The sequence below is a fragment of the Paraburkholderia sp. 35.1 genome (assembly GCF_050436525.1).
GTDB lineage: Bacteria > Pseudomonadota > Gammaproteobacteria > Burkholderiales > Burkholderiaceae > Paraburkholderia > Paraburkholderia tuberum.
Genome location: NZ_JBNDMJ010000002.1, coordinates 2,065,538 through 2,180,880 on the forward strand (window position 1 = coordinate 2,065,538; position 115,343 = coordinate 2,180,880).

General features: G+C 64.4%; 102 protein-coding genes and 1 pseudogene (2 of these 103 running past the window's edge). 58 read left to right on the forward strand and 45 right to left on the reverse strand.

Features of this window, described 5'->3' with window-relative positions:
- Positions 1–53, reverse strand: partial view of an FAD-dependent oxidoreductase gene (locus OKW27_RS15410; protein ID WP_429334613.1) — the start only. 907 nt of this gene lie to the left of the window's left edge; 53 of the gene's 960 nt are visible here — the first part of the coding sequence; the start codon lies at positions 51–53; its stop codon lies beyond the left edge, outside the window.
- Between the two features lie 218 nt (positions 54–271).
- Between OKW27_RS15410 and OKW27_RS15415 the strand changes: the two genes are divergently transcribed.
- From OKW27_RS15415 to OKW27_RS15425, 3 genes are all read left to right on the forward strand, one after another.
- Positions 272–526 carry a helix-turn-helix domain-containing protein gene (locus OKW27_RS15415; RefSeq protein ID WP_090806037.1) on the forward strand — a complete coding sequence of 85 codons (255 nt, stop codon included), beginning with the start codon at positions 272–274 and terminating at the stop codon, positions 524–526.
- A 1-nt stretch (position 527) separates the two neighbouring features.
- A complete protein-coding gene (locus tag OKW27_RS15420) occupies positions 528–1,868 on the forward strand; it encodes a type II toxin-antitoxin system HipA family toxin (RefSeq protein WP_429333995.1) in 1,341 nt (446 codons plus the stop codon).
- A 363-nt stretch (positions 1,869–2,231) separates the two neighbouring features.
- A complete protein-coding gene (locus OKW27_RS15425; RefSeq protein WP_090806040.1) occupies positions 2,232–3,086 on the forward strand; it encodes a helix-turn-helix domain-containing protein in 855 nt (284 codons plus the stop codon).
- Between the two features lie 59 nt (positions 3,087–3,145).
- On the opposite strand, the gene OKW27_RS15430 is transcribed toward OKW27_RS15425, so the two are convergent.
- Positions 3,146–4,993, reverse strand: coding sequence for an ATP-binding response regulator (locus tag OKW27_RS15430; RefSeq protein ID WP_429333996.1), 1,848 nt, complete (start codon positions 4,991–4,993; stop codon positions 3,146–3,148).
- Positions 4,963–5,532 (reverse strand): molybdopterin-dependent oxidoreductase, encoded by a 570-nt coding sequence (locus OKW27_RS15435; RefSeq protein ID WP_429333997.1) that lies wholly within the window; start codon positions 5,530–5,532, stop codon positions 4,963–4,965. Before OKW27_RS15435 ends, OKW27_RS15430 begins: the two co-directional genes overlap by 31 nt.
- Before the next feature lie 270 nt (positions 5,533–5,802).
- Between OKW27_RS15435 and OKW27_RS15440 the strand changes: the two genes are divergently transcribed.
- Positions 5,803–6,750 carry a phosphoribosyltransferase gene (locus OKW27_RS15440; RefSeq protein WP_429333998.1) on the forward strand — a complete coding sequence of 316 codons (948 nt, stop codon included), beginning with the start codon at positions 5,803–5,805 and terminating at the stop codon, positions 6,748–6,750.
- A gap of 40 nt (positions 6,751–6,790) precedes the next feature.
- Here the strand turns inward: OKW27_RS15440 and OKW27_RS15445 are convergent, their stop codons facing one another.
- Positions 6,791–8,458: an ATP-binding domain-containing protein gene (locus tag OKW27_RS15445; protein WP_429333999.1), complete on the reverse strand. Its 1,668-nt coding sequence runs from the start codon at positions 8,456–8,458 to the stop codon at positions 6,791–6,793.
- 182 nt (positions 8,459–8,640) lie between these two features.
- Between OKW27_RS15445 and OKW27_RS15450 the strand changes: the two genes are divergently transcribed.
- On the forward strand, positions 8,641–9,267 hold the full coding sequence (locus tag OKW27_RS15450) for a glutathione S-transferase family protein (protein ID WP_429334000.1): 627 nt from the start codon (positions 8,641–8,643) through the stop codon (positions 9,265–9,267).
- A gap of 26 nt (positions 9,268–9,293) precedes the next feature.
- Here the strand turns inward: OKW27_RS15450 and OKW27_RS15455 are convergent, their stop codons facing one another.
- Both OKW27_RS15455 and OKW27_RS15460 read right to left on the reverse strand, forming a co-directional pair.
- Positions 9,294–9,986, reverse strand: coding sequence for a potassium channel family protein (locus OKW27_RS15455; protein WP_429334001.1), 693 nt, complete (start codon positions 9,984–9,986; stop codon positions 9,294–9,296).
- On the reverse strand, positions 9,979–11,220 hold the full coding sequence (locus OKW27_RS15460) for a TrkH family potassium uptake protein (RefSeq protein ID WP_429334002.1): 1,242 nt from the start codon (positions 11,218–11,220) through the stop codon (positions 9,979–9,981). Before OKW27_RS15460 ends, OKW27_RS15455 begins: the two co-directional genes overlap by 8 nt.
- 259 nt (positions 11,221–11,479) lie before the next feature.
- On the opposite strand from OKW27_RS15460, the gene OKW27_RS15465 reads away from it, so the two are divergent.
- The gene (locus OKW27_RS15465) at positions 11,480–12,079 is read left to right on the forward strand and encodes a Fur family transcriptional regulator (RefSeq protein ID WP_429334003.1); all 600 of its coding nucleotides are present in this window, start codon (positions 11,480–11,482) and stop codon (positions 12,077–12,079) included.
- A gap of 155 nt (positions 12,080–12,234) precedes the next feature.
- Here OKW27_RS15465 and OKW27_RS15470 read toward each other — a convergent pair whose 3' ends face one another.
- Positions 12,235–12,759 (reverse strand): response regulator, encoded by a 525-nt coding sequence (locus OKW27_RS15470; RefSeq protein ID WP_090806057.1) that lies wholly within the window; start codon positions 12,757–12,759, stop codon positions 12,235–12,237.
- A 515-nt stretch (positions 12,760–13,274) separates the two neighbouring features.
- On the opposite strand from OKW27_RS15470, the gene OKW27_RS15475 reads away from it, so the two are divergent.
- Positions 13,275–14,006, forward strand: coding sequence for a ribonuclease activity regulator RraA (locus OKW27_RS15475; protein WP_429334004.1), 732 nt, complete (start codon positions 13,275–13,277; stop codon positions 14,004–14,006).
- Between the two features lie 48 nt (positions 14,007–14,054).
- Here OKW27_RS15475 and OKW27_RS15480 read toward each other — a convergent pair whose 3' ends face one another.
- On the reverse strand, positions 14,055–14,825 hold the full coding sequence (locus OKW27_RS15480; RefSeq protein WP_429334005.1) for a TetR/AcrR family transcriptional regulator: 771 nt from the start codon (positions 14,823–14,825) through the stop codon (positions 14,055–14,057).
- 117 nt (positions 14,826–14,942) lie between these two features.
- Between OKW27_RS15480 and OKW27_RS15485 the strand changes: the two genes are divergently transcribed.
- The 3 genes from OKW27_RS15485 (at position 14,943) to OKW27_RS15495 (ending at position 19,400) form a co-directional block, all read left to right on the forward strand.
- Positions 14,943–16,448 (forward strand): MDR family MFS transporter, encoded by a 1,506-nt coding sequence (locus OKW27_RS15485; RefSeq protein WP_429334006.1) that lies wholly within the window; start codon positions 14,943–14,945, stop codon positions 16,446–16,448.
- Between the two features lie 431 nt (positions 16,449–16,879).
- Positions 16,880–18,070: a hypothetical protein gene (locus tag OKW27_RS15490; RefSeq protein WP_429334007.1), complete on the forward strand. Its 1,191-nt coding sequence runs from the start codon at positions 16,880–16,882 to the stop codon at positions 18,068–18,070.
- Positions 18,071–18,326: 256 nt separating this feature from the next.
- Positions 18,327–19,400: a TAXI family TRAP transporter solute-binding subunit gene (locus OKW27_RS15495; RefSeq protein WP_090806067.1), complete on the forward strand. Its 1,074-nt coding sequence runs from the start codon at positions 18,327–18,329 to the stop codon at positions 19,398–19,400.
- A 45-nt stretch (positions 19,401–19,445) separates the two neighbouring features.
- Here the strand turns inward: OKW27_RS15495 and OKW27_RS15500 are convergent, their stop codons facing one another.
- Entirely contained in the window at positions 19,446–20,885 is a 1,440-nt protein-coding gene (locus tag OKW27_RS15500) for a PLP-dependent aminotransferase family protein (RefSeq protein WP_090806069.1), read from the reverse strand.
- 111 nt (positions 20,886–20,996) lie between these two features.
- Between OKW27_RS15500 and OKW27_RS15505 the strand changes: the two genes are divergently transcribed.
- The 3 genes and pseudogenes from OKW27_RS15505 to OKW27_RS15515 all read left to right on the forward strand — a co-directional run bounded on the left by OKW27_RS15505 (position 20,997) and on the right by OKW27_RS15515 (position 23,073).
- Positions 20,997–21,884: a DMT family transporter gene (locus OKW27_RS15505; RefSeq protein ID WP_429334008.1), complete on the forward strand. Its 888-nt coding sequence runs from the start codon at positions 20,997–20,999 to the stop codon at positions 21,882–21,884.
- 111 nt (positions 21,885–21,995) lie between these two features.
- A pseudogene (locus tag OKW27_RS15510) lies at positions 21,996–22,409 on the forward strand (hypothetical protein); the annotation flags it as partial.
- Between the two features lie 76 nt (positions 22,410–22,485).
- Positions 22,486–23,073 (forward strand): N-acetyltransferase family protein, encoded by a 588-nt coding sequence (locus OKW27_RS15515; protein ID WP_429334009.1) that lies wholly within the window; start codon positions 22,486–22,488, stop codon positions 23,071–23,073.
- Here the strand turns inward: OKW27_RS15515 and OKW27_RS15520 are convergent.
- The 8 genes from OKW27_RS15520 to garD all read right to left on the reverse strand — a co-directional run bounded on the left by OKW27_RS15520 (position 23,070) and on the right by garD (position 32,955).
- On the reverse strand, positions 23,070–23,624 hold the full coding sequence (locus OKW27_RS15520; RefSeq protein WP_429334010.1) for a putative glycolipid-binding domain-containing protein: 555 nt from the start codon (positions 23,622–23,624) through the stop codon (positions 23,070–23,072). The two genes, OKW27_RS15515 and OKW27_RS15520, sit on opposite strands and share 4 nt — an antisense overlap.
- Positions 23,625–24,550: 926 nt before the next feature.
- Positions 24,551–25,762, reverse strand: coding sequence for a porin (locus OKW27_RS15525; RefSeq protein ID WP_429334011.1), 1,212 nt, complete (start codon positions 25,760–25,762; stop codon positions 24,551–24,553).
- Between the two features lie 77 nt (positions 25,763–25,839).
- Positions 25,840–27,192: a TRAP transporter large permease gene (locus OKW27_RS15530; RefSeq protein ID WP_090806076.1), complete on the reverse strand. Its 1,353-nt coding sequence runs from the start codon at positions 27,190–27,192 to the stop codon at positions 25,840–25,842.
- 13 nt (positions 27,193–27,205) lie between these two features.
- Positions 27,206–27,715 carry a TRAP transporter small permease gene (locus OKW27_RS15535; RefSeq protein WP_035470962.1) on the reverse strand — a complete coding sequence of 170 codons (510 nt, stop codon included), beginning with the start codon at positions 27,713–27,715 and terminating at the stop codon, positions 27,206–27,208.
- A 177-nt stretch (positions 27,716–27,892) separates the two neighbouring features.
- Positions 27,893–28,885 carry a TRAP transporter substrate-binding protein gene (locus OKW27_RS15540; RefSeq protein ID WP_429334012.1) on the reverse strand — a complete coding sequence of 331 codons (993 nt, stop codon included), beginning with the start codon at positions 28,883–28,885 and terminating at the stop codon, positions 27,893–27,895.
- 611 nt (positions 28,886–29,496) lie between these two features.
- Positions 29,497–30,426, reverse strand: a complete 930-nt coding sequence (locus OKW27_RS15545; protein ID WP_090806080.1) for an SMP-30/gluconolactonase/LRE family protein — start codon at positions 30,424–30,426, stop codon at positions 29,497–29,499.
- Positions 30,423–31,265 carry an NAD-dependent epimerase/dehydratase family protein gene (locus tag OKW27_RS15550; protein ID WP_429334013.1) on the reverse strand — a complete coding sequence of 281 codons (843 nt, stop codon included), beginning with the start codon at positions 31,263–31,265 and terminating at the stop codon, positions 30,423–30,425. The genes OKW27_RS15545 and OKW27_RS15550 overlap by 4 nt, the downstream gene beginning before the upstream one ends.
- A 100-nt stretch (positions 31,266–31,365) precedes the next feature.
- The gene (gene garD, locus OKW27_RS15555) at positions 31,366–32,955 is read right to left on the reverse strand and encodes a galactarate dehydratase (RefSeq protein ID WP_429334014.1); all 1,590 of its coding nucleotides are present in this window, start codon (positions 32,953–32,955) and stop codon (positions 31,366–31,368) included.
- Positions 32,956–33,210: 255 nt separating this feature from the next.
- On the opposite strand from garD, the gene kdgD reads away from it, so the two are divergent.
- The 3 genes from kdgD (at position 33,211) to OKW27_RS15570 (ending at position 36,641) form a co-directional block, all read left to right on the forward strand.
- On the forward strand, positions 33,211–34,128 hold the full coding sequence (gene kdgD / locus OKW27_RS15560; protein ID WP_090806087.1) for a 5-dehydro-4-deoxyglucarate dehydratase: 918 nt from the start codon (positions 33,211–33,213) through the stop codon (positions 34,126–34,128).
- 189 nt (positions 34,129–34,317) lie between these two features.
- Positions 34,318–35,676, forward strand: a complete 1,359-nt coding sequence (locus OKW27_RS15565) for an MFS transporter (protein ID WP_429334015.1) — start codon at positions 34,318–34,320, stop codon at positions 35,674–35,676.
- Positions 35,677–35,897: 221 nt separating this feature from the next.
- Positions 35,898–36,641 (forward strand): FadR/GntR family transcriptional regulator, encoded by a 744-nt coding sequence (locus tag OKW27_RS15570; protein WP_429334016.1) that lies wholly within the window; start codon positions 35,898–35,900, stop codon positions 36,639–36,641.
- A gap of 142 nt (positions 36,642–36,783) precedes the next feature.
- On the opposite strand, the gene OKW27_RS15575 is transcribed toward OKW27_RS15570, so the two are convergent.
- Positions 36,784–38,367 (reverse strand): aldehyde dehydrogenase (NADP(+)), encoded by a 1,584-nt coding sequence (locus OKW27_RS15575; protein WP_429334017.1) that lies wholly within the window; start codon positions 38,365–38,367, stop codon positions 36,784–36,786.
- A 232-nt stretch (positions 38,368–38,599) separates the two neighbouring features.
- Between OKW27_RS15575 and garL the strand changes: the two genes are divergently transcribed.
- The 4 genes from garL to OKW27_RS15595 all read left to right on the forward strand — a co-directional run bounded on the left by garL (position 38,600) and on the right by OKW27_RS15595 (position 41,886).
- Positions 38,600–39,400, forward strand: a complete 801-nt coding sequence (garL, locus tag OKW27_RS15580) for a 2-dehydro-3-deoxyglucarate aldolase (RefSeq protein ID WP_429334018.1) — start codon at positions 38,600–38,602, stop codon at positions 39,398–39,400.
- Positions 39,397–40,326 carry a 2-hydroxy-3-oxopropionate reductase gene (locus OKW27_RS15585; protein WP_260321425.1) on the forward strand — a complete coding sequence of 310 codons (930 nt, stop codon included), beginning with the start codon at positions 39,397–39,399 and terminating at the stop codon, positions 40,324–40,326. Before garL ends, OKW27_RS15585 begins: the two co-directional genes overlap by 4 nt.
- A 257-nt stretch (positions 40,327–40,583) precedes the next feature.
- Entirely contained in the window at positions 40,584–41,438 is an 855-nt protein-coding gene (locus OKW27_RS15590) for a hypothetical protein (RefSeq protein ID WP_143037194.1), read from the forward strand.
- A gap of 61 nt (positions 41,439–41,499) precedes the next feature.
- The gene (locus OKW27_RS15595; RefSeq protein WP_090806099.1) at positions 41,500–41,886 is read left to right on the forward strand and encodes a DUF7079 family protein; all 387 of its coding nucleotides are present in this window, start codon (positions 41,500–41,502) and stop codon (positions 41,884–41,886) included.
- A gap of 315 nt (positions 41,887–42,201) precedes the next feature.
- Here the strand turns inward: OKW27_RS15595 and OKW27_RS15600 are convergent, their stop codons facing one another.
- The 4 genes from OKW27_RS15600 to OKW27_RS15615 form a co-directional block, all read right to left on the reverse strand.
- Positions 42,202–43,500, reverse strand: a complete 1,299-nt coding sequence (locus tag OKW27_RS15600; RefSeq protein WP_429334019.1) for an MFS transporter — start codon at positions 43,498–43,500, stop codon at positions 42,202–42,204.
- A gap of 45 nt (positions 43,501–43,545) precedes the next feature.
- The gene (locus OKW27_RS15605) at positions 43,546–44,340 is read right to left on the reverse strand and encodes an NAD-dependent epimerase/dehydratase family protein (RefSeq protein WP_429334020.1); all 795 of its coding nucleotides are present in this window, start codon (positions 44,338–44,340) and stop codon (positions 43,546–43,548) included.
- Positions 44,341–44,697: 357 nt separating this feature from the next.
- Positions 44,698–45,519 carry an alpha/beta fold hydrolase gene (locus OKW27_RS15610; protein WP_018420811.1) on the reverse strand — a complete coding sequence of 274 codons (822 nt, stop codon included), beginning with the start codon at positions 45,517–45,519 and terminating at the stop codon, positions 44,698–44,700.
- A 150-nt stretch (positions 45,520–45,669) separates the two neighbouring features.
- Positions 45,670–45,963, reverse strand: coding sequence for a hypothetical protein (locus OKW27_RS15615; RefSeq protein WP_429334021.1), 294 nt, complete (start codon positions 45,961–45,963; stop codon positions 45,670–45,672).
- A 179-nt stretch (positions 45,964–46,142) separates the two neighbouring features.
- Between OKW27_RS15615 and OKW27_RS15620 the strand changes: the two genes are divergently transcribed.
- The 4 genes from OKW27_RS15620 to OKW27_RS15635 all read left to right on the forward strand — a co-directional run bounded on the left by OKW27_RS15620 (position 46,143) and on the right by OKW27_RS15635 (position 49,792).
- A complete protein-coding gene (locus tag OKW27_RS15620) occupies positions 46,143–47,567 on the forward strand; it encodes a cytochrome ubiquinol oxidase subunit I (protein ID WP_429334022.1) in 1,425 nt (474 codons plus the stop codon).
- A gap of 24 nt (positions 47,568–47,591) precedes the next feature.
- Entirely contained in the window at positions 47,592–48,596 is a 1,005-nt protein-coding gene (cydB, locus tag OKW27_RS15625) for a cytochrome d ubiquinol oxidase subunit II (protein ID WP_429334023.1), read from the forward strand.
- Positions 48,571–48,768, forward strand: coding sequence for a hypothetical protein (locus OKW27_RS15630; RefSeq protein WP_429334024.1), 198 nt, complete (start codon positions 48,571–48,573; stop codon positions 48,766–48,768). Before cydB ends, OKW27_RS15630 begins: the two co-directional genes overlap by 26 nt.
- A gap of 256 nt (positions 48,769–49,024) precedes the next feature.
- Complete coding sequence (locus OKW27_RS15635) at positions 49,025–49,792, forward strand: response regulator (RefSeq protein ID WP_429334025.1); 768 nt, start codon at positions 49,025–49,027, stop codon at positions 49,790–49,792.
- A gap of 46 nt (positions 49,793–49,838) precedes the next feature.
- Here the strand turns inward: OKW27_RS15635 and OKW27_RS15640 are convergent, their stop codons facing one another.
- Entirely contained in the window at positions 49,839–51,731 is a 1,893-nt protein-coding gene (locus tag OKW27_RS15640; RefSeq protein WP_429334026.1) for a hybrid sensor histidine kinase/response regulator, read from the reverse strand.
- A 403-nt stretch (positions 51,732–52,134) separates the two neighbouring features.
- On the opposite strand from OKW27_RS15640, the gene OKW27_RS15645 reads away from it, so the two are divergent.
- Both OKW27_RS15645 and OKW27_RS15650 read left to right on the forward strand, forming a co-directional pair.
- A complete protein-coding gene (locus OKW27_RS15645; RefSeq protein WP_429334027.1) occupies positions 52,135–52,926 on the forward strand; it encodes a hypothetical protein in 792 nt (263 codons plus the stop codon).
- A 228-nt stretch (positions 52,927–53,154) separates the two neighbouring features.
- A complete protein-coding gene (locus OKW27_RS15650; RefSeq protein ID WP_429334028.1) occupies positions 53,155–56,571 on the forward strand; it encodes an alpha/beta fold hydrolase in 3,417 nt (1,138 codons plus the stop codon).
- A 228-nt stretch (positions 56,572–56,799) separates the two neighbouring features.
- Here OKW27_RS15650 and OKW27_RS15655 read toward each other — a convergent pair whose 3' ends face one another.
- Both OKW27_RS15655 and OKW27_RS15660 read right to left on the reverse strand, forming a co-directional pair.
- Positions 56,800–58,242: an FAD-binding oxidoreductase gene (locus OKW27_RS15655; protein ID WP_429334029.1), complete on the reverse strand. Its 1,443-nt coding sequence runs from the start codon at positions 58,240–58,242 to the stop codon at positions 56,800–56,802.
- An 11-nt stretch (positions 58,243–58,253) separates the two neighbouring features.
- Positions 58,254–59,228, reverse strand: a complete 975-nt coding sequence (locus OKW27_RS15660) for an isopenicillin N synthase family dioxygenase (RefSeq protein ID WP_429334030.1) — start codon at positions 59,226–59,228, stop codon at positions 58,254–58,256.
- Positions 59,229–59,466: 238 nt separating this feature from the next.
- Between OKW27_RS15660 and OKW27_RS15665 the strand changes: the two genes are divergently transcribed.
- The 5 genes from OKW27_RS15665 (at position 59,467) to hutC (OKW27_RS15685) (ending at position 63,434) form a co-directional block, all read left to right on the forward strand.
- On the forward strand, positions 59,467–60,294 hold the full coding sequence (locus OKW27_RS15665) for a transporter substrate-binding domain-containing protein (protein ID WP_090806118.1): 828 nt from the start codon (positions 59,467–59,469) through the stop codon (positions 60,292–60,294).
- A gap of 88 nt (positions 60,295–60,382) precedes the next feature.
- Positions 60,383–61,033, forward strand: coding sequence for an amino acid ABC transporter permease (locus tag OKW27_RS15670; protein WP_018420800.1), 651 nt, complete (start codon positions 60,383–60,385; stop codon positions 61,031–61,033).
- Between the two features lie 28 nt (positions 61,034–61,061).
- Complete coding sequence (locus OKW27_RS15675; RefSeq protein WP_429334031.1) at positions 61,062–61,724, forward strand: amino acid ABC transporter permease; 663 nt, start codon at positions 61,062–61,064, stop codon at positions 61,722–61,724.
- 13 nt (positions 61,725–61,737) lie between these two features.
- A complete protein-coding gene (locus OKW27_RS15680; protein ID WP_429334032.1) occupies positions 61,738–62,625 on the forward strand; it encodes an amino acid ABC transporter ATP-binding protein in 888 nt (295 codons plus the stop codon).
- Positions 62,622–63,434, forward strand: coding sequence for a histidine utilization repressor (hutC, locus tag OKW27_RS15685; protein ID WP_429334033.1), 813 nt, complete (start codon positions 62,622–62,624; stop codon positions 63,432–63,434). The genes OKW27_RS15680 and hutC (OKW27_RS15685) overlap by 4 nt, the downstream gene beginning before the upstream one ends.
- A 20-nt stretch (positions 63,435–63,454) precedes the next feature.
- On the opposite strand, the gene hutC (OKW27_RS15690) is transcribed toward hutC (OKW27_RS15685), so the two are convergent.
- From hutC (OKW27_RS15690) to OKW27_RS15705, 4 genes are all read right to left on the reverse strand, one after another.
- On the reverse strand, positions 63,455–64,240 hold the full coding sequence (hutC, locus tag OKW27_RS15690) for a histidine utilization repressor (RefSeq protein ID WP_429334034.1): 786 nt from the start codon (positions 64,238–64,240) through the stop codon (positions 63,455–63,457).
- A gap of 111 nt (positions 64,241–64,351) precedes the next feature.
- Entirely contained in the window at positions 64,352–65,032 is a 681-nt protein-coding gene (locus OKW27_RS15695; protein ID WP_429334614.1) for a methyltransferase family protein, read from the reverse strand.
- A 23-nt stretch (positions 65,033–65,055) separates the two neighbouring features.
- Positions 65,056–65,892, reverse strand: coding sequence for an arylamine N-acetyltransferase family protein (locus OKW27_RS15700; protein WP_429334035.1), 837 nt, complete (start codon positions 65,890–65,892; stop codon positions 65,056–65,058).
- A 91-nt stretch (positions 65,893–65,983) separates the two neighbouring features.
- A complete protein-coding gene (locus tag OKW27_RS15705; RefSeq protein WP_429334036.1) occupies positions 65,984–66,661 on the reverse strand; it encodes a hypothetical protein in 678 nt (225 codons plus the stop codon).
- A gap of 330 nt (positions 66,662–66,991) precedes the next feature.
- Here OKW27_RS15705 and OKW27_RS15710 point away from each other — a divergent pair, with 330 nt between their 5' ends.
- The 6 genes from OKW27_RS15710 (at position 66,992) to OKW27_RS15735 (ending at position 74,956) form a co-directional block, all read left to right on the forward strand.
- Positions 66,992–68,515 (forward strand): carbohydrate porin, encoded by a 1,524-nt coding sequence (locus tag OKW27_RS15710; protein WP_184068383.1) that lies wholly within the window; start codon positions 66,992–66,994, stop codon positions 68,513–68,515.
- A 181-nt stretch (positions 68,516–68,696) separates the two neighbouring features.
- The gene (locus OKW27_RS15715; RefSeq protein ID WP_221307775.1) at positions 68,697–69,791 is read left to right on the forward strand and encodes a hypothetical protein; all 1,095 of its coding nucleotides are present in this window, start codon (positions 68,697–68,699) and stop codon (positions 69,789–69,791) included.
- Between the two features lie 37 nt (positions 69,792–69,828).
- Entirely contained in the window at positions 69,829–71,142 is a 1,314-nt protein-coding gene (efeB, locus tag OKW27_RS15720; protein ID WP_429334037.1) for an iron uptake transporter deferrochelatase/peroxidase subunit, read from the forward strand.
- A gap of 71 nt (positions 71,143–71,213) precedes the next feature.
- Positions 71,214–72,245, forward strand: coding sequence for an iron ABC transporter substrate-binding protein (locus tag OKW27_RS15725; protein ID WP_090810079.1), 1,032 nt, complete (start codon positions 71,214–71,216; stop codon positions 72,243–72,245).
- Complete coding sequence (locus OKW27_RS15730; RefSeq protein ID WP_090806137.1) at positions 72,246–73,850, forward strand: ABC transporter permease; 1,605 nt, start codon at positions 72,246–72,248, stop codon at positions 73,848–73,850.
- A 50-nt stretch (positions 73,851–73,900) separates the two neighbouring features.
- On the forward strand, positions 73,901–74,956 hold the full coding sequence (locus tag OKW27_RS15735; RefSeq protein ID WP_090806139.1) for an ABC transporter ATP-binding protein: 1,056 nt from the start codon (positions 73,901–73,903) through the stop codon (positions 74,954–74,956).
- A gap of 23 nt (positions 74,957–74,979) precedes the next feature.
- Here the strand turns inward: OKW27_RS15735 and OKW27_RS15740 are convergent, their stop codons facing one another.
- Positions 74,980–75,837, reverse strand: a complete 858-nt coding sequence (locus tag OKW27_RS15740; RefSeq protein WP_090806141.1) for a LysR family transcriptional regulator — start codon at positions 75,835–75,837, stop codon at positions 74,980–74,982.
- Positions 75,838–75,938: 101 nt separating this feature from the next.
- Between OKW27_RS15740 and OKW27_RS15745 the strand changes: the two genes are divergently transcribed.
- Positions 75,939–76,871, forward strand: coding sequence for a DMT family transporter (locus OKW27_RS15745; RefSeq protein WP_187610185.1), 933 nt, complete (start codon positions 75,939–75,941; stop codon positions 76,869–76,871).
- A 21-nt stretch (positions 76,872–76,892) separates the two neighbouring features.
- On the opposite strand, the gene OKW27_RS15750 is transcribed toward OKW27_RS15745, so the two are convergent.
- Positions 76,893–78,191, reverse strand: coding sequence for an MFS transporter (locus tag OKW27_RS15750; RefSeq protein ID WP_184008596.1), 1,299 nt, complete (start codon positions 78,189–78,191; stop codon positions 76,893–76,895).
- A 204-nt stretch (positions 78,192–78,395) separates the two neighbouring features.
- Between OKW27_RS15750 and OKW27_RS15755 the strand changes: the two genes are divergently transcribed.
- The 15 genes from OKW27_RS15755 (at position 78,396) to OKW27_RS15825 (ending at position 94,814) form a co-directional block, all read left to right on the forward strand.
- Positions 78,396–79,166 (forward strand): GntR family transcriptional regulator, encoded by a 771-nt coding sequence (locus OKW27_RS15755; RefSeq protein ID WP_184038613.1) that lies wholly within the window; start codon positions 78,396–78,398, stop codon positions 79,164–79,166.
- Positions 79,167–79,186: 20 nt separating this feature from the next.
- Positions 79,187–80,857 (forward strand): malonate decarboxylase subunit alpha, encoded by a 1,671-nt coding sequence (gene mdcA / locus OKW27_RS15760; protein ID WP_429334038.1) that lies wholly within the window; start codon positions 79,187–79,189, stop codon positions 80,855–80,857.
- Between the two features lie 2 nt (positions 80,858–80,859).
- A complete protein-coding gene (locus tag OKW27_RS15765; RefSeq protein ID WP_429334039.1) occupies positions 80,860–81,822 on the forward strand; it encodes a triphosphoribosyl-dephospho-CoA synthase in 963 nt (320 codons plus the stop codon).
- 5 nt (positions 81,823–81,827) lie between these two features.
- On the forward strand, positions 81,828–82,151 hold the full coding sequence (locus tag OKW27_RS15770; RefSeq protein WP_184038621.1) for a malonate decarboxylase subunit delta: 324 nt from the start codon (positions 81,828–81,830) through the stop codon (positions 82,149–82,151).
- Positions 82,148–83,032, forward strand: coding sequence for a biotin-independent malonate decarboxylase subunit beta (locus OKW27_RS15775; protein ID WP_429334040.1), 885 nt, complete (start codon positions 82,148–82,150; stop codon positions 83,030–83,032). The genes OKW27_RS15770 and OKW27_RS15775 overlap by 4 nt, the downstream gene beginning before the upstream one ends.
- Positions 83,029–83,850: a biotin-independent malonate decarboxylase subunit gamma gene (gene mdcE, locus OKW27_RS15780; protein WP_429334041.1), complete on the forward strand. Its 822-nt coding sequence runs from the start codon at positions 83,029–83,031 to the stop codon at positions 83,848–83,850. Before OKW27_RS15775 ends, mdcE begins: the two co-directional genes overlap by 4 nt.
- Positions 83,850–84,548, forward strand: coding sequence for a malonate decarboxylase holo-ACP synthase (locus OKW27_RS15785; RefSeq protein ID WP_429334042.1), 699 nt, complete (start codon positions 83,850–83,852; stop codon positions 84,546–84,548). Before mdcE ends, OKW27_RS15785 begins: the two co-directional genes overlap by 1 nt.
- Positions 84,548–85,480, forward strand: a complete 933-nt coding sequence (gene mdcH, locus OKW27_RS15790) for a malonate decarboxylase subunit epsilon (protein ID WP_090806154.1) — start codon at positions 84,548–84,550, stop codon at positions 85,478–85,480. Before OKW27_RS15785 ends, mdcH begins: the two co-directional genes overlap by 1 nt.
- Before the next feature lie 431 nt (positions 85,481–85,911).
- A complete protein-coding gene (gene kdpF / locus OKW27_RS15795; RefSeq protein ID WP_090806156.1) occupies positions 85,912–86,007 on the forward strand; it encodes a K(+)-transporting ATPase subunit F in 96 nt (31 codons plus the stop codon).
- Positions 86,004–87,812 (forward strand): potassium-transporting ATPase subunit KdpA, encoded by a 1,809-nt coding sequence (kdpA, locus tag OKW27_RS15800; RefSeq protein ID WP_429334043.1) that lies wholly within the window; start codon positions 86,004–86,006, stop codon positions 87,810–87,812. Before kdpF ends, kdpA begins: the two co-directional genes overlap by 4 nt.
- A gap of 85 nt (positions 87,813–87,897) precedes the next feature.
- Complete coding sequence (gene kdpB, locus OKW27_RS15805; protein ID WP_429334615.1) at positions 87,898–89,982, forward strand: potassium-transporting ATPase subunit KdpB; 2,085 nt, start codon at positions 87,898–87,900, stop codon at positions 89,980–89,982.
- Between the two features lie 19 nt (positions 89,983–90,001).
- Positions 90,002–90,586, forward strand: coding sequence for a potassium-transporting ATPase subunit KdpC (gene kdpC / locus OKW27_RS15810; protein ID WP_187631712.1), 585 nt, complete (start codon positions 90,002–90,004; stop codon positions 90,584–90,586).
- A gap of 76 nt (positions 90,587–90,662) precedes the next feature.
- A complete protein-coding gene (locus OKW27_RS15815; RefSeq protein WP_429334044.1) occupies positions 90,663–93,491 on the forward strand; it encodes a DUF4118 domain-containing protein in 2,829 nt (942 codons plus the stop codon).
- Positions 93,488–94,201 carry a two-component system response regulator KdpE gene (kdpE, locus tag OKW27_RS15820; protein WP_090806163.1) on the forward strand — a complete coding sequence of 238 codons (714 nt, stop codon included), beginning with the start codon at positions 93,488–93,490 and terminating at the stop codon, positions 94,199–94,201. The genes OKW27_RS15815 and kdpE overlap by 4 nt, the downstream gene beginning before the upstream one ends.
- 1 nt (position 94,202) lies before the next feature.
- Positions 94,203–94,814, forward strand: coding sequence for a universal stress protein (locus tag OKW27_RS15825; RefSeq protein WP_429334045.1), 612 nt, complete (start codon positions 94,203–94,205; stop codon positions 94,812–94,814).
- Positions 94,815–94,883: 69 nt separating this feature from the next.
- Here the strand turns inward: OKW27_RS15825 and OKW27_RS15830 are convergent, their stop codons facing one another.
- The 3 genes from OKW27_RS15830 to OKW27_RS15840 form a co-directional block, all read right to left on the reverse strand.
- Positions 94,884–95,180 (reverse strand): cation:proton antiporter, encoded by a 297-nt coding sequence (locus OKW27_RS15830; protein ID WP_429334046.1) that lies wholly within the window; start codon positions 95,178–95,180, stop codon positions 94,884–94,886.
- Between the two features lie 557 nt (positions 95,181–95,737).
- Complete coding sequence (locus tag OKW27_RS15835; RefSeq protein ID WP_429334047.1) at positions 95,738–96,835, reverse strand: extracellular catalytic domain type 1 short-chain-length polyhydroxyalkanoate depolymerase; 1,098 nt, start codon at positions 96,833–96,835, stop codon at positions 95,738–95,740.
- Between the two features lie 45 nt (positions 96,836–96,880).
- Positions 96,881–97,306 (reverse strand): CopG family transcriptional regulator, encoded by a 426-nt coding sequence (locus tag OKW27_RS15840; protein ID WP_018420777.1) that lies wholly within the window; start codon positions 97,304–97,306, stop codon positions 96,881–96,883.
- 547 nt (positions 97,307–97,853) lie between these two features.
- On the opposite strand from OKW27_RS15840, the gene OKW27_RS15845 reads away from it, so the two are divergent.
- Positions 97,854–98,663 (forward strand): class I SAM-dependent methyltransferase, encoded by an 810-nt coding sequence (locus OKW27_RS15845; RefSeq protein WP_090806167.1) that lies wholly within the window; start codon positions 97,854–97,856, stop codon positions 98,661–98,663.
- Positions 98,664–98,683: 20 nt separating this feature from the next.
- Here the strand turns inward: OKW27_RS15845 and OKW27_RS15850 are convergent, their stop codons facing one another.
- The 7 genes from OKW27_RS15850 to OKW27_RS15880 form a co-directional block, all read right to left on the reverse strand.
- Positions 98,684–101,437, reverse strand: coding sequence for a cation-transporting P-type ATPase (locus OKW27_RS15850; protein WP_429334048.1), 2,754 nt, complete (start codon positions 101,435–101,437; stop codon positions 98,684–98,686).
- Positions 101,438–101,482: 45 nt separating this feature from the next.
- Entirely contained in the window at positions 101,483–102,430 is a 948-nt protein-coding gene (locus OKW27_RS15855; RefSeq protein ID WP_090806170.1) for a polyphosphate kinase 2 family protein, read from the reverse strand.
- 423 nt (positions 102,431–102,853) lie between these two features.
- On the reverse strand, positions 102,854–103,951 hold the full coding sequence (yjfF, locus tag OKW27_RS15860) for a galactofuranose ABC transporter, permease protein YjfF (RefSeq protein ID WP_018420772.1): 1,098 nt from the start codon (positions 103,949–103,951) through the stop codon (positions 102,854–102,856).
- Complete coding sequence (locus OKW27_RS15865) at positions 103,948–104,991, reverse strand: ABC transporter permease (RefSeq protein ID WP_090806172.1); 1,044 nt, start codon at positions 104,989–104,991, stop codon at positions 103,948–103,950. The genes yjfF and OKW27_RS15865 overlap by 4 nt, the downstream gene beginning before the upstream one ends.
- A complete protein-coding gene (locus OKW27_RS15870) occupies positions 104,988–106,622 on the reverse strand; it encodes a sugar ABC transporter ATP-binding protein (RefSeq protein WP_429334049.1) in 1,635 nt (544 codons plus the stop codon). The genes OKW27_RS15865 and OKW27_RS15870 overlap by 4 nt, the downstream gene beginning before the upstream one ends.
- 253 nt (positions 106,623–106,875) lie before the next feature.
- Positions 106,876–107,862, reverse strand: a complete 987-nt coding sequence (locus OKW27_RS15875; protein ID WP_090806177.1) for an ABC transporter substrate-binding protein — start codon at positions 107,860–107,862, stop codon at positions 106,876–106,878.
- 181 nt (positions 107,863–108,043) lie between these two features.
- Positions 108,044–108,646 (reverse strand): alpha-ketoglutarate-dependent dioxygenase AlkB family protein, encoded by a 603-nt coding sequence (locus OKW27_RS15880; protein WP_090806179.1) that lies wholly within the window; start codon positions 108,644–108,646, stop codon positions 108,044–108,046.
- Positions 108,647–108,786: 140 nt separating this feature from the next.
- Here OKW27_RS15880 and OKW27_RS15885 point away from each other — a divergent pair, with 140 nt between their 5' ends.
- Positions 108,787–109,371, forward strand: a complete 585-nt coding sequence (locus OKW27_RS15885; protein WP_429334050.1) for a malonic semialdehyde reductase — start codon at positions 108,787–108,789, stop codon at positions 109,369–109,371.
- A gap of 58 nt (positions 109,372–109,429) precedes the next feature.
- On the opposite strand, the gene OKW27_RS15890 is transcribed toward OKW27_RS15885, so the two are convergent.
- Positions 109,430–109,777 (reverse strand): hypothetical protein, encoded by a 348-nt coding sequence (locus tag OKW27_RS15890; RefSeq protein ID WP_090806184.1) that lies wholly within the window; start codon positions 109,775–109,777, stop codon positions 109,430–109,432.
- Positions 109,778–110,176: 399 nt separating this feature from the next.
- Between OKW27_RS15890 and OKW27_RS15895 the strand changes: the two genes are divergently transcribed.
- The 3 genes from OKW27_RS15895 to OKW27_RS15905 all read left to right on the forward strand — a co-directional run bounded on the left by OKW27_RS15895 (position 110,177) and on the right by OKW27_RS15905 (position 112,941).
- A complete protein-coding gene (locus tag OKW27_RS15895; protein ID WP_090806186.1) occupies positions 110,177–111,340 on the forward strand; it encodes a metallophosphoesterase in 1,164 nt (387 codons plus the stop codon).
- Between the two features lie 476 nt (positions 111,341–111,816).
- A complete protein-coding gene (locus OKW27_RS15900; protein ID WP_429334051.1) occupies positions 111,817–112,524 on the forward strand; it encodes an MgtC/SapB family protein in 708 nt (235 codons plus the stop codon).
- Positions 112,525–112,686: 162 nt separating this feature from the next.
- Positions 112,687–112,941: a GlsB/YeaQ/YmgE family stress response membrane protein gene (locus OKW27_RS15905; RefSeq protein WP_090806189.1), complete on the forward strand. Its 255-nt coding sequence runs from the start codon at positions 112,687–112,689 to the stop codon at positions 112,939–112,941.
- Positions 112,942–113,045: 104 nt separating this feature from the next.
- On the opposite strand, the gene OKW27_RS15910 is transcribed toward OKW27_RS15905, so the two are convergent.
- The 3 genes from OKW27_RS15910 to OKW27_RS15920 all read right to left on the reverse strand — a co-directional run.
- On the reverse strand, positions 113,046–114,545 hold the full coding sequence (locus OKW27_RS15910; RefSeq protein ID WP_429334616.1) for an acetyl-CoA hydrolase/transferase family protein: 1,500 nt from the start codon (positions 114,543–114,545) through the stop codon (positions 113,046–113,048).
- 177 nt (positions 114,546–114,722) lie between these two features.
- Complete coding sequence (locus tag OKW27_RS15915) at positions 114,723–114,941, reverse strand: hypothetical protein (RefSeq protein WP_090806192.1); 219 nt, start codon at positions 114,939–114,941, stop codon at positions 114,723–114,725.
- Positions 114,942–115,079: 138 nt separating this feature from the next.
- Positions 115,080–115,343, reverse strand: the 3' portion of a protein-coding gene (locus tag OKW27_RS15920) for an FUSC family protein (RefSeq protein ID WP_429334052.1). The gene runs 1,950 nt beyond the window's last position; the window shows 264 of its 2,214 coding nt (coding positions 1,951–2,214); its start codon lies beyond the right edge, outside the window; it ends in the stop codon at positions 115,080–115,082.

The window sequence follows — 115,343 nt, forward strand, 5'->3', positions numbered from 1 at the left end:
AACGGTTGGTCGGCGGGCGTGAAGGTCGAGTGCAGCGGGTAAGTCGTGGTCATGGGTGGGCGGGTTGGAGATGTGGGCGTCATCTTCGCAGTGGGAGCCATCGTCCGCAATGACGAGCGACAGTCGGCACCGCGGCTGGTCGCAGCCGGCGCCTGTCGGAATGCCCGATTATCCGTCACACGAATATTCGTCGATTATGCGTCACGCAAATATTTGACAAATATTCGTCTTACGCATAAATTGCGTTTATTCGTCTCGCAGATAATCCGCCATGCTCCACCTGATCGCCACGTCGGACCAGCTCGCGCAGTTGCTAGCGGCCAGCCGCCGCCAGGCCGGCCTCACGCAGACCGAGGCCGCCGCGCGCGTCGGCGTGAGCCAAAGCCGCATTTCCGCGCTCGAAACCGATGCGAGCGGGCTCACGCTCACCCAGCTGCTCGCGCTGTGCGGCGCCTACGGCCTGCAACTGCAGTTGCGCGACAAAAATCAGCCGAGCTCCGAGCCGGCACCGAACGTCGAGTGGTGAGATGGCCCGGCAAACCGCTTCGAAGGCACTGTCGGTGTGGGCCAACGGCGAGCGCGTCGGGCTCTGGCGGCTGCCCGCGCGCGGCCCGATGGAGTTCGCCTACGAGGCCGCCTGGATCGCGTCGCCCGCGGGTCGTCCGCTGTCGCTGTCGCTGCCGTTCACGCCCGGCAACATGACGCACAAAGGGCCGCGGGTGCTCAACTACTTCGACAACCTGCTGCCCGACAGCGACGTCATCCGCAAACGCATCGCGCAGCGCTACCGGACCGAAACGCTCGAAGCGTTCGACCTGCTGCAGGCCATCGGCCGCGACTGCGTCGGCGCGGTCCAGCTGCTCGCCGAAGACGACGCGCCGGCCGGGGTCCAGCGCATCGAAGGCACGCCGCTTTCCGACGACGACATCGAGGCGCTGCTCGCGCAGACGGTCGGCAAACCGACGCTCGGCGCGCCCGACGAATTTGACGATTTCCGCATCTCGCTCGCCGGCGCGCAGGAGAAAACCGCGCTGCTGTGGCACGACGGCCAATGGCAACGGCCGCACGGCGCGACGCCGACCACGCATATCTTCAAGCTGCCGCTCGGGCTGGTCGGCAACCGGCTCGCCGATCTCAGCACGTCGGTCGAAAACGAGTGGCTGTGTCTGCGGATTCTGCGCGCGTTCGGCCTGCCGGTCGCGAACACCGAGGTGCTCAGGTTCGGCAAGCAGCGCGTGCTCGCCGTCGAACGCTTCGACCGGCAGATGCATTCGAGCGGCAGTTGGCTGCTGCGTCTGCCGCAGGAAGATTTCTGCCAGGTCTACGGCGTGCCGTCGCATCGCAAGTACGAAAACGAGGGCGGCCCCGGCGTGCTCGACCTCGCGCGAATTCTGCAGCAATCGGTCGAGGCGCGGCAGGACATCGAGACCCTGCTCGCGAGCCAGATCCTGTTCTGGATGCTGGCCGCGCCGGACGGCCACGCGAAGAACTTCAGCATCCGCCTGCTCGCCGGTGGCCAGTACCGTCTGACGCCGCTTTACGACGTGATGTCGATCTGGCCGGTCGAGGGCAACGGCCCGAACCAGTGGTCGTGGTACAAGGCGCGGCTTGCGATGGGTCTATGGTCGCGCAGCAAGCACGATGCGTTTCGCGACGTGCAGCGGCGACACTTCAACGCGATGGCGTTGAAATGCTCGTACGGCGCCGACGCCGAGCCGCTGCTCCAGCGTCTGATCGAGCAGACACCTGGCGTGATCGATCGGGTCTCGGCGGAGTTGCCCGAGCGCTTTCCGGGCAAGGTCGCCGAGCGGATTTTCAAAGGACTTCAAAATTCGGCGGCCCGGCTCGACACGATGCCGGCAAGCTGAACACTTTTCATTGCGCCTCTCGCCTGGCTTTTCCGCAAGGGCGGACCTGCCGGGCTTTGCGGCAAGCGGCCGGATCCGTCGCCTTGCGCACTACTCATTCGTGGATTCCCTACGGTTTCGTCATCGTTTCACCGGTAGAATGCCTTTTGATGCTCAATGCATCAAAGTCACCGGCACGGCCATGGCGTCGCTTGCATCAGCGGACTCGGCGGCCGGTCTGACAAAATCATAAATGGTGATTTTTTTACGGTACATTTGCTGTCCCCGCGTGGCCGATTCATGCGCATAGCATGCGCAGGGTCGGCTTGCGCCTGCCGACCGCGCTCCAGATGTACCTTTTAACCCGGCGGATTTTCACCCAGCATGGCCAACGAAACACACTCACCCGACTCCATCGCGGTTGCCGAGCGCGTGCGCGAGTTGATGAGCAGGCATGGAATCGGCAAGCGACAGCAAACCACGGAGCTATGCCGCATCCTCGATCTGAGTTTTTCTCAGGGGCACCGCAAACTGCGCGGCAATAGTCCGTGGACGCTGTCGCAGATCAAGAAAGTCGCCGAGGTATTCGACGAACCCGCGGCGCAGCTATTCGGCGCGCAGTCGCTCGATCCGGGCGTCGTCGGCGCGATCGCCCAGGAGGCGGTGTTCTGCATCGGCGCGACCGAAATCGCCTGCACCGCGTGGGTCGGCGCGGCGCTCGAACCGGGTAGCCGCCCGGAATTCGTCGCCTATTCGCGGCTCGGTCAATGGCGCGTCTCGCGTCATGATGGCGCGCTGTATCAGAGCGCGTACGAAGTCCACAAGATCGAGATCTATCCGCGCCGCGCCGAGACCGACAAGCCGGCCATCGCGGTGGTCGACGACGATCGTGCAAGCGCCGATAACCTGCGCGATTATCTGGAGCGCAGCGGCTTCACGGCGGTCGCGATCTATGGGCTCGCGGCCTTCAGCGAGCAGTTGCAGACGCAGGTGTTCGACGGCGTGATCATCGACTGGCTGTTCGGCTCGCAGACCTCGGCGGCCGCGATTCGCGCGGTGCGCGCGTCGGAGAACCCGGACGCGCCGATCTTCGTGCTCACCGGAGAACTGCTGACCGGCAAGGCCAGCGAATCGGAGATCAGCGAGGTGATCCGCGATTACGACGTCGCGTGCTACGAGAAGCCCGCGCGCATGGCGATCCTCGTCGCCGATCTGTCGAAGCGGCTGAACCGCCCCTGAAGCGCGGGCGCCGATGCGCGCCCCGTTCGCGGCAGCGCCGCCTTCACGCGCTCACGCGCTCACGCCTGATGCCGCGCCGCCAGCGCCCGCTGCAGGGCGTGCTTCAGATCCTCGTAATGGACTGGCTTTAACAGCGCCTCGAACACCGACGGCACGCCAGTCGCGCCACTTTCGCCATTGCGCACGACCTCCGGCGCGTACGCGCTGACCACGATCACCGGCACGCCCGCCGACGGTCCGTCGCGCGTCGCGAAGTCTTCGAGAAACGTGTAGCCATCGCGCTCCGGCATGTGCAGATCGAGCAGCACCACTTCGCAGCGGTGGGTGTCGAGCCACGCGAGCGCGTCGTTGGCATTGCCGAATGCGAGCGAGTCGTAGCCCATGTGCGCGACCATTTCGCTGAGCGACTCGCGGATCAGCCGGTTATCGTCGATGATCAGCACGCACGGCTGCGCGCCGTCCGGCTCGGCTTGCTCCGCGACCTCGGCCGGCTCGACGGTTGCGACCGGCACGACCGGGATCGTCACCGTGAAGCTGGCGCCCTCGCCGACCGTGCTCGCAATATCCACCGTGCCGCCGAACAGCTTCACGAGCCCTTGCACGATCGTGAGCCCCATCCCCGCGCCTTCGAAGCGGCGCGTGCGCGACGCGTCGAGCTGCGTGAACTCCTTGAAGATCAGCGGGATCTGTTCGGACGGCACGCCCGGCCCCGTATCGCTGACGACGAAAATCAGCAGCGCCGGCTCTTGCCGCAGTTCGACGCGCACCGTGCCGGTCTCGGTGTAGCGGATCGCGTTGGTGACGAGGTTGTTGACGATCTGCCGGATGCGGTGCGGGTCCGACTCGACGAGCCCGCTCGCGCCGCTCGCCTCGCTTTCGAGCTCGAGCCCGCGCGTCCTGGCGGAGATCGTGTGTTCATCGACGATCGACGCCAGCAGCTCGCGCGGCTCGAAATGCTGGTGCCGCAGTTCGAGCTTGCCGGCGCCAAGGCGCGCGTAGTCGGTCAGGTCCTTCATCTGCGCCTCGAGATGGCGCGCCGCGGTTTCGAGCCGCTGGATCACCTTGCGGTCGGCCTCCGAGTGATAGTTGAAGCCGAGCAGTTCCACCGACGAGACGATCGCATGCAGCGGCGTGCGCAGTTCATGGCCGATCATGCCGAGAAACGCATCCTTCGCGAGGCTCGCCTCGCGCGCCGCGCGGCTCGCCTGATGCTCGGCTTCCAGCGCCGCGCGCTGCTGGCGCATCAGCCGCGTGCGGCGCCGGCCGTTGAGCACGAGCAGCAGCGTCGCCGCCGCCGACAGCAATAGCAGCACCAGACCGCCCGCGAACAGGATGCGGCGCTTGTCGATGAAATCGCGGTTCATCGCCTCGCGGTCGGCGACATCGGCGAAACGGCGCGACAGCGCGAGATCGTTGACCTCGCTCCAGTGCTGGCGCAGCTGCGCGTCGATCCGCGCGGCACGCGCACGGTCGCGCTGCAGTACCTCGATCTCGGGCTGGATGTCGTCGAGCACAGTCTCGAGCGTCTTGATTTCGTCGAGCTGCCGTTGCAACAGAGCGAGCTGCGCGGAGAGCCGATGCGTCGAGCCGGCCATCACGCGCAGCTTCGATTGCAGCAGCTGGAAGCGCAGCTGCAACTGCTGATAATCGTCGTCGGCACCGGACTGATACAGCAGCAGCTGGTTCTCGAAGCGCGCGTACGCGATCTGCAGTTGCGCGGCGTCCCAGTAGAAACCGTCGTAGGTACCGGTCAGCTGCTCGGTCGCGCGCGGGTTCAACAGGTTCGCATAGAGCAGATAGCCGATCGCGCCGGCGGGCGCCGCGAGCGCCATCAGCCAGATCAGCACGTTCAACACGCGCCGCCACGGACGGCGCGCTATTTGACGATGAGGGCCTTGATCTGCCATACGAATTTCGAGTCGCCGACCGCGCCAGTCAGTTCATCTGGAAAAGCGTCGCGCGGATAGATCAGAAACAGCGGCCCGAAGTCGCTGAGTTTCAGGCGCTGGCCGTTCATGCTGTACGCGACGATCACGCCGTAGCGTTCGCAGTCCGACACCGGCACGGTGTAGGTGTAGTCGTCGAACGTGTGGAGTTCGATCTGGGTGCCGTGCGCGCCGACGGCCTTCAGGATGTCGGCGAGCCTGGGCCCGGTGAACGTCGAGCGCGGCGTCCAGGTGGTCGAGGTCGTGATCGTATGCACGGGCAGCGCGAGCAGTTGAGCCTCGTTGAAGTGATAGGTGCGATGCGCGGCGTCGTTGGTATTGGCGATCTTGCCCTGCACGTCGAGCGCCAGCGCCGGCGACTGCCGTGCGCCCGGCTGCGCATGCGCGCAACAGACGGAAAGCCCGACGATCAGTCCCGCCAGCCCCGTCAGCCAGCGCATCCGCCAGGGCACACCGGTTCCGCTGGCTGCGTAGCGCAGCGTTGCAATCAGATTGGCCATTTGCTTTTTTTATCCGATTTCGTTGATTCGCCGGACCGCGGGCGGCGCCACGGTCAGCCGATCTCATGCCACGCGAAGTGTTGCGCCGTACCGTGCCGTCAAACGCGTGCCACCCCGACACGCGACCTTTGACCCGCATGCATAATATCGCCAAAATGCGCTGACTCAAAAACGGGGACCCGCGATGTCGCGCCAGTGCGTCAGCGCGCGCCGCGCGCGCATCCCCGCGGACCATTGCCTTCCATCGCGCCACGCGGCGCCTCGATAGTCATGAACAAGCCGGTCCTGCCTCTGACGTACGAACAGCTCGATCACTGGATCGAATCGCTGCAACCCGCGTTGCTCGCCGAGCATTTCTCGATGGCGCTCGGGATTCTGCGCGGCGGCGCGCCGCTCGCGCTGATGGTGTCGCACGCGGTCGGCGCGCCGGTCGCGTTCCTGCGCTACGACCGCCAGACGCGCGCGGTCGCATGGGATTCGACGCTGTCGATCCCGCCCGCCGGATCGAAAGTGCTGTTGTGCGAGGACATCGCGGGACGCGGTTTTACGCTCGTCGATTGCATCGCGTTTCTGCAGGCGCACGGGCTCGAAGTCAAAACCCTGACCGCCGCGCTCGATGATCTGAGCCGCGCGCAGCCCGACTACGCGATCGATGCGCGCGGCTACTTCGCCCTCTTTCCATGGGAGCGCCAGGCGTACACCGAGCGCTACCGCGACGACTGGGCGCGCGTCGAAGCCGGCGCCGCGCCCGCGATGGCCAACGACCACGAGTACGCGGCCTACGCGATCGACCTCGACGGCATCCTGCTGCCCGACGTACCGCTCGCGCGCTACGACGAGGACCTCGCCGCCGCGCTCGCCGAGCGCGACGCGCTGCTGCCGTTCGAGGTGCTGCCCGGCATCGACCTGCAGCAGGTGCGCACGATCATCACGGGCCGCCCGGAGATGGATCGCGCGCGCACCGAAGCCTGGCTCGCGCGACACGGCTTCGCTCACATGCAGTTGGCGATGCGCACGCCCGGCCGGCACGACGACAGCCCCGCCGGCGCGGCCGCGCACAAGGCGAGCGCGGCGCTGCGCGCGGGTGTCACGCACTTCGTCGAAAGCGATCCGGTGCAGGCGCTGCTGATCGCGCAGCAAGCGCCGCTGCTGCGCGTGATCTGGTGGGATGCGCTGACGCGCACGGGGATTTTGGTGAGCGCAAGGGCGTGGAGTTGAGCGCAACGTTCCTTGTGGGCGCAGCGCCCGAACACCGCCGCTACCTGTCCTTCGCCTCGCGCAACTGCAAATGCCGCGCGGCCCGCTGCGACGCGACGACGATCAGCTTCATCGTCGCGCGCGTCGCGCCGACGAACAGCTTGCGCGCGCTGCGTTCGTCGAACGCGTCGAAGTCGATCTCGGTGAAGATCACGCACGGCGCCGCCTGCCCCTTGAAGCGGTAGATCGACTCGAACAGCACGTCGCCTTCACGATACTCCGGGTTGCCGAACAGATCGTATTTGCCGGTGAAACTGCGCAGCCGATGCGGACCGAGCTGATCGAGCGCGCTCATCGCCGAGCCCTCGCGGCCGCGGAACGACAGCACCGCGATGTCCTGCTTGCGAAAACCGAGCGATAGCGCCTGCGTGATGGCGCGCTTGGTTGCGTCGATACTGCTTTCGGCGCCCTGCGCTTCGTCGTAGACCGACACCGAAACCTCGGAGCCGTCGAACGGACTGCCCGACGTAAGTGCCGCGGCCAGCGGCACCGACGCGCCCAGCACGTCGCGCAGATAATCGAGGATGTCGCGAGGACTGCGGTAATTGGTGGTTTCTCTCAGCGTGGTCCAGCCGGGCAACGAGACCGGCTCACGCATGTACAGATTCTGCAGTGGGTCTTCGAGCCACCACCACGCGGCGCCCGGCCGCAGCAGCCGCTCGAGCGCGGCAACCCATGGCTGCTGGAAATCCTGCCCTTCGTCGACGATCAGTACGTCGAATTGCCAGCGCGGTTCGATCGGCGTGTCGGCGAATACGGCCTCCAGTTGATCGAACACCTGCGCCGACCGGAAATCGGGCGCGCGGCCCGCGTCGCGCGCGATCCAGTCGCAAAGCTGGTGATAGTTCGCGACCTTCGCCTCCGGCGGCGCGACCCGCGCGATGTGATCGGCGAGCGGCCGGTTGAAGCACACGTACAACGGCCGCTCGCCGCGCGCGACCGCGTCCTTCATCACCTGCACCGCGAGTTGCGTCTTGCCGGAGCCCGCCGTGCCAATCACGCGCAAACGGAACGGCGCGAATTCGAGCCGCCGGGCCCATGTCGCAAGTCCGCCCGAAAGGCGCGTGACGAGCGTGCCCGCCTGCCCGACGAGCGCGCTCGTGTCGGGCGTCAACGCGAGTTCGTCGGCGAGAAAGTGGTGGATTTTCGCCGCGCAGGGAAGCCGCGGTTCATCGGCCGGCAGCGCTTCGCGGACGATCGCCGCGAGACGCTCGCGCCGCGTAGCGTCGACGATGCGCGCGGGATTCACGCCGGCGATCGCCGCATCCTTGACGATGTGATCGGGACAGTACAGCAGTTCCTCGATGAAATAGGCGCCCGCGCCGAACGCCGCGGTAAAACGCCGGTGCAGACTCTCGATCGTATGCGCGAGCGCGATCGCGACGTTTCGCTCGGTCTGCAGATACACCTTGACGAGCCCCTTCGGCGTTTCGCGCAGAAAGCCGGTCTTCTGCTCGATGATCAGCAGGCGCCCGGCGGGACTCACGATCACGAAATCGGCCTCGCCGAACACGGAGAAGTTCTGGTTCAGGCGCGTCCAATGCACGCCGTGGTAGACGGTGTAGTCGGCGGGCAGTGCCTTTTCGAGCAGCGCGAGCGTTTCACGTTCGCGCGCCGCCGCGCCGGTCGCTTCGAGGCTCTTCCAGTCGTCGGGAACAATGCGGGCCATGCAATGCCTCAATGAGTTGGGATGCGTGTTTTCAGCGGGCAATCCGGAGTGCGGTCATTGTACGCAACGCAATGTCGGCCGGGCGGCCCGTCGCGCAAAGGCGCGCACATCGTGTATCGTTACTGGCTGAACGCCGCGCATGCCGCGCGGCTTGCCAACCGTAAGAGAAAAGGATTTACCGGATGATTACGATCTGGGGACGCGCCAATTCGGTCAACGTCCAGAAGGTCTTGTGGTGCTGCGACGAACTCGTGCTGCCATTCGATCGCATCGACGCGGGCCTGCAATTCGGCCGCAACAACGAACCCGACTATCTCGCGATGAACCCGACCGGCAAGATCCCGACACTGGTCGACGACGACTTCGTGCTGTGGGAATCCAACTCGATCCTGCGCTATCTGGCGATGCAATACGGCGAATCGAGCCTGCTGTATCCGGCCGGCCCGAAACTGCGCGCGAGCATCGACCGCTGGCTGGACTGGTCGCTGTCGACGCTGCAGCCAGTGGAACGTCCCGTTTTCTGGGCCCTCGTGCGCACGCCCGAGGCCGAGCGCGACGCCGCCAAACTCGCCGCCGACGCGAAGGCGGTCACCGTCCTGTGGCGCCTGCTCGACACGCATCTGCAGGGCCGCTTCTTTCTCGAAGGCGACAAGTTCACGCTCGCCGATATCGTGATCGGCGCGTACGCGAAGCGCTGGTTCGGCCTCGACGGTTTGCAGCGGCCGCCGCTGCCGAATCTGGAGCGCTGGTATTCGCGTCTCACGACGCGTTCCGGGTTCAAGAAGTATGTGGATTTCCCGTTGACCTGAGCATGGCGCGGGTCGGCGGAAACGGTTCAGGTATTCGTGCGACCCGCAAACTCTTCAACCTTGCTCGCGGGGCCGGACACGATCAGCAGATCCCCCGGCACGACAACCGTGTCAGGCCCCGCGTGCTGGAACTCTTCGCCAGCGCGCCTGACGGCCATGACCATCACACCGAACGCCTCCAGAACGCCGCAATCTGCGAGCGGACGGTTGTGTGTCGGCGCCGGGGCATGAATCGCGGCGACGGCAAATCCTTCGCCGAATTCAATGTAGTCCACGATTCGGCCTGCGATCAGGTGAGCGATCCGTTCACCCATTTCCGCTTCCGGATAAACCACGTGATGCGCGCCAATGCGCTGGGCAATCTGGCCGTGTTCCGCGGTCACCGCCTTCAGCCAGATGTCCTTGATCTGAAGTTCCGTTAGGGCCATCAAGGTCATCAGGCTCGCCGAAAGGTCGCTTCCAATGCCCACGATCGCATGAGGGAAGTCCGCAACACCCAATTGGCGCAGGGTATTCACGTTGGTCGAATCGGCCTGGACGGCATGCGTCAAGCGGTCCGCCCATAACTGCACCTGCTGCTCGTCCCGGTCGATTCCCATCACGTCATGGCCAAGCCGAAGCAGCGACTGGGCCACGGCACAGCCGAACCGCCCCAAACCGATGACGACCACACTGTCGCCTTTCGAAAAAGAGAGCGAAATCTTGAACAGGTCAGCCAACAATTGGATGCTCCTCCGGGTAGCTATATTGCGCACGCCGCTCAACCAGCATTAACGACGTCGCAAAGGTAATGGTTCCAACCCGGCCGACGTACATCAGCGCGATGATCACGAACTGTGCCGGCGCAGGCAAATCACCCGTGATACCCGTTGACAGACCGACCGTACTGAACGCCGAAACAACTTCGAAGATGACCTGATCGGTAGGAAAATCGGTGATGTGCAAAATGATCAGTGTGCCGAGCGTGATCATCACGCCACCCAGCGCCACCACGGTAATCGCTTGCCGCTGCGCCGACACGCTGACACGGCGCCCAAACGCTTCGATATCGCCACGCCCGCGGATCTCTGCGATCACCAGCAAGGCCAGAATGGCGATGGTGCCGATCTTGACACCCCCTGCCGTCCCCGCGCTGCCCCCGCCAACGAACATCAGGAAGAAATGCAGGGCCCAGCTGTCATGACTCATTGCGCCGATGTCGAGCGAGTTGAAACCCGCCGTGCGCGCGGATACCGAGGCGAACGCTGCCGAAAGGAGCTTCTCTCCGAACGGCATCGGACCCAGGGTTTGCGGATTGGTCCATTCGAACAGCAGCAACGCAAGAAATCCGCCGAGCAGCAGCACCCCCGTGACCACTAAAGTGAGCCTGGTGTGCAATGAAAGCCGACGGGCACCCCGAAGTTTTTCCCGCAGATCGTACAGAACCGGAAACCCGATTCCGCCGACGACAATCGCGACCATCACCGGTACCAGCATCGACGCGTCGGCGGCATAGCGCATCAGACTGTCCGGGTGAATTGAAAAGCCCGCGTTGTTGAACGCGGAGACCGCATGGAACCATCCACTCCATGCGGCCTCGCCCCATTGGATGTTGTACCCGAGATGAAGCCTGACCGTCAGCCAGAGTGCCGTGGTCAGTTGAGTGACGAGCGTCACGACGAGCACCAGGCGCGCCACGCTGCCGATGTCCCCGAGACGGAGCGTGTGCGTCTCGACCTGGGTGATCAGCTTCGCTCGCAGCGGCAAGGACCGGTTGACCATGAGTCCCAGCAAGGTGGCTGCGGTCATCATGCCGAAACCGCCAATCTGAAACAGGCCGAGGATGACCCACTGTCCAAAGCTTGACCAGTAGGTGCCCGTATCGACAACGACGAGTCCAGTCACGCAGACCGCGGAGGTAGCGGTAAAAAAAGCGCTCAGCCACGGCGCTGCCTCACCTTTGGCCTGCGACAAGGGCAACCTCAAAAGGAGCGTCCCTGCGGCAATCGCAAAGAGAAAAGCTAAGGCTACTGCCCGCGATGGGTGAAGCAGTTGTCTCATCGAGATCCCATCAAACACATTCAGAGACTGACTGACAAAGAATAGGCATTTTTTGCCAGTAAGACCCTATTTTTCGTTTGTTGTCAGTTGTAAGCCAAATCTGGGCAATCCCGATTCTCTCGACGCTTCGACCGGCGCGGCACTTGCATCCCCCTGCCTCTATAATCGACGCATGAAAACCGCCAAGCCCGCCGCGACCGGCCGTTCGGTCGCTCCCACACCTGCCGCCCCCGCCTCCGATGCACACGATCATCGAGCGCATCACGATGTGCACGAGCCGTCGCACGCACATGGCCCGTCGCAGGAAGCGGCTCTCGCACTCGCCGAGGAATATTGCCGCGAACGCGGCGAAAAACTCACGCCGATCCGGCGCAAGGTGCTCGAACTGCTGCTGAACTCGGGACGCGCGACCAAGGCCTATTCGCTGCTCGACGAAATGCGCCAGATCCACGCCGGCTCGGCGCCGCCGACCGTCTATCGCGCGTTGGATTTTTTACTGTCGGTGGGGCTCGTGCATCGGATCGAATCGATCAATGCGTTCACGGTCTGCCATGATCTGACGCAATGCCAGCACGGCATTCTCGTCGTATGCCAGCAATGTGGCAGCGTCACCGAATTGCATCAACCGAAGCTGCGTCAGGCCCTCGTCGCGCAGATCGAGGAGGCGGGCTATCGGCTCGCGAGCGACGAAATCGAATTGAAGGGATTGTGTGCCGCCTGTCAGGCGGCCAAAGCGGCCAGCGCGGCCGCGCTGGTGGCCGCGGCGAAATAGCGGCGCGCCATATTGGGTGCGCAACGCTGTGTGACGCGCTGCCAAGCGTCGATGGCCGTGCGCTGCTTCGAGAAACGACATCTCCCGCCGCGCGCCGGCCTGCTCTGTCTAAAACCCGCTCCCACGAGAGCCGCTGCGAAGCTGCGAAGCGTCGATCAACCCGCCGCGCGGGCGTCGATCGCGTCGTGCAGCAGCGTCACGAGCGCTTCGGGTAACGCGGGCTTGGTCATGAAATGCTGGAAGCCTTCGCCGATGCTGCGCAGGCGGTATGCGTCGTCGGTATGGCCGGTGAGCGCCACTGCCACCGAGGGGGAATGACCGCCGCAAATCTCGTGGTCGCGCAGCCGCTGGATCAGATAGAAGCCATCCATGGCCGGCAAGTCGAGGTCGCAGACGACCGCGTCGGGAAGCAACCGCATCGCCGCGACGACGCCCTCTTCCGCATCGGCGACCGCGCAAACCTTCGCGCCTTCCGCCTCGAGTAACAAGGTCAACGATTCCCGGCTGTCCGGGTCGTCCTCCACCAGCACGATCGTGGCCTGATCGAGCCTCATTGCTGCGTTCATCGTATGTTGTTGCTCTGAAAAACCGGTTAGGCCGTCCGAGGGGGCGGAGGTTTCACTTTGTATTTCACTTTGCTGATTGCCGCCGATTCGCGCGGCCACGGTGTTGCTGTCCATGATTCCGACCCGATTTCGCACGCCGAGTTGCAGACAGGTCCGCGCTTGTAAAACATTGCGCCACATCTTCCCGAGTACAACGCTTGCGCACGGTAACGCGCCAAAATTGCACGTCGATGAAAAAACGGCGCTCGACGCACACCGCGATTTAGCTGCTCAGTGTCCGCAGTTTTTCCGCGGCTCGCCGATCGCCGGCACCCGATGTTCCGGCGCGGTTCGTACGAACCCCGTTCGTACGGCCTTCGCCGCCCGGTATCGATTCTGCCCTTCGTATTGTTTGCACAACGCGGCGCTGCCGTTCGTTTTGCGTCGCTCGCATCCGACGACACTGCAAGCACGTCGCGTGCCTCATTGCAGCGGTTCGCGTCACGTAAAGAAGGGCTCGGTCGCGGTTGCCGATGTCGCGCGATGAACGGCGCTGGCCTGCTAACCGGTGGTGTCGCGGCGCTATCATCGTGGGCGCGCATGCGCGCCTACCGATGCCCCCTCATCTCAACCCGAGGTCAACCGACACCATGTCCGCCCCATCGCCCGCGCTTTCCGCCGCGACGCTCGACATCCTTCGTCACGTCAGCACCGCCACGCTGACCACGCAGCTATTCAAGCGCGGTCTGCGCAACACCTTCATGCAGGGCGTCGCGCCGCTCGGTCCGCGGCGCGGCGCGAATCTGGTCGGGCCGGCGTTCACGCTGCGCAACATCCCATCGCGCGAAGACATCGACGTACTGGAACTATTCGCGGACCCTGAGTACGCGCAACGCAAATGCGTCGAGACCATTGCGCCGGGCCACGTGCTCGTGCAGGATTGCCGCGGCGAGCGCGGCAGCGCGTCGTTCGGTTCGATTCTGTCGCTTCGTTTGCAGGTGCGCGGTGTTGCCGGGATGGTGTCCGACGGCCCGGTGCGCGACAGCGCGACGATCGCCGCGCTCGACATGCCGGTGTTTTGCGCCGGCGCGAGCGCGCCGCCCAATCTGATCCGCCATCATGCGGTCGATATCAACGTGCCGATCGGCTGTGGTGGAGTCGCGGTGTTTCCGGGCGACGTGATCGTCGGCGATGCGGATGGAGTTGTGGTAATTCCGCTGAAGATGGCCGACGACGTCGCGCAAGCCGCCGCCGGACAGGAACAGCTCGAGGCGTTTCTCACCGAGAGGATTCGGGCCGGCGCCGCGCTGCCCGGCACCTATCCGCCGAACGACGAGACGAAGGCGGCGTTCGACGAGTGGAAGAAAAATCGCAAAAGCTAGGGCCTTTTCAAAGGACGCGGCGCCCGGTGCGCCACACCGGGCGCCAGTTCAATCGCCCTTGCCGGGCCCGATGCCCTGCACCAGCAACGCCACCGCGTGCCGCGCAATCTCCGCGCCGCCGATACTGTGGCGCAACGGATCGTTGCGCCACAGCTTCGAGGTGGCAAGCGGCAGAATCGTCATGCCGAGCAGCGTGACGAACACGAGCGCGGGTTCGAGCGATGCATTCAGGCGCCCCTCCTTCTGCCAGCGCGCGATCGCCAGCAGCGACGCCTTCTGATGCGCGAAACCAAAGCGCTCATGCATGCGCTGGCGCAGCAGCCCGCCGTCGCTGATCACTTCGCGCACCCACAGCGACGCGAACCACGGGTTGTCGCTCGCGATCTGCACGAGCCGCTCCGTGAGTTGCGTGATTGCCGCGACCGGATCGTCGGGATTCTCCTGAAACGGCAGCCCGAGGCTCGCGCGCAACGGTACGAAACACTCGTCGATCAGCACGTCGAGCAGTTGATCGCGCGTCTTGAAGTAGTAGTGCACCATCGCGGGCGTGACGCCGGCCTCGCGGGCGATCTCACCCAGCGATGTCTCGACGATGCCCTGCCTCGCGAACAGCGTCAGCGCGGCGTCGAGCAAGCGCGCACGCTGCGCGGGACCGCGCGCGGCGCCCGACGGCCGGCCGGGGCGGCGGGCGGCCGATCCAGCCGGTGCGCTGCTGCCGATATTCGCGGCATGAATATCCGTTGGCGCTGCCGTGAGTTTGGGCTTCGACGCGTCGCGCTCTTTCGCGGCAATTCGCGCGGGCGGCCCCGTATCTGCCACGGCATTGTGCGCCGCGGCGTCGTCAGGCGAGATCCTTGTCATTGCATTGAATTTGACGTGAGAGGCGATGTCACATATATTAATCTCTCAGTTAATTAATTTCAACGCGTTGCCACCATGGAACAACCCGCTACGACCCTGTCAGTCGACCCCGCGGCCGACCATCCGCCGATCCGGCTGCTGTTTCCGGCGCTGCTACTGGTCATGCTGCTCGCCGCCCTGGACCAGACGATTGTCTCGACCGCGCTCCCGACCATCGTCGGCGAACTGGGCGGGCTCAATAACCTGTCGTGGGTCGTGACCGCCTACCTGCTCAGTTCGACCATCGTCGTGCCGCTGTACGGCAAGTTCGGCGATCTGTTCGGCCGCAAGATCGTGCTGCAGACGGCGATCGTCATCTTTCTCGTCGGCTCGGCGCTGTGTGGCATCGCGCAGAACATGAGCCAGCTGATCGTGCTGCGCGCGCTGCAAGGGCTCGGCGGCGGCGGCCTGCTCGTCGTGACGATGGCGGCGATCGCCGACGTGATTCCGCCCGCTGAGCGTGGCCGCTACCAGGGCGTGTTCGGCGGCATCTTCGGTCTTGCCACCGTCATCGGTCCGCTGCTCGGCGGCTTTCTGGTCGAGCGTCTGACGTGGCGCTGGATCTTCTACATCAACCTGCCGCTCGGCATCGTGTCGCTCATCGTGATCGGCGCGGTGTTCAAGCCGCACGTGCGCCACGTGAAGCACACGATCGATTACATGGGTGCCGCGTTTCTCGCCGGCGCGCTGACCTGCATCATCCTGTTCACGAGTCAGGGCGGCACGATCCTGCCGTGGTCGTCGCCGCAACTGTGGTTCACGCTCGGCATGGGCCTCGCAGCGATCTGGGGATTCATTCACGAAGAACGCAGCGCGGTCGAACCGATCATGCCGCTCGGACTGTTCAAACAGCGCACGTTTCTGATCAGCAGCCTCGTGAGCTTCATCATCGGCGTATCGCTGTTCGGCTCCGTGACGTTCATTCCGCTCTATCTGCAGGTCGTGAAGGGCTCCACGCCGACGCAAGCCGGCATGCAGATGCTGCCGATGATGGGCGGCCTGTTCATCCTGTCGATGGTGACGGGCCGCGTGATCAGCAAGATCGGCAAGTACCGGCTGTTCCCGATCATGGGCACGTTCCTCGTCTCCGTGGCGATGCTGCTGCTCGCGCGCCTGCAGATCGATACGCCGATTCATGTGATGTATCTGTACATGGGTCTGCTCGGCTGCGGCCTCGGCATGGTGATGCAGGTGCTGGTCCTCGCGGTCCAGAACACCGTAGCGTTCAAGCATATGGGTGTGGCGACGTCGGGCGTCACGCTGTTTCGCTCGATCGGCGGCTCGATCGGCGTGGCCGGTTTCGGCGCGGTGTTCTCGAACGGCCTCGCCGGACGCCTCGAAAAGCTGATCCCGCCCGACACCGAACTTCCGCAGGCATTGGGTCCCGCAGCGATTCATCAGCTGCCCGAAGCATTGCGCAACGACTATCTGCATGCGTTCGCGGGTGCGTTGCACACCGTGTATCTGTCGGCCGCATGCGTCGTGGTGCTCGCCTTCGTGCTCGCATGGCTGCTGAAGGATCATCCGTTGCGCAAGCACTGAGCGTACTTCGACGCCTGATCGGGAAGCTGATGCAAACGCGTACCGGCAGGCGCCAGATAGAAGGTCAATCACGAGGCCGCACGCACGACGCGTCGGCCTCGTTGTTTTTTTGTCGCGCTCGCTTCATGCGGCGCGATGCTTCCGGGTACCTTCCATTTGTCGTGAAACAACAAACACATACACTCGTTTCGAATGTATGGCCAGGGTTTCTTCATACCTCCAAATGAGCGGTAGCGCACACAATCCAGGGGCCAACCGCGTTGACGTCCCCCGTGAAACGCCACATATTGGAACCCGTGGAAACGCAGCCGCTGCCTACGTCTCCACGACTTCCGGCGCATGTGGATCGTGATTCCGCGGACAAGGCTCCTGCCTCTACACGATCCGAAGCATGCCTTTACGGCATCGTTTTCCAAAGGTGGGTCCACGGCATGTCCACCCAGACAGCAACCGGCCAAACTTTCCCCACGCCCTGCAAACGCTGCGGTGGCGCACTGTACCGACAAGTCGACGCCTGCCCCTACTGTGGCGCTGCGCATCCGTTCGACCAGGACGATCCGCACATCCGCACCGGGATTCCAGGCAGCCGTGCGAGCGCCACGCACAAGCCCCTGCCCCGTTTCGACAACGAGCTCGGCACACGGGACGAGCCCGCCATCGCCGCTGCCGCGATGGCGTCCGAACCCCTGTTGCGGACCGAGCCGGTCATGCACACGGCGCTCGTGTCGACCGACACCACTATCCCACCTTACGAAGATCCGATGTATGCGCCGCCCAACACTGCGCAGACGATTTGGCGCGTGCTGTACGTGATCGGCGCGGTTGTCGCAATCGGCCTGGCGTATGTCGCTTATACGCTATTCAGCGACGGCGGCGAATCGGAAGATCAAGGCGTGGAGCAGATTACGCCGGATGCCAGAACAACGACCGGCATGATCGCGCCGCTTGTGTCCGCCCCGGTGATTGCTCAAGCACAGACCGTGCACGCGGCGGCCGCGGCCAAGCCTGCGCCACCGCCCGTGACCGCACTGGCGGCGAAGCCCGCGCCCGTCGTGCCCGCGGCTCCCGTCATTCCAGCGACACCCGCCGCGCCGCCTGCCGCGCCGCCGATGGCCGCGACGCCCATGCGGCCCGCGGCGCAATTCCACGACACCGGACAAGCATTGCAGGTCGCGAGGACAGCGTTCCGCGCGAACGATCTGTCCGCCGCCCAAGCCGCTCTCGCCGCCGCGCAAACGTTACAACCCGGAAACAGCGACGCGCAGGGTCTGGCCGATCAGATGCGGCCGCTCGTCCAGCGTCGCGATACTGCGCTACAGGCCGCGCAGGCCTGCGTCGCTCAGCAGTCGTGGCCGTGCGCGCGTCAGCATGCGAACGAGGCGCTCGCGATCGACAGCGGCAACGACGCGGCGAAAGTGATCCTCGAGCGCGTCATTCGCGAGACCGGCTGGGCGCCGCTGACTCCGCCGCATGCGGCGACGACGGATGCCGCGCCGGGCGCGCCGCTCGCGCAAGCGCAAGCGCAGGCACCGCTGCCCGTCGGCATGCAAGCGCACGGCGAACGGGTCGTGACTGCAACGAACGTCGGCGTCGTGAGAACCGCGACGCCGCGGAGCAACTAGCGCTCACGCGCGACGCGACGATCCGAACCGGGTCCCGGAGACGCAAACTGCTGCGCCGTCGCGCAAAAACATTGCTTCGCATACCAGATCAAATGGCCGCCGTCTGTGCCGATTCGCACATTATCGTGCGTCCTCTGAGCGGAAACAGACGGAGCGACCCTGGCAGCAGTTTGAACATGACAGGGCAACCGGATCACTGGTGCTTCCACGCGCCACGCGTGAAGCGGGATCAACCTGACCGATAGGTAGAAAGATCATGCTGAAGAGACTTCTCGCGGGCTGGCTGGGCCTGGTGGTACTGGTCGTATGTTCGCTGGCCGGCGCGGAACCGGCGCACTACAAGATCGTCACCGGGCCGGAGCGCGGCACATATATCCAGATCGGCAATGACCTGTCGAAATGGGTGGCCCAGCCGGTTGGCATCGACCTCGAAGTGGTGGCGTCGAAAGGCTCGGCCGAAAACGTGCAGCGCATGCGTTTCGAGCCCGGCGTGAAGCTCGCGCTCGTGCAGTCCGACGTGTACCAGGCGTTCATCGACATGGCCAACTCGGGCAACCCCGATGCGGGCACGACGATCCGGCCGCTGCGACTGATCATGCCGCTCTACGACGAGGAAATTAACGTCGTCGTACGGGCGGATTCGCCGCTGAAAACGCTCGCCGACATCAAGGACAAGACCATCAGCGTCGGCCTGCTAGGCAGCGGCACCGCGCAGTCGGCGACGACGCTCTACCGTCTGATGTTCGGCCAGCCGATTCCGGAGCAGAACGTCGTGCATCTGAGCAACGAGGACGCGCTCGCCGCGCTGATCGTGAAGAAGATCGACGTCGCGATCATCGTGGTCGGGCAGCCGGCAAAGCTGTTCAACGACATGAAACCCGACCTGCTGTCACAGTTGCGTCTGTTGCCCGTCGATCCCAACGCGCCGGAGACGAACCGCGCGAAGCAGACCTACTTTCCGACTACGATCCACCAAAGCAGCTACCCAGGCTGGCTGAAGGAAGACGTGCCCGGTCTGACCGTCAAAGCGTTTCTGGTCACCTACGATTACGGCTTGCGCGACACAGTCAGCAATCTGAATCATTTCGCCGACTCGTTGTGCGCGAACTTCGACAATCTGCAGGAGCATGGCCATCCGAAATGGAAACAGGTGAAGCTCGAATTGCCGACGCTCGTTCGTGGGTGGAAGTACTACACTCCGGTCGAGAAGCATCTGCGCGCGTGTCTCGCGAACCGCAGCGCGGCGATGAGCGCGGCGGCCGCGCAACCTGCGCCGAAACCGCACACGCCTTGCTCGGAAGAAGAACGGATGCTTCTGCTGTGCAAATAACGCTGTAGCGGGGGACCGCGAACGCCTGCTTCGCCTGAGTTCGTCTCAGACCCGCTCGCGCCCCGCGCCGGCCGAGACCGTGCACGCTTGCATCGCCCGTTGCAATGCCTCGTACACCTTCGGGCGATTGCATTGCGACACGTTGAAACGCAGAAAGCCCGCCGCCGCTTGCGACGCGCTGAACACGTTGCCCGGCGCGAACACGACGCCCGCCGTCAGCGCATGACGGGCGATGTCGGCGGCATCGAGCGCCCCGGGCAAGCGCGCCCACACGAACAGGCCCGCGCGCGGCCGTGTCCAGATATCGAGGCCCGCATAGCCGAGACGCCTGATGGTCTCTCCCATCGCATCGGCCAGCTTCGCGCGCATCGCCTCGAGATGACGCCGATAAGTACCGTCGACGAGCATCCGATGCACGACGCTCGCCGCGAGCTGACCATTGCCGAACGATGTCGCGAGCTTCAGATCGATCAACGGCTCGACCCATTCGGCGCGTGCCGCAATATAGCCGCAGCGCACCGCCGCCGACAGGGTCTTCGAAAAGCTGCCGATCGACACGACGCGCGCGAGGCCGTCGAAAGCGGCAAGGCGCGGCGCGGCTTCGTCTTCGAAGTCCGCGAAGATGTCGTCCTCGACGATCAGCAGATCGTGCTCGCCGGCGAGCTTCAGCAGCCGGTGCGCGACGGCCGGCGCGAGCGTCGCGCCGGTCGGATTGTGGATCGCCGAGTTCGTCACGTAGAGCCGCGGACGCTGCTCGACCAGAACGCGCTCGAACGCCGCGAGATCCGGTCCCTGCGGCGTGTACGGCACGCTCGCGATCCGCACGCGATGCGCGCGCAACAACGCCTGAAAATTGAAATAGCAAGGATCGTCGATCAGCACCGTGTCGCCGGGTTCGAGCAGGAAGCGGCACACGAGATCGAGCGCATGGGTGCCGCCGTCGGTCAGCAGGATCTGCTCGGGCGGCGCATCGACCCCGTGCGCGGAAAGCCGCCACGCAAGCTGCTGACGCAGCGCGGGCAAGCCCGCCGGGCTCGCGTAATCCGCGAGCAGCGATTGCGGATCACGGGCAACCGCGCGCAGCGCGCGCCGCACGCCATCTTCCGGCAACCACGAAGCCGGCATCCAGCCGCAGCCGGGCTTCAGCGCTTTCGAGCCGGTCTCCAGCGACTGCCGCGTGAGCCACAGCGGATCGACCTCGCGATCGAGCCGCGGCCCGAGATCGGCGAGCGCGAGCGGCGGCGCATGGCCCGACACGAAGAAGCCCGAGCCGCGCCGCGCGATGATCACCCCTTCCGCAACGAGACGGTCGTAGCCTTCCACCACAGTCGACTTGGACACGCCGAGCGTGTCGGTCATCGCGCGGATCGATGGCACGCGAGCGCCCGGCATCAGCGAGCGGCTCGCGATACGCTCCCGCAGATTATTCATCACGAGGCCGACACGCGTGCCCGGCACCGTCTCGTTGTTCTCGCTTTCCGCCATCTGTACTGCTCCCATGTTCGGTACAGTTTGGACAAACTGTACTGATCTGTAGCTTAACGTTTACGGCCGCGGCGCGCATCATGAGACTCTTTCAGCGCAGGGACGTTTGCCATGGACAAAACCACCAACGGCTGGCTCAGCGGTTTCGCGGGCGTGCTGATTTTCAGCGGCTCGCTGCCGGCCACGCGGCTTGCCGTGCAGGGCCTCGATCCGGTGTTTCTGACCGTGGCGCGCGCGACGATCGCGGGCATCCTTGGTCTGCTGCTGTTGCTGGTGTTCCGCGAGACCCGCCCGCACCGGCGCGATCTGCTGCCGCTCGTCGTGGTCGCGCTCGGCGTCGTGGTCGGCTTTCCTTTGCTGACCGCGCTCGCGCTGCGTCACGTGAGCGCCGCGCATGCGGTCGTGTTCATCGGCCTGCTGCCGCTCGCCACCGCGATCTTCGCCGTGTTGCGCGGCGGCGAGCGGCCGCAGCCGGCGTTCTGGCTGTTCTCGGCGCTCGGCAGCGCGGCGGTGGCCGCGTTCGCGCTGCGTCACGGCATCGACGCCTCGCCGCTCGGCGACGCGCTGATGCTCGCGGCGATCGTCGTGTGCGGGCTGGGCTACGCGGAAGGCGCGCGGTTGTCGCGTCATCTCGGCGGCTGGCAGGTGATTTCGTGGGCGCTCGTGCTGTCGCTGCCGTTGATGCTGCCGCTCGCATGGTGGACGCGGCCCGTGTCGTTCGACGGTGTCGGCGCCGCCGCGCTGTGGGGACTCGCGTACGTGTCGCTGTTCAGCATGCTGATCGGCTTCGTGTTCTGGTATCGCGGGCTCGCGCTCGGCGGCATCGCGGCGGTCGGCCAACTGCAGCTGCTGCAGCCGTTTTTCGGGCTGCTGCTCGCCGGCGTGCTGCTGCACGAGCAGGTACCGCCATCGATGATCATCGTCACCGTGATCGTGGTCGCCTGCGTGGCTGGCGCACGGCATTTTTCGCGCGCCGCGCCGGTGCGGCGGCCGGTCTGACGCGGCTCGACCGTCGCACGGCGAACAGACTTTTTCAGGATCGAATTGCGCGAGCCGTGGATCGATCTGTCATCATTTCGCAGATTGGCACAACCAGCGCCCCGCGCCGCGTTCCGCCGTGGCCCGAGCGACTGCGCGCAAACCGGTGAGCTTCATGAACCGAGCGTCGCTGACGGCTTCTCGCCTCGCGACGCCGCGCTCGCCCAATCGCTCGAATTCGAAATCGGCGCGATCCGGCGCGTGTATGAACTCGCGCGCTCGCCGGCCTTCGCGCGCGCCGCCGAGCGCATGGCGAACGCCGATGCGGTCTACATCCTCGGCATCCAATCGACGCGCGGCATCAGCAACGCGTTCTACAGCTATCTCGAATACATCCGCCCGCGCGTGTTCTATTCGGACGGCATGTCGGGTTCCTACGTCGATTCGCTGAACTCGGCGGTCGTCGAACGGCGTGGACCGGCTATCGACGAACGCGTGGCGCGTAATCGCGAGCTGCAGAGCGAGTTCGATCAATTCGATCTTTGACCCGCTTCAAATCCGCCCGGGCGACAGGCATAGTGAAGACTTCCGCCAAACTGCGCCCGCCACGACAGGACCCCGCATGAGTTCACCCCGCCCTCCGCTCGACGCCCCGCTGATCCGCGACGCCAGCGAAGCCGACCTCCCCGCGATCCAGGCGATCTACGCGCATCACGTGCTGACCGGTGTAGCGTCGTTCGAAGAAACCCCGCCGTCCGTCGACGATCTGCGCGCGCGGCTCGCAAGCGTGCGCAGCCACGGACTGCCATATATGGTCGCGGAGATCGACGGCGACGTGGCCGGCTATTGCTATGCGACGCCGTATCGCCCGCGCGCCGCCTATCGCAACACGATCGAAGACTCGATCTACGTCAGCGACGCGTATCGCGGACGCGGCATCGGACGCGTGCTGCTGCAGGCGCTGATCGAACGTTGCGAGACCGGACCGTGGCGTCAGATGATCGCGGTGATCGCCGATGGCGGCAGCGGCGGCTCACTGTCGTTGCACGCGCAACTCGGCTTCGAGCTGACCGGCACGTTGAAGGCTGTGGGCTACAAGCACGGCCGCTGGCTCGACACGACGCTGATGCAACGCCCGCTCGGCCGCGGCGCATCGACTGGGCCCGACGACGATTCAAACGCAGCGGGCGACGCCGAACGCAAAACCTAACGCACGCGCGGCAAACGCGTGAACAAGGTCGGATAGTCGATCACGAGACCATCGCTATCCACGCGCAAATTGGCGGTGAACTCGCGAAAAATGCCTTCGTAGCGGTACTCGCCATTCAACTCGATGCACGTGTAGGCCTGCTCGGCGCGCGTGACCTGCAAGTCCGGCGTCGAGATATACGCGACTTCGATCGGTTGACGTTCGCCTTGCGCCAGTTGCAGCCGACGGATCGGCAACGTATTGGTGTACGGCGTCGCCGCGATATCGATGTCGATACAGCCTTCGATCGCGCTGAGCGCGAGGCCGTGCCCGTCGTGCCAGTGGCCGTCGCCATCGCCATGCAGCTCCAGCTCGCCACCGCCGACGATCTTCAGCCGCGCGTAGCGCGTGCGCCAGCGCGCGTCGCAGCGCACCGCGTAATGCAGCCCGTACGCCTTGCCGTAGCGCTGCCCGACCACGACGCTTTCAACGGCGAAGCCATCGTCGCGCGCATCGAATACCAGATGTTCGATGCCATCGCCCTCTTCCGAAGCCCATCGTAATTCACGCATCGGCGTCTCCTCGCGAAACGGCGCAGGAAAGCGCGCCGGGCTCTCATCGTAACGCGAAAGCCCGCGCGCGAGGCACTCCCAACCCAGATCTGGCACCGCTGGCGAGACCAGCGCCTGCGATGCATCAAAATGAAGCATCGATCGGGTAGGAGGCGGGGTTGCCCCCGCCGTCCTCCCACAACACCGGACGTACGGATCACGTATCCGGCGTTTCCTGACGACTGGATTGCTCCAGCGAGCTTCGTTTCGTTCGTCGTGTCGCCTGTCGTTCAATGGACACCCCAACCTCTCTCAGGCTTCCGGCCGTCAAGTTTGATCGCAGGCTCCCGGCTGTGCCGAGACTTGTGCCCAAACGCTCAGAGAGCACGCGTGACTATCCACTCTCGTCAGGTTCGGCCCTTCACTGCTCCGGTTCCGAGCCGCTACTATGGCCTCTGCTGACTCCCGCCAGCCCATCCCGGCACCTTGCGATGCCAGTAGCACAAGGCAGACTGACGGGGCTCCCAGGGTAATGCGCGCGACCTTCCTGCTTATGCCTGTCGGATCTACGTCGTGGCGTTCCGTGCAAGTATTGGGCTTTACAGATCTTGGACTGCTCACCCCGCCACACCGCCTGATATCCGCTTCCTGTTCGTCAGGCCAGCATTTTGCCTGCGGCTTCCTTCAGATTCCGCCTTACGACGGACACCCTTGCCGTTCAGCTAGCACTTCCCCTTGCCGGGTGTGCAGAGGACTTTCACCCCCAAGTCATCCGGCTCGCCACCACAGCGGGTCGGACAGCGCCAGTCACGGCGCTACGCGCCATGCCTGGCGCACCAAAAAAAAGCTGCGCACGTAATGTGCGCAGCTTTGCGAGACTGACGACGCGAAAAAAAACGCGTCGATGTGGCGGCAAAACAACGCGCCGCCACGTATTCAGTAACTGTTTAGAACTTGTGGATGATACCCACGCCAACCGCGGTCTGGCTGCGCGACGAGGACGGCGAACCGTTCTGGCCGTCACCGATGCTTGCCACTGCGTTGATGATGGACTTGCCGTTGCCCGACAGCGTCTGGCCGCTAGCGCGCTGATACGCTTCGAGTGCGTACAGGCCGGTGCGCTTGGACAGCGAGTAGTACTGCGACAGGTTGAACTGGCTGTAGCTAGCCGTGCTCTGAATGCCGTTCGACGACGTTGCACGGGTGTAGCTATAGCCAGCGGCCAGGTCCAGCACCGAGATCGGCTTCCAGTGCAGCACTGCGCCACCGGTATTCCAGATCTGCGTGTCGTGGAACAGCGAAGCCTGGCCCGCAGCGTATTGAACGTTCGAGTATGCGAACGAAACGTCCCACTGCGAGTTGAACGCGTAACCACCCGTCACCGCAATGCGCTGCTGCTTCGCTGCGGTCTGGAAGCCGTTGTTGATTGCCGAGACGGACGGCTGAGCGCCGTTGTTCGACGCCGTGGAATTCCACGCGGGGGTGCCAACGGTCGCCGCGTTGTCAATGCGCTGGATACCTGCCGCGAGACCGATCGGGCCGTTCAGGTACTGTGCCGCAACGCTCCAGGTTTGGCCGGCTGCGAAGCTGCCCGCGTTGCCGCCCAGTGCGTACGAACCGCTAACCGTCAGACCGGCAAAGCTCGGCGACGTATAAACCAGTTGGTTGTTCACCCGGAACGTCGTATCCAGCGAGTCGATATCACCCGGATGCGCACCGTATGCACCGGTCAGCCACGTGGTCGGGCTATACGGCGAGAGCAGCGTGTAGTACGAGGTGTACCCGCGGCCTGCCGTCACCGTACCGAACTGAGCGTTCGTCAGACCGATCCATGCCTGGCGGTTGAATGCCAGACCCGGCACACTTTGCGCGCCAGTTGCGCTGTTAAAGCCTTCTTCCAACTGGAAAATCGTCTTCGTGCCGCCACCCAGATCTTCCGAGCCCTTCAAACCGAAACGGCTGCCTGCCCAGATGCCGTTGATCATCTTGACTTGCGAGTTGCCAGCGACGGTCTGCGGTTTCGCCGCCGTGGTCAGCGACGCCGAGCTGTTCTGCCAACCCAGGCCCGTATCGACGATACCGTAAAGCGTCACGCTGCTTTGCGCATGTGCGCCCAGGGCGACCAACCCCAAGGCCGAAGCTAAGAGAGTCTTTTTCATTTTTACTCCTCTGTTAAAAACTTTCTAATGCGGCCTATGCGAGCGCCGCTGAGTGTGGGTAAGACGTTTTATTTGGATCAGAACACCGGATGGCCGTTGATGATGCTCGGCAACCAGGTCGAGAACCACGGGACATAGGTGACAATATTGATGGCCGAGAAGATAGCGAGGTAATACGGCCAAGCCACCTTAGTAGTTTCCCCTATCGACACATTGCCAATTGCGCAACCAATGAACTGCACCGAGCCAATCGGCGGATGCACGAGACCCAATGCGCAGTTCAGCAGAATCATGATGCCGAACTGAACCGGGCCCACCCCGTTGTGCATGGCCATCGGCAGGAACAGCGGGGTTGTGATCAGGATGTGCGCCGCCATGTCGACGAACGTACCGAGGAACACCTGAATCACGTTGATGTACAACAACATCAGCCACGGCAGCGAGGTCGCGCCGTCGAGCATGCGCTCGATCGCCTCCGGGATCTCCAGATAGGCCATCTGGTAGCGCAGCATGTTCGACACACCGATCAGCAGCAGCACCACGCCGGTCGTTTTCGCGGCCTTGCCGAGCGCATGGCCGAGCTTCTTCATCGACAGCGAGCGATACACGACGATGGTCAATATCAGCGAATAACCCACGGCGATTGCGGCCGCCTCCGTCGCGGTGGCGATACCGCGCGCCACGCAGAACAGAATGATCGCGATGACCATCAGACCCGGCACCGCGCCGACGAACGTGCGCAGCACCGCCATCCAGCCCGGGAAACGCTGCAGTTCGGTCGAACCGTCGGGACGGCGCGGATAGCCGAACTTGACGGCCTGCCAGTAAGCGGCGATCAGCACGAGGCCCATCACCCACAGCACCGGCAACAGACCCGAGAACAGCAGATCGCCGATCGACACGCCGCTCATCTGCTTGCCGTTCAGCACGCCGCTCACGCCTTGCGCGGCGAACGCGTAGATGATCATGTTGGTCGATGTCGGCATCAGCGCGCCGGCGAGCGACGAGTGCGTGGTCACGTTGACCGCGTATGCGGCGCTATAACCTTCGCGCTTCATCAGCGGGATCACGACACCGCCCATGGCCGACGTATCCGCGGTCGGCGAACCCGACACGCCGCCGAACAGCGTACAGGCGACCACGTTGGCCATGCCGAGGCCACCACGGAAATGGCCGACCGTGGCCTGCGCGAAACGCAGGATGCGGTCAGCGATGCCGCCGTGGAGCATCAGCTCCCCGGAGAAGATGAAGAACGGGACCGCGAGGAACGAGAAACCGTTCATGCCCGAGATCATCGACTGCATCGCGGTCGCGGTCGGCAAGCCTTCGAACAGGTACGTCAGAACGCAGGACAGGCCCAACGCGAATGAAACCGGAACCCCGAGGAAGAGGAAGATTAGAAAACTGGCGGTAAGAAGGGCAAGTTCCATGATGGTTCTACTTTTATTCCGTGGCGGAGAGTTCGAGCGCCGGCTCTTCCCGTTTCCCCGCGAAGAGCTCGAGCAGATGCTCGATCGAGAACAACGCGATGCACACACTCGCGAAGATCGGGATGCAGTAGCGCACGCCTTCCGGCACGCCGATGATCGGAATGCGGTCGCCCATCGTGGTTTCCGCCATCTCGAGGCATCCGACGAAGACCGCCACCGCGAAAGCGACCAGACACAGGTGCTGAATCCCTTTCGCGATCACCTGGCCTTTCTCGGGCAATTTCTTGACGAGCGAGTCGAGTCCGATGTGACCGCCCTCGCGAACCTTCAGCGCGGCGCCGAACATCGCGATCAGGATCACCAGCAGCAATGCGATGGGCTCAACGAAATCGGGCGCGTCGCTAAACACGTAGCGCATCACCACGCTATAAATCACGAGCAGGCAAAGCACGGCGAGGCTAAGCGACGCCACGACCAGCAGCACGCGAAAAAGAAAATCATTTGGGCGTTTCAGGAAACTCATGACCCTGTCCTTGCTTACGACCGACCTATGCTTGGGATTCAGCCGTCCCGATGCGACACGATCCGCACGCGCGCGCGAAATCGCGCGGCGGAAGGTCTCGCGAGTTTCCTCGCGGGACCATTCACGCCGCTGTTGCGACAAGCGTTGCTATTGCTGATTGCGTCCGGGACGCGTGACTTACTTGATTGCTTCGATCTCGTCGACGATCTGCTTCATTTGCGGGGTCTTTTCGTACTTCGCCCACACAGGCCGCATCACCTTCACGAAAGCCGCGCGGTCGATCTGCGAAGCCGCGATGACCGTTGCGCCACCCTTCGTGACGGCCTTCTGTGCGTCGGCTTCGCGCGCGGTCCACAGCTTCTCGTAGTAAGGCACCGAGTCAGCCGCGGCCTTCTTGATGATCTGCTGCTCTTGCGGCGACAGCGTGTCCCACACCTTCTTCGAGAACACCAGCACTTCCGGCGTCATCGAATGCTGGGTTTCCGAGTAGATCTGAGCGACTTCGAAGTGCTTGGTTTCTTCGTACGACGGCAGGTTGTTTTCGGCGCCGTCGACGAGGCCGGTCTTCAGGCCCGTATAGACTTCCGAGAACGGCATCGGGGTCGGCGTGCCGCCCATTGCCTTGATTTCGTCGACCATCAGGTCGGACGGCTGCACGCGGACCTTCAGCCCCTTCATGTCAGCCGGCGATTTGATCGCCTTCTTCGCGTACATCGAGCGTGCGCCACTCTCGTAGAACGTCAGTGCGATCATGCCCTTCGCGGTGAAGGCGTCGAGGATCTTCTGGCCTTCCGGACCGTACATGACCTTGCGGAAATGGTCGACGTCGCGGAACAGGAACGGCAGCGACGGGATCATCGATTCCGGCACGATTTCGTTGAACGCAGCACCGTTGGCACGGGCCATGTCGAGCGCGCCGATACGGACCTGGTCGATCGTGTCGTTTTCCGAACCGAGCGCGCTGTTGCCGAACACCTTCACGGAGTCCTTGCCGCCGGTCGCCTTGCTGATCTCCTCGCCCATGTACTTCACGGCCATGTTGGTCGGGAAGGTGTCGCCGTGCACATCGGCGACGCGGAACACGCGCGCTTCAGCCGACATCGTGCTGAACGCCAACGCCGCGGCCGCGACGATCATCGAAACATGGGAAGAGGCAAACTTCTTGTTCATCGTGACATTCCTTGAAAAATAGACCATCCCAGCAACAGCGGATGTGACATGGTTTTGACGCGTCTCCGGCTTCACGCTCACTGCCTTCGCAGGTGCGGGCGTTGGCCGTACTGGCTGTGCGACTTCCCCGGCACAGTTGACCCAGCACTCCAGTCGACAACTCGACTACTTATGTCAATCACGCCGGCCGGCTTCGGACATGCATGCCGCATCGACCGCGGCGGCACGAATGCCTTGAAACCCACCGAATTGCACTGTCACACCAACACAGAAAGCCATTTGTTTGGGCTTATATGTTGTACGACAACATACGAAGTCTATAAAAGGGGTTTTATCTTGTACAGACGGTATTTACCCGCATCAAGAAAAGCGCCGGTACGGATGACCGGCGTGGCATGCCACAAGGTCCCGCGCCGTCCGGCATTGGATGGGGACGGAATCGGTACAGTCTGCGGAGCTGTGGTATTTTTGCTGAAGAAATACGTGGCGGCGTGGTCTTCACACAACACGTTGTACGACGAGTGACAAATAAAGGGCCACACGAATGGTCCTGAAAAATGAAAACGCCGGGAGAAAAACTTCGTCCCGGCGCATGCTTCATGCAAGCAACGTTACAGTTGCCCTGCGAATTCTGGTTCAGGCAGCCCGCTCACGCCGGGCCGCAGCGCGAACACGTGGCCGTCGTGCTCGCTCGCGCCGTTGGCGGGACGAATCGAGGTGACGAACAGCGTATCGAGATCGCGGCCGCCGAACGCGCACATGGCAGGCTTGATGGCCGGCACCGGAACCTGCCGGTCAAGCTTGCCCTGCGGCGTAAACCGCAGCAGCAGACCGGCGTCGTTCGCGCAGATCCAGTAGCAGCCGTCGGCATCGACCGCCGCGCCGTCCGGACGGCCCGAATAGTGATGCAGGTCGGCGAACACGCGGCGGTTGCGCGGCTCACCGCTGTCGACGTCGTAGTCGAAAGCCCAGATCAGCCGGCGCAGCGGATGCGAGTCGGACAGATACATCGTCGTGCCGTCCGGCGACCAGCCCAGGCCGTTCTGCGTGATCAGCGAAGCGACGACCGGCGCTGACAGCACGCCCTTCTCGTCGAAGCGGTACAGCGCGCCGCCCGGGATCGCCGCGGCCATGTCCATCACCATCGTGCCGGCCCAGAAACGCCCTTGCCGGTCGCAGCGGCCGTCGTTGAAACGCATTCCGCCGTGCGGGAATTCAGGCGCCGCGAGCTTGCGCAGCGACGCTGTCAGCGGCTCGCCGCTCGCCGCTTTCGACGCGTCCGCGAGCGTGAGCGCGAACAACCCGGTCTCGCAGCCGGCGAGCACGGTGCCGGCGTGATCGAACGCGATGCAGGCAACCTGCTCCGGCAGCAGCCATTCGCTGCGCTGGCCCGTCGCGAGCGAACCGCGCACGATCTTTTTCGCCGGAATGTCGACCCAGTACAGCGCCTGCTCGGCCGCGCGCCAGACCGGGCTTTCACCGGTGGCCGCGGGCAACCGACCGGCCGCTTCGAAGCGCTCCACTTGCGGATTCGCGCTCATTGCTTAGGCTCCATCGGACCGGCCAGCACGAACGGGCCGCCCTGGTACAGCTGGGTCGGGTCGTCGAAGCGCGTGTCGGGGGCGCTCGGCGGGAACAGGTGTTCGAACTGCGCCGAGCTGTCTTGCGGACGGTAGCCGAGAAACGCGGCGTTCGTGTTGTCGACCCACGAGATGCGGTTATTCGACACGCCGTAGACGATCGCGTGACCGACGCGGTTCGTGAACAGCGAGCAGCGCACGAGCTCGATGAAATCGCGGTAGCTCAGATACGTGATGAGCATGCGCGCGGTCTTCGGCTGCTCGAACGATGAGCCGATCCGCAAACACACGGTCTCGAGACCGAAGCGGTCGAAGTAGTAGCGCGACAACGATTCGCCGAAACACTTCGTCACGCCGTACATGCCGTCCGGACGAAGCGGCACTTCGGTATCGATAACCGACGTCACCGGATGGAAACCCACCGCGTGATTCGAGCTCGCGTAGATGATGCGCTTCACGCCATGCTTTTGCGCCGACGAGTACACGTTATAGAGGCCGCGGATGTTCGCTTCGAGCAGGTCTTCGAACGGCGCTTCGACGGAGATGCCGCCGAGATGCACCACCGCGTCCACGCCTTCGAGCAGCGCGTGCACGGCTGCTTCATCGGCGAGATTGACGACGGCCGCTTCCTCGTGCGCGGCGACTTCGCCGAGCGCAGCGATATCGGACACGCGCACGATGTCGGCCCATTGCGCGAGCGCGGGACGCAGTTGCTTGCCGAGGTTGCCCGCGGCGCCGGTGAGCAGCAGACGGCGGAAGGGTTTCTTTGCCGCGGAGCGGTCAACGTTCAAATCGGTCATGTCTCTTGGATGTTGTGATTGCGATCGGGTCTTCTGAACGGAAAAGCGAGCGCCGGCTGGACCGGCGCTCGCCTGAGTATTGACGGGGCACGGTGCCTGCTCAGGTCACCGGCGCCGGGTTGAACAGCGTCAACGCATTGTGCAGTCCGAGCTTCTCCGCGCAGGTTTCCTTGCGGCCGCTCGCGACTTCGAGCATCAGGCGGAACAGTTCCCAGCCCACCTCCTCGATGCTGGACTGGCCGGTCGCGATCGTGCCGGCGTTGATATCCATCAGATCGTGCCAGCGACGCGCGAGGTCCGAACGCGTCGCGACCTTGATGACCGGTACTTCGGCGAGGCTGTACGGCGTGCCGCGGCCGGTCGTGAACACGTGCAGCGTGATGCCCGAGGCGACCTGCAGCGTGCCGCAGATGAAGTCGCTGGCCGGCGTGGCCGCGTAGATCAGGCCCTTCTGATTGACCTTCTCACCCGGCGACAGCACGCCGGAGATCGCCGAGTTGCCCGACTTGATGATCGAGCCCATCGCCTTTTCGACGATGTTCGAGAGGCCGCCCTTTTTGTTGCCGGGCGTCGTGTTCGCGCTGCGGTCCGCGCCGCCGCGCTTCAGGTAATCGTCGTACCACTGCATCTCGCGGATGATCGCCTGTGCGACGTCCGCATTGGCCGCGCGCGCGGTCAGTTGATCGACGCCGTCGCGCACTTCGGTGACTTCCGAGAACATCACGGTCGCGCCGGCGCGCACCAGCAGGTCCGTTGCGAATCCGACGGCCGGGTTCGCGGTCAGGCCCGAGAACGCGTCGCTACCGCCGCACTGCACGCCGATCACCAGATCCGACGCCGGACAGGTTTCGCGACGGCGGTTGTTCAGGCGCTTCAGATGCCCTTCGGCCATCCTCATGATCGACGTGATCATCGACTGGAAGCCGATGTGCGATTCGTCCTGCAACACCACGACGTCGCCGTTCTGGTCCAGCGCGACATTACCGATGTCCGCGACGTCGTCGACGACCGCCGCCGCCGCGATCGGAATCGTTCCCGGCGGCATCAGACGCTCGGGCTGCAGCTTCTCGCAACCGAGGCTCACCATCATCACTTCGCCGCCGAAGTTCGGGTTCAGCGCGATGTTGCGCACGGTGCGGATCGGCACCATCGCGTCGGGCGCGTCGATCGCGACGCCGCAGCCGTAGGTGTGACCGAGGCTGACGACATCGTCGACATTCGGATATTTCGGCAGCAGCTCGGCCTTGATGCGCGTGACCGCGTGTTGCACGACGTCGGCGACGCACTGCACGGTGGTCGTGATCGCGAGGATGTTGCGCGTGCCCACCGAGCCGTCCGAGTTACGGTAGCCCTCGAACGTATAGCCTTCGAGCGGCGGCATGTCCGGCGCTTTGGTGGTGGCGATCGGCAGGTCTTCGAGTCCCGGCGGGCTCGGCATGCGGATCACGTGTTCGTTGATCCAGCTGCCCTTCGGCAGCGGCTTCAGCGCATAACCGATCACGACGTTATAGCGGATGACCTCGTCGCCCTCGGCGAGATCGGCCACCGCGACCTTGTGGCCCTGCGGCACACGCTCGCGCAGCCTGAGGCCATCGGCAAATACCGCGCCCTCGCCCAGACCGCCGTCGTTGACGACGATCGCGACATTGTCATTGGGATGAACGCGGATGTAGAGCGGAGTTTGTTCCATTGATCGATCCTTGAGGCGTGATAGGCCTGCTTCGCCAGAAATCATACGTCATCCTACAACGTGAAGTTTCGCCTGGATGTTCCGTATTTACCCTATAGCGTGAATTATGCCGTGAAAACCCCGTTGAGTTACCGGATTTGTTGTTGTACGATGACGTATAAGAAATCTGATTTCCAAAGATTTTCTACTAGTACGACGTCCGTTGTACTGGTTGGAACCAACAACGACCCAATCCGACGCCTGGATACTTTGATCATGACGACACCGCAGGAACTCAAGCAGATCGTTTCGGAAGGCCTCCTGTCCTTCCCCGTCACCGACTTCGACGCTAAAGGCGACTTCCGCGCCGACACCTACGCAGAGCGTCTCGAATGGCTCGCTCCGTACGGCGCATCGGCGCTGTTCGTCGCCGGCGGCACGGGCGAATTCTTCTCGCTGACGCAAGACGACTACACGCAAGTAGTCAAGACCGCGGTCGAGGTCTGCAAGGGCAAGGTACCGATCCTCGCCGGCGCCGGCGGCCCGACCCGCGTGGCGATCGCCTACGCGAAGGAAGCGCAGCGCCTCGGCGCGCACGGCATCCTGCTGATGCCGCACTACCTGACCGAAGCAAGCCAGGACGGTATCGCCGAGCACGCCGAAGAGGTCTGCAAGGCTGTTCCGGGCATGGGCATGATCATCTACAACCGCGCGAACTCGAAGCTCAACGCCGACATGCTCGAACGTCTGGCAGACCGTTGCCCGAACCTGATCGGCTTCAAGGACGGCGTGGGCGAGATCGAAAACATGGTGACGATCCGCCGCCGCCTCGGCGAGCGCTTCTCGTACCTCGGCGGCCTGCCGACCGCGGAAGTCTACGCTGCCGCCTACAAGGCGCTGGGCGTGCCGGTGTACTCGTCGGCGGTGTTCAACTTCATTCCGAAGACCGCGATGGACTTCTATCGCGCGATCGCCGCTGACGACCACGCGACGGTCGGCAAGCTGATCGACGAATTCTTCCTGCCGTACCTGAAGATCCGCAACCGCCGTGCCGGCTACGCGGTCAGCATCGTCAAGGCTGGCGCGAAGCTGGTCGGCCACGACGCAGGTCCGGTGCGCGCACCGCTGACCGATCTGACGCCGGAAGAAATGGAACAGCTCGACGCGCTGATCAAGAAGCTCGGACCGCAGTAAGGCACCGGCGTCAGGGCTTCGAGCGAAGTAGCTCGCGAGCCTCATCGATGAGGGCCGCCTAGACGGCCGCGTGGCGAACGCCCGGCACAGCAACGTCGCCGGGCGTTCGTGTGTTTGCCCGACAGGCAGGTGGTCTGCGGGCCACCCGGTGTGCAGACTACACCTCGCCCGACAATACAGGAGATGACCATGGACTTGAGCCGCTCGGCCAGTTCCACCGACGCCGCTTCTAGCGCGGCACGCACCAAGGTCCGCTACGGGATCCTGCTGCTGATCTTTGTGATCACCACCCTCAACTACGCCGACCGCGCGACGCTGTCCGTCACCGGTTCCGCAATGCGCACCGCGTTCAGCCTCGACGCGATCCGCATGGGCTATATCTTTTCCGCATTCAGCTGGGCTTACGTGCTGTCGCAACTGCCGGCCGGCTGGCTGCTCGACCGTTTCGGCGCGCGCCGCGTGTACGCGGCGAGCATCTTCTCGTGGTCGCTATTCACGCTGCTGCAGAGCTCGGTCGGCCTGCTCGGCAGCGCCGGTGCGGCGATTACCGGCCTGTTTGCGCTGCGCTTCGTGATGGGCGCGGCCGAGTCGCCGGCGTTCCCGGCGAACGCGAAGGTCGTCGCGAGCTGGTTCCCGACCAACGAGCGCGGCACCGCGTCGGCGATCTTCAACGCCGCGCAATACTTCGCCGCGGTCGTGTTCACGCCGCTGATGGCGTGGCTCACGCACGCGTTCGGGTGGGAAATGGTCTACGTCGTACTGGGCGTGGCCGGGCTGCTGCTCGCGCTGACGTGGCTGAAGGTCATGAAGAATCCCGCCGACCATCCGCGCGTGTCGCGCGCCGAGCTCGAGTACATCGAGCAAGGCGGCGGCCTCGTCAGCGGTGCGCGCAAGACGCACCCGGACGATGTTTCGAAAGCTGGCGGCTGGACGCTCGTGCGTCAGTTGCTCAGCAACCGCATGCTGCTCGGCGTCTATCTCGCGCAGTACTGCATCAACGTGCTGACCTACTTCTTCCTGACGTGGTTTCCGATCTACCTCGTGCAGGCGCGCGGCATGACGATCCTGCATGCGGGCCTCGTGGCCTCGCTGCCGGCGATCTGCGGCTTTCTCGGCGGGGTGCTCGGCGGCGTGCTGTCGGACGGAATGATCCGCCGCGGCTGTTCGCTGACCGTCGCGCGAAAGGTGCCGATCGTCGGCGGCATGCTGCTGTCGACCTGCATCATCGGCTGCAACTACGTGTCGACCGACTGGGTCGTCGTCGCGCTGATGTCGCTCGCGTTCTTCGGCAAGGGCATCGGCGCGCTCGGCTGGGCGGTCGTCGCCGATACGTCGCCGAAGGAAGCGCTCGGCTTGTCCGGCGGGATCTTCAACATGTTCGGCAACATCGCCGGCATCGTGACGCCGATCGTGATCGGTTATCTCGTCGCGCGCACGGGCTCGTTCAATGGCGCGCTGGTGTTCGTCGGCGCGAACGCGCTGCTGACCGTGATCAGCTATCTGGTGATCGTCAAGGACATCCGGCGGGTCGAGTTGCGCCCGGCGTGAGCCCGTTATAGGCTTGGTTATCGTCGCGGTTATCGTACTTCCGGCCGACCGACCCGGCGCCTCGCGCGATCTATCCGCGCCGAGGCGCCAAACTTCGGGCCTGCGCCGATATGCGTGACATTTGCGCCGGAAACGATCCGGCCTTCTATAATCAGTCGTCAGACGACGATATAATAAAAATGCACGATTCCCAGCGATCTTTCAAACAAGGAGCGTTTTCGATGGCTACACCACTAGCATCCGCGGCACCGCCACGACGCGCTCGCAATCTTGCCGAGTTCGTCGTCAACTACGTCACCGAGCAGATCGCGGCCAACTTGCTGAAGCCGGGCGACAAACTCCCCACCGAATCGCAGCTGATGAGCACACTCAGCGTGAGCCGCACGGTGATTCGCGAGGCGATCTCGCGCCTGCAGGCAGGCAAGGTCATCGAGACGCGGCACGGCATCGGCAGCTTCGTGCTCGAGCCGCAACGCGAAAAGCTCGGCATCGACATGGTGCCCGCCACCACGCTGCGCGACGTGCTGTGCATTCTGGAGCTGCGCATCAGCCTCGAAACCGAATGCGCCGGTCTCGCCGCGCAACGCGCGAAACCGGACGACCTCGCGCGCATGCGCGCGGCGCTCGACGCGATCGAGGCCACGCGCCACAACGGGCTCGACAGCGTGCAGGCCGACCTGCAGTTCCACATCTCGGTCGCACGCGCAACCGGCAACCGCTATTTCGTCGACATCCTGTCGCAAATGGGCAGCGCGCTGATTCCGCGCAACCGGCTCGACTCGGCCGGCATCGCGCGCGCCGATCCTGATGCGTATCTGTCGCTCGTGAACCTCGAGCATGAAAGCATCCTCGAGGCGATCAGCCGGCACGACGCCGAAGGCGCACGCGCCGCGATGCGCATGCATCTGTCGAATAGCCGCGAGCGGCTGCGTCGCGCGAATGAAGTGAGCGAAGCGAACAGCTGATTCTCACGAAGCGCGCGGGCGAAAAAAATGGCCGGGAATCTCCCGGCCATTTTTTTATCTTGCGATTGCGTCCGCCCTTCCCTTCGATCCGTGCCCGGCCGACCGGCCCGGGCACGCATCCGTTCAGGACGGCGTCACGCGATTAACCGCGCGTGAGTTCGCCATCGCGACGACGCCACAGTTCGAGCGGATTGCCGTCAGCCAGCGTTTCCGGCAGCAACTCGGCCGGGAAGTCCTGGTAGCAGACCGGGCGCAGGAAGCGGTCGATCGACGTGGTGCCGACCGAGGTCGCTCGGCTATCCGACGTCGCCGGGAACGGGCCGCCGTGGACCATCGCGTGGCACACTTCGACGCCGGTCGGGAAGCCGTTGACCAGAATCCGGCCGGCCTTGCGCTCGAGAATCGGCACCAGCTTCTTCGCAGCCGCCACGTCGGCGCTGTCCATCTGCAGCGTCGCGGTCAGCTGGCCGGCGAAGTGTTCGGCGACCTTCAGCATTTCCTGCTCGTCCTTGCAGCGGATGATCGTCGACACCGGGCCGAATACTTCGTCTTCGAGCGCCGGGTTCGCGAGGAACGTCTGCGCGTCGGTCACGAATAGCGCCGCGCAAGCCTGGGTCGGGCCGGTCGCGGCGACGCCGCGTGCCACGACTTCGACGCCCTTCGTCGCGGCCAGCTTGCCTTCGCCCTCCTCATACGCGGCGTGAATGCCCGAGGTCAGCATGGTCTGCGCCGGCTTCGCCGCGAGCGCTTCCGATGCCGTCGCGACGAAGCCCTTCAGCGCGTCGCTGTCGATCGCGATGGCGAGGCCCGGGTTGGTGCAGAACTGGCCCGCGCCGAGCACGAGCGAGTCGACGAAACCGCGCGCGATGCCGTTGCCGCGTGCCGCAAGAGCGTTGGGCAGCAGGAATACCGGGTTGATGCTGCTCATTTCCGCGTACACCGGGATCGGCTCCGGACGCGCCGCCGCGACGCGCATCAGCGAAGTGCCGCCCGCGCGCGAACCGGTGAAGCCGACCGCCTTGATGGCCGGGTGCGCAACCAGTGCCTCGCCGACCGAGTTACCCGCGCCGACGATCATCGAGAACACGCCTTCGGGCAGATCCATTTCCTGCGCGACGCGCTGGATCACGCGACCGACCAGCTCCGACGTGCCGAGGTGAGCGCGATGCGCCTTCACGACGACCGGGCAGCCAGCAGCCAGCGCCGCGGCAGTGTCGCCACCCGCTACCGAGAACGCGAGCGGGAAGTTGCTCGCGCCGAACACCGCGACCGGACCGAGCGCGATCTTCTGCATGCGCAGATCCGAGCGCGGCAGCGGCTTGCGCTCCGGCAGCGGCGAATCAAGCGTAGCGTTGAGCCACTGGCCCGCGCGCACGGTCTGCGCGAACAGCTTCAACTGGCCGGTGGTGCGGCCGCGCTCGCCTTCCAGACGCGCCTTCGGCAGTCCCGATTCAGCCTGCGCGCGCTCGATCAGCTCGTCGCCGAGCGCGGTGATGCCGTCAGCGATACGGTCCAGGAACTCGGCGCGCACTGCGAGCGGCAGTTGACGGTAGGCGTCGAACGCCTGTTGCGCGAGCGTGCAGGCCTGCTCGACGTTCTCGACGGTGCCGCTGCCGAACACCGGCTCGGCAATCTCCGAACCCGTGGCAGGATTGAACGCGCGCAGCGGTTTTTCTTCGCCGCGCACGGCTTTGCGACCGATCAGCATTTCGCCGGTAATAGGCATTTTTGACTTTCCTTTAATGAAGGCTAAAGATATAGGTCATCCTACAACATCGCGGGGGCCCTATGCAACCCGAAACGCTTGTCTGACAGGCGCATACGGGTATACTCGCCCATTACAACCGGGCCGCGCGGTGCTAATCTGTAGCTAGTCATACGACGACTTATAACTCGCATTTCGCGGTTTAGCATTGTCGCAGCTTTTCCCGATCCATCGCAGTTCGAGGAGACACCGCATGCCCGCCGTCACGCCTTACGAATCCTTGCCCAACCGCTTCCGGCGCGCGGTGCGCGAGGGAAAAACCCAGATCGGCTGCTGGGCGTCGCTCGCCAGCCCGATCGCCACTGAACTGCTGGGCACGGTCGGCTTCGACTGGATGCTGCTGGACGCCGAACACGCGCCCAACGACGTGCTCACGCTGATCCCGCAGTTGATGGCGCTCAAGGACAGCGGCAGCGCACCGGTCGTCCGACCACCGGCCAACGACAGCGTCGTGATCAAACGTTTTCTCGACTGCGGCTTCTCGAACTTCCTCGTGCCCTTCGTCGACAGCGCCGACGACGCCGCCCGCGCGGTCGCGTCGACACGCTATCCGCCGCAGGGCATTCGCGGCGTATCGGTCGGCCATCGCGGCAATCGCTACGGCACCGTGTCCGACTACTTCGCGATCGCCAACGACAATGTCTGCGTGATCGCGCAGATCGAAAGCCGCAAGGCGGTCGAGAATATCGACAGCATCCTCGCGGTGGACGGCATCGACGCGGTCTTCATCGGTCCGTCCGACCTCGCGGCGTCGTATGGCCACCTCGGCAATGCGAGCCATCCGGACGTGCAGCAGGCGATCGCGCATGTGGTCGCCCGCGCGCAGGCGGCCGGCAAGTCGAGCGGCATTCTCGCGCCGGTGCAGGCCGACGCGGAACGATATCTGTCGATGGGCGCGCGCGTCGTCGCGGTCTGCGCGGATCTCGGGTTGCTCAAGGGCGCCGCGCAGGTGGCACAGAAACACTTCATGCAGAAACCGGCGGGTGAGGCTTGAACGCGGCCGCCACGACATCTTCGGAGCATTCCATGCAAACAGCAGGCTTTATCGGACTCGGCATCATGGGCAAGCCCATGGCCGCCAACCTTCTGAAAAACGGCGTGTCGCTCGCCGCCTTTACGCGTAGCGGCGTGCCCGCCGAGCTCACGCAGGCCGGCGCCGTCGCATGCGAGAACCCCGCCGCGGTCGCCGCCAACGCGGACGTGATCTTCATCATGGTGCCTGACACGCCGGACGTCGAACGCGTGCTGTTCGGCGAGAACGGCCTCGCGAGCGCGCTGCGCGCCGGCCAGACGGTCGTCGACATGAGCTCGATCTCGCCGATGGCGACCCGCGATTTCGCGGCGCGCGTGCGCGAATCCGGTGCCGATTATCTCGACGCGCCAGTGTCCGGTGGCGAAGTCGGCGCGAAGGCCGGCTCGCTGACCATCATGGTCGGGGGCGAACAGGCCACGTTCGACAGCGTGAAGCCCCTGTTCGACATGATGGGCAAGAACGTCACGCTGATCGGCGCGGTCGGCGCGGGCCAGGTGTGCAAGGTCGCCAACCAGGTGATCGTCGCGGCGACCATCGAGGCGGTCGGCGAAGCGCTGCTGCTCGCGTCGAAGGCGGGTGTCGATGCGGCGCGCGTGCGTGAGGCGCTGATGGGCGGCTTCGCATCGTCGCGCATTCTCGAAGTGCACGGCGAGCGCATGACCAGGCGCACGTTCGATCCGGGCTTCCGCATCGAACTGCACCAGAAGGACCTGAACCTCGCGCTGTCGACCGCGCAGGCGCTCGGCGTGTCGCTGCCGAACACCGCCACCTGCCAGGCGCTGTTCAACGCGTGCGTCGCGCACGGCGGCAAGGCGTGGGACCACTCGGCGATGGTGCGCGCGCTCGAAGTGCTCGCGAATCACGAGATCGGTCAGAAGAGCGCGTGATTTGACGTAGGTTCGAAATAGTTGCGATCGGGTTGTCCGTCGGTCTTCAAGTGACTGATGGCCGGCTCGATTGCACTTTGCATTCTTGGGCATCGTACGTAGTTTGCGCGTGATGCCTTCTCCCCCTTCTCCCTCTTCCGGGCCGTAGAGCCTTTCGCCGCCTAACGCGACCCCTTTATCGTGTTTAGCGATGGACTCCCGGCCCCGTGTCTCCTCGGATTGCCGTCTGCTGCCGTGCGTTAGCCAGTGGCTAGCGCATGACCACGAGCGATATGCAGTCAAAAACTCGCACCTCATCGGATCAATTGGACACAAGAATCATCCATCGCCCATTTCCTGTCCCTGTGGTCGACGTTATTTTGGCGGGGTTCTTGTGGGAGACAACGATGATTTCAACACAACCACAGCCCCTTGACGAAGCCCTGGCGGCGCTACAGGGAACCGCCAGCCAATTTGCCGCCACATGCATCAGAGACGAACGTGTTCGAGCGCAATACCTGCGTGATATTCAAGCCATGAGTGGCAATTTCCAGCAGCGGGTCAGAAGCGGGGGCCTCAGTGTTGCCGAAGCGGCAGAACAAGCTCATGCCATGCGTCAGCAAATCCTCGAATTGACTCGTATGCGCACGAGTCCGACGATCAGGGCATATGTGACGAACCTCAAGAGGACCAGCCCCTCGCTGGCCAGTTTGGCCGAAAAGAACGCGCAGGCACTCTTCAAACGTCCGGTTTCAGCCTTATCCGAGACCGAGCAATCTGCTGTCTGGCTGCGCATCGTCCAAAGTGCCGGCACCGACCGGACTTCGGCCAGTACGCTCGCCCGAAAGCTTGGCACGGTGGGTCGCCGCCTCCTTCTGGTGTCCGTCGCCGTCGGGGTCTATGAAGTCTACAAGGCAGAGAACAAGCCGCGCGAGATTGCCCGCCAAGGCACAATAGCAGCAGCCGGTGCATGGGGTGGATGGGCCGTCAGTACCGGTGCGGTTGCCACCGGCGTGTGTACAGCAACGGCACCTGTCTGCGTGGGCGCGGTGGCGCTCATCGGGGGCATACTTTTCGCCTTCGGCAGTGACATCGTATTCGGTACTGTCTATCAGACGACGATGCGCCGATAAGCTGGCAGTCACTCAAGCACATTAGCAATGCGATGCTCAAGCACGTTCACTGCAGACGCCCATGTTGAAGCCCGATGAAGTCGAACGCCGCCTTCCGGTGTGGGTTGCGCTCTCCGAACTCTTCCTTGATGCGGAATTCGATGAGATTGCCTGCCGGTACGTCGCGGAAAGACTGCGGTGTTCAGGTTTTGGGCTGCAGGAGTTGGAAGACATCCTGCGCGACGAGGTGGCGCCGGCGTTCCTGCCAAATTTCCTCGTGGCCGGCGAATGGAGCGGGTGGAGCCCTGAGGCGGTGCGGGACATCGTCCTGAGTCACCTTGAGAAACAATCCAACCGCCCGCGCCTGCCGGTCATCTTGCGGCGCAGATGGCGACAATGGACGATGGAGCCCGTTGCTAGGGATTGGGAAAAGGTCAAAGCAACGCTGATCTCAGTCTCCGCGAGCTAACTGGGTCAAAGAGCGGACAAGAAGGGCTGTCGATCCGAGCCTGCCAGGAGAACACGCCGATTGCAAACACGACCCGTTTCGAATGCAAGCAACTACAACAATGGGCAGGATTTTGGTCCGGAATTATGGGCTACACGACGGCTTCATTTCTTGACGAATTAAAGAGGCTTCTCAGCGAGTAGTTTGTCGCGATGCTCGCGCCACAACACCAGCATCCAGTCGACCGCCTCAAACCCGCAAATAAAAAAACGGCGCCCACTCATGGGCGCCGCTTCTTTCACCACATCGGCCCACTAAAGCCAACCGCACTTCACATTACTTCGCCGTCACCGCACCGGCCGACGCCCACTTCGGCTCCGGCATCTTTTCCGAACTCCTGGCCATCAGGCAGACCACGACCGCGGCAATCAGATCGAACACCGCCAGCACGACGAACAGCGGGCTATAGCCGATCTGCGTGACGAGCACACCGAACAGCGCGGTGAACGCCGCGGCGCCCAGATATCCAGCCATGCCGCCCATGCCCGTCGCGGTCGCGACCTCGTGCTTGCCGAACATGTCCGACGTGATCGCGTACAGTGCGCCCGACAACGTCTGGTGCGCGAAGCCGCCGACGCACAGCAGCGCCACCGCCATGTACGGGCTCTCGACGAGACCGACGCACGCCGGCCCGATCATCAACAGCGCACCGACCACGAACACCATCTTGCGCGACGTGAACAGCGACACCTTCGCGTACTTGTGGAACAGCGGGCTCAGATAACCGCCGAGCACGCAGCCGATGTCGGCGGCGAGGAACGGCATCCACGCGAACATCGCGACTTCCTTCAGGTTCATGTGACGCTCGGTCATCATGTACAACGGAATCCACGCGTTGAACGTTTGCCAGGCCGGCTCGGACAGAATTCGCGGAATACCGATCGCCCAGAAATCGCGGCTCGCCAGCATCGCGCGCCAGTTGCGCTTCGGCGCGTTGATGTCATCGTGATGCTTCGCTTCCTGGCCGCTCAGAATGTACTCGCGCTCCGCGTTGGCCAGCAGCTTCTGGTTGCGCGGATGCTTGTAGATGGTCATCCACAGCACGCTCCATACGATACCCGCCACGCCGACGATCACGAACGCGAGTTGCCAGCGGCCGTGAAACAGTGCCCACACGACGAGCGGCGGCGCAAGCACCGCGCCAATCGACGAGCCAATGTTGAACCAGCCGATCGCAACCGAACGCTCTTTCGCCGGGAACCACTCGCTGGTCGCCTTCACGCCAGCCGGAATCCCGGCCGATTCGGCGAGACCCAGGATACCGCGGAACACTGCGAGGCTGCGCCAGCCCGTCGCCCATGCCGCCGCCGCGCAAGCCACCGACCACGCCAGCGCGAACACCGCGAAGCCGACCTTGGTGCCGATCGTGTCGAGCACGAAACCGGCGACCGGCTGCATGAACGCATAGCAGAGCTGCCACGCCACGACCACGTGCGAATACTGCTCGGTCGTGATGTTCAGCTCCTTCATCATCGTCGGAGCCGCAACCGACAACGTGTTACGCGCCAGGTAGTTGATGATCAAGCCGGCCGCGACCAGCGCGACCATCCACCAGCGAATACCCTTGATCTTCATTGCTGCTACTCCTCGTGATGCATTGCCCGTCAAGCCGAACGGGACTCAAGCCTTGCGCGAATAGTCGATGCCGACGAAGCTACCGCCCTGGTAGCGCTGGCACAGCTCATCGAGCGGATTCGGGCGCGACAGGATGTCTTGCGCGTAGTCCTCGGCGTTCTGCTTCGGCTCGTAGCCAAGGCGCGCGGCGCCGCTGTTGTCCCACCAGCTGCGCGTATTGGCCGACACGCCCCAGATGGTCAGGTAGCCGACGTCTTCCGCCTCGATGCAGCGCTCGAGGAAATGCATCAGGTCCTTGTGGCCGAACCAGGTGCTCAGATGGCGCTGCTCGGTCGGACGCTCGAGGCAGCTGCCGATCCGCACGCACACGCTTTCGATGCCGTGCTTGTCCCAGTACATGCGCGCGAGCGCTTCGCCCCACACCTTCGACAGGCCGTAGAAGCCGTCCGGGCGCAGTTCGCAGTCGAGGCTCAGATGCTCGGTAACCGGATACATGCCGATCGCGTGGTTCGAGCTCGCGAACACGATGCGCTTCACGCCGTTGCGGCGCGCGCCTTCGTAGACTTCGACGAGGCCGCGCAGGTTGTTCTCGATGATCTCGGGCAGCGGACGCTCGACGCTCGTGCCGGCGAAATGGATCAGCACGTCCACGCCGTTCAGCAGACGGTCGACCACCGCCGGATCGCGCAGGTCGCCGTTCATCACGTCTTCGCCGTCGACGAGCGGCGTCAGGACTTTGGAGCCCGCGGCCGAGCGCAACGGCACGCCACGCGCGACGAATTCAGCACGTACCACGGAGCCGAGCTGGCCGCCGGCGCCACTCAGGGCAATCTTCTTCATAGGGGTTCCTTTTACTGCGCCGCGCGCGAGGTCTTCAGAGAACAGACAGAGGATCTGAGCGGCCGGCGAATCGCGCTGCGCGCGTCGCATAACACACTCAAGTTGTACGATAACGTACTATCAACGATGCACAAGCGGATTTCAACTCCGCATTTACCCTTAAATTATTGCGCGGCAGTTTCGTACCTCTTTAAAAAACAAAGGCATAGGAACATCGCATTCGTGCGACATCGTATAACCTAAGTGAATTTTTGTTCCAGGAGTGGATTTACCCGACGCCAGCGGGCGCGTGGCGTCCGACGCGAGCGGAGTCCGTATGCCGCCCGCGCCCTCAACAGATCACATCGTTACGTTCGCTCAGGCGCCGATGAATTCGAGCAGATCGGCATTGACCTTGTCGGCCTCCACCGTGCACATGCCGTGCTGGCCGCCCGGATAAACCTTCAGCGTTGCGTTCTTGACGATCTCCGCGGTGCGTCGGCCGGCTGCGTCGATCGGCACGATCTGGTCGTCGTCGCCGTGCAGCACCAGGGTCGGCACGTCGATCTTCTTCAGATCTTCGGTGTAGTCGACTTCGGAGAACTGCTCGATGCAGTCATATAGCCCCTTGATCGAACCGGCCATGCCCTGGCGCCAGAATGAATCGATCACGCCCTGCGACACCTTCGCGCCCTCCCGGTTGTAGCCGTAGAACGGCACGGCCAGATCCTTGAAGAACTGCGAGCGATCGTCCGCGACGCCCTTGCGGATGCCGTCGAACACGTCGATCGGCAGGCCGAGCGGATTATCGGCGGTCTTCAGCATCAGCGGCGGCACCGCGCCGATCAGCACAGCCTTCGCGACGCGCCCCGTGCCATGCCGGCCGATGTAATGCGCAACTTCGCCACCGCCTGTCGAATGGCCGACCAGCGTCGCGTCCTGCAGATCGAGATGTTCGATCAGCGCGGCGAGATCGTCGGCGTAGGTGTCCATCTCGTTGCCGTCCCACGGCTGCTCCGAGCGGCCGTGACCGCGCCGGTCGTGCGCGATCACGCGAAAGCCCTTGCTGCCGAGAAACAGCATCTGCGCATCCCATGCATCGGCGGTCAGCGGCCAGCCGTGCGAAAACACGACCGGGCGGCCATGGCCCCAGTCCTTGTAGAAAATCGAGGTACCGTCTTTCGTCCTGATCGTGCTCATCTGCTGACTCCTTGTCGATGAAGTCTGCCGTCGCCGGCAGGTGGATGAAGCGCAAGCTGCTCACGAAGCATGCACGCGACGCATGACAGAACGCTGTGCGAATGCGGCTATGAGTCATGACCTATTGAGAAATTCCGCCGCGAAATAACATCAACGCCAAACGAATGGCGAACGGATAATGCGCAACGAATACTGAAGAGAAATCGCTGAAACGGCCACGCGGCAGCGTGCATCGTAGAAGTAAAAAAATCGCCTGACCAGCACGCCCACCGACGAAGTCGGTTTGGATGGATCGATTGTCGGCTGGCGACAGACACCGCCCGCGACCTTGCCGCGCAAGGCTGCGCGAAACGCATTGCTGCAGCGCGGTCGATTGACGCAGCTCACGCGACGAGGCACACACGGCCACGTATCAACCGCCAAAAGAAACTTGATATTCAACAACGGCTTGCCTCATCGATAAGCGTATTTCGCATAAAACAAGGCGGTTTTTTGACGCACATCGCATCGCAACACTTTTTGTTTCGATCCCCTACTCTTGCGCCATCTGCCCAGCGCAGTGCGCACCGACATCGGTCGACGCGCGTAAGTCTGCTCACGCGGCCATCACGCACAACAGGATCATGAACTCCGCACTATCGGCATTCGATCTCGCGCGCATTCAGTTCGCGTTCACCGTTTCTTTTCACATCGTTTTCCCCGCGCTCAGCATCGGTCTCGCCAGTTTCATCGCCGTTCTCGAATGGCGTTGGCTGAAAACCGGCAAGGCCTACTACAAAGATCTTTGTCTGTTCTGGTCGAAGATCTTCGCGGTGGCCTTCGGCATGGGCGTCGTCTCCGGCGTCGTGATGAGCTATCAGTTCGGCACCAACTGGTCGGGCTTCTCGAGTTTCGCCGGGCCGATCACCGGTCCGCTGCTGATGTACGAGGTGATGACCGCATTTTTTCTCGAAGCGGGCTTCCTCGGCATCATGCTGTTCGGCTGGCAGCGCGTGAGTCCGCGGGCGCACTTCGGCGCGACGCTGATGGTCGCGATCGGCACGCTGATCTCGACCTTCTGGATTCTCGCGTCCAATAGCTGGATGCAGACGCCGCAGGGCTTCGAGGTCGTCGACGGTCATGTCGTGCCGCTCGACTGGTTCAAGATCATCTTCAATCCGTCGTTCCCCTACCGGCTCGCGCATATGGCGCTCGCGGCGTTCATCGTCGCGGGGCTGGTGGTCGCGGCGGTCGGCGCGTGGCATCTGCTGCGCGGCCGGCGCGATCCCGCCGTCAAGAAGATGTTCTCGATGGCGCTGTGGCTGCTGTTGATCCTCACGCCGATCCAGGCATTCGTCGGCGATCAGCACGGCCTCAATACGCGCAAGTATCAGCCGGCGAAGATCGCGGCGATCGAAGGCTTGTGGGATACCGAAAAAGGCGGCACCGCGCTGAACCTGTTCGGCATCCCCGACATGAAGGCGGAGACCACGCGCTACGCGGTGTCGGTGCCGCACCTCGGCAGCCTGATCCTCACGCATAGCTGGGACGGCGAAATCCGCGGCCTGAAGGAATTCCCGCCGCAGGACCGGCCGGACGCGACCGTCGTGTTCTGGAGCTTCCGCATCATGGCCGGCCTCGGCGTGCTGATGATCGCGATGTCGATCGCGGCCTGGGTGCTGCGCCGGCGCGGGCGCCTGTTCGAAGCGAAGTGGTTCCAGCGGCTGTGCGTCGCGATGGGGCCGAGCGGCTTCATCACGCTGCTGGCCGGCTGGGTCACCACCGAAGCGGGCCGTCAACCGTGGGTCGTGTACGGCGTGATGCGCACGTCGCAGGCGGTGTCGCCGCTGACCACGCAGCAGGTCGGTCTGTCGCTGATGACGTTCGTGGCCGTCTACTTCCTCGTGTTCGGCACCGGCATCTACTACGTGCTGAAGCTGATGCGCTCCGGTCCCGCGCTGCCTGGCGGCAAGGCGAGCGACATGTCCCACGGCCTGCCGCGGCCGACGCCCGCGCAGACCGCGCGCCGCCCGCTGTCCGCCGCCGATCAGATGATCGACGCCGTCTAACCTACGCTTCGAGAGAAAGAAAAAATGGACGTAACCGTCGTATGGGCCGCGATCATCGCGCTGGGCCTTTTCATGTACGTGGTGCTGGACGGCTTCGACCTCGGCATCGGCATCGTCTTTCCGTTCTTCCCCGACGAAAAGGAACGCGACCTGATGATGAACACGGTCGCGCCGGTGTGGGACGGCAACGAAACCTGGCTCGTGCTCGGCGGCGCCGCGCTGTTCGCGGTGTTTCCGGTCGTCTACTCGACCGTGCTGTCGGCGCTCTATCTGCCGCTCGTGTTCATGCTCGTGTGCCTGATCTTTCGCGGCGTGTCGTTCGAGATCCGCGCGAAGTCGCGTCGCACGCGGCATCTGTGGGACCTCGCGTTCATCGGCGGCTCGGCGGGCGCGGCGTTCTTCCAGGGCATCGTGCTCGGCGCGTTCCTGCAAGGCATTCCGGTCGCCGATGGCGCCTATGCCGGCGACGCGTTCGGCTGGCTCACGCCGTTCAGCCTGCTGACGGGCCTCGGACTCGTCGCGACCTACGCGCTGCTCGGCTGCTGCTGGCTCGTCGCGAAGACCGAGGGCGATCTGCAGCGACGGCTGCATCGCGTGGTCTGGCCGCTGACGCTGGTGCTGCTCGGCTTCATCGCGCTTGTAAGCCTGTGGACACCGCTGATGGATGCGGGCATCGCGCAACGCTGGTTCCATGACGGGATCTTCTACCGTCTGCTGCCGGTGCCGTTCCTCGTCGCGATCTGCGCGTTTTTCATGCATCGCGCGGTGCGCGCGCGCCATCACAACACGCCGTTCGTGCTCGCGCTGGCGCTCGTGCTGCTCGGCTATCTCGGGCTGCTCGTGAGTCTGTGGCCGTATGCGATTCCGTCGAGCATCACGCTATGGGAAGCCGCCGCGCCACGCTCGAGCCAGACGTTCACGCTGGCCGGCGCGGCGGTGATCCTGCCGATCATCGTCGCCTATACGACGATGGGTTACTGGGTCTTTCGAGGCAAGGTGCGCCATGGCGACCAACATCACTATCACTGAAACGCGGGGTGCCAGTGCGTCGGCTCCCACCGCCACTGCCGCGACGCCCAGCCGCAAACTGCCGGGCTGGCTCTGGTTCATCGCGCTATGGTGCTTCGGCGTGAGCGCGGCGATGTCGCTCGGCTTCGCCTTCAGGCTTCTCATGAATGCGACGCTGTTCGCGGTCAGATAGCGGCGCGCGAACCCGTGTCGATCCGGCGGGCATAACCTTCCGGATCGTGCGCGTCAGCGCTTCAAAAACGGGGCGCGCGGCTCGTCTACGTAGCAAGCCGGAACCTATGCGCGGGAGACCTGCCTTAACATCACGAAGCGCATCGAGCGATGCCGGCAGCCGGCCACGCGCGTCGCAGCGCAACTGCGCAGCCTGCAACTGCGGCATGTGCAACGGCGGCAGCCCTCAACGGACGGGCTCGACTCGCGGAGACATCATGAAGTTTCTTGTAGCCGACGACCATGAACTGATCCGGCAAGGCGTCAAAGGCATGCTGCGCGGCTTCGATCCCGACGCCCAGTTCGACGAAGCCGACAGTTGGGAAACCCTTGCGACCGCCGCGCGCCCCGACGCGAATCACGATCTGGCGATCGTCGATCTGCATATGCCGGGCATGAGCGGCGCGAGGTCGCTCGAAACGCTGCTGAAGGCGAATCCGGCGCTGCCGGTCGTGGTGCTGTCCGCCGAGGAGTCGCCCGACGAGATGCGCGCGGTGCTCGCGGCCGGCGCGCTCGGCTTCGTCCCCAAGCGCCAGCCCGCCAGCGTGATGCTGAAGGCGATCGAACTGGTGCTGTCCGGCGGTGCCTATGTGCCGATGGAAGCGCTGAGTCTGCTCGGCTCGCGCGAGACGCGGGCGAGCACCGATGCGGATGGATCGGCACGTGTGCCGGCCCCGGGCGCCGCCGCGCAAGCCGTCCGCGGACCGGGCCCCGGCACCGTCCCGCAGCTCGAACCGGTCACGCAGGTACCGTCGCTGCAGCCGCATCAGCAGCATCTGCTGGAGAACCTGTCACCACGTCAGCAGGACATCATGCGGCTCGTGCATCGCGGCTGGACCAACAAGATGATCGCGCGCGATCTCGGCGTCGCCGAAGGCACGGTGAAGGTGCATCTGTCGGTGATCTTTCGGGCGCTTGGTGTGCATAACCGGTCGACGGCGATCGCCGTAATCAATGGATGGCTGGAGGCCGGGAAGACGTTGTAGCGCTTTGTGCTGCGCCGCAAGCCCAACCCGTCTTGGTTTCCAGCCTCTAAGGCTGCGTTTCGCTTTGCGCGCCTGAGCCCGCTTCGGCTTGCGGCGAGCCGGCCGCGGCGGGCGACGGCGCTGGGTCGTCCGCCGCTCCGCCCCCCAACACCACCGCACCCGCCGGCCGCCCCTGATCGAGCTCCGCCTGCTGCCACAGCATTTCCAGCGTGCGCCGCAAGCGCGCCGGCGTCACCGGCTTGTGCAGCACCGGAATCCCCTGCAACGCGAGCGCCGTCAGCTCCGCCGACGCCATATCGCCGGTGATCAGCAGCGTCACCACCTTGCCGTGCCCCTCCCGCGCAAGCACGCCCCGTATCGCGCTCAGCGCCTGCGCGCCGGTGCGGTGATTGGCGAGCTGGTAGTCGCACAGCACCGCGTCGGGCACGAAGCCGTCCGCGAGCGCGGCGAGCGCGCCGGCTTCGTCGCGCGCGCCGCGCACGTCGCAGCCCCAGCGCTCGAGCAGACTCGCGAGGCCTTCGAGTATCGACGGTTCGTCGTCGATGCACAGCACGCGCCGCCCCTGCGCCGCCGGGCCGCCCGCGACCGAATCGTTCAGACTCGCGACGATGCCGCTCGCGTCACCCGCCTGCACCGCAAAGCGGAACACCGAGCCGCGCCCCGGCGCCGAGCGCAGCTGCAACTCGCCGCCGAGCAGGCCGACGAGCCGCCTGACGGTCGGCAGCCCGAGCCCATGCCCCTGACGCGCGTCGCGCTGCGGATTCTCGACCTGGTAAAACTCCTCGAAAATCCGCTCGTGCTCTTGCGGCGCAATGCCGACGCCCGAATCGCGGACCTCGATATAGCCGCCCTTCTGTCGCCCCGCGCGCCGGAAGCCGAGCCAGATCGCGCCTTGCTCCGTATAACGCACCGCGTTCGACAGCAGATTGCTCAACACGCGTTCGAGCAGCACCGGATCGTCGTAGACGACCATCGTCGTAGGCGCGATGCGCAGCGCGAGCCCCTTCGCCGCGGCCTGCGGACGATACTGGCTACCGACCCGGTCGAACAGTTCGGAGAGCCGGAAGTGCAACCGGATCACCTGGGTCACGCCGCTTTCGAGCCGCGCGAGATCGAGCACCTGGTTGAACAGCTGATTGAGCGCCTCGACGTTATAGACGATGTGCCCGGCCGTCTTCGCGTGCTGCGCGGGCGTCGCCGCCGGATCGTTCAGAGATGCCGCAAGCAGGCCGATCGCATGCAGCGGCTGACGCAGATCGTGGCTTGCCGCCGCGAAAAAGCGCGTCTTCGCGAGACTCGCTTCTTCGGCGACGCGCTTTTGCGCGGCCAGCGATTCCGCGAGGTATTGCTGATCGACACGCGCCTGCACGACCTGGCGAAACAGCTTGCGATAGCTCATCGCGTAGACGTTGATCGCGCAGAAGAAGAACGCGAGCACGATCGCGAGAATCGTGCGATCGAACGTATGCGAGCCGAAATGCAGCACGATCGACGGCAGCAGCAGAAACGGAATCGAGGTCGAAAAATTGAGGAGATCGAATCCATTCGACATGAACACGCCGGCCGCGAGCGTCACCAGCAGTACGGTATGCAATAACGGCAGATCGGTTTGCGGACTCTGGAACGCGAACCACACCGCGAAGCCCGGCCCGCTATAGAGGAGCACGCCGCGCAGCGCGTGCAGATAGATCCAGTCGCGCGGCGAGACGAGCTGCGGATAGCGGCGATTGCAAATCCACAGCGCCAGGCCCGCGCAATTGGCGAGCGCATAAAAAACGAAGCACGCGATAAACAGCGGCGGGGCCGGCACATGCGGCCAGTAGATCGCCACCAGCACCGCGATCGAAAACCAGTGCGAAAAGAACGCGATCGGATCCTGCGCGTAAAGCACGCGCACGAGGTCTTCGTCGATGGCACGCTGGATCGGGTCGGCCCGCATGGGGCGGTCTCCTCTGTCGATCGGCGTGAGCGCTTTAGCGCTTACGCCGATCCCACGCAGCTTTATCGCGCGGGCATGGCAACTTCGTTGAGACGAAACACTGACGAAGCGGCGGCGCTCTGGCACTTCGTGGCAACCGCGGGTCGAATCGGGCGACCGAACGCGCCGCCCGCGCGGTCTATTCTACGGCGAATGCGCGCTCTTCAGACGAATCGTCAGCAATCCATCAGAAGGTTTACCCGGCAGTTTACCCATCGGCTAACACTTAATCCATATAGGCGACGGCCTTGCCGCGAACCATACTGCATTCACGTTTCAGCGCGGCATTTCAGCCACCTTCCCTCGACTCGCGGCCCACGCGCCGCGGCTCGCCGCGCTCCCTGCCAACCGACGGAGGTTTTCCATGGGCGCAGTCCCGAGCTACGAGTTCGCCCGCCAACTCGACGACGCGATCCTCCCCGATCTATGGCGCAGGCGCACCCGGCTCTCAGCGGACGAAATGGTGTCGATGGTCGAACTGGTCAAGCGCGCGTTGCGGACCTACCACCCGCTCGAATTGCAGGCGCTCGGCGAGGACAAGGAAGAACTGGTCGCTCAGTTCATCTACGCGAAGGTGTTGCGCCTCGCGCCCGGCCACACCGAAACGAACGCGCGCGCCGACAGCGCACCGTCCAATAGCTACGCGGTATGCGCGTATTTCCGCCGCTATCTGATCGACTGCCTGCGCAGCGCGTGCCATCAGCGCAATGTGTCGATGGAGACCGAGGGCGTCGCGCAGGAAATCGATCTGCACGCGCACGCGCTCGAAGACCCGGTGGAAAGCGTGCTGCTGCAATACGGCCTCGACGAACAGCGCGTGCGGCGCGCGACACGCGAGTTCATCGAAGGGCTCGACGAACCCGAGCGGATCGTGCTGGCCGGCAGCCTCGGCTGGTGCTCCGAAGGCAAAGGCGGGCTTTCGGCGGTCGCGGCTCGGCATCGGGTGCCCTCTTATCACTATCGCGCCGTCAAACTCGGCGTCACCATGAAAAAGACGGCCGGCGCCGAGGAATTTTCCAACACCAAGCTCGGCCGCTGGCTCACCGACGCGCTCGGCATCGAGATCGACATCGACAATCGCGCGGCGATTCTGGTTGCGCTGAATCTGCTCGCGGCGGAATCGAGCGATAGCGAATTCCATGAAGTGGCCGCGTAATAGTTCGGATAACCAACAGGCCACATAAGAAGCGCGATAAGTGCGCATGCCCGTACGGCCGGGCGTGCCGCCCTGAACGTCGCACGCTACGACTTCGGCGCGCCCTCCACGGCGCGCTTTTTTTGCGCCGATATTCCGCCTACGATAAAAAAGCTCCCCCAGCACGCCGTCTTTGTTCCGAAGTCGAGCTTCCGTTCCCCGCATCCGATTCCAGACGAGGTGGTCCTGATGAACCGCTTATCGAGCGCGCCGACGGCGCTGCAACGGCATTACGAGGTGGTCGTGATCGGCTCGGGCTACGGCGGCGCGATCGCCGCGAGCCGCATGGCGCGCGCGGGCCGTCGCGTGTGCGTGCTCGAGCGCGGCCGCGAATTCATGGCCGGCGAGTATCCGCGCACGCCCGTGCAGGGCGTCGAGCAGATCCAGTACAACACGGCCGAGGCGCAGATCGGTTCGCCGCTCGCGCTGATCGAAGTGCACGTAAATGAAGACGTCAACGCGGTGGTGGGCTGTGGGCTCGGCGGGACGTCGCTGATCAATGCGAACGTCGCGCTGGAAGCCGATCCGCGCCTGTGGGACGACCCGCGCTGGCCGGCCGCGCTGCGCGCCGACCAAGCCGGACGCGACGACGGCTATGCGCTCGCCTGGAAAATGCTGTCACCGTCGCCGGTGCCCGACGACTTCCCGCCGCTGCCGAAGCTGCAGGCGCTCGAAAAATCGGCGCGGGCGCTCGGCATGGCCGACCGCTTCAGCCGTCCGCCGATCACGGTCACGTTCAAGGACGGTCCGAACGCGGCGGGCGTCGAGCAGCAGCGCTGCGTCGGTTGCGGCGATTGCAACTCCGGTTGCAACTACGACGCGAAGAATTCGACCCACATGAACTATCTGCCCGACGCGGTCGCCCACGGCGCGCAGATTTTCACCGGCACGGCCGTGCATTCGGTGCTGCGCGATCCCGACACGCAGCAATGGAAGGTCAACTTCCAGCTCGTGAAGCTCGGCCGCGAAAGCTACGACGCGCCCGATCTGTTCGTGCTGGCCGATGTCGTCATCGTCGCGGCGGGCACGATCGGCTCGACCGCGCTGCTGCTGCGCTCGCGCGATGCGGGCTTGAGCACGTCGGAGATGCTCGGCCAGCATTTCACCGGCAACGGCGACGTGCTCGCCTTCGCGTACAACACCAGCGACACGATCAACGGTGTCGGCTGGGGCGAGCACAAGCCGGGGCAGATTCCGCCGGTCGGGCCGACCATCACCGGCCTGATCGACAATCGCGCCGACGAGAAAAACGTCAAGGACGGCTATGTGATCGAGGAAGGCTCGCTGGCCGGTGCGGTCGGCGAGGCGCTCGTCGGCATGCTCGGCGCGGTCGCGCCGCTCGAAGGCGTGGATGCGGCTGGAGCCCCGTCGCTGCTCGAGCGCATGAGTTATGACGCGCGTGCGCTCGAAAGCCTGATCCGCGGCCCGTACCACGGTGCGCTGAATCACACGCAAAGCTACCTCGTGATGGCGCACGACGACGAAAGCGGCCGCATCACGGTCGGCGACAAAGGCCGTGCGCGCATCGAATGGAAAAACGCGGGACGCCAGCCGATCTTCCAGAGCATCGAGAACGTGCTGATCGAGGCGACCAAACCGCTCGGCGGCAAATATCTGCGCAACCCGATTTCGACGAAGATCGCCGGCCGGCGCACCGTCACCGTGCATCCGCTCGGCGGCTGCGGCATGGGCGAGGACGCCGCGCATGGCGTGGTCGATCATCTGGGCCGCGTGTTCAGCGGCACGGTCGGCGTCGCGGTGCACGACGGCCTCTACGTGATGGACGGCGCGGTGATGCCGATGTCGCTCGGCGTCAATCCGCTCCTGACCATCTCCGCGCTCGCAGAGCGCAATTGCGCGCTACTGGCCAAAGCGCACGACTGGTCGATCGACTACATGTCGAAGGGCACCGCCGCCGCGCCGCCCGCACAGAAGATCGGCCTGCGCTTCACCGAGACGATGGTCGGCACCTACACGCCCAGCGTGGCGGGCGAAGCCGCGAAGAGCCCGATCGAATTCACGCTGACGGTCGAGTCCGACGATCTCGCCGACATGCTGAGCAACCCGAATCACCTCGCGCGCACCGCCGGCACACTGACCTGCCCCGCCCTGTCCGCCCAACCGCTGACGATCAGCGACGGCACGTTCAACCTGTTCGTCGTCGACGAATCCGACGTCGACGAACGCAACATGAACTACCGGATGACGCTCGACGCGGTCGAAGGCAACACCTGGTATCTGACCGGCAAGAAGATCATCACGCGCACGTCGCCGATCAACCTGTGGGAGCAGACCAACACGCTGTATGCGGAGATTCGCGCCGCGGCGCAGGACGATGCGCCCGTCGTCGGCACCGCGACGCTGATCATCACGCCCGAAAACTTCCTGAAGCAGCAACGCACGCTCGAAGTCACACACGCGCCCGACCTGAAGACGCGCCTCGAATGGACGCTGAAGTTCGGCAAGTTCTTCGCGGGCGTGCTGTTCACCGAATACGGCGGCGTGGCCGCGCCGCTGCAGTTCTACGATCCATACATACCGCCGCGCGCGAAACGCACGCTGCGCGCGCCGGCGCCGCAGGTCACGTACTTCGACACACCCGACCGCACGCGGCTCAAGCTCACGCGCTACTGCAATCCGGCCGCGGGCAAAGCCGCGAAGCCGATCCTGCTGATCCACGGCTCGGGCGTATCGAGCCGCATCTTCTCGACCGATCTGATACCGACCAACCTCGTCGAATATCTGTACGGGTCGGGCTACGACGTGTGGCTCGTCGATCTGCGCGTCAGCATCGAACTGCCGAGCGTGCTCGTGCCGACCAACGTCGACAAAGTCGCGCGCGAAGACATTCCCGCCGCCGTCGCGAAGATTCGCGAAGTGACCGGCGCGCCGAACATTCAGGTACTCGGCCACTGCCTGGGCGGCCTCGCGCTCAGCATGTCGCTTCTCCATGGACTCGACGGCGTGCGCTCGGCGGTGATTTCGCAGGTGTCCGCGCATCCGGTGCCGGGCACGTTGCAACGGATCAAGGCCGGCTTGCATATTCCCGACCTGATGCAGCATCTGCGCATACGCGACCTCACCGCCTATACGCAGGAAGATTCGTGGCCCGCGAACCTGTTCGACGAGGCGCTGCGTCTCTATCCGCTCGATCACGGCGAGGGCTGCGGCAATCCGATCTGTCATCGCGCGACGTTCCTCTATGGCCTGCTCTACGAGCACGACAAGCTGAACGAGGCGCTGCATGCGAACCTGCAGGAACTGTTCGGCATTCACGACATGGCCGTGTTCCAGCATCTGGCCACGATGGTGCGCGCGGGCCAGGTCGTCGATGCGCGCGGCGACGACGTGTATCTGACCGGCGCGGACGGCATGAAAGGACTCGAGGGCATGCGTTTGCCGATCGGCTTCATTCACGGCGAGAAGAACGAAACCTATCTGCCGGTCAGCACCGCGCGCACTTACGACCTGCTGCGCGAGCGCTTCCCCGAGCAGCCGTACGAGCGGCATCTGATCCCAGGGTATGGGCATATCGACTGCATCTTCGGCAAGAACGCGGCGGTCGATGTTTATCCGTTGATCGTCGGCTATCTGAATGCGCATTGACACGGCTGCATTGCCGATGCGCCACGCATTCGGACAATAAGGCCAGGCATAAAACAAGAGATTTTGATAGCAGCCGGCGTGTCGAAGTGGCCGACTATGAACTGCTTTACATCGCCGCAATGACGGGCCATAGATCTGATTGTGACGATCGTTCTTTATGTGCTGATCGTGAAAATATGGCGGACTTGCACGCGAGGCAGAAGTCGTTGATTTGCTTCTCATCGAAACTCAGAACAGCTTGCCCGGATTCAAAATGCCGTTCGGATCGAGCGCACGCTTGATCGCGACCATCGCCGCAAGCTCGGCCGGCGAGCGCGAAATCGGCAGGAACTCGCGCTTCAGCGAACCGATGCCATGTTCCGCCGACACCGACCCGCGCAACGGCCTCAGCATCTCGTAGACGAACGCATAGACCGCGTGATGTTCGACGCCCGGAATCGAATGACCATCCACGGTCAGATGCAGATTCGAATCGCCGATATGCCCGAAAAAATACGATTGGTTGCCGGGCCAGCGCTGATCGAGCGCCGCGCGGCAACGGTCGACGAACGCGCCGATCTCGCCAATCGGCAGACTCACGTCGAAGTTGATCGGATCGAGCTTGAGCGGAAACTCCGCGGTGCATTCGCGGATCGCCCATAGCGCGCGCGCATCGGCGACCGATTGCGCGATCACCGCGTCGCGCAGCGCGCCCGTTTGCAGCGCATCGGTCAGCGCCTGGGCGAAACGTTCCCCAGCGTCGTCGGCATCGAAGCCCGCGTGTTCGATCAGCGCATAGAGCGGATGCGCGGCGTCGAACGGCGAGCGCGCGCCGGTCAGCTTCACGCCGAAATCGTAGAAGTCCGGCCACATGATCTCGAACGCGCCGACGTCGTTGCCGAAGCGCGTCGCGAGACGGCGCAACAGGCTCACCGCGGCATCGTAATCGTCGAGCGCGACGAGCGCCGTATGGCGCGCCGCACGCCGCGGATGCAGCCGCAGCACCGCGCGCGTGATCACGCCGAGCGTGCCCTCCGAACCGATGAACCAGTGCTTCAGGTCATAGCCGGTGTTGTTCTTGACCATCTTGCCGAGCGAACTGAGCACGTCGCCATTGGCGAGTACCACTTCGAGCCCGAGCACCTGGTCGCGCGCGGTGCCGGACTGGATCACGCGATTGCCGCCCGCGTTGGTCGCGAGATTGCCGCCGATCTGGCATGAGCCGCGCGCGCCGAGATCGAGCGCGAGTTCGAAGCCCGCGGCTTCGGCGGCTTCCTGCGCGGCCTGTAACGTGGTGCCGGCACGTACGGTCAGTGTGGCCGACGCCGCGTCGAGCTCTTCGACGCCGCTCAGGCGTTCCAGCGACAACGCGATATCGTTGGCGCGCGCGATCGCGCCGCCCGCGAGTCCGGTCATACCGCCTTGCGGTACCACCGGCTGATGCGCGGCGTGGCAGATCGCGAGCGCACGCGATACTTCGTCGGTCGTGCGCGGCATCAGCAGCGCCGCCGGACGCGTCGGCTCGTGGCGCGTCCAGTCCGTCAGCGCGCGTTCGCCGATCTGTTCGCCGACGCGCACCGCGTCGACGCCGAGCGCGGCGCGCAAGGCCTCGAGTGTCGTCGCGAGCGGTGCGGTTGCGGTCGGGGTTGCGGTCTGGGTCGTCTTGTCGTCGGTGATGCTCGGTTCTGTCATGCAGGAGGTCCTTACTGTGCGGTAGCGGCGAGTTTCTTGCGGTAGCCCATCGAATCGTTGATGCGGCCGAGGATATAGTCGCCCGCGGCGACCGGCTGATATTTGCTTTGCGCGTCGCTCGCGCCGAGCTCACGCGGATCGACGAGCGCGCCGTAGGTCGGATCGTAGAACGTCGCGATCGAATAGCGCTCGCGCCCCGATGCATTGATCACGCGATGCAGCGTCGAGCGGAAGCGGTCGTTGGTCCAGCGCGCGAGCAGATCGCCGACGTTCACGACGAAGCTGGCTTCGACGGGCGGCGCCTCGACCCACGTATCGTTGGCGATTTCGCGCACCTGCAGGCCGCCGACCTGATCCTGCCACAGCAATGTGATGCAGCCGTAGTCGGTGTGCGGCGCGACGCCGAACTGATCTTCGTCCGACTGTGGCGGCTGCGGCGGGTAGTAGACCATTTGCGTGCGCTGCATGCGCTTCGTGTAGCGCGGCGCGAAGAAATTTTCTTCGATGCCGAGACTCACCGCGACCGCGCGCAGCAGATCGGCCCCGCACGCGCCGACCGCTTCGTAATAGTCATACAGCACCGGCCGCAACCCGGGCATGAAGTCCGGCCAATTGTTCGGCCCGCGTAGTGCCTGGCCCGCCAGCACGTCGGGATCGTCTTCCGGCAGTTCGAGTCCGATGCTGAAGAACTCCTTGTAATCGGGCCGCTTCGCCTGATACATCGTCGCGTCGCCAAGCGCATTGAAGCCGCGATGCCGATGATTGACCGCCGCGCGTCGTTTCGTGTCGACCGGAAACGCGAAGAAAGTGCGCGCGGCCTGCGCGGCGGCATCGATCTTCGCTTGCGGCACGCCGTGATTGACGATGTAGAAAAAACCAATCGTCGTACAGGCTTCATGAATTTCCTTCGCGACGCGTCGGAGCGCTTGCTGATCGCCCGCGCGCACGCCGGCGACATCGATGATCGGAATGCGGGTCACGGCCATCGCGCGGCTCCTTCGAGGATCGGTATTGCAGTGGTATATACCGCCAAAAGCAGCGCCGCAAGTTGCTTCGCACGCCTCGAGATCAGGGCTTTTCTCTACTCAAGCGAGCATTTATTTTTCGCCGGAAACGCGGTATATACTGCCCAGCGAGGCCCGCATCGCGCCGCCGGCGCGGCGGGTCCTAACGAAGACTTCGACACGCCGGCGACCCAACACCAATTCGCCCCCGGAGAACCCCATGCGTATCCTTGCAGGCTGGAAATGTCGTCTGGTCATGCTGGCGCTGTGCGCGGCAAGCGTCGCCGCGCACGCCGAAGACCAGCTCGCCAAAGTGAAGAAAGCCGGCGAACTGGTGGTCGGCACCGAAATGCAGTTCGCGCCATTCGACTTTCTCGAGAACGGTCAGCAAGCCGGCTTCAACAAGGAGCTGTTCGCGCAGATCGGCAAGGAAATCGGCGTCAAGGTGCGCTTCATCGATCTGCCGTGGCCGAGTGTGCTGCCCGGTCTCGAAGCGGGCAAGTTCGACATGGTCGGTGGCCCGCTGACGGTCACGAAGGCGCGCATGGAACGCTACACGTACACGCTGCCCGTCGCCGATGCGACCGACGCGCTGCTCAAGCGCGCGAACGATGCGTCGATCAAGCAATCGTCGGATATCGCGGGCAAGACGGTCGGCGCGGGCAAAGGCACCGCGCAGCTGGACCAGTTGAAGAGCTACGCGGCCACGCTGCCGAAGCAGCCTGAAATTCGCGAGTACGTCGACAACAATCAGGCTTACGCGGACCTCGCGGCGGGCCGCATCGCCGCGGCAGCGAACTCGATGACCAACATCGCGTATGTCGCGAAGCAGCGCCCCGAGATGTTCGCGGTCGTGCAGCCGCCGTTCGGCGCGAAGGTGTACTTCGCGTATGCATTGCGTAAGGACGCCGACAGCAAACCGCTCGCCGACGCGTTCAACGCAGCGCTCGTGAAGATGCAGAAGGATGGCCGCCTCGCCGCGTTGCAGAAAAAGTGGTTCGGTGTCGCGATGGAGATGCCGTCCACGATGCCCACGCCGAACTACTGAGCGTCTTCAACGTGGGCGTCCCGCATCGTGCAATCGTTTCGCCGTAGCACGGCGCGCGTCGCCCTTCCCCTTCCATCGGCCGCGACCCATGTTCAACACGACCGTCTTCGTTCAGGGCCTGCCGCTGCTGCTGCATGCGGCGCTCGCCACCGTCGGCATTTCGCTGACGGGGCTCGTGATCGGATTCTTCGTCGGCATCGGCGTGTGCACCGCGCGGCTGTCGCAGCATCGCGCCGCGCGCCTCGCGGGCGGCGCCTACGTGTTCTTCTTTCGCGGCGTGCCGATGCTCGTGCAGCTGCTGCTCGTGTACTACCTGCTGCCGTTCGCCGGCATCAACGTGTCGCCGATCGTCGCCGCGATCAGCACGGTGTCGCTGTGCTCCGCGTCGTATATCGCCGAAATTCTGCGCGGCGGTTTTCTGAGCATTCCGCCCGGACATCTCGAAGCCGCGCGCATGCTCGGGCTTTCCCCGCTCGATACGCTGCGGCGCATTCTGGTGCCGCAAGCATTCCGTTTGACGCTGCCGTCGCTCGTCAACGAAATGGTGCTGCTGATCAAGGCTTCTTCGCTGATCTCGGTGGTCGGCGTCGCCGAGTTGACGCGCACCGCGCAGAACATCGCCGCGAGCACTTACCGGCCGCTCGAAGCGTATGTCGCGGCCGGGCTTATCTACTTCGTGATCTGCGGTTCGCTCGCGCTGGTCGCGCATGCGGCCGAACACCGTTTGCAGCACGCCTGAATCGACTCACGTTTAAGCGAACCTCGCCATGCAAACGTTCGACCCGACCGTCATCACGCACAACCTGCAGCCGATCGCCGCCGGCCTCGCGACGACGCTTGCCAGCTGGGCAGCGGGCGTCGCAATCGGTCTCGCGATCGGCTTTCTGATCGCGGTGCTGCAACTGTTCTGCGGACGCTGGCTGCGCGCCATGTTGCGTGTCTACATCGAGCTGCTGCGCGGCACGCCGTTTCTCGTGCAGCTGTTTCTGCTCTACTACGCTGGCCCGTTCATCGGTCTCACGCTCGAACCGATGACGGCCGGCATCGTCGGCCTCGGTCTCTACGGCAGCGCGTATTTCGCCGAGGCGTTTCGCTCCGGCTTCCAGTCGGTGCCCAAAGGCCATCTCGAAGCGGCGGCGTGTCTCGGACTCACGCGCTGGCAGGCGATCCTGCGCATCCAGGCGCCGCAGATGCTGGTGCTGATCGTGCCCGCGCTGACCAATCTGATCATCGTGTTGAGCAAGGAAACGGCAGTGCTGTCGATCGTCACGGTGCCCGAACTGACGTTCGTGCTGACCGGCATCGGCTCGGCCACCTTCGCTTTCGTCGAAACCCTGCTGGTGCTGTGCGTGTGCTATCTCGCTCTAGTCGAGCTGACCTCGCGCGCGGGCATGTGGGCCGAAGCCCGCCTCGCACGCTTCATGGCATGATTCCGGAACACCTATGAACGCCATCGCCGACATGTCCTCCCCCGCGCAATCTTCCGCGCCGTCCGCCAGCGCAACGGCGAACGCATCGAATGTCGCGCCGCTGATCGAGGTGCGCGATCTGCGCAAACGCTTCGGCGATGTCGAGGTGCTGCGCGGTGTCGATCTCGAGATCGCGCGCTCGGAAGTGGTCTGCGTCATCGGGCCGTCGGGCTCGGGCAAGAGCACGCTGCTGCGCTGCCTCGCCGCGCTCGAAACCTACGATCACGGCGACGTGCGCATCGAAGGCGAACTGCTCGGCTATACCGAGCGCGACGGCAAACGCGTGCGCGCCTCGCAGGGCGAGATCAACCGCGTGCGCCGCAACGTCGGCATGGTGTTCCAGCAGTTCAACCTGTGGCCGCACATGACCGCGCTCGGCAATGTGATGGAGGCGCTGCTGCGCGTGCGGCGCCTGTCGCACGGCGAAGCGCGCCGCCGCGCGAGCGCGATGCTGGAGACGGTCGGCCTCTCGCACAAGGGCGACGCGTATCCGGCGAAACTGTCGGGCGGTCAACAGCAACGCGTCGCGATTGCGCGCGCACTCGCGATGGAGCCGCACATCATGCTGTTCGACGAACCGACCTCGGCGCTCGATCCGGAGCTGGTCGGCGAGGTGCTGCAGGTGATGAAGCAGCTCGCGCGCGACGGCATGACGATGGCCGTGGTCACGCACGAAATGGGCTTTGCCGCGCAGGTCGCCGACAAGGTCGTGTTCATCGATCAAGGCCGCATCGCCGTGCAGGGCAAACCGCGCGACGTGTTTCACGATGCCGCGCAGCCGCGTCTGCGGCAGTTTCTGCAAAACTACTTCGACCGCAATGCGTTCTGGACGCGCGGCCCCGACGACACCCCGCCCCTATGAGCGCCACCGTTCGCAACAAGCCTCATGGCAAATCGTCCGCCAGCGCGGCCAGCGCCGCGGCCAAAATCGCGCGCGGCAGCGACGAAGCGCCGGCCGCGCGCTACGAGCAGGTCAAACAGCACGTTCGCCAGATCATCGGCTCGGGCGAACGCCAGGCGGGCGACCGTCTGCCTTCGGAGCTCGACCTCGTCGCGACGCTCGGCGTCTCGCGCATGACGGTCAACCGCGCGCTGCGCGAACTCGCCGACGCGGGGCTCGTCACGCGCCTATCGGGCGTCGGCACTTTCGTCGCGCCGAACAAGCCGCAGTCCACGCTATTGATGATCGCCCATATCGGCGACGAGATCCGCTCGCGCGGCCACGCTTATCGCTGCGATATGGTGCTGTTGCAGCGCGAGACCGCGTCGGTCACGGTGTCGAACGCCTTGGGGCTGGCGCCGGGCGCTTCGGTGTTTCATGTGATCTGCGTGCATCGCGAGAACGGTCTGCCGGTGCAACTCGAAGATCGCTATGTGAATCCGGTCGTCGCGCCGGATTTTCTGCAGCACGATTTCTCGGCGCTGAAGCCGTCCGAGTATCTGCTGACGGTCGTGCCGATGCACGATCTCGAACACGTGGTCGACGCGGCGCTGCCGACGCCTGCCGAAGCAGCGCTGCTCGACATTCACGCCGAAGAGCCGTGCCTGACGCTGACGCGCCGCACATGGACGGGCGGCGTCGCCGTGACGTTCGCGCGTTTCGTGCATCCGGGTTCGCGCTACCGGCTCGGCTGCCGCTTTTCGCCGAATACCTCGCAGCGCCAGGGATAACGCGCGCTTCAGAAACCGTACTAGACGGTCCCCGCCAGATGAAAACGCGACGCCGGATGCCATAGCCGCACCGACGTCGCGACGTTCTCGCCGACCCACGTGCGCCGCCACAGCAGCAGACACGGCTCGCCGATATCCATCATCAGATGACGCCGCACATGGGCGTCGGGCTTTTGCGCGTAGATGCGAAACTCGGCGCGTTGCACGGGCGCGAGCCGCACCATGTAGTGATTCGGCGTTTCGACCGAGAAGTCCTGCTGTAGATATTCAGGGAACACCTTCGGATTGACGAAGCGGTCCTCGTACTGGATCGGCTCGCCCTCCTCGCTGTGCACGATGCACGAATGAAACGCGGGACCGTTCGCGAGACCGAGCGCTTCGAGCGCGTCGGCGTCGTCGCTCGGTTCGAGCGTCAGCACGCGCGCCGAATGACGATGACCGCGCGCGGCAATTTCATCGGCGATATTGCGGATCTCCAGCACCGTCGATTCATACCGCTGCGGCGCGACGAAGGTGCCCGAGCCTTGCACGCGCGTGAGCACGCGCTCGGCGGTCAGCTCGCGCAGCGCGCGCGACACCGTCATGCGCGCGACGCCGAACTCCTTGACCAGTTCCGTTTCGGAAGGGATCAGCCCGCCCGGCTTCCATGCGCCTTCGCTGATGCGCTGAAGCACGTAGCGTTTGATCTGCTCGTAGGCGGGCATCGCCTTGACCGGCGTGTCGCGATCGCGATCGCGTTCGGCGGAATGCTGTTTCTGCCCGGCCTGTGCGGCGGGCGCTATACGCGCCTGTGTCGTTGTTTTCACTCCAAACCTCATCGGTGGTTCGCCGGTGGTACATGAGGTACACCGTGGCCGGTTCTCCGACGGCCGGGCCCAATCTTACCCGGTTCGACGCTGGAAGACGGCCGGAACGCGCTACCAGATAAACGGCACGAAACGGTAACGCACACGAGCCATGTATTGGGTGTAGCCGTCGAGCTGCCCGGCGAGCAGCCGCTCCTCGCGCACCGCGCGCCAGCCCATCCCGTACGCCATCACGGGCAGCGCCACGAGCCCCCACCACGAGCCGAGCATCAGCGGCGTGCCGACGAAGAACACCAGCGCGGCCGCGTACATCGGATGACGGACGTACGCGTAGGGCCCGGTGTCGGCGACCTTGTGCCCGCGGCTCGACTGAATCTTGACCACCGGTGCGGCATAGCTATTCGCGCGAAACACGAACCGGCACGTGAAGATGCACAGGAACACGCACAACGCGCCGAGGCCCATGAGCCACGACGGCAGCGGCGCGGACCAGCGAAACCGCATCGCGTCGAAACCCATCAGGATCAGCCAGCCGCACCACGCGGCCCCGATCGCGGCCATGAACACACGATCCCAGCGGCTCTGCTGCGCCTGCACGAACGGCGCGAGCCGCTCCGCGAGCAGCGCGGGATCATGACGCGCGAGCCACAAGCCGAGCCACAGACTCAATACCGCCAGCTCGAACAGATACCACCACGCGGCCGGCCACGCGAGCGTGCCGGCCGCGCCGAACAGCAGCACGCCCATGAAAACCAGCCACGCCAGCGATTGCAGGATCAGACGTGCGACCATCGCGGCTCCCTCGAGCGGTCGGCTCATGCGGCCTCATCGCGCGTGCGCACGCGCTCGAACACGTCGGCGATATCGATGTCCTCCAGATTCAAGCCGAAACGCTCACGCAGACAGTCGGCGAGTTCGGCGGCGCTCGCGAGGCGCCGTTCGTTGACGATCCGCCCTCGTGCGTCGCGCTCGTTGAACTGATCGTTGAATAGCGCCAGGTGCAGTTCGGGCAACACGCGGCACGCCAGCAGGTTATGAACGAACTTCGAATCCGGTGACGTCGACGTGTACCAGTTCGAGGTTTCGTAGTCGATCCACTCGACTGCGCGCAGATCGACGTGATAAACGCGGGTCCAACTCTCGTCCGGCGCCAGCACCTCGAGATAGACGGTGTCGCGCCCCGCGTCGGCGAGACGGAACGTGCCGAGCGGAATCGGCTGCGCGAGGCCGGCGGTCAGCCGCAGCGGCGCGGTCAGCGTCACGGCGCCGAAGCCGACGTCGGCGATCCATGCGTCGCCGGAGATATCGACGCGCAGCACCATATGCGTGCGCGGCGCAATCGTGCCGGGGTCGCGGCCCCACACGACGCGCGCAAGCATCGGCGTGACCCGGAAGCCGAGTTGCATCAGCACGTTCGCGAACAGAATGTTCTGCTCGAAGCAGTAGCCACCGCGCTTTTCGGTCACGAGCTTGCGTTCGACGGCTTCGAGCTCGAGCCTGACGGGCCGGCGCGTCAACGGGTTCAGGTTCTCGAACGGGATCGCGGCGGGATGGAGCCGGTGAATCGCCCGCAGCACGTCGAGCGTGGCGGCGCGCGGGCCCTGATAGCCGATCCGGGCGAAGTAGCTTTCCAGATTGATGGTGTGGGACATCGGCGGAATTCCGGTTGGGTTGCGGGTTCGACGCGGTCATAGCGGCTTTCGGCGCTGACTCGACCGCGCGCGGGACGAAGCGAAAACGCGCCTACAACCCCTTCAACGCCGAGGTCGCGATCGACGGCACCGTGATGCCGTGGCTCGATGCGAACTGCACGGCCGAGCTCAGCGTCGACATCAGCGACTGCAACTGCCCCGGCGCCGATTGCGCGATATACGAAGCGCTTTGCGCGGTCTGCGGATTGAGGCCCGATTGCAGCAGCGACGACGGACTCATCTGACCGAGGCTGCCGAGCCCCGACTGCAAGCTCGAATACTGGCTCACACCCTTGCCGAGCGACGACAGACCCTGCGTGAACGCTTCCTTGTTGACCGGCGTCGCAGACGCGCCGCCACTTGCATGATTCGCGAACGCATCGGTCAGCTTCTGCGACAGCGACTGCTGGGTGCTGCCGACCTGCGTCAACTGACTGACCGACGGCGTGCCGCCGCTGAGCAGCCCCGCCGCCTGCTGCGCCTGGCCGGCGGCACTCGTCATGCCCATCGCCGACGCGAGGCTCGACTGTCCGCTCAGCACCTGCTGGTTCGCGCCCACGTAACTCTGCAGCAACTGCGACACGCCGCCCGACGACGCCCCGGCACCCGCCGCGCTATCGCCGCCCCCGCCGATGCCGAACTGCTTCAGATTCAACTGCGCGCGCGCTGCGCCGCCCAGCAACAGACCACCACTCACCAGCAACGAAACCAGAAGAATGCGCTTGCCCATCTCTACCTCCTTACTTTGACTTTCGGGGTGACTCGTGCGCTTCGACACCTCGCCGTTTCGCACGTTCGTGCCTGACTACATCAATACATTTTCATTACGCGCCAATGAATATCTGTTTACGTCCTCATAAAGTTTAGACGCAGTCCGTAAATCCGGGAATTACATGCCAGTAATATTGTTGCGAATCGTTCTCATTTGTGTTGACTGCCGCAATACGCCTGCGTACGATCACGCCATCAGCCGCTTTGGCAGCCTGGGACAACACGCGATGTCGCGCCAGGCAGTCGCAGATTGATCACATCGATCGAAACAACACTCATAAGGATTTCGATGAAGTTCGCCCAACTCAATGGATCGCGTGCCAATGCGCGTCCGGTTTGCGACGCTTGCGCAGGTCCCGGCGCAACTCATCGTACGCGTTTGCCTTCGATGCGGCGCGTCGCACTGTGCACGGCCTTCGCATGTGCCTCGTTGAGCGGCCACGCGGCGCTGGCCGAAGCCAATCCCGATGCGAACCCGGAAGCGCCCGAGGCCGACCTGAACATTCAGGCGACGCAAACCGACCAGTGGACGGGCCTCTGGAACCGCCAGCAATTGCTCGGCGACATGGGCGGCCTGCGTCCGTGGCTCGGCAAGTACGGCATGACCTTCACGCTGACCGAAACCAGCGAAGTGCTGGCCAATCTGCGCGGCGGTCTCGCGCGCGGCGTCGACTACGACGGCCTGACCACCGCGACCTTGCAGATGGATACGCAAAAGGCGTTCGGCCTGCCGGGCGGCCTCTTCAACGTCAGCGCACTGCAAATTCACGGAGCGAACCTGAGCGCGAACAAGCTCGGCACGTTGAATACCGCGAGCGGCATCGAGGCCGACGACGCGACGCGTCTGTGGGAGCTCTGGTATCAGCAATCGTTCCTGAACAAACGCGTGGACGTGAAGATCGGTCAGCAGAGTCTCGACCAGGAATTCATCACGAGCACGTATGCGGCCCTGTTCCTCAACACGATGTTCGGCTGGCCCGCGCTGCCCTCGTACGACATGCCGTCGGGCGGTCCCGCCTATCCGCTCGCGGGTCTCGGCGTGCGCGTGCGCGGCCAGATCACCCCTTCGTTGACCGCGCTTGCCGGCGTGTATTCGGGCGACCCGCTCGGCAATGACCCGGACAACATGAGCGGCACGAACTTCAACCTGCATAACGGCGCGTTGTGGATCGGCGAGTTGCAGTACTCGATCAACCAGCCGGCCGAAGGCGAAATGGTCGGCATGGGCGGCGGCGGTCTGCCGGGCACCTACAAGCTCGGCGTCTGGTACAACACCAACAAGTTCGCCGATCAGCGCTACGACAACATGGGGCTGTCGCTCGCGAATCCGGCGTCGACCGGCATTCCCGCGAATCACAGCGGCAACTACAGCTTCTATGCGGTCGCCGATCAGATGGTGTGGCGCCCCGACTCCGACGAACCACGCAGTCTCGGCGTGTTCGCGCGCGTGATGGGCGCGCCGGGCGACCGCAACCTCGTGCAAGTCGCGGCCAACCTCGGCGTCGTGCTGAAGGCGCCGTTCAAGGGCCGTGACAACGACAGCGCCGGTCTCGCGCTGACCTACATCAAGGTCGGCAGTCACGTGAACGGACTCGACAAGGACTTCCTGGCATTCAACGGCAGCCCCTACGGCGTGCGCACCAGCGAAACCACGCTCGAGGCGACCTACCAATATCAGGTCAATCCGTGGTGGCAGTTGCAGGCCGACGCGCAATACACGTTCAACGCCGGTGCGGGCCAGAACCCGAACGACCCGACGCAGCCGCTGCGCAACACCTTCGTCGTCGGTATGCGGACCAATATCAACTTCTGACGCCGCCCGCCGCGCGCTTTCATCCTCGCAAGCACATGCCACCCCACGCAACCGGACCAGCACTTCCCATGCTTTCTATCGTCACCGCCACTCCCGCTTTGTGCACCCGCACGGAGGCCCAATCGTGAATCAACTCACGCGCAAGCTTGCGGCGCGCGCCGCGCGAGCCCTGCTCGCCGCGATGGCCGGCGCCGCCGCTCTCACGATGGCCGCCAGCGCGCAGGCTGAGCCGCAAGGCTTCCTTGAAACGATCAAGCATCACACGACGCTGATCAACACCGTGCCGGATAACGGCGACCAGAATCCGTACGCGCTCGTGGTCGCGCCGGTCAGCGCGGGCACCGTGAAGAAAGGCGACGTGCTGGTCGGCAACTTCAACAACTCGACGAACCTGCAGGGCACCGGCAGCACGATCATCAACTATCACCCGGACACCAGACAGATGACGGTGTTCGCGACCGTGCCGCGCGATCTGAAGGAATGCCCGGGCGGCATCGGCCTGTCGACCGCGATGACGATGCTGAAGTCGGGCTGGGTGATCGTCGGCAGCACGCCGAGCAACGACGGCACGACCGGCACCAAGGGCGCTGGCTGCCTGATCGTGATCGACCCGCAAGGCAAGATCGCGTCGACGATCTCGACGCCGAACATCAACGATCCGTGGGGCAACATGGCGGTCGTCGACAACGGCACGAGCGCAACGCTGTTCGTCAGCAACGCGGGCTTCGGCGTCGGCGACGCGCAAGGCAATCCGCCCGTGTTCAAGCAGGCCACCGTGCTGCGCCTCGACCTCGACGTGCCGGCAGGCAAGCCGCCCGTCGTGAAGCAGGAAACCGTGATCGGCAGCGGCTTCGGCGCGCAGGCCGACAAGGGCGTGTTCCTCGTCGGGCCGACCGGCCTCGCGCTGTCGGCCGATCAGAAACTGCTGTACGTGTCCGACGCGATCGGCAACCGCATCACCGAGATCGACGATCCGCTCACGCGCGACAGCAGCGCGGGCGTCGGCCGCCAGTTGACCGCCGACGGCCTGCTGCATCGTCCGCTCGCGATGGTCACCGCGCCCAATGGCCACCTGCTGGTGACCAACGCGTTGAACGGCCAGGTCGTCGAGATCGATCCGGCGACCGGCAAGCAGCTGTACGCACGCTGGATCGATACCGACAAGGCGCAATCGCCCCCCGGCAACGGCGACCTGTTCGGTATCGCGATGACGCCGGAAGGCGACGGCTTCTACTACGTCGAAGACGACGTGAACACACTGGTGCTCGCGAAGTAGGCGGCACCCACGCAGGTTTCAAGAAGGTGAACTAACCATGACAAACGATCACCCCCCACGGCCGTCACGACGCGGCTTCCTGAAGGCGGGGGGCGCGGCGGTCGCCGCCGGCGCGAGTCTCGGCGCGGGCCTCGCGACCTCGCCGCCCGCGCTCGCGAAGGCGCCCGCGCATAGTGCCCAGAACGCCGATCCGCAGTTCGCGGCCGAGCCGTTCTACGGTCCGCATCAAGGCGGCATCGTCACGCCGCAGCAGAGCCACACCTACGTCGCCGCGCTCGATCTGACCACCGACAAGCGCGACGAAGTGATCGCCCTGCTGCGCACGTGGACCGAAGCAGCCGCGCGCCTGACGCAAGGCGGCACGGCCTTCGCGCTGGCCGCCGGCGACGGCGGCGGCGACCAGGCCGCCCCCGATTCCGGCGACGTGCTGGGCCTCGGCCCGAACGGTCTGACCATCACGTTCGGCTTCGGCCCCGGCCTCTTCACGAAGGACGGCAAGGACCGCTACGGGCTCGCGTCGCGCCGCCCCGCCGCGCTCGTCGATTTGCCGCGCTTCAACGGCGATCAGTTGATCAAGGAGAAGACCGGCGGCGACCTGTTCATCCAGGCGTGCGCGAACGACGCGCAGGTTGCGTTTCACGCGGTACGCCAACTGACGCGCCGTGCCTACGGCGTCGCCGCGATGCGCTGGGGCCAGGCCGGTTTTCTGTCCGGTCCGCGCGCTCAGACGCCGCGCAACCTGATGGGCTTCAAGGACGGCACCAACAATCCGTCGACCGCGAAGCCTGAGCTGATGAACCAGTTCGTGTGGGCTCGCGCCACCGACGACGCGCCGTGGATGGAAGGCGGCACCTACACGGTCGTGCGCCGCATCCGCATCACGCTCGAACACTGGGACAACACCGAGCTCGGTTTCCAGGAACAGGTGTTCGGCCGCCATAAGTACAGCGGCGCGCCGATCGGCAGCAAGCATGAATTCGACGCGGTGGATCTGAAGGCCGAGGACAAGGACGGCAACCCGGTGATCCCCGAGAACTCGCACGTGCGTCTGTCGAATCCGGCGAGCAACAACGGCGTGCAGATTCTGCGCCGCTCGTATTCGTACAACGAAGGCACGAACTTCTATATCGAGCGCTGGCCGCCGTGGCGCCAGGAAACCGAGTACGACGCGGGGCTGATTTTCATCGCGCACCAGAGCGACCCGCGCACCGGCTTCATCCCGATCAACGACCGGCTCGCGAAGTTCGACATGATGAACCAGTTCACGACTCACGTCGGCAGCGCGATTTTCGTCGTGCCGCCGGGCGCGAAGCCGGGTTCGTATGTCGGCGCGGGGCTGTTCGAGACGTGATGCAGCAAATGAAGCACGCCGGGCGTGCAGCGCCTGGCTCACTCAACACAATCAAAACGGACTTCTGCAACATGGCTCATTCCTGGTTTGCCACCCGTCTGCGCGCGCTCGGCAGCATGGCCGCGCTGTCGCTCACCGCGCTCGCGACGATGCCGTCGGCGGCTCACTCGGCGTCGATCACGCTGTACAACGCGCAGCACGAGCAGGTCGTCAATCTGCTCGCGAAGGACTTCGAAAAGCAGTCGGGCATCTCGGTGAAAGTGCGCAACGGCGAAGGCCCGGCGCTCGCCGCGCAGATCGTCGCGGAAGGCGCGGCCTCGCCCGCCGACGTGTACTTCACGGAGAACTCGCCGGAGCTGATGCTGCTCGAGGAAAAGGGTCTGCTCGCGAAGGTCGACGAAGCAACGCTTCGCGCGGTGCCGGCACGTTTCAATTCGCCGAGCGGTGTATGGGTCGCCGTGACCGCGCGCGAGAGCGTGCTCGCATACAACACGACGAAGCTGCAGCCATCGCAACTGCCGCAATCGGTGCTCGACCTCGCGAAGCCTGAATGGAAAGGCAAGGTCGGCATCGCGCCGAGCGACGCCGACTTCCTGCCACTCGTGAGCGCGGTGCTGGCCCTGAAGGGTGAAGAGCAGACGCTCGCGTGGCTGAAGGGTCTCAAAGCCAACTCGCAGATCTTCGACGATGACGAAGGCGTGGTCGCCGCGGTCAATCGCGGCGGGGTCGCGGCCGGTCTGATCAACAACTACTACTGGGCGCGTCTGCATGCGGAAATCGGCGATGCGAAAACCCGCAGCGCGATCTATCACTTCGGCCACGGCGACGCCGGCGCGCTCGTCAACGTATCGGGCGCGGGCGTGCTGAAGTCCGCGCACAACGCGGACGGCGCGCAGAAGTTTCTCGCCTATCTGGTCAGCGAACGCGCACAGCAGCTAATGGCCAACAGCCACGTGATGTTCGAATATCCGCTGCACGCGGGTGTCGCGCCGGACCCGATCCTCAAGCCGTTTGCCGAACTGACTCCGCCCACGCTGACGATCCAGCAGCTCGGCGACGATAGCCAGGCCGGCAAGCTGCTACGTCAGGCAGGCCTGCTGTAAATGAGCGAAGCACTGTCAGCCGGTCCGCCGGCTGTCCCCCCAGCCCCGGCGCGCGGCCGGACGCGCGCGCCGCGCAGCCTTTTTGCGGCGGCAGCACTCAGCGCTTCGCTGGTGCTGCTGCCGATTGCGTTTACGTTCTGGCGCGCGGCGAGCTTCGGCATCGGCGACGCGCTCGATCTGATCTGGCGGCCGCTCGTCGGCGAGCTGCTCGTCAATACGGTGTTGATCACCGTCACGACTACCCTCGTTTGCGCGGTGATCGGCACAGCCGCCGCGTGGTTCGTCGAGCGCACGCATCTTCCCGGACGGCGCGCGTGGGCCGTGCTGTGCGCCGCGCCGCTCGCGATGCCTGCCTTCATTTCGAGCTATGCGTGGGTGTCGTTGAGCGAGGACTTGCAGGACTTCAACGGCGCGTTGCTCGTCTTGACCTGCGCGTATTTTCCGCTCGTCTATCTGCCGGTCGCCGCCGCGCTGCGCGGCATGGACCCGGCACTCGAAGAAAGCGCGCGCGCACTCGGCTGCAACCGCTGGACGAGTTTCGCGCGCGTCGTGCTGCCGCAACTGCGGCCGGCGCTGCTCGGCGGCATGCTGCTCGTCGCGCTCGGCGTGCTATCGGAATTCGGCGCGTTCACGCTGCTGCGCTTTCATACGTTCACCACGCAGATCTACGCGGAATATCGCACCAGCTTCGACGGCGGCGGTGCATCGCTGCTCGCGTGTCTGCTTATCGTGATCTGCCTCGTCGTGCTTGCGTTCGAGTTTCGCGTGCGCGGTGCAGCGCGCTATGAGCGCGTCGATCGCGGCACGCGCCGCGCGGTGTTGCGCTACGAGCTCGGCGGGTGGCGCTGGCTCGTCGTCGCGGGCTTTGCGCTGCTGACGCTTGCGACGCTCGGCGTACCGCTCGGCATGATCGGCTTCTGGCTCACGCAGCCGGGCGCGGCCGCCGTGACGCCCGCCGACGTATCGCCCGAACTGCTGTGGAACGCGACGTGTTCGTCGCTGGGTTTCGGCCTCGCGGCCGCCGCGTTGACCACGTTGCTCGTGGTGCCGCTCGCGTTTCTGCTGGTGCGTTATCCGACGCGTTTCGCGACGCTGTTCGAGCGCACCGTGTTTCTCGCGCAGGGCGTGCCGGGGCTCGTGATTGCGCTCGCGATCGTCTCGCTCGCCGTGCATGCGCTGCAGCCGCTCTATCAAAGCGCGACGCTGCTGATCGTCGCCTACGCGATCCTGTTCATGCCGGTCGCGCTCGTCAGCGTGCGCGCGGCATTCATGCAGGCGCAGCCGCGCCTCGAGGAAACCGCGCGCGCACTCGGCCTTGACTGGACGCAGACGCTCGTGCGCGTCGTGCTGCCGCTCGCGGGCCCCGGGCTCGGCGCTGCCGCGGCGATGGTGTTCATCTCGGTCGTCACCGAACTGAACGCGACGCTGCTGCTGTCGCCGCTCGACACGCAAACGCTGGCGACCCAAGTGTGGGCCGACACGTCGACGATGGCGTTCGCCGCCGCCGCGCCGTATGCGGCGCTGCTGACCGGCATCTCGCTGTGCGCGTCGGGGCTGCTGTTCGCGCTGCTCGGCCGCTCGGCGCTGCTCGGTGAGCGCGGCTGACACGCGCCGGCTTTTTCATCGCTGCTTTTGTTCGACTACTTCGGATTTTCATGAGCGAACTTCGTATCCGCGGACTGCAGAAATCGTTCGACGGTCACCCCGTGCTGCACGGCCTCGATCTCTCGGTCGAGCGCGGCACGCTGCTCGCGCTGCTTGGGCCCTCGGGCAGCGGCAAGACCACACTGCTGCGGCTGTTGTGCGGCTTCGAGCGCGCGGACGGCGGCAGCGTCGAGATCGATGGCCGGCGCGTCGTCGGCGACAACCTGCACGTACCGTCGGAGCAACGCCGCATCGGCTACGTGCCGCAGGAAGGCGCGCTGTTTCCGCATCTGTCGGTCGCGGACAACATCGTGTTCGGTCTGCCACGCACGCAGCGCCGCGCGCGCCATCGCGTCGCTGAGTTGCTGGAGTTGGTCGGCCTGCCCGCGTATTTTGGCGAGCGCGCGCCGCAGCAACTGTCGGGCGGTCAACAGCAACGTGTCGCGCTCGCCCGTGCGCTCGCACCCGCGCCGACGCTGATCATGCTCGACGAGCCGTTCTCCTCGCTCGACGCCGCGCTGCGCGTCGAAACGCGCCTGGCGGTCGCAAGTGCGCTGGCCGCGGCCGGCGCGACTGCCGTGCTGGTCACGCACGATCAGTCCGAGGCGTTGTCGCTCGGGCATGAGGTCGCGGTGCTGTGGAATGGGAGGCTGATCCAGACCGCGACGCCCGAAGTGCTATACCGCCGGCCGGTGACGCGCGAGCTTGCGTCGTTCATTGGCGAGGCGGTCTTGTTGCCGGGCATCGCGCAACAGGATCGCGCGAGTTGCGAGCTCGGTGAACTCGCACTGGTCGCGCCCGTCGGCCACGGTGCGGTCGACGTGATGGTGCGTCCCGAGCAGATCCGCCTGCTGCGCGCCGATGAAACCGCGCGCACAGGCGCCGAGCACGACGCGCTCGTCACTGACGTGATCTTCCAGGGGCAGGACGCAAGCGTCGCGCTGCAATTGCAGTCCGCGACGCGGGCGATGGTGCGCGCGCGCGTGCCCGGTTATCTGTGCCCGCGTCCGGGTGAGCGCGTGCGGCTCGCGGTCGAGGGTGAAGTGACCGCCTATTCGCGTGCCTGAACGGCTAAGGCTGGCACGCTCGGCTACCGCAGCGACAGATCCTGCACCATCTGCTGCGCCAGATAATCGCAGGTCGGCCGATCCGATTTCGCGCTGCGCGCGACCACGATTTCGAGCGGCGCGATTCTCGGCAGGCCTTGCGCGTCGCCGAGTATCGCTAGCCGCGGCGGCACGCTGCACCGCGTCAGCGCAATCACCGACAAACCGGCATCCACGGTCGCGACGAGCCCCATCAGGCTCGCGCTGCTGAACGCCGCGCGATAACGGATGCGCGCGCCATCCAGCGCAGCCAGCGTGTGCTGGCGCGCGACGCAGCCCGGCTCGTACAACCCCACCGGCAACGGCGAGGCCTTCAGCACCGGCGTATCGACCGACGCCCCCACCCACACCATCGGTTCGCTGCGCACGAACTCGCCGCGCATCCTGCGGTCGCGCGTGACGAATGCGAGGTCGATCTTGTTGTCCGCGAGCATCGGCGCGAGTGCCGTGCTCTGCGCGCAGACGATCTCGATCTCGACGCGCGGATACAGCGTCGCGAAACGCCGCAACACCGGCGATAGCAGCGACGACACATAGTCGTCCGGCGCGCCGAGCACCACCCGCCCGGTCACCTCGGGCCGCACGATCGCCGACCACGCCTCCTCCTGCAACGCAAGCGCGCGCCGCGCGTATTCGAGCAGCGTACTGCCGGGCCGCGTCAGCGACAGGTTGCGCGTGTTGCGTGCGAACAGCGTCGTGCCGAGCATCGTTTCGAGCCGCTTGATCTGCATGCTGACCGCCGCCTGCGAGCGATGCACGCTCGCCGCCGCCTTCGTGAAGCTGCCCGCCTCCACGACCGCGACAAAGCTGCGCAACAGATCGACGTCGAATTCAGGGTTCACGATTTATCAACCGGGCTTATGGAATTGCTCAATTTAATTCGTTTGTGAACGGGCCGCAAGCGGCGCAATACTCGCGGGCATCATGTTTCGGAGTCTTGCGCATGTCCCTCACCTCACGTCAACAAGGCGCGATCACGCTGGCGAGCGGCGGCCTGCTGATGGGCACGATCGGCGTTTTCGTCGAGGAGGCGCGGCTCGATGCGCTGACGCTCGTGTTCTTCCGCTGCCTGTTCGGCTTTCTCTCGCTCGCCGCCTATTGCGCATGGAAGGGCTTTTTCACGCGCGCGCAGTTCACGCGCCGCACGGTCGCGCTCGCGCTGATTTCCGGTGTGCTGATGGTCACGCAATGGGTCGGCTTTTTCGATGCGATTCATCGCACCAGCATCGCGGTCGCGACCGTCGTGTTTCATGTGCAGCCGTTCTGGGTCGTGCTGATCGGCGCGGCGCTCTTTAACGAGCGGCTCGGCGCGGACCGGCTCGGCTGGATCGCGACGGCGTTCGTCGGGCTCGTGCTCGCATCGGGCGTGATCGCGGCCGGAAACCTGCAAGGCCACAGCAGCTATCTGATCGGTTTGAGCGAAGCGCTGCTCGGCTCGCTGCTGTATGCGAGCGTCACGCTGATCGCGAAGAGCCTCGGCGAAATGCGCCCGCATCTGCTGACGCTCACGCAATGCGCGGTCGGCGTGATCTGTCTGCCGCTGATCGCGCCGCTCATCGCGCCTTTGACGCTCACGCATATCGGTCCGATGCAGTGGTTCTGGCTGATCGGCATGGGCGTGCTGCACACGGGATTGTCGTATGTGCTGATTTACGGCGCGCTGCCCAAGCTCAGCACGCCAGTGATCGCGGTGCTGTTGTTCGTTTATCCGCTGACCGCGATCGTCGTGGATGCGCTCGTGTATGGCCGTGCGCTATCGCTGTCTCAACTGGCGGGCATGGCGCTGATCGTCGCCGCGAGTCTCGGCGTCAATCTGGGCTGGCCGTTGCTGACGCTGCTGCATCCGGGTGGGCGGGCACGCAGTCACGCGAAGTAAAGCGCGCCGCCCGCCCGGTTCTTACTGCGGCAGCGTCTCGCCCTTCGTCTCCGGCGCGAACGGAATCACGAACAGGCCGAGCACGAACACGAGCGCGGTCAACGCGATCGGCACGCCGAGCGTCTGCATATGCAGCACCGCCGCGCCGAGCAGAAAGTTGACGCCGGCGCCGACGAAGCGTCCAAACGACGTGCAGAACGCAAACGCCGTCGCGCGTACGCGGGTTTCGAACTGCTCGGGCAGCCACAGGCTGAACAACGCGAAGTTGCCGCCGAAAAAGCCCAGCACGAACAGCCACGCGATGAACGGCGCGAGCCCGTTCGGCAGATAGAACGCCCAACCGAAGCTCGCCGCGATCGACACCGCCATCCCCGCGAAGTACACCGCGAGCGTCATCTTGCGGCCGATGCGCTCGGCCAGTGGCGGCAGCGCGAGACAACCGAGGATCGTGCCGATCGACAGCAAGCCGGTCGCGAGCGACGCGGTGCGAATCGAATCGCCCTTGGACATGCCGGCGCGCGCCGCCAGTTGGATCACTGCGGACGGCTCGTAGACGGCGCCCGCCCACAGCCCGATGATCGCGATCGTCAGCAGAATGCACGCGACCCATGTGCGACGCCGGTAAGCCGGCCCCATGATCTCGCGCAACGGCTTCACGCGCACCGTCTTTGCGTCGGCTTTCTGCCACTTCTCCGGCTCCTTCACGCGCAGCAGAATCAGAATCGCGACGACGACCGGTACCGCGCCGGTCAGGAACATCGCGCGCCAGCCGAAATGCACGCCGACCGTGTAATTGAGCGCAGCCGCGAGGAAGAAGCCCGCGTAGTAGCCGGTCTGCAGATAACCGGCGCCCATTTTGCGACGATCCTCCGGCCAGGCCTCGGCAACGTAGGTGCCCGCGAGCGCCCATTCCCCGCCGATCCCGACGCCCGCGATGAAGCGATAAATACCGAGCTGCCACACATTGGTCGAGGTCGCGGCGAGCCCGGTGAAAATCGCGAACGTGAAGATGGTGGCGGCGAGCACCTTGGTGCGGCCGAAGCGATCGGCGAGCGGTCCCCAGATGAACGACAGTCCCCAACCGACCAGAAACAACGCGAACAGGATCGATCCCGCGAGGCCGACATTCGACGGCGTCGCCGCGAAGCCCGAACGCGGCAACAGCTCGGTCAGCGCGGGCGTGAGCACCAGCGCGTAAATGAACGAGTCCATGCCGTCGAGCGTCCAGCCGGCCCACGCTCCCCAGAACCCTGCGATCTGCGAACGATTGAGCGGTGTGCGCTGACGCGCGACCGCTCGTCGGTCGGTCACTGTATTCATCATGCTCCTCCGGCCTACGATAGTTGAACGTAACGAAGAAAGGGACGGGCGCGCTTGGAGATGGCTCGACGACGTTGATTGATCGGCGATGTCCTCGTACAACTCATTCAGAGGACGGCGCGAGCACCTGCCTGGATGTGGTTCAAGACTTCCGGGTTTGCCCGCGCCGAAATGCGCGTCTTTTCATATATAATATTTGATACCATGACCGACGCAACTGAAGGTTTTCCCCTGGACGCCGCCATGTCCGGTTCGTTTCTTCCGGCCGCCGCGCCGCGCGAAAGCACCTCGCACATGATTGCTGAGGCGCTGCGCGCGGCGATCGTCGACGGCACGCTCGCGCCTGGCGCCCCGCTGCGCCAGGACGCGATTGCCCGGCATTTCTCGGTCAGCGCGATTCCCGTGCGTGAGGCGCTGCGCCAGCTCGAAAGCGAAGGCTGGGCACGCGCGGCGGTCCATAAAGGCGCGAGCGTCGCGCCGCTGTCCGCCAACGAAGCGCGCGAGATCTACGAGATCCGCTCGGCGCTCGAAAGTCTCGCGCTCGGCCTTGCGATTCCGCATCACACCGCCGCGACGCTGCGCGAAGCCGCGGACTTGTGCCGCGCCGCCGAGCGCGAAGAGGATCCGTCGCTATACGTCACGCGCAATGCCGCGTTCCATATGTGTCTCTACGCGCCCGCCGGCCGGCCGCAGCTCGAGGACATGATCGGCTTGCTGCACCGGCGCGGCGAACGCTATCTGCGCCTGAAGTTCGGCTTGCCGTCGTACAAGGGTGAGTCCGACAGTGAGCACGCCGCGCTGCTCGATGCCGTCGAGCGCCGCGATATCGCGACCGCGCAGTCGCTGGTGGTCGCGCATCTGCTCGGCACCGGCGAGCTTCTGCATCGTTTCCTGACCGAACGCGCGCGCGAAGAAGCGCTTGCGCATCAACCGAAGCCGCGCGGCCGACGCCCGCGCGTCACCACCGGGAGCTGATCGAACCGATGACCGAGCCGATGAACCACCCCGCCGAAGCCGCCGCATCGCGGTCCACTGCCCGCTCGTGGACGACCCGGCGCGACGAAAAGAACCGCCGCCTCGCGGCCATCGCGCCGTGGCTCGAAGACGGCGTGCTGCCCACGCACCGCATCGTCGATGCGCTCGAAACGCTGATCCGGCCCGGCGAGCGCGTCGCGCTCGAAGGCGACAACCAGAAACAGGCCGACTTCCTGTCGCGCTCGCTCGCCACGGTCGATCCTCACAAGCTGCACGACGTGCATCTGCTGATTTCGAGCATCAGTCGTCCTGAGCACTTGACGCTGTTCGAGCGCGGCATCGCGCACAAGGTCGATTTCTCGTTCGCGGGGCCGCAGAGTCTGCGCGTCGCGCAACTGCTCGAAGACGGCCAGCTCGAAATCGGCGCGATCTATACGTATGTCGAGCTGTATGCGCGCATGTTCGTCGACCTGACGCCGCACGTTGCACTGCTGTGCGCGGACAAGGCCGACCGTCACGGCAATCTGTACACCGGCCCGAATACCGAGGACACGCCGACGATCGCCGAGGCCGCCGCGTTCCGTCACGGCATCGTGATCGTGCAGGTCAACGAGATCGTCGACGAATTGCCGCGCGTCGACATTCCGGGCTCGTGGGTCGACGTGGTCGTGCAGGCGGACCGGCCGTTCGCGGTCGAGCCGCTGTTCACGCGCGATCCGCGCCATATCGGCGACTTGCAGGTGCTGACCGCGATGATGGTGATACGCGGCATCTACGAGCCGTATGGCGTCACATCGCTGAATCACGGCATCGGCTTCGATACCGCGGCGATCGAACTGCTGCTGCCCACCTACGGCGAATCGCTCGGTCTCAAGGGCAAGATCTGCCGCAACTGGACACTCAATCCGCACCCGACGATGATCCCCGCGATCGAATCGGGCTGGGTCGACAGCATCCATTGCTTCGGCAGCGAGGTCGGCATGGAGGCGTATATCGAGGCGCGTCCCGATGTGTTCTTCACCGGCAACGACGGCAGCCTGCGCTCGAACCGCGTGCTGTGTCAGTTGGCCGGGCAATACGGCGTCGACCTGTTCATCGGCTCGACGCTGCAGATCGATGCGGACGCGAATTCGTCGACGGTCACGCGCGGACGGCTCGCCGGATTTGGCGGCGCGCCGAACATGGGCCACGATCCGCGCGGCCGGCGTCATTCGAGCGAGGCGTGGCTGAAGCTGTTGAAGGGCGACGGCGCGGTGTCGCGTGGCCAGAAGCTCGTCGTGCAACTCGCGGAAACGTACAAGAAAGGCGGCGAGCCGACCTTCGTCGATGAACTCGACGCGGTCGCGGTCGGCGCGAAAAACGGCATGCCGATCGCGCCGGTGATGATCTACGGCGACGACGTGAGCCATGTGGTCACCGAGGAAGGCATCGCGCATCTGCACAAGGCCGAAGGCATCGACGAGCGGCGCGCGGCGGTCGCGGCGGTGGCCGGTGTCACGCCGATCGGTCTGCGCGCGAAGCCCGAGAAAACCGCGGAATTGCGCCGGCGCGGCATCGTCGCGTATCCGGAAGATCTCGGCATCCGGCGCGGCGACGCGAAGCGTTCGCTGCTCGCGGCGCGCAGCATCGACGATCTGGTCACGTGGTCGGGCGGACTGTACGCGCCGCCCGCGCGCTTCCGGAGCTGGTGACGATGGCGTCCGCTGCTGTTCTTGAACGGTTGGACGCGCCGCTCGCTTCAGTCCTGCGCGATGCGTGCGGCACCTCGCCGGTCGCGCCGTTTTCCGACGCCCGACTCGCGCGCGACGCGATCACCGCGCTGATCGACGAGGCGGAGCTCACGCCGAAGCCCGCGCTCGTCGACCGGCGCGGCAGCGGCGCGCATCGCGACCTCGATCTCGCGATCATGCGGCGCTCCGCGCACGCGCTCGAACCGACCTTCGCGGCGCTGGCGCGCACGGCGCGCCGCCGCGGCGAACCCTCGGCGCTGCTGCGCGCCGAGCTCGCGCAGATCGGCCGCGCGGGCGAACAGGAGATGATGCAGGCGACGGGAGGGAGCAATGCGCATCGCGGCGCGATCTGGATCATCGGCTTGCTGGTTGCGGGCGTGGCGCTCGAAACGGCTTCGAGTTCCTCCATGCGTGCGCACAGACCTGGCGGTCCCAACCGTGTCGATACCTCGCGCATCTGCACGCTGGCCGCGCAGATCGCCTGCTTCCCGGACCGCTTCGCCGCTTCGTCCGATAGCCACGGCGAACGCGCGCGTCGACGCTTTCAGGTCGGCGGCGCGCGGCGCGAAGCGCAGGACGGCTTTCCGCACGCGCTCGACGTGGGTCTGCCGGCATTGCACGCGGCCCGCGCACACGGCGTCGACGAAAACGCCGCGCGCATCGATGCGCTGCTCGCGATCATGAGCACGCTCGACGATACCTGCCTGCTGCATCGCGCGGGACTCGCGGGCTTGCATGCGGGGCAGCGCGGCGCGCGGCGCGTGCTCGACGCGGGCGGCAGTTCGACAGCCGCGGGCCGCGTCGCGCTCGACGCGCTCGAACGCGAACTGCTGTCGCTGAATGCATCGCCGGGCGGCGCGGCCGATCTGCTCGCCGCTACCCTCTTTCTCGACATGCTGGCGCATCGCGACGCCAGCCGGAGCTGAGCCTCATGGAACATCTGACCTTCGACTATCCGGCGCAACGCGCCGTCACGACCCGCGCGCACGTCGGCGTGGTCGGCTCGGGCGATCTGGAAGTGCTGCTGTCGCCTGCCGCCGCCGATCCAGGCGGTTCGGCGCTCGCCGCGCACGTGGTGGTGCGCACCAGCGTCGACGGCTATAGCCACATCTGGAAGAGCGTGCTCGATCGCTTCTTCACGCGCTACGACGGCGCCGCGCACATCGAGATCAACGACTTCGGCGCGACGCCGGGCGTGGTCGCGTTGCGGCTCGCCGAAGCGGTCGAAGCGGCCGAGGAAGGAGACAGCGTATGAGCACGAGCGCCAGCGTACATAGCGCGCCGCTGCTGCGCGAAAGCTTCATCGAACTGCCCGCGCGCGAGCGCGCCCGCTCGCTGCTCGACGCGGGCAGCTTCCGCGAACTGCTCGGACCGTTCGATCGCATCGGGTCGCCGTGGCTGCCCTTGCAAGGCATCGTCTGCCAGGCCGACGACGGTTGCGTGATCGCGCGCGGCACGATCGGCGGCGAACCGGCCGTAATCGCCGCGATCGAATCGGCGTTCCAGGGCGGCAGCATCGGCGAAGTGTCGGGCAGCAAGATCGCCGCGGCGCTCGAGATGGCGCTACGCGACTGCGAGCGTGGCAAGCGCGTGCGCCCGGTCGTGCTGTTCGAGACCGGCGGCGTGCGGCTGCAGGAAGCGAACCTTGGGCTTGCGGTCATCGCCGAGATTCAGGCGGCGATCGTCGCGCTGCGCCGGCGCGTGCCGGTGGTCGGCGTGATCGCCGGCATGGTCGGCTGCTTTGGCGGCATGTCGCTCGCGGCCGCGCTGTGCTCGTATCTGATCGTGACGAAGCAGGGACGGCTCGGCATGAACGGACCTGAAGTGATCGAGCAGGAAGCCGGTATCGAAGAGCTCGACGCGAGCGACCGCCGCCGCGTATGGCAACTGATCGGCGGCGAGCAGCGCGTCGCGAGCGCGCTCGCCGACACGCTCGTCGACGACGATGCCGAGGCCGTGCGCGCCGCCGTACGCGCCGCGTTCGCGCAAGGCGTGCCGGCCACGCATCGCAGCGAGCAGGTCGACACGTTCTTGCAGAGGCTCGCGCGGATCGATCCGGCGAGCGTCACGCCCGAGACGCTGCGTGATGTGTACAACCCGCAAGGGCGCGATGCGTCGAACAAGGAGCAGGCATGAACGACACGACACTCACGCGCGGCGCGCGCTGGTTCAATGCACTTGCCGGCGAACCGTCGAGCGCGGCGCCCGTCTGGAGCGGCGATGCGCCGCTCGGCGGCGACACCGCGCGCTTCATCACGGTCGTGCCCGATCCCGCGAACCGTTTTCCGCGCGCGACCACCAACGTGGTCGGGCTCGAACAAGGCTGGCAACTCGCGCGCGCGGTGCGTGAAGCAATCGAAGCGGATGCGGGTGGGGACGCCGGCACGCGCCGCCCGATCGTCGCCATCGTCGACGTGAAGAGCCAGGCGTACGGCTATCGCGAGGAAATGCTCGGCATCCACCTCGCCTGCGCGGCCGCCGTCGACGCCTATGCGAGCGCGCGCGACGCCGGCCATCCGGTGATCGCGCTGATCGTCGGTCCGGCGATGTCGGGCGCGTTCCTCGCGCACGGCTATCAGGCGAACCGCATCGTCGCGCTCGACGCGCCCGGCACGATGGTCCACGCGATGGGCAAGGAAGCGGCCGCGCGCGTCACGCGCCGCACGGTCGAAGAACTCGACGAACTCGGCGACACGATCGTGCCGATGTCGTATTCGATGGCGTCGTTCGCGAAGTTGGGGCTGCTCGATCACTTGATCGAAGGCATCGACGCGGACGCGCCCGACGCGGCACAGATCGAGCGCGTGCGCAAGGTGCTGGTCGAGCAGATTCGCAGCGCGCGCGAGGGGGATCGTACGCTCGCGCGTCGGCTGGAATCGGCGGCGGCACGGCAGACTCGCGCGGCGTCGATCGAGGTGCGGCGGCGTCTTGCCGAACAATGGGATGCCGTGTGATGCGCGTGTGTGCGGCTGCGCCCTTCTCCACCGTGCACGCCACGTCGTGCGACGCGCGGTGGCGGCCGCATGATCTGCTGCGCTTGCGGCGGCTGGACTCGCCCGATGACGAACCGGCGTGGGTTCGCGACGCGTTCGAACGCGCGCCGTATGCGGTCGTCCGACGCGCGCTCGCCGCTGATGGTTTCGTCGCGATCGGCGTACGCGGTGCGAAGCGAGCGCAACGCTACGGCACATGGGTGCATGCGGACGATATCGTCGCTGCCGTGCCGCCGGAATCGCTCGCGCAGACGCAAGCCGATGCTGGACGTGATGCATTGCCCTCGTTCGTTGCACTGCTTTCGTTGCAACGTGATTCGGGCGGTCCGCTTGGTGGATTCGCTTGGGGACCTATTGGCAGCACCGGCTTTGAACTGGCGACGCACGTGCCGACTGTCAACGAAACGAGCGACCTCGATCTGTTGATCCGCGTGCCGCAACCGCTGGCGCTGAATGTCGCGAATGCTTTGCTGGAGCAACTGCAAACGCTCGCGGCACATATCGGTATCCGCATCGATGCGCAACTCGAAACGCCCGCGGGTGGCGTGGCGCTCGCGGAATGGGCCGCGGGCAAGGCGCGCGTGCTTGCCCGCGATGCGAGCGGCCCCCGCTTGATCGCCGATCCGTGGGCGGCGGTTGCTCACAATGGCATTGCCTGATGCTCGCGCTTCTGTTCCCCGGCCAGGGTGCGCAGAGCGAAGGCTTTCTGCATCGACTGCCCCAGCATCGCGCGGTACAGGACACGCTCGCTGAAGCCTCCGACACACTTGGCATCGACGTGCTGACGCTCGACTCAGCCGACGCTTTCGATTCGACGGTCGCGGTGCAACTGGGCTTGACCGTCGCGGGCGTCGCGATCATGCGCGCGCTCGCCGATGAAGGATTGGCGGCGGAGATCAGCGCGGGACTGTCGATCGGCGCGTATGCGGCGGCGGTCAGTTGTGGCGCGGTGGCGTTCCGCGACGCGCTGAAGATGGTGCAGCGACGCGCCGAGCTGATGGAAACCGCTTATCCGGCGGGCTATGGTCTCGCGGCCGTCTCCGGCTTGAGCGAGCAGCAGGCGGAAACGCTCGTTGCACAGCAGGCCGCGGAGCAACGGCAACGCGTGTATATCGGCAACGTCAATGCACCGCGCCAGATCGTGATGGCCGGCGCGGACGATGCGCTCGACGGGTTCATCGAACGCGCGCTCGCGGCCGGCGCGCGCAAGGCCACGCGGCTCGCGGTCAGCGTGCCCTCGCATTGCGAATTGCTCGCGCGTGCGAGCGACGAACTGCTGGCGTACTCGCGCACGTTGCATGTTGAAAGACCGCGCGGTGTTTATATCGGCAATCGCGGTGGACGCCCGTTATATACGGCCGATGCGATTCGCGAGGATCTTGCGACCAATATGCGTTACACCGTGCGCTGGTTCGATGCGCTGACCGTGATGCAGGAAATGGGCGCGCAGGTGCTGGTCGAGGCGCCGCCGGGGCAGGTGTTGACAGATATCGTGAGGGAGAATTTTTCTGAGGTCAGTGCGCTGGCTGCGAGTACATTGCCGTTTGACAGGTTGGTGGGGACGGTACGCAGGCGGTTGGAGCGTGGCTGACGGGGTGTGCTTTGCGGTGTGCGAACTCTGCTCAGAAGAATCATTCCGGCAGCCTCAGACAGATAAAGGTCGCGTCTGGTCCATGCTGCTTCGGCGCGCCCGGAGAAAAGAGCTGCCTGCGCCTGACGCAGTCCGGATCTGCGCAAACGGCTGACGCCGAACCCGGGGAGGACGCGCATCGCGCAGATCGCCTTGACTGGTGTTCCTTCGAGGCGAGAACCGGGTCCCGTTTACATATTTTTTATACCCCAGCACGTGGTCTTACCACGGCGTTTACGCCCTCTTTCATAGGCTTGATCTTGGAAAGATCCGTCATGGGAGGGCATCGTCATGGATCTGGTTTACCTCATCGCCATCGCCGCATTCGGGGGGCTGGTCGCAGCGCTTGCGGTCGGCTGCGACAAGCTCCGCCGCGCCCCCGGAGGCCGTCCATGACTTCCTGGATGACGTGGCTCGCCGCAGTGTCGACGCTCTTACTGTTTGTCTACCTCGTGTACGCCCTGCTGCGAGCGGAGGCCCTCGAATGAACGCCAATAACCTGTTCCAGACAGGACTTTATATCGTCGTGCTGATCGCGCTCGCGATTCCGCTTGGCCGCTACATGACCAGCGTGCTTGACGGCTCGTCCGTCGTCGTGCGGCGTATCGGAAGGCCGCTGGAGGCGGTCTTATACAAGCTCGCTGGCGTCAATCCCGAAGCCGAAATGGCATGGACGCACTATGCCCTCGCCTTGATCGTTTTCAATGCGCTCGGCGCGCTGGCCGTGTACGGATTCCTGCGCCTCCAGCAATGGCTGCCGGCAAACCCGCAGGGTTTCGGCCCGATGACCCCCGACGCTGCATTCAATACGGCCATCAGCTTTGTGACCAATACGAACTGGCAGGATTACACGCCGGAGTCGACCGTCAGCTACCTGACGCAGATGGCCGCGTTAGCCGTTCAGAACTTTTTTTCGGCCGCCACCGGTATTGCCGTCGTCGTAGCGCTGATCCGCGGCTTTGCACGCCATACGACGAAAACCATCGGCAACTTCTGGGTCGACCTCACGCGCATCACGCTTTACATCCTCGCGCCGCTCGCGACGGTCATCGCGCTCGTATTCATCAGCCAGGGTGCGATCCAGAACTTCGAGTCATACAAGGACGTCGCCACGCTGCAGGTCACGACCTACCAGACGCCCAGGACCGATGCCCAGGGCAACCCGGTGAAGGATGCGAAGGGCAATCCGGTCATGGTCGACAACAAGGCCGACAGGCAGACCATCGCCATGGGACCCACCGCATCGCAGGAAGCGATCAAGATGCTGGGCACCAATGGGGGCGGCTTCTTTAACGCCAACTCCGCGCACCCGTATGAAAACCCAACGCCGTTCGCGAACTTCGTGCAGATGATCGCCATGCTGGTCATTCCGGCCGCGCTGTGCCTTGTGTTCGGTCGCATGGTGGGCGACCAGCGCCAGGGATACGCCATCCTCGCCGCGATGACGATCGCCTTCGCGGCCGCCTGCTGGGTGGAAATTTCCTCCGAGCAGGGCGGCAATCCGCTGCTTGCCTCGCTGCATGTCGATCAAACCGCGTCCGCCTTGCAGCCGGGCGGCAACATGGAAGGCAAGGAGACGCGCTTCGGCATCGCGCAGTCGGGGATCTTCACCGTTGCGACGACGTCGGCTTCATGCGGCGCGGTCAATAACATGCACGATTCGCTCACGCCGATCGGTGGCATGGTCCCGCTACTGCTGATTGAACTTGGCGAAGTGATCTTCGGCGGTGTGGGCTCCGGGCTATACGGGATGCTTGTGTTCGCGTTGCTCGCGGTATTCGTCGCCGGGCTGATGATCGGCCGCACGCCCGAGTACGTCGGCAAGAAAATCGAGTCGTACGAGATGAAGATGGTGTCGATTGCCGTGCTGCTCACACCATTACTCGTACTGTTAGGCGCGTCGATTGGTGTGCTGACGGCAGCGGGTGTGGCTGGAATCGCCAACCCCGGTCCGCACGGGTTCTCTGAAATCCTCTATGCGTACAGCTCGGCCGCGAACAACAACGGCAGCGCATTCGCCGGCCTGTCGGTCAATACGCCCTTCTACAACGTGACGCTCGCGATCGCGATGTGGTTCGGGCGCTTTGGATCGATTGTTCCGGTGCTTGCCATCGCCGGTTCGCTCGCGGGCAAGAAGCGCATTGCCGTTACCGCCGGTACGGTGCCCACGCATGGTCCGCTGTTCGTCGTGCTGCTGCTCGGCACCGTGGTACTGGTCGGTGCGTTGACCTATGTGCCCGCGCTCGCGCTCGGCCCGGTCGTCGAACACCTGATGATGATCTCGGCTCACTGATTTCGAGGACAGCATGACTACCCATACCCAACCGCCTGTCCATCAGCCGGGCAATATCGGTCAGGCGCGCACCGCGGCCGGGTCGATGTTCGATCCGACGCTGGTTCGCCCGGCAATCGTGGACTCCTTCAGGAAACTCACGCCGCGAACCCAGTTGCGCAACCCGGTGATGTTCTGCGTCTACGTCGGCAGCCTCCTGACGACGATCCTGTGGTTTGCTGCGCTCGCCGGCCAGGCCGAGGCGCCTGCGGGGTTCATCCTCGCGATCGCGCTGTGGCTGTGGTTCACGGTGCTCTTTGCGAACTTTGCCGAAGCGCTGGCCGAAGGCCGCTCGAAGGCCCAGGCCGCGTCGCTGCGCAGCGCCAAACATAATGTGGTGGCAAAGAAGCTGCAGGAGCCGCATCCGAAAGCGCCGATCCGCATCATGGCCGCGAACGATCTGCGCCGCGGCGACGTCGTGCTGGTCGAGACAGGTGACGTGATCCCGGCCGACGGCGAAGTGATCGAAGGGGTGGCGTCGGTCGACGAATCGGCGATCACCGGCGAATCCGCGCCGGTGATCCGCGAGTCGGGCGGCGACTTTTCATCGGTGACGGGTGGCACGCGCGTGCTGTCGGACTGGATCGTCGTACGCGTCAGTGTGAACCCGGGTGAAGCGTTCCTTGACCGCATGATCGCGATGGTCGAAGGCGCGAAGCGTCAGAAGACGCCGAACGAAATTGCACTGACGATCCTGTTGGTCGCGCTGACGCTGGTTCTGCTGTTCGCTACCGCCACGCTGCTGCCGTTCTCGATGTTCTCCGTCGAAGTGGCAAAAGCCGGCCACGTCGTGACGATCACCGCGCTCGTTGCCCTGCTCGTGTGCCTGATTCCAACGACGATCGGCGGCCTGCTGTCGGCGATCGGTGTTGCGGGCATGAGCCGCATGATGCAGGCGAACGTGATCGCGACCTCGGGCCGTGCTGTTGAAGCCGCCGGCGACGTAGACGTGCTGCTGCTCGACAAGACCGGCACGATTACGCTCGGCAACCGTCAGGCCTCGGCCTTCATACCGGCACCGGGTGTCACGGAGGAAGCGCTCGCCGACGGCGCACAGCTGTCGTCGCTTGCCGACGAGACGCCGGAAGGCCGCAGCATCACTGTGCTCGCGAAGCAGCGTTTCAACATCCGCGAGCGCGATATGAGCTCCTTGCGCGCGACCTTCCTCGCGTTCAGCGCGCAGTCGCGGATGAGCGGCGTCGACCTGTCCCCCAAGGGGACTTCCTCCGGGACGCCGGGCCGCGAGATCCGCAAGGGCGCGGCAGAAGCGATCAAGCACTACGTCGAAATGCACGGCGGGCAGTTTGCATCCGAGGTCGAGAGCGCCGTGACGGATGTCGCGCGACGTGGCAGCACACCGCTCGTGGTGGCGGAAAAACACGGCGACGTAGCGCGCGTGCTGGGTGTGATCGAGCTGAAGGACATCGTCAAGGGCGGCATCAAGGAACGTTTCGCCGAACTGCGCCAGATGGGCATCAAGACCATCATGATCACCGGCGACAACCGGCTGACCGCCGCGGCGATCGCGGCCGAAGCGGGCGTCGACGATTTCCTCGCCGAAGCCACGCCGGAGGCGAAGCTCACGATCATCCGCACGCATCAGGGTGAAGGACGCCTCGTCGCGATGACCGGCGACGGCACCAATGATGCCCCCGCACTCGCGCAGGCCGACGTCGCGGTGGCCATGAATACGGGCACGCAGGCGGCTAAGGAAGCCGGCAACATGGTCGACCTCGACTCCAACCCGACGAAACTGATCGAGATTGTCGAGATCGGCAAGCAGATGCTGATGACGCGCGGGTCGCTCACGACATTCTCGATTGCCAACGACGTCGCGAAGTACTTCGCAATCATCCCGGCGGCGTTCGCGACGACCTATCCGCAGTTGCGGGTGCTCGACGTGATGCATCTGAGTTCGCCGGCCTCGGCAATCCTGTCGGCAGTGATCTTCAATGCGCTGATCATCGTGGCGCTGATCCCGCTTGCGCTCAAGGGCGTGAAGTACCGACCGCTGGGGGCCGCCGCACTGTTGCGCCGCAACCTGCTGGTCTATGGGCTCGGCGGAATTCTGCTCCCGTTTCCGTTCATCAAGCTGATCGACATGATCATGTCCGCGTTTGGCTGGGTTTGACACAAGGAGCGCAAACATCATGAAAAACCTGATTCGCCCCGTACTTGTGTTGTTCGTCGTACTGACCGTGATCGCGGGGGGCATTTATCCGATTGCTGTGACGGCCATCGGACGTATGGCGTTTCCACACCAGGCGAGCGGCAGCCTGATTGAGCACAACGGCAAGGCAGTAGGCTCCGCCTTGATCGGCCAGCAGTTCGACGCACCGTACTATTTCTGGGGACGCCTGTCGGCGACCACACCGAACCCTTACAACGCGCAAAACTCGGGCGGCTCGAACCTTGGTCCGACCAACCCCGCACTCGCTGACGAAATCAAAGGTCGCATCGATGCCTTGAAGGCAGCGGGCACCGACATGTCGCAACCGGTACCGGTGGATCTTGTGACGTCCTCAGCCAGCGGTCTCGATCCCGAGATCAGTCCCGCTGCGGCGGCCTATCAGACCGCACGCGTAGCCAAGGCCCGCGGGCTGACGACCGACCAGGTCACCGAACTGGTTGCCCGCTCTACGTCCGGGCGGCAGTTCGGCATTTTTGGCGAAGCGCGCGTCAATGTGCTGAAGCTCAACCTCGCGCTCGACGACCTCAAACCCATGCACGGATGATGTGCTGCCAACGTGCGTCTGGCGGGAAGGTGGGCGGGTCTGACGTCTGCCGCCGGCCGTTTATGGGAGACACTCGATGGACCGCCCCGACCCAGACGAACTTCTGGATAGGATCCAGCGGGATAAAGAGAAACAGCAGCGTGGCCGCCTGAAGGTCTTCTTTGGCGCGTCAGCGGGCGTGGGGAAGACGTTTGCGATGCTGCAGGCCGCCCGGCGGCAGCAGGAAGAAGGCGCCGATGTGGTTGTCGGGATCATCGAGACCCATGGCCGCAAGGAAACCATCGCGCTGCTGGATGGTCTCGAGATACTGCCGCTCGCGCGCCACGAATATCGCGGCCACCAGCTCTCCGAGTTCGACATCGACGCCGCGCTCGCCCGCAGGCCAAAGCTCATCCTCGTCGACGAGCTCGCGCACTCGAACGTGCAGGGCGCGCGGCACCTGAAGCGCTGGCAAGACGTCCACGAACTCCTCGACGCGGGCATCGACGTCTACACGACGGTCAACGTCCAGCATCTCGAAAGTCTCAATGATATTGTCGGTCAGATCACGGGTATCCGGGTCTGGGAAACTGTCCCCGACCGGGTGTTCGATGGCGCCGACGAGGTCACACTAGTCGACTTGCCCGCCGAAGAGCTGCTCGACCGGATGCGAGACGGCAAGGTCTACCTGCCCCAGCAGGCCGAGCATGCCGTGCGTAACTTCTTTCGCAAGGGCAACCTGATTGCGCTGCGCGAACTGGCGCTGCGCCGTACCGCGGATCGCGTCGATGCGCAGATGCGTGAGTATCGCGCCGACCAGTCTATTGAGCGTATCTGGCAGGCACGCGAGCGGCTCATTGTGTGCGTCGGACCGGGGCCGGAAGCGCCAGTGCTGGTGCGCGCCGCTTCGCGGCTCGCCACGAGCATCAAGGCCGACTGGATAGCCGTGTATGTCGAGACGCCGAAACTGCAGCGCATGCCGGACGACTTGCGCAAACGAACGCTCGATGCGTTGAAGCTCGCCGCCGAACTCGGTGCCGAAACTGCCACGCTCGACGGGACTGACGCCGCACAAACGCTCGTTGCTTACGCCCGCATGCGCAATGTGTCCAGGTTGGTTGCCGGCGCGTCAGCGCGGGGACGCTGGCGGCGGCTGATCGTGCCGCCGGTCGGCGAGCAACTCGTGCAGAACGCGCGCGACATCGACGTCACGCTGATGAGCGCGGCCCCGGAGCGTGAGGGCCGGAATATGCGAACCGGTGCTCCGAGCTTTGCTGTGGCGCCCGGAGGCGGCGGGCGCTTGAAGCCGCAAAGCTATTTTTACGCCCTGGCAATCTGCGGAGGAATCACAGCCGTTGCGTCAGCCTTTCTCCACCATATCGCTCTGGCGAACCTGGTGATGCTGTATCTGCTCGGCGTGATCTTCGCGGCCGCGCGACTCGGGCGCGGGCCGGGCGTGCTGCTGTCGTTCCTCAGCGTGGCGGCGTTCGATTTCTTCTTCGTACCGCCGCAGATGACATTCGCGGTTTCGGACACGCAATACGTGCTGACCTTCTTCGTGATGCTGCTGACTTCCTTGACAATCAGTCATCTGACGTCGAGCCTGCGCCGTCAGGCGCACATCGCGACCATGCGCGAAAGGCGCACCAGTGCAATGTACGCCATGTCACGTGAACTGGGCGCGGCGCTGACGACCGGGCAGATCATCGAGATCGGTACGCGGCACGTCGGCGAAGTGTTTCACGCGCGCGTCGCGATCCTGCTGCCGGACAGCGCAGAGAAGATCTGGCAGAAAGTCGAAGAGCCTAACCCTGCTGTCATGCTGGACGCACAAGCGCTCGACCTCGATATCGGTCAATGGGTGTATGACCAGCAAAAACCTGCCGGACGTGGCACGGATACGCTGCCCGCCACGGATGCGCTGTACCTGCCGCTAAGGGCACCGATGCGTACGCGCGGCGTGCTCGCGATGGTATCGGAGCAGACTTCGGATCTGGCGAGTCCAGAGCAGCAGCGGATGCTCGATGCGTTCGCCGCCCAGATCGCGCTGGCGCTCGAACGCGTTCACTACGTGGAAATCGCGCAGGACGCGCTCATCAATATGGAGTCCGAGCGACTGCGCAACTCCCTGCTGTCGGCGATCTCACACGACCTGCGCACGCCACTGACCGCAATCGTCGGATTCGCGTCGATGCTTGCCGAACAGGACAAAAGCGGTGTGCCTGCGAGAACGACCAGCGAAGTCGTCGACGCAATCCACGAGGAGGCGCTCAGGATGAATGGTCTTGTCACGAACCTGCTCGACATGGCACGCCTCGAAGCGGGTGGCGTGCGCCTGAACCGGCAATGGTCGATGCTCGAGGAGGTCGTCGGCGCGGCCCTCGGCGCTTGCCGGCGTACGCTCGCCGGGCGCCCAGTCCGGGTGCATGTACCGCCTGATCTGCCACTGCTGCAGCTTGATGCGGTGCTGATGGAGCGGCTCTTTGTGAATCTCTTCGAGAACGCGGCGAAGTACACGCCACCGGGGACGCCGCTCACGATCGATGCCACGCCGGCCCATGATGGCGGCCGGAAATATGTGAAGGTCTGCGTCGACGATAGCGGGCCCGGCCTGCCGCCGGGCATGGAGACGCGCGTGTTCGACAAGTTCACGCGCGGCGAGAAAGAATCGGCGAAGGCCGGGATAGGTCTTGGCCTCGCGATCTGCCGTGCCATTGTCGAGGCGCATGGCGGCAGGATCGGGGCCGAGAATCGTACCGGCACAATGGGTAAGATCATTGACGCGCGCTTCTGGTTCATGCTGCCCGCCGATGAGACCCCGCCGGCCGAAGCGCCACCCGCAGAGCTATGGCCCGACGATGGAGAGCAGGCGGCGTCAACAGGGGGCGCCTTCCCGGCACCGGCCGTCGATCCGGCAAAACCATGAGCGAGCCGACGGTCACCGTTGTTCTGATTGAAGACGACAAGCACATCCGTCGTTTCGTTCACACGGCACTGGAAGCGGATGGCATGAGGGTCTTTGATGCCGAAACGGGGGAGCAAGGGCTGGCGCAGGCCGCAACACGGCGGCCTGATCTCGTCATCGTCGATCTTGGTTTGCCGGATATGGACGGCATTGACGTGATTCGGGAACTGCGTAGCTGGTCCACTGTGCCGGTGCTCGTGCTAACGGCGCGAACCCGGGAGGAGCATAAGGTCGCGGCGCTCGACGCCGGGGCCGATGACTACCTGACCAAGCCGTTCGGATTGCCGGAACTGACTGCGCGAATCCGCGCCCATCTGCGGCGGCGAACCTGCGGCGGCAGGACGGGGTCGACCAAAGTGCATTTCGGCGCTGTCACGATCGATCTTGCTGAACGGAGGGTAACGCGCGACAGCCAGATCGTCCATCTTACCCCGATCGAATACCGGCTACTGTCGGCGCTTGTGTCACGCGCAGGATGGGTGCTGACGCATCGACAGCTACTTCAGGAGGTGTGGGGCCAAACGCACGCTGATAACGACCACTATTTGCGAGTCTACATGGGGCACCTGCGCCAGAAACTCGAACGTGATCCGGCGCAACCAGAGTACATCATCACGGAGACCGGCGTAGGCTACAGACTGGTCGGAGCGAACGACTATCAGGGGCAGTAGCATGCAATCCGCACTGAAGCGTCGATTCAGGGGGAAATTGCGCTCAGAAGTGCTGCCGTCATGTTTGCACCGTGTTCGAGACGTCGCGTTGACGGGATTTTTACGTGTCCTGCGTATAGTTTTGCAACTCATTGACACGCTCTGTGCTGAAATGGAAGTGTCAAAGTCGGTCTGCTGGCCGAAATCGGAGTACTCAATGTTACGGTTGCTGATCCCCGTAGTCGATAGCGGCGGTGCCGTACAGGCTGCCCGACACGCCGCATTTCTGTATCTGGAACACTGCGTGTCCGAAGTCGAACTGCTTGAAGTGCTTGAGCCTATTGACGAAGGGCGTGCGGCAGCGTTTCACTCGCGCAGCGCACTGCGTCGCCATGAGAAGCACATAATGCTCGACGCGCTGATCCAGACATGCTCGGTCCTTGAGGATGCAGGCGTTCCGTACAAATGGAAGCGGGTGTTCGGGCACGGCGCAAGAGCCATTGCCGCCTATGCTGCAAAGACTCAACCGGATGTCGTCGTGATCGACGCCAGCCATTTCGGTTTCTTTCGCAGACTGACCATGCTCGCCGGGTTATGGCGCGTGACTACCAGACCGGTAACCATGGTTCACTAGACTGCATGCGTGAGCGCAACGATGAGGATGAAAAGCAGGCGTGCATGAAACTTTTGAGGCCCCGCATCTTTAAACGACACCCAATCGCCTTAGTAGCGGCGTCATCGTGGCGCCCTGAACGAAGATTGAAAAAGCAACCACGGCAAAACACACAGTAATGATTTCTTCGCGCCGTGGTAGTCCGGGCGGCAATCCCATCGCGAGCGCCAAGGCCAAGGCACCGCGTAGCCCGCCCCAGAACAGGATATGTTGATGCCGCACCTCGATCTGCAGCGACGAGCGCGAGAAGAGCGTGCAACACGGGTACACAGCCACGGCACGCCCCAGCATCACGACCATGATGGCGATCCCGATCGATAGCCACACGGTGCCGTATTCCCTGCGCGCTGCTCATTGACGTCAGTTGCGCCATTGCGGGACGAGTAGCTGCCGTTCTCCACCGATCGGTCTACGCAACTGCAATGTGAGGGCGAGTCACGCTCCCGATGCCAGCGATTTCAGCGTCCCGGACCTCGCCCACCGAATGCGGAGGACGGTCAAACTATCTGCGTTGTCGAACAGTCGGCGGCGGGTCGAAAGCGCAGTTGACTGACCGCGTTCGGGCGTCCTCGCCGACCGGCCGCTCATGGCCGATGACTGCCTCATGCAATCGGCACACATCGCTCGAACTTCGCAAGCCCGCGATCGGCGACACGCGACCCGTTGTTGACGATGGACGAACACGCGTGGATGTCTCCAATTGAATGGCAACCCGCCGTACGTTGATTGCGGCGCAAATCCGGCTTCGCCGACCTGCCGCCGAGGATTCGCCCCGGAAGTGATTCATCGGGCAGCCTTTTATGCAGTTGAGCAAGCGGACTTGCTCTACATGCACAGCGGACGCCACTCCGTCGCAATCATAGTCACCACAAGAGAGGCCTGCACTATTGTCGTTGCGGATGATCAAGAAAGAAGCGCAGCATTTCGGCACTCGCATCCGGACCAGTAGCGTCCGTATAACTGCCTCGTGCATTGCCGCCTGCCCAAGCGTGCCCTGCGCCATGAATGGTCCACAACTCGGCGTCGATACCGTCGCCGGAAACCAGCCGCGAGACGGTACAGGCGCGTCGGCCCGCGTCTACCCGACGCCGTTCGCTGCCGGCGTCCGGCCGTGCGTCGAACCTCTGCACGAGCCGCGTGGCATTCGCTACGTGCACGGTGGCATCCGCGTCACCATGAAAGACGATCATGGGCCGCGTCGGTGACAAGTCTGTATCGCCTTGCACGCGCCGTGCATTTCGGGGGTGCTTGCCGCCTTTCATCGCCGCGAGCGCGGAGGGTAAATTGTGCGCGCACCGTGCCGGAAGACCGGAATGCACGCCGACCGCGGCATACAGTTCGGGATACTCGGCGATCATGATCGCCGCCATCGCGCCCCCCGCGGACATCCCCGCGACGTACACGCGCGCAGGATCGACGTTGTGGGCCGAGATGATTTCGCGCGTGATGCCTGCGATCAGCGACGGCTCGCCGCGCTCGCGATGCTGATCGTCAGGTTTGAACCAGTTCCAGCACTTCGACGGATTCGCCTGCTGCGGTTGCACCGGATAAGCTACGAGACATCGATGTCGCTCGGCAAGCGCGTTCATCTGCGTGCCTGCTGCGAAATCGTCGGCGTCCTGCGTGCAGCCGTGCAGCATCACAATCAGTGGCAGCGGCTCGCCGGCGCCCCCCGCCGGCACATACAGCCGATATTGACGGCGACCGGCGGCATTCGCATACGCAAGCGTGATGAAATGTCCTCGTTCCTCCACGTCAAGGCAGTCTTCTCGCGCCTTGTGCGCGGTCGCGTCCTTGGTCTTTGCAAACGGGAAGACAACGGGCTCTGGCGTCTTGTCCCGCGACGCAGTTTCGTTCACTGCACCGACGCTTTCCCCTCGCAGTGCGCGTTGTATCGCTTCTGTCGCTTCGGCAACGCCGCGGGTACGCAGCAAAGTCATCGCTTCGTGCATTGAGTTCAGAAAGCCTTCGTTGAGTTTCATCACATTTGTCCGATTACCGGTGTTGAGGGGGTGCGCCTCGCGCGGCTAGTGGATTCTGCCGGCAAGCGCCGTCTTGACTGCGGGCGAAGCATGAAAGGCTCCCAGCACCACGACGCTTTCGATAGTCGCGAGCGCGAGTTCCGGGGAGACATCGGCGGCAATGCTGGCCAATCCCAGGACCTGAATGTTGAGACGCTCGCGCGCGGCTCGAATCGCCTCGAGATCCTGCCTGGAGAAATGCTGCAGCCCGAGCACGAGCGAACGACGCGCAACCGTTTCCTGGACGACCCGCGCATGTAGCGCGAGCTGGTTGCGAATCGCCGTTCGGATCAGGTCGGTCCGGTTCGCATAGAAGCCTTCTTCAACCAGCAGGTCGATCTGCCCGAGGTCGACCGGTCCGAGGTTGATCGTGATTTTTTCCGAGTCGCCGCCTTTCGAGCGGGGGGTGTCCAATACCGCGGGTTTCTTCATCACACCATCCTTGCACCATCCATGTGGATGGTTATAGGATGGTTTTAGATGCGCCGCAACATAAAAATTTGGGGTCGAGACGCCTTCCGGGGTCGCCGCATCGCTGGTCGTGGGGGCTAGATAGAGCGCTATCGCCGGTTAACGCTGAATAAGACGGCCAGGCAACGGGAGGCTGGCACTGATGTTCGCTCGAACACAACGGATGAGCGTCAAGGCGCAAAACCATCAGAATAAGGCGCGAAATGGAGAGGTTCCCCGACCAGTTTTGACAAATTCAACTGCTATCCTTCAAAACTTGAACCCGTTCACTATCGCGGCTTTATCGAGGTAGTTGCTGCCGCAGGTCTCGCCAAGCGCAGTCCATCAGCGCTCAAAATCGGAGTAGTCAACATCCCGCGAACCTCTCAACCCCGATGTCACTCGGGCAGCGAAAGCCGGTACTGCGGAAACGGATTGCGCAGACCTCAACATGGACCAAGGATTACCACCATACTGGCCCGGTAGAGCCTGAAATTCGTCGTATCGTTCGCACCGCCATGAGGGAGATATGCATAAACCCATCGACACTGAAACGATCCCGAGCAATGAATTGCAGCAGGTCAAGGCGACTTATGCCAAGCTTTGCGAGGACTACATTGCACATCGTAGCGATGGTGAATACCGGGACTATGTGCAATCGGTCATTGCCAACAACGCGAGCCTCGATCGCCACGTGCGCGCGTTCGAAATTTACGCACCGTATATCAAGCGTGGCATGAAAGTGCTCGACTGGGGATGCCGGCACGCGCCAGATTCGTGCATGCTTCGCACGCTCTACCATGACATCGACATATATGGCTGCGACATCTGCAAGGATGGGCAATTCGCGGAATTCCATGAGTACGCCGGGTTATCTTTCGCATCGCTCGATCATGAATTTCTGCTGCCCTACGAAGACAATCAATTCGATGTGGTGATCGGAAGCGGTGTACTCGAGCACGTGGCCCGCGAGCAAAAGAGCCTCGATGAGCTATGGCGCGTGCTGAAAAACGACGGTTTGCTGATAATCACATTTTTACCTAACCGCTTATCGGTGACCGAAAACGCGTGCAGAGTCATGAAGAAGTACACGGGCCATAATCGGCTGTACAGTCTCAGCGACGCGAAGCGCCTGTTTCTCCGGTCGGGATTCGTACTGGAAGAATGCGGCTATCACCAGGTCTTTCCCACCTTCGCAAAAGGCATAAAGGGCGGCGGAGCGCTCAACGCCCTGGCCAATATCGGCATGAAGCTGAACCGGCCTTTCGAGCGGATACCGATCGTGAATGCAGTCTCGGCTAACCTGTTTTTCATCCTCCGCCGCGTGCATGAGATGTAGCAGGCGGCCGCCAAGGCGGCCTACCTCGCGGGATCATTGGGCAAGGCCGCGCCCTCCTGTTGCGACGTCACAAATCCTCTCAATGCAGGGGTGAGCCGGAAAACGAGCTTCTCGATCTCCACCACGAGGAAAAACAGGACGCCACCACCGACGAGCCACCCCCACGCTGACAAGGGCAGAGCCTCGGTGTGGAAAACGGCATGGAACGGGAACGTATAGGTGAACAGAAGCTGCAAGACCACGACGCCGGCTATTCCGTACCAGAGATAGCGATTGCCTGTATGGGCGCGCACGGACAGCGACGAATCGAGCAGATACCGGATGTTGAGCAGATAGAACACCTGGCCCAGCGTAATGGCGTTGACGGCGGCCGTGCGCGCCATCTGATCCGACGCCCCTTGCGACTTCATCCAGAAGAAGGTGGACAGCGTATAGATCACGAGCGCCGCGCCGACGAACAGGATGCGCCAGATGCCGAAGCGCGTGACGATCGGCCGGTCGATTGCGCGTGGCGAGCGGCGCATCACGTCTGCCTCGTGCGGCTCGAACGAAATGGTCAGGCCGAGCGCGACGGAAGTAACCATGTTGACCCACAGGATCTGCGGCGCCGTGATCGGCAGCGTGAAGGCGAACAGGATCGCCACCGCGATCACCGCGCCTTGCGCGACATTGGTCGGCAGCATGAACAGCATCGCCTTCTCGATGTTGTTGTAGACCGTGCGCCCTTCCTTCACCGCCGCGGAGATTGACGCGAAATTGTCGTCGGCGAGGATCATGCCCGCCGCCTCCTTCGTCACCTCGGTGCCCTTGATCCCCATCGCGACACCAATGTCGGCTTTCTTGAGCGCCGGCGCATCGTTGACGCCGTCGCCCGTCATCGCGACGATCTGCCGATTCGCCTGGATCGCCTTGACGAGCCGCAGCTTGTGCTCGGGACTCGCGCGCGCGAACACGTCGACGCCGCGCACGCATTCCTGCAGCGCCGCATCGTTCATCGCCTCGATCTCGGTGCCGGACACGGCGGTCTTGCCGTCGCCGATGCCCAGCATTCTTGCGATTGCCGCCGCCGTGATCTTGTGGTCGCCCGTAATCATCGTCACGCGAATGCCGCCGCCGTGGCATTCGCGCACGGCGTCGATCGCCTCTTTGCGCGGCGGGTCCATCAGGCCCGCGAGGCCGAGCAGTACGAGGGTACGCGGCAGGTCCTGCGGCCCGAGGCCGCCCGTACGCAGGCCCGGGTCCGACAGCCACGCGAGCCCGAGCACGCGCTCACCTTGCGCAGCGAGCCGGTCGCCCTCCCTCGCGAAGTACTCGCGATCGAGGGGCGCCGGGCCTTGCGCCGTCTGCTGCCGGTCGCAGTGCTCGAGGATCACCTCCGGCGCGCCCTTGACCAGCAGCATTTCGCCGTCCATCGAACGGTTCAACGTCGCCATGAACTTGTGCTCGGACTCGAAGGGGATCGCGTCGATCCTCGGCGCGGCGGCCGTCTCGGCGGCACGGTCCATGCCCAGCTTGGAAGCGAACGGATAGAGCGCGCCCTCGGTCGGGTCACCCTCCACTTTCCATTTGCCGTCTTCCTCGAAGAGCTCGGCGTCGTTGCACAACAGCGACACGCGGCCCATCAGCTTGAGCACGTCCGGCGCGGCGCCGAGCGGCTTGCCATCGGCGCTGACCTCTCCTTCGCTGGCGTAGCCGTCGCCCGTAACGGCATAGGCCGCTTCGGCCGTTACGACGGAGGTCACCATCATCTCCATCAGGGTCAGCGTGCCCGTTTTATCCGAGCAGATGCGCGAGACGGCTCCCAGAGTTTCGACCGCCGGCAGGCGGCGAATAATGGCGTTGCGCTGTGCCATGCGCTGCACGCCGATGGCGAGCGTGATGGTGATGAGCGCCGGCAGGCCTTCCGGGATGACCGATACCGCAATCCCCACGATGGCCTGGAACAGCTCGACGAAAGTCATGTGTCCGAGCCAGTGCCCCCAGGAGAAGAGCAGCACGCTGACAACGGCGATCACTGCCGTGATGACGTAGCCGAACTTCTTGATCTGGCGCAGCAACGGCGTCTCGAGCGCGCTAACCTCGGCGAGCATCTGGTTGATCCGGCCGAGTTCCGTCTGGCTCCCGGTCGTCACCACGACACCGGTTGCCCGCCCCGACAAGACCATCGTGCCGCAGAACGCCATGTTCTCGCGGTCGCCGACCGTGGCTTTGGCGGGTACCGGCGCGGTGCCCTTCTCGGCCGGGAGGGATTCCCCCGTAAGAGCCGCTTCTTCCGTGCGCAGGTTCCTGGCGTCGACGAGACGCATGTCCGCCGGGATTTTGTCGCCCGATTCCAGTAGCACGATGTCGCCGGGCACGAGTTCCTCGGCGGGGATCAAGCGAACCGCTCCGCCACGCATCACGCGCGCTTCCGCGGACAGCATGTTGCGAATCGAGTCGAGCGCCTTCTCGGCGCGTCCTTCCTGCAGGAAGCCGAGCAGCGAGTTGAGGATGACGACGGCCAGAATGACCGAGCCATCGAGCCACAGGCCCAGCATCAACTTGACGAAACCGGCCGCGAGCAGCACGTAGATCAGAACGTTGTGGAGCTGCATCAGGAAGCGTACGACCGGCCCCCTCTTCTTGCCCTGCGGGAGGCGGTTCGGCCCATAGGTGGACAGCCGCCCGGTCGCTTCCGTTGCATCGAGGCCCTGCGCGGGATCGACGTTGAACTGCCGTTCGATGTCACCGGCCGGCATCGCATGCCACGGCGTCGCACTCTCAACTGAGCTCATCCTCGTGTCTCCCGGTTCCAGTGATTTCGGGTCAGGGGGCCGCTCTCAATGGTCTGGATCGTCCCCGGGTTGATCGGGTCTCGTCGCGTCCACCGCTTCAGCGTCGAGCTCCTCCCTCGCGGCGGCGAGATCCTTCATCTGCTCTTGCGTGGCTTTCGGATATTCGAGGTCGAGCTTCTCGACGGCCTCGACGATCGCGGCCGCGACGATGAGGCGCGTGAAAGGTTTGTTGTCGGCGGGCACGACGAACCACGGAGCCGCTTCGGAGGCCGTCGCGCGGATCGCCTCTTCATAGGCGTGCATATAGTCGTTCCAGTAGCGACGCTCGCGAACGTCGGCTGCGGAAAACTTCCAGTGCTTGTCGGGATTGTCGAGGCGATCCATGAATCGCCTCTTCTGCTCCCCGTACGACAGGTTCAGATAGAACTTGAGAATGACCACGCCCTGGCGCGTCAGATAGTCCTCGAAGCGCGCGATGTCGGCGAGCCGCTCGTCCCATATGTTGTTGCCGACCCGTGCCGGCGGGATCTTCTGCGCATGGAGCAGATGCTGATGCACGCGCACCACCAGCACCTCTTCATAGTACGAGCGGTTGAAAATGCCGATGTGCCCGCGCTCGGGCACTTTCCTCGAATAGCGCCAAAGGAAGTCGTGGGAGAGCTCCTCATCCGACGGCTGCTTGAACGAGATGACATCGCAGCCCTGCGGATTGACGCGCGACATCACATGCTTGATCGTCCCATCCTTTCCCGCGGCGTCCATGGCCTGGAACACCAGCAGCACGGACCAGGAATCCTGCGCGTAGAGGATCTCCTGCTCCATCGCGAGCCATTTCGACCCGCGCTGGAGTAGTTGCTGCGCCTCTTCCTTATGCATTCTGAGTCCCACCGTCTCGCCGGGATCGAAATCCTTCAGGAAGAAATCTTTGCCGCTCGTGACGCGGAACGGATCGGTGTATGCCCGCAGCGCGTCGAGTATTTCCATGCGAACCATCGCTCTTTCTCCACGGCATCTGCATTCAGTTGCACGATTCGCGGATTGCATCGCAACCGCAGTCGTACTGTTCACAACTCTTTCTGATAATAGGTCACGCAAACGAAAACGTGCTCATCGGCAACGACGCTGCGCACCCGCGTAACGACGGGAAACACACTGATCCTGTCGGCGCCGACGCAAGGCGGTCACTATCTCGCCGATGTGATTGCGGGTCTGCTGCTCATTGCGCTGACGATTGCAGCGCTCAAGCGCTGCATGCACCTGCTGGCGACGCGCAAATCCGCGAATGCGCCGAGCTCGCGGTCTATGCCGGTGCGAACGGCATGAGCTGGACGCTCGGAAGCGGCCGCGCGGACTAACATGAACGCGGCGCGGCTTGCGCCGCGCCGCCGTGGTTCGAAGCGACTGGAAGACCGCGCGCTAGCCCGGCGCCCGCCCCAACACCTGCGAATCCGACGACGCCGTCGTCGACGTCTCGTCACGCCCGTGCCCATGCCCCGTCGTCGTGACCGCATTGGTGCCGCCGGGCCGACGCACCGATTTCGCGTGCCGCTCGATCAATCGCTGCAGCAAACAGAACGCGCACAGCAGCGCGCCGATCACGATGCGCGTCCACCACGAACTGAGCGTGCCGTCGAACGTAATCAGCGTCTGGATCGTGCCCAGAATGCCGACGCCGAACAGCGAGCCGACCACATAACCGACGCCGCCCGTCAGCAGCGTGCCGCCGATCACCGTGGCCGCAATCGCATCGAGTTCCATGCCCTGCCCTTGCAGCCCATAGCCCGACAGCACGTAGAACGTGAACACCGCGCCGCCGAGCGCCGAACAGAAGCCGCTCAGCGCATACACGCCGACCCGCGTGCGCGCGACCGGCAGGCCCATCAGCAGCGCCGAGCGCGGATTGCCGCCGACCGCATACACGTTGCGTCCGAAGCGCGTGAAATGGGCGACATAGATCGCGGCCGCGAGCGTCACGGCCGCGATCAGCACGTTCGCCGATACCGAACCGACGCCGACGCTGAGACGAAACGCGGAGATCGCCTTGAACGTCGGATCGGTGATCGTGATCGACTGCGTCGTGATCAGAAAGCACAGACCACGCGCGAAGAACATCCCCGCCAGCGTCACGATGAACGCCTGCAGGCGGAAGTAGTGAATCAGCGCGCCCTGCACCGCGCCGAACACCGTGCCCATCAACAGCACGATCGGAATGATGAGCCACACCGACACATGCATGTGCTCGGACAGCACTGCTTCGACGATCGTCGTCAGCGCGACGATCGAGCCCACCGACAGATCGATGCCGCCCGACACGATCACGAACGTCATGCCGATCGCGACGATCAGCAGGAACGCGTTGTCGACGAGCAGATCGAGCAACACCTGCCACGCGAAGAAACCGGTGTACATCACCGAACCAAAGCCGAACAGCGCGCAGAACAGCAGGACCGTCACCGCGATCGGCAGCGTGCGCGGATCGACCACGCGGGCGAGTGCTTCGAGAACGCGCGTCATCGTGCCACCCCGCGCGATTTGACGAGCGACGCGCCGAACGACACCGCGAGCGCGCGTGCCGCCGGCGACTGGATCACGCTGACCGCGAGCACGACGGCCGCCTTCACGACGAGCGTCGCTTCCGGCGGCACGCCGATCGAATACGTGGTGTACGTGAGCGTCTGGATGATCAGCGCGCCGAGCACCGTGCCCGCGAAACTGAAGCGGCCGCCGAGCAGCGACGTGCCGCCGAGCGTCACGGCGAGAATCGCGTCGAGTTCGAGCAGCAAGCCCGCGTTGTTGCCGTCCGCGCTACGCACGTTCGAGCTGATCAGGATGCCGGCCAGCGCCGCGGTCAAGCCCGAGAAGCCGTACACCGCGAATACGATCGCCTTCGAGCGCAAGCCGACGAGTCGCGTCGCAACCGGGTTCACGCCGATCGCGCGAATGAACAGACCGAGCGCCGTGCCCTCCACCAGGGCGGCGGTCGCCAGCACGGCTACGGTCGCGATCCATACCGAGCACGGCACGCCGAGCCAGTAGCCGCCACCGACGAACAGATAGCCGGGCGCGCCGATCGGGATGATCTGCCCGGCGGTCAGCAGTTGCGCGATGCCACGGCCCGCGACCATCAGAATCAGCGTCGCGATGATCGGCTGCATGCCGACGAACGCGACGAGCAGCCCGTTCCACATGCCGCTCAAGATGCCGACGACGAGCGCGGCCAGCAGCGCCTGCGCGATCAGCGCACCGCTCGGCACGGCCTGGGTCGCGAGTATCGTCGCGGCCGCGGCGCCCGCGATCGCGACCACCGCGCCGACCGAAATATCGATGCCGCGTGTCGCAATCACGAGCGTCATGCCGATCGCGACCAGCACGAGCGGCGCCGCGCGATTCAGGATGTCGATCGGCGCGCCGAACAGGTGGCCGTCGAGCGTGCGCAGCGCGAGAAAATGCGGATTGGCCAGCAGGTTCAGTCCGCCCAGCAACACGAGCGTCACGCATGGCCACAGCAGCGGACGCTCCACCCCGTCGCGCGCGAACCAGTTCGATAGCTTCATTCGCCGCTCCCTGCGATGAGTCGGTAGATGTTGTCCTCGTTCGATGCCTTACCGGCCACCTCGGCGATCTTGCGGCGATCGCGCAGCACCGCGACGCGATGGCTCACGCGCAGCACCTCGCTGATCTCCGACGAGATGAACAGGATGGACAGGCCGTTCGCGCACAGCGCGAGCAGCCGGTCCATGATCTCGAACTTCGCGGCGACGTCGATGCCGCGGGTCGGCTCGTCGAGGATCAGCAGTTTGGGATCGGTTGCGAGCCAGCGCGCGAGCAGCGCCTTCTGCTGGTTGCCGCCGGACAGCAGCGCGATCGGCTGCTCGGCGTCGGACGCCTTGATGCCGAGCCGCTCGATCCACATATCGGCGAGCTCGCGCGCGCGTTGCCGGCTGATCTTGCGCCACCAGCCGCGCCGCGCCTGCAACGCGAGCATGATGTTTTCGCGGATCGACAGTTCGGCGACGATGCCTTCCTTCTTGCGGTCTTCCGCGCAATAGCCGATGCCGTGGCGCACCGCGTCGTGCGGCGTGCGCAGCCGCACGGCGCGCCCTTCGACGAGGATCGTGCCGCTGTCCGCGCGATCCGCGCCGAACAGAAGCCGCGCGGTTTCGGTGCGGCCCGAGCCGAGGAGACCCGCGAGGCCGAGAATCTTGCCGGCCTGCATCTCGAGATCGATCGGCTGCAAGGTGCCGCGACGGCCGACGCCGCGCAGCTCGATGAACGGCTGCGTGGCCGTTGCTTCCGTGTGGTCTTGCGCGACCTCCTGATCGTCGGCGGCCTGTCCGTCGTGCGCCGCTTCGCGCAGACGCGCGCTCATGCGCTCGTGGCCGACCATCTTCGCGACCAGCTGATCCGCGGACAGATCGCGCGCGAGATATTCGCCTTCGCGCTCGCCGTTGCGCATCACCGTGATGCGATCGGAGATCGCATAAGTCTGCTCGATGAAATGCGTGACGAACAGGATCGCAATGCCCGATCGCTTAAGATGTCGAAGTATTTTGAATAGCTGCGCGACTTCGCTGTCGTCGAGGCTCGAAGTCGGTTCGTCGAGAATCAGCACGCGCGCATCGACGGACAACGCTCGCGCGATCGCGACCATCTGCTGCACGGCGATCGGATAGGCGTCGAGCGAGCGCGTGACGTCGAGCGACACGTCGAGGCGCGCGAGCGCTTCCTGCGCGCGCCGCTTGATGTCGGGCCAGTCGATCGCGCCGAAGCGGCGCGGCTGCCGGCCCGCGAAGATGTTCTCCGCCACCGACAGATTCGGGCACAGGTTCACTTCCTGGTACAGCGTGCGCACGCCGGCCGCCTCGGCTTCCTGCGGCGACGCGAACGCGACCACCTCGCCGCCGAGGCGGATCGTGCCGGCATCGGGTGCGAGCACACCGGTGAGCACGTTGATCAAGGTGGATTTGCCGGCGCCGTTCTGGCCCATCAGCGTATGGACCTCGCCGGGAAACAGGCGGAAGTCGACGTGTTGCAACGCCTTCACGCCCGGAAATGTCTTGCTGACGCCGGAGGTCGCCAGAATCGGTTCGCGCGCGCTCATGTCATTCTGTTGGCTTGGCGCGCCCGGCGGCGTGCCGCGCCGCGGCTGGTCCGGGTGATTCGGTTCGGTAGCGGAATGGGTCATGGACCTCGCTCGATCGGCTATGCATGGTTCGGCAGGCCCCAGCGGCATGCTCCGGCGGGCGCATGCTCCTGAAAAGAGACCGCCCGCTGCAGAAGAAAGCAGCCCGGGCGGTCAGGCACCACTGGAGAAACCTGTTCGATGCGTCCGTACTGCACATCTCCTTCGCGCCGTGAGCCCGTTGGCCCCGGCGCCTGAACACCGCACACGCCGCGGCGCTCGCGCGAGCGCTGCCGCGGCGACGTTGCGCGCCGCGTCAGTACTTACGCGACGGCAGAGTTTGCGCGGCCACGCTCATCGGGAAGACAGTCTCCTGAGTCAGGATGCGCTTCGGCAGCGGCTTGCCAGCCACCACGTCTTTCACCGCCGACATCAGCTGCGGTCCGAGCAGCGGGCTGCACTCGACGTCGACGTTCATCTTGCCGGCGGCCATCGCCTGGAAGCCGCCCTTGGTTGCGTCGAACGAAACCACCACGACGTCCTTGCCCGGATGCATGCCGGCTTCTTCCATCGCCTGGATCGCGCCGAGCGCCATGTCGTCGTTATGAGCATAGACGACGTTGATCTTGTTGCCGTAGGTCTTGATGAACGCTTCCATCACCTGCTTGCCGCCGGCGAGCGTGAAGTCGCCGCTTTGCGACGCGATGATCTTGAACTTCGGATCGCTCTTGATCACTTCGATCAGACCCGCGTGGCGGTCGTTGGCCGGCGCGGAGCCGACCGTGCCTTGCAGCTCGGCGATGTTGACCGGACCTTTATCGTCCTTGTAGTGATCCGCGAGCCAGTGGCCGCCGCGCCGTCCTTCTTCGAGGAAGTCCGAGCCGATCATCGTCACGTACAGCGACGTGTCCTTCACGTCGATGTTGCGGTCGGTCAGGATCACCGGAATCTTTGCGGCCTTGGCTTCGAGCAGCACCGGTTCCCAGCCCGATTCGACGACCGGCGAGAACGCGATCACGTCGACCTTCTGCGCGATATACGAGCGGATCGCCTTGATCTGGTTTTCCTGCTTCTGCTGCGCGTCGGAGAATTTGAGGTTGATGCCGGCCTCCGTCGCCGCCGACTTCACCGATTCGGTATTCGCGGTGCGCCATGCGCTTTCCGCACCGACCTGCGCAAAACCGAGCGTAATTTTCTTGTCCTCGGCATGCGCGCCGGGCGTGGCCAGCGTCAGCGCTCCGAGACTCGCGCAAAGCGCGAGCGCGCCCAGAGCGCGACACGCGGCACGTCGTGTATTCGCCATGACAGTCTCCAATCGTTGTTGTGTAGACGACCCAGCGGTCTGCCCGGCCCTCGTGGCCCTCACGGCCCATGGATCGTGATGTAGCGTACTGTGCGAGGCGTTAACCGTCCAATCATATGATTCGCGCCCTCGATATCAATTTTGGTATGGCGCGCCGGTCAGAGCATTGCCGCTCGCTGCCTCAGGTCGGCGTCATTCTCGGCGTGACCCAGCGAAACGTCAGATTGATGCGCTCGCCGCTCACGCGCGGCTCCTTCGGCACCCGATGACGCCACTGCGCCTGGGTGTCGCCTTTCATCACGAGCAGGCTGCCGCCCTTCAGCGAGAACGATTGCACGACGCCGCTGCGGTTGTGCTGCAGATCGAACCTGCGCGCGACGCCGAGGCTCACCGACGCGATCACCGGTTGCTTGCCGAGTTCGGGCTCGCGGTCCGCGTGCCAGCCCATGCTGTCGGCGCCACTGCGGTAACGATTCAGCAGCACGCTGTTAAAACGCGCGCCGCTGGTCGCCTCGACGGCCGCCTTCAGTTCGGCGACGGCGGGCGTCCATGCTTGCGGCACGTTGCGGATGCCCGAGTACACGTACACCGCGTCCGGCTCGCCCTGCCAGGCGGTCAGACGCGGCAGTGCAACACGGCCGGCGGGCGTGCCCATCATGTCCTGGCGCCATTGCACTTCGTCGATCAGTCGGGCCAGCAGGCGTTCGGCGTCGGCCGCTGCGAGCCAGTCTGGATACCAGTCGACGTCGGGCGTCGGCAGGTCGTTGAATAAATCGGTGCTCATCGGAATGTCTGGATGCAAGCGGACAAGTCAAAACCCTGACTATTATGGCGACACCGGCTCACCCGCTGATTCACGCGCGTTGCTCTTTCATTCGACGCGGCTCTCCGCGTTCCCTCTGTTCTTTCGCACGGACTACTTCCATGACACTTTCGGATCAGGCGCTCGCGCAGCTCTTTCGCGACGCGCGTACGCACAATGGCTGGCAGAACAAGCCGATCGACGACGCCGTGCTGCGCGAGCTGATGGAGCTCGTACTGCTCGGCCCGACCTCGGCCAATTCGAGTCCGGGCCGCTTCGTGTTCGTCAGGACGTCGGAGGGCAAGGAGAAACTGCGCCCGGCGTTGTCGGCTGGCAATCTCGAGAAAACGATGGCCGCGCCCGTCACGGTGATCGTCGCCATGGACATGGCCTTCTACAAGTATCTGCCGAAACTGTTTCCCCATGCGGATGCGCGCAGCTGGTTCGTCGGCAACGAGCGGTTGATCGCGGACACGGCGTTTCGCAATTCGACGCTGCAAGGCGGGTATCTGATTCTCGCGGCGCGTGCGCTCGGTCTGGACACTGGGCCGATGTCGGGCTTCGATCAGGCCAAGGTCGACGAAGCGTTTTTTGCGGGCACGACGCTGAAGTCGAACTTCCTGATCAATCTTGGCCACGGCGATCCGTCAAAGCTGTTTGGACGCAGCCCGCGTTTTTCGTTCGACGAAGCGGCGCGCATAGTGTGACGGGGCGTTGATGATGGATGGCGCTGCGGGTGCGCGCCACGCGCTGGATCGGATCGCGTCAGGTCAGCACCGCGATATAAAAGACCACCGTGCCGATCAGCGCACCGATGAAGCAGAAGCCCTCTTCGGCTTCGTCGCCATTCGAGCGCAGCCACGCGCCGACCGCACCGAACAGGCCCGCGATGCCAAGCGCGACGCACACCATCACGACGTCGAACAGCGCGCTTTTGCCGAGTTCGGAGAAATCGATGTTGCGTACGCCGACGTAAAGCGCAATCGCCATCAGCGAGATACCGACGAGCGGCAGCATCACGTGGCTGCCCTCGTGCCCGACATGATGCTCATGATGAACATGATGCACGTCGTGCGCGTGATGCCACAGGTGGCCCGATTTGAGCAGCTTCATGATGTGCCTCCCCCCGCCCGATCTTTCCCGGCGACAGAACCAGTCATGGCCGAAGCGCCCTACGCTGCCCCGGCAACAAGCTGGCTTGTTTCAAGCATACTCCACGCATGAATACAATTCAAAGCCCATTTAATTCGCTTGCATAGTCATTGAATGCGTGGCGCGCGGCCCTGTAAGTATGTGCTGAGCACGGAATGCGCCTGCCCCGGCGAACACTTTTCGTGGCGCGTCCCGGCGGCTTCGGGGCCGGCGTGTCGTGCGGTGCGGGAGCACGAATTTTGCGGCTACGGCAAGGCACCGAACATGTCGGTAGAATGATTCGCCGCGTTCGTTAACCGATCGCCGCCGCGCTGTCGCTGATGCCGGCCCTTTGGCCTCCTTCCCACCCTGATCCTCTTTATGCGACGTTCATCGTTTCTTGTCCGCATCATCCTGATTGGCATCCTGCTGCATATCTACGTCGGCTTGCGCCTGATTCCCGACATGCCGATCACCGCGGCCGGCCGCGGGCTGTGCGCGCTGTGGCTCGTGCTGTCGATCTTCCTGATCCCGGTCGGCATGATGGCGCGCGGCTTCAAGCGCCAGCCGCTCGGCGACCGGCTCGCGTGGGTGGGCCTGCTCGCGATGGGCTTCTTCTCGTCGCTGCTGGTACTGACGTTCGCGCGCGACCTCGTGCTGGCGTCGCTGCTGACGATCGACGCGATCTGGCCGAACACGCTCACGATCGCGCATTGGCGCACCGGCTCGGCGGCGGCGGTGCCGCTGCTCGCGCTGCTGTCGACGCTGATCGGCCTGTTCAACGCGCGCCGTCGCGCGCGCGTCGTCACGATCGACGTGCCGATCGACGATCTGCCTGCCGCGCTCGACGGCTTCACGATCGTGCAGATCAGTGACATCCACGTCGGCCCGACGATCAAGGGCCGTTATGTCGACGCGATCGTCGACGCGGTGAACCGGCTCAAGCCGGATCTGATCGCGGTGACGGGCGACGTCGTCGACGGCAGCGTGCCGCAGCTGAGCCGGCATACGCAGCCGCTGTCGCGGCTCGCCGCGCGGCACGGTGCGTTTCTCGTGACCGGCAATCACGAGTACTACTCCGGAGCGAACTCGTGGATCGCCGAATTCCGCCGGCTCGGCTTGCGGGTGCTGCTGAACGAACACGTGATCGTCGACCATGACGGCGCGCGCGCCGTCATCGCCGGCGTCACCGATTACTCGGCGGGTCATCACGACCCCGCGCATCGCAGCGACCCGGTCGCGGCGCTCGCCGGCGCGCCGGGCGACGTGCTGATCAGGGTGCTGCTCGCGCATCAGCCGCGTTCGGCCGAAGCGGCCGCGGCGGCCGGCTTTACGCTGCAGTTGTCGGGTCATACGCACGGCGGTCAGTTCTTTCCGTGGAATTTCTTTGTGCGCCTGCAACAGCCGTTCACGGCAGGCCTCGCGCGCCTGAACGGACTCTGGGTTTATACGAGTCGCGGTACGGGCTATTGGGGTCCGCCGAAACGACTCGGTGCGCCTTCGGAAATCACGCGCTTGAGACTCGTGCCGGGCGAACCGGATTGAACTCAACATTCGCAGTCCGGAGCAATTAATTACGGCCTGTCTACGACACGGCTGTAGCAAACCCACATGCGCACTCTCCGCCGATCGCGGCTTGACTGAACTTTACGCCGCCCTCTAAAATTCCCGCAATTCTTTTAACCGGAATCACGATCTTGGACAGTAGCAGCTGTACCAGCCGAGTATCGATTTGCCCGCTCGCCTGAGCGGCAGGATTTCCGCGTCAGGTCTCCCTGTCGCCGTCCTGCCCTCGGGCTCGATGGCGCACGTCGCTCTCATTTCATTGTCATTCGCGTACTGTCGGTGAAGCGCAGCGTGGCTCGATGCCATGCCGATGCCGCACGCTTCCCGCCGCTGCACGCGTGTGCGCGCGTATTTCGTTCCACCCTCATGCGCTTAGCGTGCACGAGCTAGACGACCTGACGTTCCCACGCCTAGGCTTCACCCTGCGGCAGCACGCACGCCAACCTTTCTGAACGATGACACTCGAATTCTTCCTGCGGCTTCTGACCGCTTTTGCTTGCGGCGTCGCGATTGGCCTCGAACGACAGATGCGCCAGCGCACTGCCGGCCTGCGCACGATCACGCTCGTGGCGAGCGGCGCGTGCCTGTTCGTCACGCTCGGCGTGCTGACCGGCAACGGCGTCAGCGGCGTCACGCAGATTGCCGCCTATGTGGTGTCCGGCGTCGGCTTTCTTGGCGGCGGCGTCATCATGCGCGACAAAGGCTCGATCCAGGGGATCAACACCGCGGCGACGCTGTGGTGCTCGGCGGCCGTCGGCGTGTTGAGCGGCGCGGGACATTACGGACCGGCGCTCGCGGGCACCGCGGTCGTGCTGCTGGCCAACACCGCGCTGCGTGAAGTGAGCCGGATGATCAACTCGACGCCGGTTTTAAACGCCGACCTCGTGCGCGAGTACGTGCTGACGATCGTCTGCCGCGAAGCCGACGAGATCAACATTCGCGCCGCGATTTCCAACTCCATGTACTCGGCGCCGCTGTCGTTCCAGAGCCTCACGAGCGAGGATGTCGAGGACGAACCGGCGCGCATTCGCGTGACGGCGACGCTGACGATGCATCCGAAGGATCAATCGAAGCTCGAACAGATGGCGAGCCGCCTGAGCATGGAAAAGAGCGTGTCCAGCGTCAGTTGGACCGCGCGGGAAGCGGAGCCGACGCCCGAGTGAAGCGCGGCGCGTAAGTCTCCTTTGTTCGCGCGCATCGTCTACACTTAGCTGGCAGCAGATTCAGAGAATGTTAATTCCGCGTCGTGAACGTGGACGGTCCCATAACCTTCGACTAAGCTCTGTCACCGTGATTTGTTCACACTCAACCAGGGAGTCTCGAATATGGAACACGGCATCATCGCATGGATCATCATCGGCGCGATCGCGGGCTGGCTCGCGGGTGTGCTGGTCAGGGGCGGCGGCTTCGGTCTGATCGTCGACATCATCGTCGGGATCATCGGCGCGTTCATCGGCGGGTGGCTCGCCGGCGTGCTGCATATCTCGCTTGGCGGCGGCTGGATCAGCTCGATCGTCACCGCGTTGATCGGAGCGGTCATTCTGCTGTTTATTATCCGGCTCGTGCGACGAGGGTCCTGAGTACGGCATCCGACGTCATCAAGCGCCAGCGGGTTCGAATCGCTGGCGCTTTTTTATGGCCTGTTGCTTCTGCTTTTGTCGCCGCGGTTGTGGCCGCCGCAGAATCAGGCCGGCAGCATCGACCCCGTATCGCGCAGCCGCGTATGCCATGCAAACGCCTGATCGAGGCAATGCGGCGTCTGCCCTCCCCAGAGCGACGCATCGTGGTAGTAGTCGCGCAACAGCTCGCGATACCGCGGATGCACGCAATGCTCGATGATCAGCGTCGCGCGTTCGCGCGGCGCGAGGCCGCGCAGATCGGCGAGACCCTGCTCGGTGACGACGACGTCGACGTCGTGTTCGTTGTGATCGCAATGCGGCACCATCGGCACGATGCTCGAAATGCGGCCGTCCTTCGCGGTCGACTTGCTCGCGAACACCGCGCACGACGCATTGCGTGCAAAGTCGCCCGAGCCGCCGATGCCGTTCATCATATGCGTGCCGCCGACATGCGTCGAATTGACGTTGCCGTAGATATCGAATTCGAGCGCGGTATTGAGCGCGATCAGACCGAGCCGCCGAATCACCTCGGGATGGTTGCTGACTTCCTGCGGACGCAGCACGAGCCGGTCGCGATAGCGCTCGATATCGCCAAATACCTGCGCCTGCCGCGCGGCCGACAACGTGATCGACGCGCCGGACGCGAACGCGACCTTACCAGCGTCCATCAGATCGAACGTCGAATCCTGCAGGACTTCCGAATAAATTTCGAACACCTCGAAAGGCGAATCGACGAATCCTGCCAACACCGCGTTGGCGATCGTACCGATGCCCGCCTGCAGCGGCGGCAACTGCTTCGGCATGCGGCCACGCGTGACTTCGTGCTGGAAAAATTCGATCAAATAACCGGCGATCAACGCGGTTTCCCGATCCGCGGGCAAGACCGTGGACGGGCTGTCGGCCATGTCCGTCATCACGATCGCCGCGATTTTCTCGGGCGCAATCTCGATAGCGGGTGTGCCGACGCGATCCTGCGCGCGCACGATCGGCAGCGGCTCGCGATGCGGCCGGCGCCCCGGAATCCAGATGTCGTGCAAGCCTTCGAGCCCGAGCGGCTGCGCAAGATTGATCTCGACGATGACCTTGTCCGCGAGAATCGCGAAGCTCGCCGAATTGCCGACCGACGTCGTCGGCACGATACCGCCGCTCTCCGTGATCGCGGCGGCTTCGATGATCGCGACATCGAGCTTGCCGAGCTGGTTCGCGCGCAGCATCTCGACGGTCTCGGACAGATGCTGATCGACGAACATCACTTCGCCGCGATTGATGGCGTCGCGCAGCGTCTTGTCTACCTGAAACGGCAGACGGCGCGCGAGCACATGCGCTTCGGTCAGCATGCGGTCAACGTCATGACCGAGCGAGGCGCCCGTCATCAACGTGATGCGCAGCGGCTCGCCCAGCCGGCGCGCACGCTCGGCGAGCGCGACCGGCACGGCCTTCGCGTCGCCCGCGCGCGTGAAGCCGCTTGCACCCACCCGCATGCCGTCGTGAATCAGAAGCGCCGCGTCGGCGGCCGTGGTGATTTTTCCGCGCAGCGCGGCGCAGCGAATTCGGTCTTCGTACATGAAAGGGAGTCTCTCCATAGTCGCCAGCTCCGTCTACTGGTGCGCACGTCTGCGGTGCGCTTCGCTCAATAGGCGGTTGCCGCACCCGCCGCGGCGTCTCGATCGGACGGCGTCGCGAGCAGGTGTTGGGTCGCGCGATAGGATCCGCGACAGGTGTTGCGCGTGAGGCAGCCGGACTTAGCTGCCGAAGTAGATGTTGCAGAAGCTCATCGGGCCGACACATTCATCGGCTTTCGCTTTCGGCGCTTCCACATGCTTGCGCGGGGCAACCTTATCGGTGCGCTGGCCATCCGCTTGCGCAACCTGCTGCTCCGGCGCGGCCGGCGCCGTCTGTGCATAGGCGGCGGCAGCGGTGGACAAAGAACAGGCAATCAGGACCATCTTCAACACTTTCATCTCGTTCTCCAGGACTTACGACTACTGCGACGAATACTGCGAGGCAGTGACGAAACTATATGACCGCCACCTACGCGAATAAACGGGGCCGCCCGGAAGGGATCTTTCCATCTGGCAGAAAGATCCACGCAGCATTGCTCAGCGACGATTGAAGGGCGCGTCCTTGTCGAGCAACGCGCTGCGAATGAAGTGCAGACAGCTCAAGATACGTTGCAGATCGTGATGCCGGGCGCGCTCGGCGTGCACTGCCTGCAGCATGTCTTGCGCGAGCCAGGTGGCCGAGCGCACGGCGACGAGTGCGCGTTCGAGCGAACGTGGACCTGGGCGTTCGAAGAGCCGGGCAAGATCGTCGCACGTGTGTTCGATCACGCTGCGCCAACGCGGCTGAAGGGGGTCGGCATA

Coding starts and splice junctions, on each gene's coding strand:
- OKW27_RS15885 (WP_429334050.1), top strand. CDS start 108,787: ATGACACTTTCGGATCAGGCGCTCGCGCAGCTCTTTCGCGACGCGCGT.
- OKW27_RS15785 (WP_429334042.1), top strand. CDS start 83,850: ATGCGCGTGTGTGCGGCTGCGCCCTTCTCCACCGTGCACGCCACGTCG.
- OKW27_RS15590 (WP_143037194.1), top strand. CDS start 40,584: ATGACCACGAGCGATATGCAGTCAAAAACTCGCACCTCATCGGATCAA.
- yjfF (WP_018420772.1), bottom strand. CDS start 103,951: ATGACGCGCGTTCTCGAAGCACTCGCCCGCGTGGTCGATCCGCGCACG.
- OKW27_RS15465 (WP_429334003.1), top strand. CDS start 11,480: ATGAAAACCGCCAAGCCCGCCGCGACCGGCCGTTCGGTCGCTCCCACA.
- garL (WP_429334018.1), top strand. CDS start 38,600: ATGCCCGCCGTCACGCCTTACGAATCCTTGCCCAACCGCTTCCGGCGC.
- OKW27_RS15750 (WP_184008596.1), bottom strand. CDS start 78,191: ATGAATACAGTGACCGACCGACGAGCGGTCGCGCGTCAGCGCACACCG.
- OKW27_RS15440 (WP_429333998.1), top strand. CDS start 5,803: ATGAACAAGCCGGTCCTGCCTCTGACGTACGAACAGCTCGATCACTGG.
- OKW27_RS15575 (WP_429334017.1), bottom strand. CDS start 38,367: ATGCCTATTACCGGCGAAATGCTGATCGGTCGCAAAGCCGTGCGCGGC.
- garD (WP_429334014.1), bottom strand. CDS start 32,955: ATGGAACAAACTCCGCTCTACATCCGCGTTCATCCCAATGACAATGTC.
- OKW27_RS15770 (WP_184038621.1), top strand. CDS start 81,828: ATGGAACATCTGACCTTCGACTATCCGGCGCAACGCGCCGTCACGACC.
- OKW27_RS15430 (WP_429333996.1), bottom strand. CDS start 4,993: ATGGCAGATCAAGGCCCTCATCGTCAAATAGCGCGCCGTCCGTGGCGG.
- OKW27_RS15610 (WP_018420811.1), bottom strand. CDS start 45,519: ATGAGCACGATCAGGACGAAAGACGGTACCTCGATTTTCTACAAGGAC.
- OKW27_RS15420 (WP_429333995.1), top strand. CDS start 528: ATGGCCCGGCAAACCGCTTCGAAGGCACTGTCGGTGTGGGCCAACGGC.
- kdgD (WP_090806087.1), top strand. CDS start 33,211: ATGACGACACCGCAGGAACTCAAGCAGATCGTTTCGGAAGGCCTCCTG.
- OKW27_RS15595 (WP_090806099.1), top strand. CDS start 41,500: ATGTTGAAGCCCGATGAAGTCGAACGCCGCCTTCCGGTGTGGGTTGCG.
- OKW27_RS15500 (WP_090806069.1), bottom strand. CDS start 20,885: ATGGCGGAAAGCGAGAACAACGAGACGGTGCCGGGCACGCGTGTCGGC.
- OKW27_RS15865 (WP_090806172.1), bottom strand. CDS start 104,991: ATGAAGCTATCGAACTGGTTCGCGCGCGACGGGGTGGAGCGTCCGCTG.
- OKW27_RS15880 (WP_090806179.1), bottom strand. CDS start 108,646: ATGAGCACCGATTTATTCAACGACCTGCCGACGCCCGACGTCGACTGG.
- OKW27_RS15735 (WP_090806139.1), top strand. CDS start 73,901: ATGAGCGAACTTCGTATCCGCGGACTGCAGAAATCGTTCGACGGTCAC.
- OKW27_RS15765 (WP_429334039.1), top strand. CDS start 80,860: ATGGCGTCCGCTGCTGTTCTTGAACGGTTGGACGCGCCGCTCGCTTCA.
- OKW27_RS15525 (WP_429334011.1), bottom strand. CDS start 25,762: ATGAAAAAGACTCTCTTAGCTTCGGCCTTGGGGTTGGTCGCCCTGGGC.
- kdpB (WP_429334615.1), top strand. CDS start 87,898: ATGTTCGATCCGACGCTGGTTCGCCCGGCAATCGTGGACTCCTTCAGG.
- OKW27_RS15435 (WP_429333997.1), bottom strand. CDS start 5,532: ATGGCCAATCTGATTGCAACGCTGCGCTACGCAGCCAGCGGAACCGGT.
- OKW27_RS15550 (WP_429334013.1), bottom strand. CDS start 31,265: ATGACCGATTTGAACGTTGACCGCTCCGCGGCAAAGAAACCCTTCCGC.
- kdpF (WP_090806156.1), top strand. CDS start 85,912: ATGACTTCCTGGATGACGTGGCTCGCCGCAGTGTCGACGCTCTTACTG.
- OKW27_RS15645 (WP_429334027.1), top strand. CDS start 52,135: ATGGGCGCAGTCCCGAGCTACGAGTTCGCCCGCCAACTCGACGACGCG.
- OKW27_RS15630 (WP_429334024.1), top strand. CDS start 48,571: ATGGCGACCAACATCACTATCACTGAAACGCGGGGTGCCAGTGCGTCG.
- OKW27_RS15545 (WP_090806080.1), bottom strand. CDS start 30,426: ATGAGCGCGAATCCGCAAGTGGAGCGCTTCGAAGCGGCCGGTCGGTTG.
- OKW27_RS15650 (WP_429334028.1), top strand. CDS start 53,155: ATGAACCGCTTATCGAGCGCGCCGACGGCGCTGCAACGGCATTACGAG.
- OKW27_RS15700 (WP_429334035.1), bottom strand. CDS start 65,892: ATGTCCCACACCATCAATCTGGAAAGCTACTTCGCCCGGATCGGCTAT.
- efeB (WP_429334037.1), top strand. CDS start 69,829: ATGACAAACGATCACCCCCCACGGCCGTCACGACGCGGCTTCCTGAAG.
- OKW27_RS15850 (WP_429334048.1), bottom strand. CDS start 101,437: ATGAGCTCAGTTGAGAGTGCGACGCCGTGGCATGCGATGCCGGCCGGT.
- mdcE (WP_429334041.1), top strand. CDS start 83,029: ATGAACGACACGACACTCACGCGCGGCGCGCGCTGGTTCAATGCACTT.
- OKW27_RS15835 (WP_429334047.1), bottom strand. CDS start 96,835: ATGAAACTCAACGAAGGCTTTCTGAACTCAATGCACGAAGCGATGACT.
- OKW27_RS15905 (WP_090806189.1), top strand. CDS start 112,687: ATGGAACACGGCATCATCGCATGGATCATCATCGGCGCGATCGCGGGC.
- OKW27_RS15565 (WP_429334015.1), top strand. CDS start 34,318: ATGGACTTGAGCCGCTCGGCCAGTTCCACCGACGCCGCTTCTAGCGCG.
- OKW27_RS15755 (WP_184038613.1), top strand. CDS start 78,396: ATGACCGACGCAACTGAAGGTTTTCCCCTGGACGCCGCCATGTCCGGT.
- OKW27_RS15715 (WP_221307775.1), top strand. CDS start 68,697: ATGGCCGGCGCCGCCGCTCTCACGATGGCCGCCAGCGCGCAGGCTGAG.
- OKW27_RS15675 (WP_429334031.1), top strand. CDS start 61,062: ATGCAAACGTTCGACCCGACCGTCATCACGCACAACCTGCAGCCGATC.
- OKW27_RS15470 (WP_090806057.1), bottom strand. CDS start 12,759: ATGGACAGCAACACCGTGGCCGCGCGAATCGGCGGCAATCAGCAAAGT.
- OKW27_RS15895 (WP_090806186.1), top strand. CDS start 110,177: ATGCGACGTTCATCGTTTCTTGTCCGCATCATCCTGATTGGCATCCTG.
- OKW27_RS15640 (WP_429334026.1), bottom strand. CDS start 51,731: ATGCGGGCCGACCCGATCCAGCGTGCCATCGACGAAGACCTCGTGCGC.
- OKW27_RS15670 (WP_018420800.1), top strand. CDS start 60,383: ATGTTCAACACGACCGTCTTCGTTCAGGGCCTGCCGCTGCTGCTGCAT.
- OKW27_RS15870 (WP_429334049.1), bottom strand. CDS start 106,622: ATGACCCATTCCGCTACCGAACCGAATCACCCGGACCAGCCGCGGCGC.
- OKW27_RS15665 (WP_090806118.1), top strand. CDS start 59,467: ATGCGTATCCTTGCAGGCTGGAAATGTCGTCTGGTCATGCTGGCGCTG.
- OKW27_RS15515 (WP_429334009.1), top strand. CDS start 22,486: ATGAGTTCACCCCGCCCTCCGCTCGACGCCCCGCTGATCCGCGACGCC.
- OKW27_RS15655 (WP_429334029.1), bottom strand. CDS start 58,242: ATGACAGAACCGAGCATCACCGACGACAAGACGACCCAGACCGCAACC.
- OKW27_RS15695 (WP_429334614.1), bottom strand. CDS start 65,032: ATGGTCGCACGTCTGATCCTGCAATCGCTGGCGTGGCTGGTTTTCATG.
- OKW27_RS15605 (WP_429334020.1), bottom strand. CDS start 44,340: ATGAAGAAGATTGCCCTGAGTGGCGCCGGCGGCCAGCTCGGCTCCGTG.
- OKW27_RS15680 (WP_429334032.1), top strand. CDS start 61,738: ATGAACGCCATCGCCGACATGTCCTCCCCCGCGCAATCTTCCGCGCCG.
- OKW27_RS15475 (WP_429334004.1), top strand. CDS start 13,275: ATGTCCGCCCCATCGCCCGCGCTTTCCGCCGCGACGCTCGACATCCTT.
- OKW27_RS15815 (WP_429334044.1), top strand. CDS start 90,663: ATGGACCGCCCCGACCCAGACGAACTTCTGGATAGGATCCAGCGGGAT.
- OKW27_RS15845 (WP_090806167.1), top strand. CDS start 97,854: ATGCATAAACCCATCGACACTGAAACGATCCCGAGCAATGAATTGCAG.
- OKW27_RS15540 (WP_429334012.1), bottom strand. CDS start 28,885: ATGAACAAGAAGTTTGCCTCTTCCCATGTTTCGATGATCGTCGCGGCC.
- OKW27_RS15660 (WP_429334030.1), bottom strand. CDS start 59,228: ATGGCCGTGACCCGCATTCCGATCATCGATGTCGCCGGCGTGCGCGCG.
- OKW27_RS15635 (WP_429334025.1), top strand. CDS start 49,025: ATGAAGTTTCTTGTAGCCGACGACCATGAACTGATCCGGCAAGGCGTC.
- kdpE (WP_090806163.1), top strand. CDS start 93,488: ATGAGCGAGCCGACGGTCACCGTTGTTCTGATTGAAGACGACAAGCAC.
- OKW27_RS15705 (WP_429334036.1), bottom strand. CDS start 66,661: ATGGGCAAGCGCATTCTTCTGGTTTCGTTGCTGGTGAGTGGTGGTCTG.
- OKW27_RS15900 (WP_429334051.1), top strand. CDS start 111,817: ATGACACTCGAATTCTTCCTGCGGCTTCTGACCGCTTTTGCTTGCGGC.
- OKW27_RS15855 (WP_090806170.1), bottom strand. CDS start 102,430: ATGGTTCGCATGGAAATACTCGACGCGCTGCGGGCATACACCGATCCG.
- kdpA (WP_429334043.1), top strand. CDS start 86,004: ATGAACGCCAATAACCTGTTCCAGACAGGACTTTATATCGTCGTGCTG.
- OKW27_RS15725 (WP_090810079.1), top strand. CDS start 71,214: ATGGCTCATTCCTGGTTTGCCACCCGTCTGCGCGCGCTCGGCAGCATG.
- OKW27_RS15495 (WP_090806067.1), top strand. CDS start 18,327: ATGCTGAAGAGACTTCTCGCGGGCTGGCTGGGCCTGGTGGTACTGGTC.
- kdpC (WP_187631712.1), top strand. CDS start 90,002: ATGAAAAACCTGATTCGCCCCGTACTTGTGTTGTTCGTCGTACTGACC.
- OKW27_RS15825 (WP_429334045.1), top strand. CDS start 94,203: ATGCAATCCGCACTGAAGCGTCGATTCAGGGGGAAATTGCGCTCAGAA.
- OKW27_RS15915 (WP_090806192.1), bottom strand. CDS start 114,941: ATGAAAGTGTTGAAGATGGTCCTGATTGCCTGTTCTTTGTCCACCGCT.
- hutC (WP_429334033.1), top strand. CDS start 62,622: ATGAGCGCCACCGTTCGCAACAAGCCTCATGGCAAATCGTCCGCCAGC.
- OKW27_RS15840 (WP_018420777.1), bottom strand. CDS start 97,306: ATGAAGAAACCCGCGGTATTGGACACCCCCCGCTCGAAAGGCGGCGAC.
- OKW27_RS15745 (WP_187610185.1), top strand. CDS start 75,939: ATGTCCCTCACCTCACGTCAACAAGGCGCGATCACGCTGGCGAGCGGC.
- OKW27_RS15520 (WP_429334010.1), bottom strand. CDS start 23,624: ATGCGTGAATTACGATGGGCTTCGGAAGAGGGCGATGGCATCGAACAT.
- OKW27_RS15530 (WP_090806076.1), bottom strand. CDS start 27,192: ATGGAACTTGCCCTTCTTACCGCCAGTTTTCTAATCTTCCTCTTCCTC.
- OKW27_RS15710 (WP_184068383.1), top strand. CDS start 66,992: ATGAAGTTCGCCCAACTCAATGGATCGCGTGCCAATGCGCGTCCGGTT.
- OKW27_RS15620 (WP_429334022.1), top strand. CDS start 46,143: ATGAACTCCGCACTATCGGCATTCGATCTCGCGCGCATTCAGTTCGCG.
- OKW27_RS15570 (WP_429334016.1), top strand. CDS start 35,898: ATGGCTACACCACTAGCATCCGCGGCACCGCCACGACGCGCTCGCAAT.
- OKW27_RS15425 (WP_090806040.1), top strand. CDS start 2,232: ATGGCCAACGAAACACACTCACCCGACTCCATCGCGGTTGCCGAGCGC.
- OKW27_RS15445 (WP_429333999.1), bottom strand. CDS start 8,458: ATGGCCCGCATTGTTCCCGACGACTGGAAGAGCCTCGAAGCGACCGGC.
- OKW27_RS15890 (WP_090806184.1), bottom strand. CDS start 109,777: ATGAAGCTGCTCAAATCGGGCCACCTGTGGCATCACGCGCACGACGTG.
- OKW27_RS15775 (WP_429334040.1), top strand. CDS start 82,148: ATGAGCACGAGCGCCAGCGTACATAGCGCGCCGCTGCTGCGCGAAAGC.
- OKW27_RS15450 (WP_429334000.1), top strand. CDS start 8,641: ATGATTACGATCTGGGGACGCGCCAATTCGGTCAACGTCCAGAAGGTC.
- OKW27_RS15730 (WP_090806137.1), top strand. CDS start 72,246: ATGAGCGAAGCACTGTCAGCCGGTCCGCCGGCTGTCCCCCCAGCCCCG.
- mdcA (WP_429334038.1), top strand. CDS start 79,187: ATGAACCACCCCGCCGAAGCCGCCGCATCGCGGTCCACTGCCCGCTCG.
- OKW27_RS15490 (WP_429334007.1), top strand. CDS start 16,880: ATGTCCACCCAGACAGCAACCGGCCAAACTTTCCCCACGCCCTGCAAA.
- OKW27_RS15875 (WP_090806177.1), bottom strand. CDS start 107,862: ATGGCGAATACACGACGTGCCGCGTGTCGCGCTCTGGGCGCGCTCGCG.
- OKW27_RS15600 (WP_429334019.1), bottom strand. CDS start 43,500: ATGAAGATCAAGGGTATTCGCTGGTGGATGGTCGCGCTGGTCGCGGCC.
- OKW27_RS15535 (WP_035470962.1), bottom strand. CDS start 27,715: ATGAGTTTCCTGAAACGCCCAAATGATTTTCTTTTTCGCGTGCTGCTG.
- OKW27_RS15415 (WP_090806037.1), top strand. CDS start 272: ATGCTCCACCTGATCGCCACGTCGGACCAGCTCGCGCAGTTGCTAGCG.
- OKW27_RS15910 (WP_429334616.1), bottom strand. CDS start 114,545: ATGTACGAAGACCGAATTCGCTGCGCCGCGCTGCGCGGAAAAATCACC.
- cydB (WP_429334023.1), top strand. CDS start 47,592: ATGGACGTAACCGTCGTATGGGCCGCGATCATCGCGCTGGGCCTTTTC.
- mdcH (WP_090806154.1), top strand. CDS start 84,548: ATGCTCGCGCTTCTGTTCCCCGGCCAGGGTGCGCAGAGCGAAGGCTTT.
- OKW27_RS15505 (WP_429334008.1), top strand. CDS start 20,997: ATGGACAAAACCACCAACGGCTGGCTCAGCGGTTTCGCGGGCGTGCTG.
- OKW27_RS15485 (WP_429334006.1), top strand. CDS start 14,943: ATGGAACAACCCGCTACGACCCTGTCAGTCGACCCCGCGGCCGACCAT.